Raw genomic sequence first — 82,985 nt, 5'->3', positions numbered from 1 at the left:
GCCTGCTGACCTCAGATTTGGTTACGGTCTAGGCCGCTTCCCTCCTCCTTAGCAACCAGATGACAGTTGTCAAGGTTCCTCGGCTTTTAAGCCTTAGATTCCTTGCCCCGCTTACGTTTTCGGTATTTCAACCTTGACTTTGGCGGGAACGATTCGCACCTCCTCCCCTACATTAACACTGCCCGACACCGCCGTGCGACCGGTGGCCTCATTCCCGTCAAACTCGTACTCCGCCACCGCAAAGTCATCCCCTGGCCCCCAACCGACAATCAACCAATCCCCCGATCGCAGACCAATCCCGCGATAGGTGTCCTCATCCACCCGCCATACCAAGCGATAGGTATCGTCCAATCGGCTAATCGTTAACCTGCCGGTAAAGCTAGACTCCGCCTCTCCGGGATCCGTACTTTCCGTGCGATATTCCCCCGCCACGTCCCCGGATCTAGCCCCGGTGGCAATTTCCGTCCCCACTGCCCCCTGGGCGGTGGACAAACTCCACTTGCCCGCTAGGGTGCCATCGTCTTCAATTCGGTAAAGCGCCACGCCGTAAATCCCGTCCTCGCGTCCGGATCCCACCAACAAGCGCCCATCTTCATAGAACCCCAGTCCCCGGTAATTGCCTTCCGAGGTATTCCAAGACAGTTGATAGAGGTTATCGGCGCGATCGCCAATCGCCTCCATCTCGATCGTGCCGGTATAGTCCTCCCCTTCAGGTGTTGTCCCCTCAGTAATCCGCCAGCGTCCTTCCACCGTACTCGGCGGGTCATCTTTCCCCCAGAAAAATGCCAGGGAAGACCCCGGCATCTGCGCGATCGCGAAAGGCATCGGCGAATGGGGAACCGCCGATCGCTGTGGATCCATTGCCGCAGTGGGGAAAGCAGACCCCACCAGAACCGTCATCATTCCGAACACAACACTGGCAATCCCTCGAGTTTGCATATTGTTCCTTCTCCTGTGGCATTACATCTGAGTTATGGCAATATCTCGCCACCTCAGATGACTCCCTTTCCCCGTAAGGGGTTTCGGGGGGACGGAGGGCCTTGGCGGGGGATGCGGCGCAGATTTTTTGTAAAGTTTTGTAAAAACCCTTGACATTTTCCAGAAAAACGGTAACAATGAATACAGAAAGTAAATCGTTCATCCCTCTAAAGGGTCTCGCCTAGAACCTAACGTAGAGACATCCGAGGGACGGAAGTAGGGAAAACTCCCGAAGGAACGCGCCTCGCAAATCACAACGATGTCTTATTAGGAGGCGAAACTATGAAACTTTCTTATCGCGGAACCACCTACGAATACACTCCCCCCACCGTTGAGGTCACTGAAGTCGAACTGGGTGGAAAATATCGCGGGTTAGACTGGAAATTCTGCAATACTCAAAAGCAACCGGTTCATCAAACCACCGTTGAGCTGAAATATCGAGGTGCTCCGGTGGCGAATGGAACTGCCGAGGCAGCTACGGTATCTGCCCCGGAAAAAGCCCGCAACTTGATGATGAATCGGCAAGTGAAGACGCAAAAACGCCAGCGTTCGATGTTAAGCCGCTTGGTGGGCGAGCTTCAAACCGTTCCAGTTGTGGCTCACTAATCAAATTTTATCCATAACTCCAGTTGTACGGCTTTCAGCCGCTTAGTGTCAATCCTTAACAACTTCAGGAATGATTTACCCCCCGATTTGGGGGGTATTTTTTTTCTCAAGCGCGAAGCGCGCGGCACCTAAATATTGCGAATTGGAAGCGAGAATGACGCAGAGGTAGGAATATTACCCCCACCACTGGGTTCTCTTGGCGGCGTATCGCCCCCCTTCAATCGGCGACGAGAAGTCAAAGAATAGGGCGTCACCGGATGCTTCCCGATGTTTTCCTGGGGGCGATCGCACCCGTTTCGCTGACATCTTGTCCCCGCCCAATCACCCGATCGCGCGCGCTTTGGGTTCCTCTCTTCCCCGCCTCGCGAAACTCCTCGCCAGACCCCTCAAAGCCTTCCCCCACAAGCTTCTTACTCCTCTGAAGCAACCCCTCCCTCCATGAGGGTGGAGACTTTAATCTCTGGCGGGGGTTGCCCCTAATGCAGGAGTTCCGATGCAATTAACTTCGAGCATCCTCAGGCGAGATGGCGCGCGAACGGCGGTGAATGACATGAGTTCGAGTGAGGTGAAGTAGAGAGGCGATCGCCGAGGGCGGGCGAATTTCCACCAATCCCCTCGAAGGGGGAGTGCAAATCATGTCATTATGAACGATAGAATAGAAAACCTCTCCCAGCGATCGGGGAAACCCATCCCCCGGGAGAAAAGCAACTTCAGAGAACATATTCGCGCTTACCGTAGGGGAAGAAACCGATTTTATGACCTTAACGCTTTACAACACCCTCACCCGAAGTCAACAACCGTTTGAGCCAGTCAATCCGGGCAAGGTGCGGATGTATTGCTGTGGCGTTACGGTGTACGATTACTGCCACTTGGGTCACGCTCGCTCCTATATTATCTGGGATACGGTGCGGCGCTATCTGCAATGGCGCGGGTATGAAGTGCGCTACGTGCAGAATTTTACCGATATTGACGATAAGATTCTCAATCGGGCGCGTACCGAGGGCAGCTCGATGCAGGAGGTGGCCGATCGCTACACTCAAGCCTATTTTGAAGATATGGCGCGGTTAAACGTCTTGGAAGCGGACGAATATCCCCGTGCCACCCATACCCTGAATGGCATCAAACGCCTGATTCACGAGTTGGAGCAAAAAGGCTATGCCTACGCCGCATCGGGTGATGTGTATTACAAAGTCCGGCAGTTTCCCGAGTACGGAAAACTCTCGGGACGACAACTCGACGACCTGCAAGCGGGAGCCAGCGGTCGCGTGGAACGACAGGACGAGGAAGCGCAGAAGAAGCAAGACCCGTTTGATTTTGCCTTATGGAAAAAGGCGAAACCGGGAGAACCGGCGTGGGAGTCGCCGTGGGGCGAGGGGCGTCCGGGATGGCATATCGAATGTTCGGCAATGGTGCGCGAACAGTTAGGGGAGAGCATCGATATTCACGTGGGGGGTGCGGACTTGGTGTTCCCCCACCACGAAAATGAAATCGCCCAATCTGAGGCGGCGACGGGGAAACCCTTGGCGAAATATTGGCTGCACAATGGCATGGTGACGGTGAATGGGGAAAAAATGTCCAAATCGTTGGGGAATTTTACTACCATTCGCGAGTTGTTGGATAAGCCGGTAGAACCGATGGCGCTGCGCTTGTTTGTGTTGCAGGCGCAGTATCGCAAACCCCTGGATTTTACCGAGGAGGCGATCGCCAGCGCGGAAAATGGCTGGCATACTCTGAAAGACGGGTTGCGCTTTGCCGATGAATGCGGCTCAAAACTGGGCTGGGACACCGTTGCGCCGATGTCTGGCGAACTCATCCCCGAGGCGGTGCAACGCTTTAATGCGGCGATGGATGACGATGTGAATACCCCGGGGGCGTTGGCGGTGTTGTTTGAACTGGCGAAAGAGTTGCGCCGGGAGGGGAATATCCTGGTGCATGAGGGCAAAACCGAAACGGACTCGGCGCTGTTACAGCAGCAGTGGCTCACGTTAGTGAAACTGGCGACGGTGTTGGGCTTGGAAGTGTGGCCAGAGGAAGAAGGGGAAGCCCAGGAAACCGAGGGGTTAAGCGATGCAGAGATTGAAGCGGCGATCGCGCAACGCCAAGCTGCACGCAAAGCCAAAAACTTTGCCGAAGCCGATCGCATCCGCGACGAATTGCAAGCCCAAGGCATTACTTTAATCGATAAACCGGGAGGGGTGACGAATTGGCACCGCAGCTAGCACGATGGCGGAGTGCAGATTAAATCTCCCACCGCTGCGATCGCCCTCGTGCAACCCTAACCACAGCGGTCCCCAACTCATACTCGAACCGAATTCAACACCAGTTAACCTACATACAATCAACCGTCAGTTCCGTGCCTTATGTCAACCCAACGGATTACGATTGCTTTAACCAATTTGCTCATTTTTGTGGGAATGGGCTTGCTGCTGGTTCTGTTGTGGCAGCTTCGCAGTTTGCTGATTACCTTGATGGTGGCGGTGGTGCTGGCGGCATCGATCGCACCAGTGGTGGATTGGGGGCATAAGTTAGGGGTGTCGCGTTGGATTGCGACGATTGTGGCTTATTTGAGTTCGATCGCCGCCTTGATGGGAATCGCGTTGCTCATCGGTCCGACGGCGCTGGATCAAATTCAGCGTTTGGTGCGCCAGTTACCCACCTACTTAGAAACCGTGCGCTTAATTGCGGAGGATTTAGCGGCGCGATTGAACGATACGCCGCCGGAGTTCGTGCGTCAGTTTTTCGATACCCAGTCGGTGACGCGATGGCTGCTCGGTTCGTCACAACAGCTTTTGTTGCGCTCTTACGGGCTGACTCGAGGGTTTGTGGGCGGGGTGGTGACGCTGATTTTGGCGATTTTTATTTCTGGCTACATGCTCGCGGATAGTCGCACCCTGATTAAAAGTTTGGTGCAGTTGTTTCCCAAACCTTGGGACGAGCGCTTAGAGGCGCAGGTGTTGCCGGTGACGCAGCGCATGGGCGGCTACATCCGAGGACGTTTGGTGGTTTCGGTGGTATTGGCTGTCGCGACAAGTGTAGGGCTGAGCTTTTTGGGATTGGGAGATTTTGCCTTGGGGTTGGGGGCGATCGCTGGCTTGACAAATTTGATTCCGTTTCTCGGTCCGATTTTAGGGGCAATTCCGGCGCTGATCGTGGCGCTTTCTCAAGGGGGATGGGTGTTTTTGTGGGTGTTGATTTTATTTGCGATCGTCCAGAATATCGAAACTTACGTCCTCGATCCCTTGTTGGTGGGGTCTTCGGTGGGGGTTCATCCCTTGTATCAGTTGCTCTCGGTCATCGGCGGGGTGCAGGTGTTGGGCATTGTGGGCGCATTAATCGTTCCGCCCTGGGTGGCGGGAGTGGCGGCGTTGGTGGAAAATCTTTACTTAAAACCCAAATTATTAGCAGAAAAAGCAGAGGCTACTCCAGAAGTTCCGCCCACTCCCTCCAGTTCTATGTCTGTGCCCCATTAATCGCCTTCGCCCCCCTTGCGCCCCGTCGCGTTGCTTGAGGTAACTCGGCGGTTTTTCAGTTTTTGGGTGGCGCAAAGGGAAGCGATCGCTTTATAATCTGGCTGTTCCCCCTAAATTCACGGCTTTGATCCGCGATCGCTCCCCCAATTCCCTTGAGTGGAGTGTTTTTTTAAAAAAAATGATAGGGTTTAAAAACTTACGATTAACATCAATCTAGCTTGATTTATGGAGTTTTCACAGTAGAATTAAACCCAAATCGTCACTGGTGACCGATTTTTGCAATTTCTACCAAACCCCTAGGCAAACTAACATGCTAAGATGGCCGCTTAAACCTAAGTTAACCCCCGCTAGAATTGTTGGAATTTATGTCGTTTTAGGAACCCTATGGGTTTTATTTTCCGATAAGCTTCTGACTAGACTATTTCGGCATTCAAGCATCGAAAACTTGAGTTGGTTCCAGACCGTCAAAGGGTGCTTTTATGTAGCAATTACGGCGGTAATTTTGTATCAGTTAATTCGGTATTATGTCGCTGCGCTGCAAGCCTCGAAAGAGAACCTGCAAAGCAACCAAGAGCGGCTGCGAGCAATTATCGAAACGAATGCAGAAGGGATTTTGGTGTTCGATCGCCAAGGGTATATTACCCTGGCAAATAGAGCAGCGGAAAAACATCTCGGATTGCGGCGATCGCAAATTATCGGACGCCCTTATCGCGATCCGATTTGGCAACTGCATCGACTCGACCCCCCCGGATTTCCAGTGAATGAATTGCCGTTTTGCCCGGTGATGGAGAGCCGCAAAGGGTTATGTGACATGGAATATGCGATCGCCCATTCCAACGGCACTCAGCTGTTTTTATCTATTAATGCCGCCCCCCTGCTTGACCCTACTAGAAAAATTGATGGGGTTGTGCTTTCTATCAGTGACATCACCCATCGCAAAGAAACCGAAGCGATCGCCCGCGCCCGCGATATTGCCGAAGCCAGAAATCGCGCCAAAAGTGAATTCCTCGCTCACATGAGTCACGAAATTCGTACCCCCTTAAATTCCATTTTAGGACTCTCTCAAATGCTACAGAGAGAAATTTTTGGCACCCTCAATCCCAAGCAAAAAGAATACGTCAGCCGCATTAAAACCAGCGGGGATCACCTCCTCGAACTGATTAACGATATCTTGGATCTATCCAAAATCGAAGCCGGCAAGGAAGAACTCCAACTCAAGGAAGTGCCAGTTGCCGAGTTATGTCATTACTGCTTGAAAATTATCCAAGAACGTGCTTCGGAACGCGGGTTGCAACTCACCACTCACATCGATCCGCAGGCGAAAATTTGCATCGCTGACGAACGCCGCCTCAAACAAATGCTGCTCAATCTCCTCTCCAATGCCATTAAGTTTACCCCCAAAGGAACCGTCTCTCTGATTGTGGCTAAAAAGCCCGAAGGCATTGAATTTACCGTTGCAGATACCGGCATTGGCGTCTCCCCGGAACAATTACCCCTGGTGTTCGAGGCATTTCGCCAAATCGAAAACGAACTCAACCAGAAAACGAAAGGCACCGGCTTGGGATTGGCACTCACCCGGGATTTCGCACACTTACATGGGGGAGAACTCAGCGCTCAATCCACTCCAGGTCAAGGGAGTGAATTTACCATTTATCTGCCTGACTTGCCTCCCGGTTACACCCCTACCTCCGCCAACGACTCACTCTCCTTGCCAGAAACTTCCCCAGTGTGCCCCAGCAAACGGCGGATTTTAATCGTGGATTATGATGAGTCAAATACAATTCTGTTGCGCGATTATTTAGACGCAATGGGTCATCGGGTTAAAATTATTGGTTATGGCAGCGATTTTTTGGATCGGGTTTATTCCTTTAACCCTCACCTGATTTTGTTAGATCTCCAACTCGCCAATCCAGTCACGGGTTTGGAATTAGTCTCGCAGTTACGACAAGAAGAGCCGTTGCAATCCCTACCGGTGGTGGTGGTAACGGCAATGGCGATGTCGGGCGATCGCGATCGCTGTCTCGCCGCTGGCGCAACGGATTATCTCAGCAAACCCTTTCAACTCGAAGAACTCGACAAGCTATTATTACATTATACCCAATCTTAACCCCTAATTTTCATCACTTTTCTCCGTCTCTTTCAAACGCGCTGGCTCACCGCAAAACTCTCTCGATAAACCGGGTGCTTATCCCCTCAGTTCCCGGGAAAAATTCTCCCTCCCTCTGGCAGATTCGTATCCCTCTTTTTCGCCCATCTCCTCTGCCGACTCATTTAAGATCCCATCCCGTTAAGGGGTTTGTTACATTTTATTAATCCTCAAAAAAAGGGGCGTCAGCTCACAACCCAGCCGGTGGAATCCCGAGGGGAACCGTCTGACGCACCCCGATCGCTGACCTGTTTACAATTGCCAATCTCTCATTTTAGCGCCATTTCACCCCCAGGGGCAGAAGTTCCGCTAACAGTCTGACAATTCGGAAATATCGCTGATACGGAAAAGGCGCGGGCGCAATACCCCCCCAGAGGCGGGTGGTGCGGATCCACAAGCGCCAGACGAACTCTGTATCCATCCAGCGCTGGTAAATGTATGTTCTGGAACTGTGCCACAGGTTCTCAAACATGAGAAACTGGTTATATGGGTTCCTCATTGATTTTGTTTGTTACTTCAACCATGACTCAAACGCCATTGCAATGTCAAACTTTACCAGATCGGGTGGATTCTTTACTAGATCTGCTACATCAGGAATCGGCTTTACGGGTGCAGCAGGATCCCACGCCGATTCAAGCTTCCCTGCGAAAAGCCATTTCCCCCAAGTTCGAAATTGTGTTCGCCGGTGCCTTCTCGGCGGGAAAATCAATGCTGATCAATGCATTGCTCGAACGCGAGTTGCTCTATAGCGCCGAGGGTCACGCTACGGGCACCGAATGTTATATCGAATACGCCGCCCCAGACAAGGAGCGCGTGGTGCTGACGTTTCTCAGCGAGGCGGAAATCCAGAAGCAGGTTCAAGAGCTGATGGTGCAGTTGGAATTGAAAACCCAGGTGAATATTCAAAACCCGGAAGTTATCGATCTGCTGCGTCAGGGCGGCGACACGATTATCCAAAAAGAAGGGGGAGAAAGTAAGTCGGAAAAAGCGAAACAAGCAAAAGCGCTGCTGTTGTTGCTACAGGGGTTGGAGGAAAATCGCGATCGCATTTATCCGAATACCAATGCGGTTTATCCGATGGAGCAGTTTAACTTCTCTAACCTCAGCGAGGCGGCGAGTTATGCGCGGCGCGGTAGCAATAGCGCGGTATTGAAGAAAATTGAGTATTACTGTCACCATCCGTTACTCGAAGATGGCAATGTGCTTATCGATATGCCCGGAATTGATGCCCCGGTGAAGCGCGATGCGGAATTGACTTATCGCAAAATTGAAGACCCGGAAACTTCGGCGGTGATTTGCGTCCTCAAGCCGGCTTCGGAAGGGGATATGACTACGGAAGAAACCCAAATGCTGGAAAAGATGCGGCGCAATCCCGGAATTCGCGATCGCGTGTTCTATGTGTTTAATCGCATCGACGAAACCTGGTATAATGGTCAACTGCGGCAGCGCTTGTACGAACTGATTAATACCCAATTTCGCCAAACAAAGCGCCTTTATCAAACCAGCGCTTTATTGGGGTTTTATGGCAGTCAGGTGAAGGACACCAGTGGGGGCGATCGCTTCGGCTTGGATACGCTTTTTACCGAAAGCGTGAAAAGCAGCGGCATCCAAGAAGAAACTCCGCAATTTGTTAATGAGTTTCTCCGCTATTGTTCCAATTCCGGAAAGCTTTCTCCCACAGCATTCCGCATTGAGGTGAAAAGCTACGAAACGCCAAATGACAATTACGTGCGGATTCTCGGCAACTGGGGGACGAGTTTAATCGAACAGCTCATTAAGGATAGCGGGATTGAAGAATTTCGCACCGGCATTAAGCGCTATTTGATGGAAGAAAAGCGCCCGCAACTGTTTGAAAACCTGGCGAATGATTTGCAGCCGGCTTGCATGGCTCTGCATAATTTTTATCTGGAGCAATATCGCGAAATCGATAGCCAACCTCGCGAGATTGAAGGGGTGAAATCTCGGCGATTGTCCAGTTTGAATCAGGAGTTGCGACGGTTGGGCGACGCATTAAATGCCCATGTGGAAGATGAAGTGAATCGCGTGGTGACAAATCAATGTCAGACGTTTGAAGAGGATTTTCGCAAGCTGACGGCGCGCATGGTGACTAAGTTGGATGAGCTGCTCAAGACGTTTTCTGTGGAAGAAGCGTATCAGCAAGCTACCGCCAGTCATCCCCGCAATTCTACCGCGCCTCTGCTGGCAATTTTAGTGGAAGCGTTTTATTATTTGTCCAATGCGTTGGAAAATGTTTTGGCGGCTGAATCCCAACGGGCGATCGCTAACTTTTTTGCCTATTTAGTTGACCAAATTCGCCGCCAGGATTATTATCGGGAATTGTGCCGCTTGGTGGGCAGCGATGCGGGCATTTTGCAGGCGTTTGAACAGTTGGAATCTCAGGTGCAGCAGGCAATTCGCGCTGCAGTGAGTACCGAGTGCGATCGCTACGTGCGCGAAAGCCCCCGCTTTTACGATGAAGGCACGTTTTCGATTTATCAATTCCGTCAAGTCTTGCAGCAAACTTCTCAAAGTTATGACTGTAGTAGCATGATTGATGCAGAATCGGCAATTCGTCAGTTGCTCAAGTTGGATTTTGAACCGAAGGTCCGGGATACGGTGAAAAGTTCGTTCCGTCAAGCGGTTAGCCAAACCCTGAAAACCCATCTGCTACCAATGGCAAAACAGCAGGAAGAATTGATTCTGCAACAGTACAACCGCGCCCGCTCTCATCTGGAAAATACTTTGGAAAAAGAGGCGCAAGAACAACTCCAGCAAACTCAGGAAATGCAAGCTCAGTTACAGGAGAAAATAGACCGTTACAATGAAGCGGTGACGGGCATTAATGAGTGCTTGCAGGCGTTTGAGTTGGATCGCTATCAGTTGGCGATCGTGGATGTGGACTCGGAACTCTCGCCGATTGAAGCAACAGAAGCGGAAACGGAAGCGGAAGCGGTGGAAAATCTCCTCTCTCCCGCTGTTGAATAGATTCCTGGTCTAGTTGCAGCCGGGGACTTTGAGTTCCCGGCTCATAGCTAAAGTCAGTTAAAACCCAACTGTAAATATGAGGGTTACATGGTAGGAATATGATAGGATAGTTAACGCAATCCAATCTGTCTGCAAAGTCGAGGGTAATATGGAACCAATAAGTTAATAATTTGCAATTAACTTGAATTCTATGGTTTAAGCTACACCTCAAATCGAAGCTAATTGTATGGGTTGTCAGATTGGAAACCCTTTACCCTACAACAATCCAGAACGAACACAAAATTACTTCAGGAGGAAATCAAATGAGTGAACGCCATTATGAACCTTTACACAAGGAAGAAATATTGTCAATCCAGGAAGATTCAAAAATCCTAATTCCCCATACTACTTTCAAGGTAGAAGAGCTAATAAAGGCTGCGATTAATATTATTAAAAATTCCGACAATGTGGCTCGTCAAAATTGGAATGAAGAAAAAGCAAAATGGGCATTAGAGGGAGTGAAAGGAGAAGTTCTCAAGTTTGGGGCTAAGGGTTGGCAAAAAGGGAAATTGAGGCTGACAATCGAATTTTGTCCGACTGAAGCAGAACCCACGGAACCCGAATCCCCTCTGGATGAAATCCGTCAGAAAATTAGAGAAGAAAACCCATAAATATGAGCAATTGTTAGTAGCATGGTCGGACCATGCTGCTACAGCAAGCAAAAAAACAAGGCACCCACTGGGCGATTCACTAACAATTGTCGCTACAATTTTCCAGGGCATCAGTCATTTTGCTATTGAAAAATACGGTTCATCGAGTATCTGGGTTGTATGGTATCTGCGAAAAGGTCGCAGGCTGATTTGAATGTTTATGGAAGAAAATAATATCCTCCCTGACTGCTGCGATGATGATGTGGTCTCATTTCGGGGAAAATTGTTTAAAGTCGGCGAATTACGCAAACTCATGGGAGGCGCGGTAACCGGGCAAAACCAACTTCCCCATACCATCTCGAATGCCTTACGCCAGCAAGGATTACAATTAGATCTCGCCTACGCCAAAGAATTTTTGGAAACTGGGGTGAATGGGGAACTGCTCAAAATTGGTTCTAGAGGGTGGCGAAAAGGAAAAATCCGCATGAAAGTCAGTTTGGAGTTTCTGGCGGATGAGGAAGAGGAACCCGAGTGGGGTCAGGATAACATTTTGTGGATGAAGCGCGAGGAGAATCGTTAAGCCCCCTGGGGGGTGCAGCGGTGGGGTGGGCGATCGCAACCCTTGCGCTTGGGCGTACCGAGAACGCCTCGTCCCCGGGAAAAATCAGCCTGGAGAACCCGCCACCGGGACGAAAGGTGATAAATCGTCTAAAACGGTTACAATATCATCGCTTCAAAATGCCCTTGGAGCGGTATCTTGTATCTGAGAACGCCTATTGCTTGCAGCTATGACCCAATCTCAAACTCGAACCCAAACCTGTATTCTGTCGAACGATACCTTAATCAAGCTTCCCACCCACAAATTTTATCGCCAGACCTTTCTGTTTGAGGAACTGCTGTCGATTCTGTTATGGGCGGTGACGCGGATTTCCTATGATGTCAAATGTTTGATTGATGGATCCAGAGGAATGGCGATTCAACCCAGTGGTGGATGGGATCGCGGTACGATTCGTCTGCTGACGATCGCCACCTTGCAGATACGCGGCGAAGAAAGGGTGCAGCAAATCGACTGTTTGACCAAACAAATACCTACTTATCTCTTGCCCGACAGCGCGGTAATTCAAACCGATACGAATCTAATTTGTCGCGAACCCCGGCAAGTGAATGGTATTCTCAAAGAACTGAAAGAAGAAGTGCAAATCGCCTGCGCTGAAATGACTGATTTTGTCAAACCGACGCGCTTGGGATATCCTACCATTGAGTTTTTGGAACCGGGGAAAGAATGGCGACAGGCACAGATGCGATTGGATATGGACATGAGCTTTGTGTCCGATCGCGCCTACGACGAGAACGGGCAACCCAGAGATGCCGCGATCGCCCGCGATATGACCCCCCTCGGCGAAATGTACATTTCTCCCCTGCAATCCCTCCCGCCACAATAGCACCCATGAAAACCCCTCGCATTCGCATTCCCGCAGAAGTGAGGAACTACGTGTTCCAGCGCGATGGCTACCAGTGTCAAAGCTGTGGCAAAACTCGCCAGAAGGTAGAACTCACTATAGACCACATTGTTCCCCTCGCTCGGGGAGGTTCCAACGATATCGCTAACCTGCACACTCTCTGTCGCTCGTGCAACGCGCAAAAAAAACACCATTTCGATTCTCGTTTTCGCCCTTATTTTGAATGACATCCAGTGGCGATACATGAGTCGCGTCGAACCAAGAAAGCCCGCCTACGCGGGCTAATTTTATGCCTGCTGTTGCTGCCCACGGATTGAGTACCGCACAGCACCGCACCGATGGCAAGTGGAGGCGGAGCCTCGAGGAGGGTGGCCCAGGCAGAAGCCTGGGAACGCGGGAAAGGTCGCACTTTATTTCGGTACGCCGGCGGTTAAAACTTCATGGCCTTGTGCGGTAACTAGCACATCATCCTCGATTCGCACCCCAATTCCGCGCCAGCGATCGGGAATTTCCGGCTGTTCTTCGGCGGGTTTGGTTTCCGGCCCGATATAGATGCCCGGTTCTACTGTGAGAACGTTTCCGGGTTGCAAGGGTTGCGGGTCTTCGCCATTTTGATACACCCCCACATCATGCACGTCCAAGCCTAACCAATGACCGGTGCGGTGCATGTAGAAGGGTTTGTATTTTTCTTCCTTAATGATTTCGTCGATGTCCCCGGCGAGCAATCCAAGGTCTAGCAATCCTTCGACAATAACGCGCAGGGCGGTATCGTGGATTTGGTTGTAAGGATTGCCGGGATGAACTTGGGCGATCGCTTGCTTTTGCGCTGACAAGACAATTTCGTAAATGGTCTTTTGTTCTGGGGTAAAGGTACCATTGGCTGGAAAAGTGCGGGTGATATCGGCATTATAGTAACCGTAGGAACAGCCGGCATCGATGAGCACTAGGTCGTTGTCTTGCAGTTGGCGATTGTTTTCGATATAGTGCAAAATGCAGCTATTCGAACCGGAGGCGACGATGGAGGGATAGGCGAAACCGTTGCCCCCATGCAGGCGGAACAGATGTTCCATTTCGGCTTGGATTTCGTATTCGTAGCGTCCCGGTTGAGCGAATTCCCGGGCATGATTGTGCGCTTTGACGGAGATTTCTGCCGCTTTTCGCATCAGTTCGAGTTCGGCGGGACTTTTGACCAGTCGCAGGGGATGAAGGATGGTTCCTGCGTCTTGAATGGCGATTGGTCCGACGCCGCGCTTGGGATAGGTTCTCATTAAGCGCTGCCAGTGTTTTAAGATGGTGTCGTTGAATGCCCGATCGCGTCCTAGGCGGTAGTAAATGCGATCGGCGTTTTGCAGGTATTGGGGCAGTTTTTCATCCAGTTCGGCGATCGGGTAGGCTTCATCTGCGCCATAGCGTTCTTTCGCCCCTTCCACTCCCACGTGGTAGCCGGTCCAAACTTCTTTTTCCGGGTCTTTCGGTTGCACGAATAACACAAATTGGTGCTCTTCGTGATGGGGGGCAAACACGGCCACCGCATTCGGTTCGTTGAATCCGGTAAGATAGAAGAAGTCGCTATCCTGGCGGTAGGCATATTCGACGTCGTTATGCATCACCGCCATCGGCGCACTGCGAAAGATGGCTGTGCCCTGGCCGATTTTTTCCATTAAGGCTTGTCGTCGTTGCTGATATTCTGTTGGCGCGATCGTCACTTTTGCTTGTCCTCCGCTGGGCCGTGATTAAAATCACTTGTCTTTAGTGTTTAGTATCACAAATTTTTCGGATCTTTATCAGCCTGTTTTCGGTTCAGATGATGGATAGTAGGAAATAGATTCTAAAACCATAGGGACGCATAGAGGGTTATGATTCATGCGATTGTAGAATCTGCGTTTAAAACAGGGTGCCTCAGTGTAGAGTCGGAAGCGTTAATTCGCCAGATTATAGCCAAGGGTGGATGCAAGTCTACCGATTTAGATGCTCTGCAGACACTCTGGGACGCAGTAAATTCTGGGACTATCCGCCGCGAGGCGATGTGCAACTTGGCGATGCCTTTATTGGAGCATCAATCGGTCTTAAGATAAGTTTGGCTTAACAAATTCAAGTTATTGATTCTAAAAAAACTATAGGTTAGGTTCGCGGGCAGGTGTCACACTTGCCTTTTTTTTCGCGAGCCGTTAATGATTGGCAATTTGAGAGATGCAATTGGGGCGATCGGGTTGAGAGGTGGAGTGCAGCGATCGCGCTCTAGTTTTTTGCGAAGCATGAATCCGTAAGGGAAAATTTAAGATTTTTTTTTGGAAGGCGGAAAGGTTTTTGCCGGGTAGTGTATGTAAGATGGATTTATAAGTTGAAAGGAAACATAATTGTGATGTGATGTCTCGTCATTTAGAGCGATTACTACAAATAGATAACTTGGTGCGTTCCAGACAGCGACAGACGGTGCCGAGTCTTGCGAAAGCGCTGGAAGTGAGCGTTCGCACGATTCGCAATGACCTAGCGTTTTTGCGCGATCGCTTCTCCGCACCCTTGGAATACAACCGGCAAAAAGGCCATCATTACAGCGATCCGAACTGGCGTTTGCCCAGTATTCCTTTAAATCAGGGAGAACTGCTTGCCTTGACATTGGGAGCGAGAATGCTCGAATGTTATGCGGGTTCCCCCTATGCGGAAGAATTGCAATCTGCGATCGGGCGATTGAGCGAACGATTGCCCGAACAAACCTACTTCAATTTACAACAGCTTGCCAATCAGCAAATCCTGTTACGTCCTGGAGCGCAAACCAACCTAGATCCGCAAATCTGGCATCAATTAGAAGAAGCTTGTCAGACTTCGCGACAAGTAAAGATGCGCTATTTTGCCGCCAGTCGCAAGCAGGAGTCTGAGCGAGTTGTCGATCCGTATTTACTGGATTTGTATCGAGGAACCAATACCTACTTAATTGGGTTTTGCCATCTTCGCCGCGAAATCCGTTCGTTTCGCATAGATCGGATTAAGGAGTTAAAGATTTTGGATGAGAAATTCGAGCCGGATCCAAATTTTGATGTGAAAGAGTATCTCCAGTATGTCTTTCAGCATGAAGTCGGCGGTTCGCCCAAACAGGTGGTCATTTGGTTCGATGCACAGACAGCGCCTTATATTGAAGAGCGCAACTGGCACTCTACCCAAGAAATTGAGAACCATGCTGATGGATCCTTGACCTTGCGGATGGTCGTCTCCGGGATGAACGAAGTCAAGCGATGGGTATTGGGATATGGGAAAAGTGCAGTGGTGAAAGACCCGCCAGAGTTGGTGGACATGGTACGGGAGGAGCTTGAGGCGATGAATCGTTCTTATCGTGGAATTGGAGAAGCAGTTGAAAGAGGTTAAGATCTTGTACAATGAATTGTTGGCTATCTTGGATGCCCCAGGTGTGCAAGCACCCTCGGCGTTGAGCAAGCATATCCAAACTCTAGAAGTCTCATTCTCAGAGTTTCTAGGAACCAGTGATGCCGTAAGGCGTTTGAAAGCTATTCCCTGATTAACTTTCAGGGAATTAGTTAATGGCATAGCCAAAATCTAAAAAAGCGTGCTAGAATCAAAAAAACTCCGGCTGCGCTTGCTAACCGGAGTCCACGAAATTTAACAATGGAGAAAATTATGAAACAAAATAAAAAGGAGCCATTGGCTCCACAACTCTCAAGACCCTCCACGGGTGAAGTGGGTTCGTCCCGGGATGGGGATCCGTTATTGGAATTTGCCAGTCGCTGTGGTCAACACCTCAGCGAGCAGGCTAACCAGAATGCGAACCGCTTGGCTGAATTTTACGTGCGAGTCATACAAAACTATCGACCATGCCCCGATAAATCCAGCCCTCAACCTGAGTGGCTAATGGCAAAGGCGCGAGAATGGGAGGATCGCTGCAAACCAATTAATCCGCGTTTGGAATCTCGCAGTAAGGAGGAACTCCTGGAGTTCATTATTACCTGTGCGGTATCTGAAGGCAGAACCTCCCAAGTGTAATTTCCGATCGATAGGGAGAGCGATCGCACACCTTCTGTCGCACTATCAGTTCTATGGTTTCACCACTCTCAATGGCATTGAGAGGTGGCAAACCCGCCTATGACCGCTTGTACTATACAGTTGAATAGAACTTTATCATGCTGACGCTTCACGAAAACCAACCATCGAGACAAGGCAGTAAGTCGCCCTACGTGGAACTGAGTTTTGGAATTACTGGAGAAAGTTTACCCGCCGATCACGGATATGGGTTGTTAGCTGCTATCTCTCATCTTGTGCCAGAACTTCATGGAATTCCCGGGCTAAGCATAGAAACCATTATGGGTATTCCAGATCGCCAAGGAAAAATCACCCTAACAGAGCGATCGCGATTGCGAATTCGCCTCTCTACCGATCGCGTGGATCTGGCTTGTTTGTTAGCCGGTAAAAAGCTAACGATTGGAAATAGCGATATTTGGCTCCACATTCCCCAAATTCTATTGCTGCAACCTGCGGCTCGACTGCGATCGCGCATTGTCACCATTAAAGGATATCAAGATCCGGAACCCTTTTTAGAAGCAGCCCAGCGTCAACTCGAACAACTTGGCATTCAAGGAACCCTTGCTATTCCGCTTAACGCCGAGGGAGAACCCGCTCGGAAAGCCATCAAAATCAAAAAATATTCTGTTGTTGGATTTGGCCTGGAAATTATTGATTTAACAGAGGAACATTCCCTACAGCTTCAAGCCATTGGATTGGGCGGTAAACGTCGCATGGGCTGTGGGATTTTTGTTCCCTTCCGCAGGTTCTAATCCAATCGATATAAATTGGCTGGACTGAAATAGCAATATCAAAGTGGGTAACATGAGTAAACCAACTAAACTACTTGCAAAAAAACAATACCCAAATCGCGAACCGCTGACAGTGCAACAGCATTTGCTGGATACGGAAGCAACCGCGTTGTTAATTTTCGACCCCACACAGCGCTGGTTCCGAAACTTTTGCCGATTTTTTGGCATCCGAGGAAAAGAGGCGGAAGAACAATTTTTGCTTAACTTACGAGTTGCCGCACTGTTTCACGATATAGGTAAAGCCAATAAAGAATTTCAAGAAGCTGTTTCTAGTGCAAGTTTTAAGGCTCAGTCTGTCAGACACGAACATTTCAGTGCCTTAATTTTGCAACTGCCAGCCGTGAAGACTTGGCTAAGCGCCAATTCTTTGCTCGACTGCGATGCAATCAGTGCAGCAGTTTTATCCCATCATCTCAAAGCAAGTGATACAGGTAAAGACTACGAATGGTGTCAATCCCGTCGGGCAAAAACCGTAGAACTGTGTTTACACCAACCGCCAGAAGTTACGGCTATTTTAGAAAGGATTCGTCAAGTGGCTTCTTTGGGCGCTATTCCCAAACTCCCCACCGAGAATTGGTCAGACTCGAACTTAGTATGGAAACAAGCACTCCAATGCGGATATAACTCTGCTAAGCAGTGTCGTCGGAATTTGAGAAAATCTAGTGACAACCCTACAATTTATGGTAAACGGGCTTTACTTTTAGCCACAAAAGCGGCATTAATCGTTGCTGACTCAGCAGCATCCGCTCTAGTCCGCGAAGATCTAACTTTTGAAGAGTGGATTAATAAAACTGTCCATACTCCACCTTTGACACCCGACCGAATTGAATCTGAAATTTTAACTCCTTCTACAGAACAGATTAAGAAAGAGAATCCCTACACTAAATTTAGATTGCGGGATTTTCAAGAAAAAGCTGCATTTTTGGGTTCCAGAGCTTTATTGATAACCGCCTGTGGTTCAGGTAAAACAAGGGCTGGCTTTGAATGGCTTAAAGAGCAGTCTAAACATTATGAGATCGGAAAAATAATTTTTCTGTATCCCACCCGAGCCACCGCTTTAGAAGGATTTAAAAACTATATTGGTTGGGCACCAGAAAAGTCGGCAGCTCATTTGAGTGGGACGTCGGAGTACGAACTCCAGGAATTACGAAAAAATCCCGATGATAACAAGGCAACGAAAGATAAAAATTTTAAGCTATCCGAATCCGAGGCGCGATTGTATGCGCTGGCTTATTGGTCGCGCTGCTATTTCAGCGCTACAGTAGACCAGTTTTTAAGTTTCATAGAACACGATTATCGAGGGATGTGTTTGCTTCCGGTTTTGGCCGATGCAGCAGTGGTGATTGATGAAGTGCATAGTTTCGATCGCCGAATGTTTGATAATCTGATTGCCTTCTTGCAGGCATTTGATGTGCCAGTATTATGTATGACGGCTACTTTGCCCAAATCTCGTCAAGAAGAATTACAAAAAGCCGGACTCAGGATTTATCCTACACTTGAAGACCGAAAAGAACTTAAGGATTTAGAAGAACAGGAATCCCATCTGCGATATCGTCTAGAAAAGATAACTGAAGCGATCGCATTTGAACGAGCCATTGCAGCATTTCGGGATGGGGAGCGAGTTCTGTGGGTGGTCAATCAAGTAAAACGCTGCCAACAGATGGCCGATCGCCTGCAAGACGAATTAGGTTTAGAGGTGGAAGTGCTGAGCTATCACAGTCAGTTTACGTTGGCAGATCGACAAAAAATTCACAAGAAGACAATGGCTGCATTTTTAACTCAGAAAAATGATAAGATAGAAGCGGCGATCGCCGTGACAACGCAAGTGTGCGAGATGAGTTTGGACTTAGATGCAGATCTCCTGATTAGCGAATTCGCACCGATATCATCTCTAGTCCAGCGATTCGGTCGCGCTAACCGCCACCGCAAGCGAGGAGACGAATATCGAGCCTCATTACTGGTTTATGCTTCTGAAGAAGAAAAGCCGTATAAATTAAAAGAATTGAAAGCCGCAGAAGCATTTATTGACGATTTAGGCTCGGAAGATTTGAGTCAGCGCCAACTCGCAGAAAAGCTGGAGGAACACGCACGGCGAGAACCGAGTGCGGATGGTAAAGCGCGGTTTTTAGAAAGTGGTTACTACGCCACTCCCGGTCAGTTGCGGGATATTGATGATTACAAGCAACCTTGTATTTTAGATGGGGATATCAAAGCGGTTGAAGATTGCATCAACAACAAACAACCTTGGGACGGATATGTTATCGATGTTCCCAAAAACTGCAAGTACGCTGATTTTAACTTAGAGCGCAGCGATCGCCCTCAAAAATTTCCCAAATATTTCGGCATTGCCGATAGCCGACACTACACCCCAACACGGGGATTTTATGCCAAAGGAAAAGAATGATGACGAAGAAAGCGTTAACTTTTGAATATCATCTGGCAGAGTTGCCTTCGGCGCAACATCGAGCCGGTTTAGCGGGTTTGGTGATGATGGTGGATTGGCTTAAGAGGTTTGGAGAACATCCAGGGATCTGTGAATTGAGCGATCGCACTGCTACCGGCGTTATGTTAACTATCGATCGCCCTGGGTTAGAAGTCTTATTTGGGACACTTTATGCAGGTGAACTCGGTGAGATCAAATCCAAAAAACCCTTTAAAAAGAAAGAGCCAATAAGAACAGAGACGGTAGAAAAGACGGTTAAAGGCAAAACTAAGACCGAAACCTACTATATCTATCCAAACGTAATTCCTCAAGCAGGTTTAATTGCTGATTTGGATCCAAGTGGAGACGGAACTGATGGAATATGGGTAAAGCTGTGGCGCGATATGTTCTGGTCAATCCTGCGAGGTATTCCCACCACGCGCAAGCCTTTTGAAGATAGTGCCAATGACAAAAAAATCGCTGAGGTTCAAAAGGTTTGGACTCAGCTATCGAAAGGGGATGGTAACGCTACTGTAGATTTACCCAGTACCTATTTTTTAGGCGCTCAAGCTACCAATGCTGAAAATGTCCCCTTTAAAGATCGGGCAAAGTTCCAATTTTTGCTACACTTCTGGCCTTTAGTCGTACAAGTTTACGAACCCGTCGTTCGCGAACCCATGAAAAGTGAAGAAAAAAAAGAGAAGGCAGAGAAGGAAGAGAAAGAGAATCAAAGTAAAAAAGATGAAAAAGAAGACAAGCGAAGAGAGCATAAACTCAAATCAGTCGGCTATGCGATCGTTATTCCAGATGTGGCAGATTTAGATATGTTTTGCGAAGAGTTTAAATATGCCATGAAAGAGCAGCGTCGTGCCGAAAGGTTTGGAAAAAATGGCTATCGACCTCAAGAAGGAGTGATTAATCTCGCTGTAGTTGGTGGCTTGGAAATGTTGCGGATTTTGCAAAATCGCATAAAAGAAATGCAAGCTGGGATCGCGATTAACGATTTAGTGTTAGCAGTTGAGGTAGTCCATGCAGAAAAGCAGGGGAATAGTATCAAAATTTTGCGAAGTGCCAGAATTCCTGCTAATGACGACCAAGTGGGTGAGTACGTTCGCGTCAAAAAGGCTTACAAAGACTATATTTTTTTAGAACAGCGATTGCGAAATGTTCTAGACTTAAAACCCTGGTATTTTGGCTTTGCCGATTTATGTGCAAGCCTACCAGTTGAGGATACATTAGGGATGGTAACGTTCCGGCGCGATGCTCGAATTTCTTTTAAGGCAGAAGCAGAAACGGAGAACAGTAAGATGAACAATGAATCCAATGCAAAAAATCTTTCGGAAGAAGAGCTGATTTATGAGGTCGTAGGCAACTATCTCTTTAAAAAAGCCGAGGAAAAATACAAAAAATGGAAAGAAGCTGAGAAAAATGAGGATGATAAAAAAGAATTCAATGACGCTAAAGAGAAACTGGCTAAGGACGCCTTTTATCACTGTCGCCACAAAACAGGAACAGAGTTTATTAGATACTTTTCCGAGACTTTTGCTTCTGTCAATCAAAGTTACTACTTGAAATTTGATAACTATAGTAAGCTGGTTAAATTGCTGTATGAAGATGCTGAAAAAGTTCGTAACTTAACGGTTTTAGCTTTGGCTGGAAATATTTAATTTCAAGTTCAACCGATGATGCCGCAAGGCGTTGGGCTACTTGCCCACTGTTGTCTCTACAAAGGATGTTCTGTTATGTCAAAAACCAAAAATCTCTTCGCTACTGTTTTGACTTATGCTGCACCCAGTTCTAATTATCGCGGGGAAAGTGAAGCCAATCGAACTGTACTGCAAAAAATTACTCTGAAAGAAAATAAAGGGGTGCAAAAAGAATATACAGTTATCAGCCCGGAATCCATGCGAAATGCACTTCGGGAAATTTTAATCAAGTACGATTTGCCCCACAATCGCACTCGGCTGTATGAGGAAGATCAACTAGCAGTTGAATTTAAGGGGTTCCCCGATGCAGAAAAATATGCAGATGATTTTCTGTTTGGATTTTTGGTAGCAGATAAAGAGGCCATTAAAAAGAATAAAGGAACTCCCCCTAAACGAGATAGCGTTTTTCGACAAAACTTGGCGATGGCATTAACCTCTTATCGATTTGATACCACGTTTCATCAATCGCCTCAAAATGCCGGAAGTAGTCCTTGGAAGAATTCTAAAAATTCAGCATTATTGCACCGGGAAGTTGCTTACACGGCCTATCAATATCCCTTTGCTTTGGCGTATTCTGATTGCAAGTCGAAAAAAGAATGGGTGGCGGCACTACTGCGAGCAATTGGTGAATTAAATGGTGTGGCAGGAAATCACGCTCGGAGTTATTTTGAAATGGCACCACGTACCATCATTGCGCGACTGACTCCCCGTTTAGCTGCTGGATATAATACTTATGGGTTTCAGGAAGATGGTTCATTTTCAGAACTCTCTCGAATTCATCCAGAAGATTTACCAGGAGAGGAATTTTGGTTGGGGGGTGAATTGGTCCGTCAGATGAAAGAGAATCAGGATCCGGAGTTGGGACGCTTAAAATCTCTCGGCGTGAAGCTCTACAAAAATCCAGAACGCTTGTTAGCTGATTTGTCTGATGGGTTTCTGAATCAAGAGGAGAGTTAAAGGTGACGAATTACCTATGGATTAGAGCGATCGCCCCTTTTGCTGCTTATCGCTATTTTCAGGCAGGAAGCTATCGCTCTACGATGCCGATTCTGCCCCCATCTGCCGCACTGGGATTGGTTTTAAATCTGGCAGCAATTGAAATGCGAGAGTCAGTGGATGATGTGACCACTCAAATTCGCAAAGATATCCCTCATTTGTGTCTGGCGATCGGCACTATAACTCCCCCAGAACGAACCTACACTTCTACGCTTTATCAGCAACTGCACAGTTATCCTGTGGGAAAACCTGGTGAAAATCTGAAAGAGTATGTCCAAGGTCAAAAATATTGGATTGTGCCAGTTCGTCGCGAGATTTTGGCAAATCTGGATATGGCGATCGCTCTGAAAAACCCGGAGGATGGGTTAGTCGATCGCATCCTTCGAGGTTTAAACGGCGAGTTCAACGCCCAGCGGTATGGATTGCCATTTGCCGGGGACAATAATTTGCTGTTCGATCGACTGGAAATACTCCAACGCCCCCCTGAAACATACTGGTACGAACGTATAGAACTCGATGCCGCTCCCAAACTGGGAACCTGCCGATTAACAGTGGGAATCAACCGCAAGAATAACAGCGAAACCACTAGCTTTTTGTACGCGCCTGTGGAAGAACCAAGCATTTATCCCCCAGACAGCGCTTGGACCTGGACGCCTAAAGCACCCGATCGCCTACAAGTCTAAATTCCCCAATTATTTCAACCCGGAAAGGTTTTTGCCGAGGCATCGCTCTAGAGTGAAGTTAACGTCATTCTAGAGCGATTTTCTATGCAACTTATCGAACAAATCTCAACCCCAACCCAAGACACGATTCGCGTTTCTGCGCTGCACGCCCTTGCCTACTGTCCCCGCCTTTTCTATCTCGAAGAAGTGGAAGAACTCTACACCCAAAATGCCGCAGTTTTTGCGGGGCGAAGACTGCACGCGGAATTGGAAAAACAGGAGGATGAAACTTGGGAAGAATTGTTTCTCGAATCGGCGGAATTGGGATTGCGCGGATGTGTGGATGCGCTTCGCACGCGAGATGGAGCGACCATTCCTTACGAGCACAAGCGGGGGCGCAGCAAGCGGGATGAGCGCAAACAACCGATCGCCTGGGAGAGCGATCGCCTGCAAGTGCTTGCCTATGCCTGTCTCATCGAATCTGCCTTGGGACTTCCCGTGACTGAGGGGCGGATTCGCTATCACGCGGATAACGTGCTGGTGCGGGTGCCCCTAGATGAGGCGGGGCGCGAGGCGGTGCGCGAGGCGGTGCAACGGGCGCGGATGCTGCGGGGGTCTACCCAGCGTCCCCCGGTGACGGAAAATGAGCGTCTGTGCGCCCGCTGTTCTCTCGCACCGGTATGTTTGCCCGAGGAGGCGCGACTGGCCCACAACCGGGAGTGGCAACCCATGCGGTTATTCCCCCAAGACGACGACCGGCAGGTGATTCACGTGCTAGAACCGGGCACTGCTGTAGGGCGCACCGGGGAACAACTGAAGATTGCCCGCCGGGGTCAACCGGTGGAAACCCTGGCGGCGCAGCAGGTGGGGCAACTGGTGCTGCACAGTTTTTCCCAGGTGTCCACCCAAGCGCTGCATTTTTGCGCCTATCAGGGGATTGGGGTGCATTTTATTTCCGGCGGTGGGCGCTATGTGGGCAGTTTCGAGACCAGGCGGGGCAGCATCCAACGGCGAATTCGCCAGTATGGGGCCTTGAGCGATGGGGCGTTTTGCCTACAGTTGGCGCGCCAGTTGGTGCGCTGTCGCGCCGAGGGGCAGCGCAAGTTTTTGATGCGGGGGAAGCGGGGGTTAAAGCAACCCTCGGCTAAATTGAACGATGCGATCGCGCAGATGAAGAAGGTACTCAAGCAGATTCCCCAAGCGAATTCCCTGGAAACCCTGTTGGGATTGGAGGGGAATCTGGCGGCGCTTTATTTTGGGGCCTTGCCTTGTGCCATATTGCCGGACGTGCCTGCGGAAATGCGGTTTGTGGGGCGCAACCGTCGTCCGCCGAAGGATCGGTTTAATTGTTTGCTGAGTTTTGGTTATGCCTTGCTGCTGAAAGATGTGATGAATGCCATCCTGGCGGTGGGGTTGGAACCAGCATTGGGATTTTACCACCAACCGCGCACTCAGGCACCACCGTTGGCGTTGGATTTGATGGAGATTTTTCGCGTGCCTTTGGTGGATATGCCGGTGATGGGGTCGGTGAATCGCGGTCACTGGGAAGTGCGCGAAGACTTCGAGGTGCGCGGGGAACAGGTGTGGTTGAGCGATGCGGGACGTCGCAAGTTGGTGAATTTGTACGAACGCCGCAAGGAAGAAACCTGGAAGCATCCGGTGACGGGGTATTCGTTGACTTATCGTCGCCTCTTGGAGTTGGAAGTGCGCCTGCTGGAGAAAGAGTGGTGCGGCGAAGGCGGTTTGTTCGGTCAATTGGTGTTGCGCTGAGGTGGGAAGATGAGTGAAGCACAGAATTGGTATTTGGTTTGTTATGACATTCGGGATCCGAAGCGCTGGCGCAAAGCCTACAAGTTGCTGCAAGGGTACGGCGAACGGATCCAATATTCGATGTTTCGCTGTTGGTTGAACCAACGGGGGCGGGAGAAGTTGCGCTGGGAGTTGGAGAAGGTGTTGGCGGCGGAGGACGATTTGCTGCTGATTCGCCTGTCGAACCAGTGCGTGCGGGGAATTGCCGCTTATAACCGTCCCGGATCCTGGCCGGTGCAGGAGGAGTCCCATCGGATTCTGTAATGCAAGCACCTCCGGCTGTGAAGGCGCAAGCTGCTGGTTCACAGCCGGAAATCTTCCCGGGGTTGGGATTTGGGGCGATTCAGGGGTGGCGCAGGTGCTTGATTTTTGCTAGAATGGAGATAGAGTCAGGGTTTGAAGGAGGAGGATTGAGAGGGTTTTGTGGCAATTGGGTCAACTTGATTGCGTTTTACCACAGGTGCTTGTAAAATTGGTTCAGAGCGGTTTATTGGAAAGGGATGTGGCTTGCGCCCTTGCCTAACCTCTGATGCCGTAAGGCGTTGAGCACAGAAATTCGTCAGGCGCTAACCATCGAACGCTAGAATCTTGCCTAACCTCTGATGCCGTAAGGCGTTGAGCACGAATAATCCTTGGAAGAATCCTTACTTATCAAAGCAACTTGCCTAACCTCTGATGCCGTAAGGCGTTGAGCACAACTACAATCGACCGGAAGTTTGCGCCGCGTGGTAAACTTGCCTAACCTCTGATGCCGTAAGGCGTTGAGCACTAGACGCGGCATTGACCGTTTTTTGTAAAACAAGCTTGCCTAACCTCTGATGCCGTAAGGCGTTGAGCACATGAATTTTAGAGAATTGGGTTACGGCCTAGCGAAGCTTGCCTAACCTCTGATGCCGTAAGGCGTTGAGCACCCGGGAGACGGCGCAAATTGCGCCAAAATACCGACTTGCCTAACCTCTGATGCCGTAAGGCGTTGAGCACTTTGGGTGTGTTAAGGTCTACTTTGAAATTAAAAGTCTTGCCTAACCTCTGATGCCGTAAGGCGTTGAGCACCAATACTTAAACCCGAAAACCCGAGCGACCGTCTGTACTTGCCTAACCTCTGATGCCGTAAGGCGTTGAGCACACCGCGTAGGCGTCACAGTTTTTGCCGCTATAGGCTTGCCTAACCTCTGATGCCGTAAGGCGTTGAGCACAATTTAGGTTTCCCCAAAAAAGCCTGAAACCCTTACACTTGCCTAACCTCTGATGCCGTAAGGCGTTGAGCACATACGGTATCGTTTTTGCGTATAAGCTCCAATACCAGCACTTGCCTAACCTCTGATGCCGTAAGGCGTTGAGCACACTATCGACCGAATCGAGCAAATCGAACAAATCGCCACTTGCCTAACCTCTGATGCCGTAAGGCGTTGAGCACTACTTCCGCCGTCGCGGAAGTCCTTGTTCCTCGCACCCTTGCCTAACCTCTGATGCCGTAAGGCGTTGAGCACCAATGAAGACGAAAATTGTTTTTCTGCTTTTACTAAGCTTGCCTAACCTCTGATGCCGTAAGGCGTTGAGCACTCTCTGCAGCTGCATCCGCAATTCATTCGCCTAATCTTGCCTAACCTCTGATGCCGTAAGGCGTTGAGCACAAGTAAGGGGCAGAAAAGGGCAGACCGCTTACACGCTTGCCTAACCTCTGATGCCGTAAGGCGTTGAGCACGATGGAAGCACGCTGAAGCCCTGCCGCGATTGCTTCGGTCTTGCCTAACCTCTGATGCCGTAAGGCGTTGAGCACCACTACACGCGATGACGGCGATACGGTCAATAGGGACTTGCCTAACCTCTGATGCCGTAAGGCGTTGAGCACTCTCTTAACAATGAACGCTATTTGCCTCTTAAAGACTTGCCTAACCTCTGATGCCGTAAGGCGTTGAGCACATCGACTGGGGAGAATTAGCAAATATTCCTGATTCTCTTGCCTAACCTCTGATGCCGTAAGGCGTTGAGCACGTCTTTAGTTCCTAACGCCGCAAGTTCCTCTGTAACCTTGCCTAACCTCTGATGCCGTAAGGCGTTGAGCACCATTTGTTTGAGGCTTGTCAAGACCTTTCCACCGACTTGCCTAACCTCTGATGCCGTAAGGCGTTGAGCACAATACATCGGGAATCTTCAAAGCCTGTCCTACGGGCTTGCCTAACCTCTGATGCCGTAAGGCGTTGAGCACAAATCAATCCTAGATTGCAGAGTATGACTTTGTCTTCTTGCCTAACCTCTGATGCCGTAAGGCGTTGAGCACAAACAATTGCTAAACTAAAAGCACTAAGACCTGAAAACTTGCCTAACCTCTGATGCCGTAAGGCGTTGAGCACTGAGTACCGCTTTGGTGGATTTGAGGGGGCAAACACTTGCCTAACCTCTGATGCCGTAAGGCGTTGAGCACTTCAACAGAGGAAAAACAAAACATCAAATTAGGTCTTGCCTAACCTCTGATGCCGTAAGGCGTTGAGCACTTCTCCCACCCCGGAATCACTTCCACCAATCTTGCCCTTGCCTAACCTCTGATGCCGTAAGGCGTTGAGCACCCTAAAAAGCAGCGAAATAATAGTTATGCGGTGCAACCTTGCCTAACCTCTGATGCCGTAAGGCGTTGAGCACCTCTGTCAAAGTATCGTTCTCTTGAGGGCGACGACCCGCTTGCCTAACCTCTGATGCCGTAAGGCGTTGAGCACGTTTACTCGCTCGGGACATATTATTGTTGTTGTAGGGTCTTGCCTAACCTCTGATGCCGTAAGGCGTTGAGCACATGGAGTATCTGGTGATACTTCCACTCACAGTAACTTGCCTAACCTCTGATGCCGTAAGGCGTTGAGCACTAATGCCCTCAATTGATTTGGGTGGAATTATTCAATCCTTGCCTAACCTCTGATGCCGTAAGGCGTTGAGCACAGTTTTGGGAGGTTAGCGATCATTGGCTGAAACCCACTTGCCTAACCTCTGATGCCGTAAGGCGTTGAGCACATATTGACTTCAGAGAACTCGGATATAACCTCGCTAAACTTGCCTAACCTCTGATGCCGTAAGGCGTTGAGCACGAAGAGTAGCGCGATCGCACCGCCCACGATTGCCAGGGCTTGCCTAACCTCTGATGCCGTAAGGCGTTGAGCACAATGGAAGTTGCTGCTGCGGTGGATTCGCCTCTATATCTTGCCTAACCTCTGATGCCGTAAGGCGTTGAGCACGACAGGGGATTTTATTTACCCGATTAAGAGAAACCACCTTGCCTAACCTCTGATGCCGTAAGGCGTTGAGCACGCATCGCCATCTCGAAGAATAGCGGGGACATAAAATCTTGCCTAACCTCTGATGCCGTAAGGCGTTGAGCACTTCTGAAAATTATTGTCAAAATCCTCGGCGGAATCCTTGCCTAACCTCTGATGCCGTAAGGCGTTGAGCACGACCTTATGGCTGAAAGAGTCCCCCAAGCAGTTCACTTGCCTAACCTCTGATGCCGTAAGGCGTTGAGCACACCCAAAAAAATCAAAGTACCCGCCCCGTAACGATTACACTTGCCTAACCTCTGATGCCGTAAGGCGTTGAGCACATTCCGTTCTGATGTCCATCCGGCGATCGCAAGGCGTTCTTGCCTAACCTCTGATGCCGTAAGGCGTTGAGCACTGAATCGCAATGCTATCTCTGGCAGCATGGGTTTGGCTTGCCTAACCTCTGATGCCGTAAGGCGTTGAGCACTTCTAAAGGCGAGTTTAACGTGCCGATGGGACGATCTTGCCTAACCTCTGATGCCGTAAGGCGTTGAGCACACTACCACAACATTTTATAAACTAACCACAGAAGCTTGCCTAACCTCTGATGCCGTAAGGCGTTGAGCACGAGCGATTTACAAAACCGGAACCAGCGGCCAGATTCTAATTCTTGCCTAACCTCTGATGCCGTAAGGCGTTGAGCACATCGCTCACGATGGACGAACTCAAAGAAAGTTTGCTCCTTGCCTAACCTCTGATGCCGTAAGGCGTTGAGCACGAAAGGAATTGAGGGATGGCAAGATGAAGTTCGAGCTTGCCTAACCTCTGATGCCGTAAGGCGTTGAGTACATTCCATGCCTGACCCCGGAACCACTGGGTTAGCAAGAACCGACTAATCTCAATCAAGCTCGCAATTAAGGGGGGATTTTTGCCTGAAGAGGGTCAAACTGACGTTGCATTGTCTTTCCCCACAATTTTACTTTCGACATAGCAGGGATGTGGGCACTGTTCGCTGCAGTGTCAATCCTGAGGAGGGTGGGAATTCTCCAAAACTCAACACCATTAATGTAGGTTTAAGGTGGGCCGTACCTACTCTATCGATTCGGTAAGTCGGGAGTAAGGTTGGCAGTGCCCACCGGCGAGATTGCCACAGTGAAGAAGTTTTGCTCCCTACAAGCAGTTAAGAGAAGTAATCAATTGTTAACTGGCAATTTGCCAGGAGACAAATGCAAGATTTCGTTTAAAATCAAACTGGACGAGGCTGAGATTTGGATCTGAGCCGTCAGTTCGAGTTTCTGAGAGTTTTGATAGCAACGCCATGCAGACAACAGCAACTTCTTCCGCAGAGTCTCCGGCAATGGAGGCACCCAAACACGGCTTGCCGGTAACGATTATTACCGGCTTTCTCGGCAGTGGCAAAACTACCCTTCTGAACCATATCCTGTCCAACCAGCAGGGACTCAAGATAGCGGTACTGGTGAACGAGTTTGGCGAAGTCGGCATCGACAACGAGCTGATCGTCTCCACTGGCGATGATATGGTGGAATTGAGCAATGGGTGTATTTGTTGCACGATTAACAATGATTTGCTCGATGCAGTGTACAAAGTTTTGGAGCGCGAGGATAAGGTCGATTATTTGGTGGTGGAAACCACCGGTGTAGCGGATCCCTTGCCCGTGGCGCTGACATTCTTGGGAACGGAACTGCGCGATTTAACTCGCCTGGATTCGATCGTTACCCTGGTTGATTCGGAAAATTACAGCTTGGATTTGTTTAATTCTCAAGCGGCTTACAGTCAGATTGCCTATGGGGATATTATTTTACTCAATAAGGTGGATCTGGTAGATGAGGCGGATGTGGATTTGTTGGAATGCAAGATCCGCGATATTAAAGCTGATGCGAGAGTTTTACGCACCGAGCGATCGCAAGTGCCGCTACCGTTGATTTTGAGTGTGGGTTTGTTCGATTCGGGCAAGTATTTTAATGGCCAAGAATCGGCAGCAGAACAGGACCATCATCACGAGCATCATCACGAGCATCATCACGACCATCATCACGACCATCATCACGAGCATCATCACGACCATCATCACGACCATGCCGAGTGCGATGGCGAGCATGACCACGAGCATCATCACCACCATCATCACTCGGATCACCTGGCTATTGATGGATTTACGTCGATTTCTTTCGAGAGCGATCGCCCGCTATCGATTCGGAAATTCCAGTATTTCTTAGACAATCAGTTGCCGGCAAGTGTGTTTCGAGCTAAGGGAATTTTGTGGTTTGACGAAAGCGATCGCCGTCATATTTTCCACCTCAGCGGCAAGCGATTTTCTATCGATGATGACGAATGGAAAGGTCAGCCCAAGACCCAACTGGTTCTCATCGGTCAGAATTTAGAGAGCGAAACCTTGCGATCGCAGCTTGAAAAATGCCTTTGTTTGCCTTCCACCAATCGCGGCAAAGGATTTGGCAAGTAAATTAATTCTGTGAAGCTTCATCGGTGACCGGCAGCCGCTGCTGGTCACACCCACAACCGCCTTTTTTACGGCTAATAATCTCCGGCTCAAACATAATGCTGCCTCTCTAACAAAGGAACATGGCACTGCCTTGTCATCACCGTGAGAGGTTAGCAATTTGCCTTTATTAAAACGAGATAAAAACGCCAATTTAAAGAGTAACAATCAACCGCAATTGTAAAAGAGCGATCGGCTGTTTTTGAATCTATTTAATGCTTGGGTAAATTAGGAGGTAGAGCCTCCGAAGGGGGTTTCCAGGCTCCACCTGGGAACCAGAAATTTTACAACGCCAAATTTGTTTTGGGTAGGGGGAGGAAATCCGGGGTGCGGCGCGAATTAGAGTAACTGCTTTGAGAATTTTTCGGTAAAAATAGTGGTTTTAGGGCGGAGTTTATTGTAAATTAAGAAGCGAAACCCTTAGCAGATTGACCCTTTTCAAGATAGAACGAAAAAATGCGAGTCATAATCCAGCGAGTGCGATCCTCTCAAGTCACCATTGATGGAAAAGTGGTGGGAAAAATTGGCAAAGGACTGAATTTATTGGTGGGGATTGGGCAGAACGACACGGAGGCGGAACTGGATTGGATGGCGAGAAAGTGCTTAGAATTGCGGGTATTTCCCGATCCAGAAAAGCAAAGCGATCGCGCGGAACTCTCAGTGCAAGACATCAACGCAGAGCTGCTCGTCGTCAGTCAGTTTACGCTTTATGGCGATTGTCGAAAAGGGCGGCGTCCTTCCTACGACCGTTCTGCGCCTCCAGACAAAGCCAACCTGCTTTACGAGAAATTTGTCGAAAAGTTGCGAGAAAGCGGCTTAAAAGTGGAAACAGGGGAATTTGGGGCGATGATGCAAGTGGGGATAGAGAATGATGGTCCCGTGACCTTGCTGCTAGAGCGAGAAGCCACGGGATAGGAGAGGGAGAGAGAGTAGATTTAAGATTGTTCCAGGCGCTCCATGCGTTGCCACCAGCGATTGAGCGGAAAAGAAATCGTGGGTGCCCAAAGGCTGCTGAGGATTGCCGATGAGAGAGCCAGGGGTTGATGAAGCATCCAGATTTCTTCGAGACTGCGATCGCTCATCACAGTAAATTGCAAAGCGCGCACCGTATCCGCCACAATCGACATGCCAAATACAATTAACGCCACCGAGATAAAATCTTCTTGCAGGTAGCGTTGTTTTTGCAAGCGAGCGGTGAGATAGCCAACCAGAGCCAAACTGAACACATGAGTCGGTGCGCCCGAACTCATGCCATCTTGAAGTAAGCCCAAGATAACGCCAGCAAGCGCCCCCTGAGAGGGAGTACGCTTCAGACTCCAAGCCACCACCCAAATCAGCAACCAATTTGGGGAGACGCCCAACAGTTCCGTTCCCGGAAAGCGAGTCGGCATCAGCAACAAACACAGAGCGACAGAGCCAACCAAGATAGCGGCATTGAGAAGTTTAAGATTTGTGGAATTCCTACCCGAGGCAGTAAAGCGATCGTTTCTCATCTGCCTTCCTAATTAGATTGACCTTCCGACCCATCGTTAGCAGCCTTTTCGTGAGGGTAAACCACCACCCACTCCAGAGCGCTTATCGGTGCAGACAGCTCGATCACAGCTTCCGGTGCCGGACTTTTATTCAAATTCACCGATTCCACGCGACCCACGGGCAACCCGGAGGGAAACATCTGAGAGAAAGAGGAAGTAGAGACCACATCTCCCTGACGAACCTCTGGCACTTTATCAAAAAATTCCATTACCGCGCGATTTGCCGCCTTGCCTCGCATCACCCCCATTTGCCGAGAGCGAGCGATCGTCACCCCCACGCGGAAACTCGGATCCCCGATCAGTAGCACCTTGCTGGTATGGGGAGTGACGCTGATGATGCGTCCCACCAAGCCTCCCGGACCGGTGACGATAAAATCCTTTTTGATGCCGTGTTTGCTTCCTCGACCGATAGTCACCTGTTGCCACCAGTGATCTGCACTGCGCCCGACAACTGGCGCGACAATACCTTCTTTTTTATTTGCCGAAACATAGCCCACTACCTCTTTGAGCCGTTGGTTTTGGGCTTCTAATTCTTGAACTTTTTGTTCGAGTTCGCGGGTTCGGGCATGGGTGAGTTGCTCTTGTTGAGTGGGACTCGACTGAAAAGGACGAGAGAGTCTCTGGTAAATTTCAAACACCACTGACCCTTGGGTTTGCCGAACCACCAAAGCTGCAGTGATGGCTAACCCCACCAATGCAACTTGTAAACCATGCCGATCCCACCAGCGACGCAATGTGTACATTAAAATTTTTAGCTGACTTCAGTATTCGCGAGGCGATTGTACGTAGGGAAGCTCTTCGGTTGGCAGGTCCTACATACTACTCCGAGAACGACCGCTGAATACTCGTTCGAGCTGCTTGAAGTTCTCCAAAACCCGACCGGTTCCGAGGACCACACAGCTTAGCGGATCCGCCGCCACATGGGTAACGATGCCGCTTTCGTGCCCGATCAGGGTATCGAGACCTTTCAACAAAGCGCCACCGCCGGCGAGCATAATTCCTCGGTCGATAATATCCGCCGCCAATTCCGGAGGGGTGCGCTCCAGGGTCCGTTTTACCGCTTCCACAATTACCGCCAGGGGTTCGGCCATACTTTCGCGAATCTCTGGCCCTTTGATGGTCACGGTTCGCGGTAAACCCGACAGTAGATGCAAGCCGCGCACTTCCATTGTGGCATCATCATCATCGTGGGTGGGATACGCCGAGCCAATCTGAATTTTGATTTCCTCTGCGGTCCGTTCCCCAATCACCAGGTTGTGAACTTTTTTCATGTACTGGGTGATGGCATCATTCAGTTCGTCCCCTGCTACCCGCACGGATTCGCTCAGAACCGTGCCTTGCAAGCTCAAAACCGCTACTTCCGTAGTGCCGCCCCCAATATCGATGATTAAATTCCCGGTGGGTTCTGCAACCGGCAATCCGGCTCCGATCGCCGCCGCTACTGGTTCGTCAATTAAGTAAACGTCTCTGGCTCCTGCTTGGGTGGCTGCGTCCATCACCGCGCGCCGTTCTACCCCCGTGACGCCGGATGGAATCCCAATCACGATCCTAGGGGATACTAAGGCGCTACCTTCATGCACTCGCCGGATAAAATGCTTGAGCATCAATTCGGCAGTGTCGAAGTCGGCAATGACGCCATCCCGAAGGGGGCGCAGGGCAATGACATTTCCCGGCGTCCTACCTAGCATTTTTTTGGCATCCTCTCCTACTGCCAGAGGTATCTTTTCCTCTTTATCGATGGCAACGACTGAGGGTTCTTGAAGAACTATCCCTTTACCGGATACATAAACTAGCGTGTTCGCCGTCCCGAGATCGATACCCATATCCCGGGATAGGGAAAAGCGATTGAAAAGACCCACTGGTTTCTACGCCCCCAAAACGTGATGCTGTGCGACTATAATGTAACAGAATTTGTTCTCGTGGTGGATTCTAGTATGTTTTCTCTCCTGAGTCTAGTCAGGCGGGATTTTTTTTCCCACATGAAGCCGGGAGAGTGCCAAATATTCCTTCTGAGTCTGCGCCGGATCCGGAGAAAATCCCCTCCTATCTCAAATCTGGCCTAAGATTAGCAGCTTCTGCTTGCAAGCGATTGCCGAGTATCTGCGGCGAAATCCGCCCTCTAGCTTCTCCCTTCTGCCTAAATATGCAAAGGTTACGCCTCAAAATGCGGGAATTTTCACCCTAAACTCATACTTTACCTCGCTCAGGTGGATTGCGCTGTTGGTTTATCGATTGGGTTTATTAATGATGCGGCTTTGCTTCTTGGCTGAAAGCTTATCTATTCCCTTTTTTCTTTTCTCTGATGTCCCCCCTGAAGGGGGCATTTTCTATTTTCTGGGAGGCGATCGCCGATCGCCAAAACTACAATGGCTTGGTGTTAACTCCCGAGGGCGTGCTTTCTCTGGAAAAGGTTGTGGTAACTGATATGCCTACAGCCAATAGATGCGCTACTAACTGGGGTGGGGCGCGCTTATCCTCGCCTCATGCAATGACTCTCTTGCCCCCTTGACCGTTGCGGCAGGTTGATGATTGACTATCAAATCAATGCCTCCCACCTCAGCTCGATTTTGCGCCGCGAGAGTGGGGCAAAATCCTCTGGAGGTTTTCTGTTTGCGGCAGTCAATTTTACTGTACGAATCTTTATCCCCGCCCAATTGAACCAATGCCCGCCCGCGCTTTCCTGACTCTCCCTGGATTTTCAGTTATTTTCTACTGCGGAAATCCTTTCGATTACCCGCAAGCAACTCCCAAACTCCATTGAATGGTGACATTTAGGCTAATGCCAAGCAATTTCGCTCCCGCACTTCGCCTCCGCTACAGCGATCGCCTCCCTTCATTCATTCATCCGCTGGATGATTTTTTCGTCAAATTCATGGTAAAATAATCACATCATACTTCAAGCATTTTTGCGTTCCTTTCTCTATGAAACCGATTTCCCCTCTTTTGGTCATTTTTTGATTTATAGTTAGGTTCAATTAACCTTTCTTGCAATACATCTCAATTTTCTGTGCTTTTTAGTCAAAAATTCTGCAATATTCATCCCCAAAATTTAAAAAATATTGCGGGGAGTGGGATTGATTTTTGTGGGGTGCAAATTAACGGTTAATTGCACCCCCAACAATCCGGGTCATATTCCTGGGGTAAATCAAAGTAAAAAACAATAATTGCTTGATATGATAGGGAGAAATGGTTTATAATTGGGGAGTTAATTTGTTGGATAAGGAAGGAGCAATATGACGCTCAATGTTGTGACTTTAGTCGGTCGTGCGGGGATTGACCCCGAAGTTAAATATTTCGAGTCTGGTAGCGTGGTTTGTAATGTAACGTTAGCCGTAAATCGTCCCAGTCGCAATAGCGATAAACCGGACTGGTTCAATTTAGAAATGTGGGGGAAAACTGCGGAAGTGGCGGGAAACTACGTCCGTAAAGGCAGCTTAATTGGCATCACGGGTTCTTTGAAGTTTGATTATTGGCAAGATCGGTCCACCGGTGCCCAGCGATCGAAGCCGGTGATCAAAGTCGATCGCCTAGATCTGCTCGGTTCCAAACAGGATGCCGCCAATGGTGCCAGAAGCATGGGCAATGACTATGATGACGACGAGGATTTCTAATCCCCGCCGATTCTGATAACCGCCGAACCAACCTGCCTTAGCAGGGACTTGCCCACCCATAGAATCAGTCTGCATCCGTGGAGCAGCAGGTGATGACGGTTCCCTGCTGCTCCACCGTTCAGGAATGAGTGAGGGGATAGTCCTGGGTTGATGATGGTTTCACCCTTGCTTTTCAGGGCGTTTGTCTGCCAAACATGACGCGGCAATTGTGGCGAACTTCGGCAGGGAAAACCCCGCGATCGAGAGATAGGCAATGATGACAAATTGAGCCGATAAACGCGGGTCAGTTCAACCCACCACCCGCCACCGCCACCGGGAAGGTAACTGCGGATTAAGTATCATTACTTATCCGCTCCAGAATAGTTGAATCCCTGATGCCACAAGGCATCGAAGATTTTAAGCGGCTATAGTGTTAGGTTTTATGACAGAGCTAATCCGTCAGGGTCTAAGTGTTGTAAAATCCTCAATACAGTCAACGGCAATCAACTGAATCTGAACAGCATGGGACAAGATCGCAAGTCAACGGTGGTGATTACGGGTGCCTCCTCGGGGGTTGGCTTATATGCAGCCAAAGCCTTTGCCAAACGAGGAGACTGGCATGTGGTGATGGCTTGTCGGAACTTAGAAAAGGCAAAAAAAGCGGCTGAAGCGGTCGAAATGCCTGCCGACAGCTACACCATTATGCATATCGACCTGGCGTCTCTCGATAGCGTGCGACGGTTTATCAACGAATTCCGAGCCAGCGGCAGACCCCTCGATGCCTTGGTTTGCAATGCGGCAATCTATATGCCTTTGCTGAAAGAACCGTTGCGATCGCCAGAAGGATACGAACTCAGCGTTGCGACGAATCACTTGGGGCACTTTCTCCTGTGTAATGTGATGCTAGAGGATATGAAACGCTCCTCGTCTCCAGATCCGAGAATGGTGATCTTGGGAACCGTCACCCACAATCCGGAAGAATTGGGCGGCAAGATTCCGCCGCGTCCGGATTTGGGCAATCTCGAAGGGTTGGAAGCTGGCTTCAAAGATCCCGTCACCATGATTGACGGCAAAAGCTTTGAATCGGTGAAAGCCTACAAAGATAGCAAGGTGTGCAACGTGCTGACGATGCGAGAACTGCATCGGCGCTATCACGACTCCACCGGCATCGTCTTCACTTCCCTTTACCCCGGATGCGTTGCCGATACGCCCCTATTCCGCAACCACTATCCTCTGTTTCAGAAAATTTTCCCCCTGTTCCAAAAGTACGTCACTGGGGGATATGTGTCTCAAGAGTTAGCCGGCGAACGGGTAGCGGCAGTGGTTGCCGATCCGGAATACAAGCAATCTGGTTCCTATTGGAGTTGGGGCAATCGCCAAAAGAAAAATGGCAAGTCCTTCGTGCAAAAAGTCTCTTCCCAAGCACGGGATGATGAAAAAGCCGAGCGTCTTTGGGATCTCAGCGCCAAGCTAGTGGGACTGGCATAAGCTTCCCGAGGTTGCTATTGCTCTTGAAATCGAGCATTTATAGCGGCTCATCGGCGATCGCCGATGCATTCCACCGCGCGATCGCCGTAGCCATTTTTTTCACATCTCCAGTTTGGCTAACCCCAAATACCGAATCCCTTCCGGCGTCAATTCAAACCGACAAGGCAAAATTTCCAATCCTTGATTCATCGCGTGACGCAACAATTTCCCATATTCGGGATCGGCACTATCTCCCGGGGCAAATATATCGCAATCACTGCGACCAATAAAAAATAATGCCACGGCTCTCCCCTGATTTCCTAACACCACATCTACTAATTCAAGCAAGTGCTTTTGTCCGCGCGTTGTCACCGCATCGGGAAATAACGCCTTTCTCCCTTCCGCCCAAGTTACGTTTTTCACTTCTACATAAATCGGCGGATTTTCTCCATTTTTATTTAACAAAAAATCTACCCGGCTTTTTTTATCCCGCCCGTACACCACTTCCGGGGAAATGGAATCGTACTCCCCCAATCCGGGAAGCGATCGCGCTTCTAAAGCCAATTTAATCGCTTGATTGGGCAAATTCGTATTCACCCCCACCCAAGTCGGTTCGTTATCCTGCGCCTCCACTAATTCCAAACTATAGGGCAATTTTCGCTTGGGATTGTCACTGCGCGACACCATGACGCGGTATCCCGGTTCCGATAATCCCCGCATTTTTCCGGGATTGGCACAATGGGCGGTAATGGTTTCGCCAGTTTCCAATTCTATATCGGCCAAAAACCGCTTGTAGCGTTTGATTAATCGGCCAGATTGTAACGAAGGATAGCGGTAAATAAAGTCGGTCATCGAAGAAAGATACAGGAATCATTTTGGCAATCTTTAAGTTTATCATACTTTGCTACAACTGCGCGAGGATTGCAGAAAATTGCCGAAAAACGAAGAAAATACCTACCAACAGTGGGAGTAGATTACTGAGGGAAAAAATCAAACCGACCCCCTGACTCGAATGTTAATTGTAAATCCTGAAGATGAGGGGACGCAGCAGTATCAGCAGGCAACCCCCGAGAGGTTTACAATTAGCCATTTCGGGGTTAAATAAATTGAAGCACTGTCACGATTTGTAAAGATTTGTGTCTGAAAAACAAAAACGGACTCGTTCCCTAGCCGGAATTGCGGGAATTGTGGCGATCGCCACCTTAATTAGCAAAGTCTTTGGCTTAGTGCGGCAACAAGCGATCGCGGCAGCCTTTGGCGTAGGGCCAGCCTTCGATGCCTACAACTACGCCTACGTAATTCCCGGCTTTTTGCTCATCTTACTCGGCGGTATCAACGGACCGTTCCACAGCGCCATTGTCAGCGTTTTAGCCAAACGCAAAGCGGAAGAAGCCGCCCCCCTGGTGGAAACCATCACCACCCTTGTCGGGAGCTTACTGCTGATCGTCACCGTAATTTTAGTCATCTTTGCCGACCCCCTGATGAGCGTAGTGGCCCCGGGACTGGACATCAGCGCCGCCGAAGCAGCCGCCGAGGGAATCGATCCAGAAAAATTCCAAACCCTGCAACTGACCCAAGCGATCGCCATCCGGCAATTTCGGATCATGGCTCCGCTCGCCGTCCTTGCCGGCTTAATTGGCATTGGGTTTGGCACCCTAAACGCCGCCGACCAATACTGGCTTCCCTCCATCAGCCCCTTATTTTCCAGCGTCGCCGTGATTGGCGCATTAGGCATCTTCGTCGTGCAAGTGGGCAGCAATGTCAGCCTTCCCCAATATGCCACCATCGGCGGTATGGTCTTAGCCGGCGGAACCCTTGCCGGCGCACTATTGCAGTGGTTGGCCCAAGTCTTCGCCCAGTGGCGCAGCGGCTTAGGCACCTTGCGCCTGCGGTTTGAATTCAATCGCCCTGGGGTCAAAGACGTGATGAAAGTCATGGGACCGGCTACCCTGTCTTCCGGGATGCTGCAAATCAACGTCTACACCGACTTGTTTTTCGCCTCCTACATCCCGCAAGCCGCCGCCGCCTTGGGATATGCCGGCTTATTAGTTCAGACCCCCTTGGGCATTATCTCCAACATGCTCTTAGTCCCCTTACTGCCGGTCTTTTCCCGCTTAGCCGACCCCCAGGATTGGCCCGAACTCAAACAGCGCATTCGTCAGGGATTGATCCTCACCGCCCTGACCATGTTGCCCTTGGGGGCATTAATGATTACCTTAGCCGTGGCGATCGTGCGGGTGGTGTACGAACGCGGCGCATTCGACCCCGCCGCCTCCGCATTTGTCGCGCCCATGTTGATGGCGTATGGCGTGGGCATGTTCGTTTACCTGGGACGGGACGTGCTGGTGCGGGTGTTTTATGCCTTGGGCGATGGCGAGACCCCCTTTCGCGTCAGCGTGGTGAATATTTTCCTCAACGCCTTGCTGGATTTTCTGTTAGTCAATGCATTTGGTGCCCCCGGTTTGGTGTTGGCCACCGTGGGGGTCAATATTATCTCGATGGTGACGCTGTTGGTGCTGCTCCATCGCAAGCTGCATGGGTTGCCTTTGTTAGCCTGGAGTCAGCCGGTGGCCTTGCTGAGTGGGGCTAGCGTCCTCGCCGGTTTCGCGGGATGGGGCATTCTTCACGGTTGCGAACAACTCATCGCGCCGGTGGGCTTGCCGATCCAATTCGTGCAACTGAGTGTGGCCGGATTTGGCGGGTTGGGCGTTTTTGCCTTATGCGCCACTCAGTTAAAATTGCCGGAAGTGGATATTTTTGTAGAGCGCGTCCGCCAACGCTTTTCTCGGCGATCGGGTTAATTGGCCCCGGGATGACTCCCGGGCAACAGTAGGCATGAAATTAGCCCGCGTCGGCGGGCTTTTTGCGCGAACCTCCACCCTTCTAGGGTGCGGGGTTTTGTGGGTGCTATCACTCGGTTTCGATCGGGTTATCTTTGGGACTGACCAATTTGAGTAACTTTTGCTTGATTTGGATATCGAAGACTTCCCACTTCATGCGGGCATATTCTTTGCTTTCGTTGGTTCCGGAGAGGAATCCCATCGGAATTTCAAAGCCGCCGGCTTGAGAGCGCCCGCCGCCAAAGTAGCGTCCTTGGGCGTCTTTGCCGAATGCTTCTTTGATGAATTCATCCGGGTCGAGGGTGATTTTGTTGCTTCTGAGGGATCCGGTGACCAGTTCTAAGTCTTCGTCCTCATCGTGGACGATGCCATATACCACGGCGGTATGAACGTTTTCTTCCGTGACCAGAAAATCGGCGGCTTGGGGAATGGCGTCGCGATCGTCGTAGCGGAGGTAGCCTACGCCGGCGATGCAGAAGTTATTGAGGATCATGCGATTTTTTAGCGATCGCTCGATGACGTCCATCACTCGTTTAGAGCGGGTGGCTTGCAGCACGGAACTGAGCAGTTGCGGGTCGTAATAGCGACTCAAATAGGCGGCGGCGAGAAAATCCTCTTCCCGCGCTTGTCGCAGTTGGTTGGTATCGGCGCGCAACCCATGCATCAGGGCGGTGAGGCATTTGATGTGGTCTTCGTTGTTCGGATCGATCCGCAGTAATTGCGCCATCAGATACTGGGTAAAAATCGTGGCTGTGGCGCGAATGTGGGGACGAATATCGGCAAATTCGGGGTGCAAGTCTTCTTGCAACTTATGATGGTCGATGACCACGGTAAAGGGGATTTGCGCCGATTTTATGGTGGATAAAAGCTGGCTGGTGGTGCCTTGGTTGTCGATTAAGACGCAGCCGTTGTAGGCGGTGAAATCTTTGGTTTTTGCGGTATCCATCGACCAGCGCTGCACCGGCACCCCGGCGAGTTTGACCAAGGCGATGTTTTCTTGGTGACTGAGTGCCCCGGCGTAGACGATATCGCATTCAATGCCGTATTGAGCGGCGATTAATTTGTAGGTCCACGCACAGGACATGGCGTCTGGATCCGGGAAATCCTGGAGAACGACCAAGTGCCGATCGCCTACGTGCTGCTCTAAGGTGGTTCGCAGGGCGTCTGCTTGGGCGATCGCTACTTCGTCAAGCCATCTGAACGCCTCGTCGGCTGAGTTGTGCTTCCCCTGTTCGTTAATGGCAATTTCGGCTCGTTCGTTGTTCGATTCTCCCACTAAATTTTTCCCCTCAATCGGCGAGCGACAACAGCGCCAGCCCCCCCCAGGCAAATACCGTCTGGAGCTGCGCCAACACATTTCAACAATAACGCGAGAGCGGCAAGGGGGAGCGATCGCCACAAACAGATTGGAAAAAACCCCAAGCCGTTCTTGCAACGACTTGGGGTTCAAATTCCGATCACGTATTTTTGCCACTCGTTGTGGGAGCCAGTTTTGAGGTGTTTGGTCACTTCAAAATAAAGACTACTGTATGGCCGACGCGGATTTTTCATCAATGGCATTTTACTTTCGTCTGGGGTGCGGTTTCCTTTTTTGACATTGCAGCGGACGCAGGCGCTGACTAGGTTTTCCCAGGTGTCTCCTCCCCCGCGCGATCGCGGAATCACGTGATCCAGGGTTAAATCTTCTCCGGTACAGCCGCAGTATTGACAACTGTGCCCGTCCCGGTGTAGGATATTCCTCCTGGTGAGTGGGATTTCTTTGTACGGCACGCGAACGTAATGCCTCAGTCGGATGACCGTTGGCAGTGGAAATTCGGCATAAATCATCCTGCCGTTATGTTCGACTTGCTCGGCTTTGCCTTTAAGCAACAATACGATTGCCCTCCGCCAGCTCGTAATGTTGAGCGGTTCGTAGGAGGCATTAAGGACTAGAACCTTGCCCATTGCTTTTCAATTTTGAGAAAAAGAATGTTGTCAAAGATGTTAACACAGGTTTTTTGTCCTGTGTTAGCTCATCTGGATTTAATTGGTCAAATCCTCTTCGTCTAAGGCGGGTTTGAGAATTCCCAAACGCTCTAATGTACCGCGAGTGCTGGGTTTGGTGTGGGTGGGGGTCTCGTCGGGGGTGGGGTTGAGTGTCTCGATCAGCAGGTAGGTTTGCATCTTGCCTTTTCCCTTGATGGCGATCGGGCCGCGCGACTGGAAGCGAAACTGTTGCTGCAGTCGGTGGTAGGTGGTTTCGGAGACTTGAATGCAGCCGGCGATTCCGTGGGACTCCATGCGGGAGGCAATATTGACCGTATCCCCCCACAAATCGTAAATAAATTTTTTGATGCCAATCACGCCGGCAATCACTGGCCCGGTGTGGATGCCAATTCGGATGCTGAGTGCTTCGCTTTTAAGGGCGGCGAGGCGGCGCACTTCTTGCTGCATGTCTAGGGCCATTTGCGCGATCGCTTCGGCATGATCGGGTCTGGGGGTGGGAATCCCCCCAACCACCATATAGGCATCGCCAATGGTTTTAATTTTCTCTAATCCATGCTTATCGGCCAACTGGTCGAAGGCGGAAAATATTTCGTTGAGTAATTCTACCAGTTTCACCGCTGGGGTGTGGCCGGCAAGTTCGGTAAAGCCCACCAGATCGGCAAATAAAACGGTGGCTTGACCAAAACTTTCGGCGATCGGATACACTCCCTGTTTTAACTGCTCGGCGATCGGGTCGGGTAAAATATTCAGCAGCAATTTTTCGGCGCGATCGCGCGCCACTCCTAACTCCATCACCAGATTTTCCAGTTGCTTTTCGCGCTCTTTAATCTGCCTGACATAACTCGAAATTTGATGCCGCATATCGTTAAATGTCAGCATCACTTCCCCTAACTCATCCTGACGCTTTACCCCAAGGGAATAACAGGCTAAATTCCCATTATCCTCCCCCGGCGCTTCCCCCACAGCAATCAGCGCTTGACGCAATTTTAAAATCGGATCGATGACGATAATTCCCAGGGTTATCATGGTGGCAACGGTTACGAAAACGCAAATAATCAACACTAACCCGGCAATTCTGGCCACAAAGGCTTTCAGTTGCCATTTGACGTCGGAGGAATCCAAACGCACGATTAAAATGTAATCATTTCCAAATTCCTGGGTGGACATGGCTAATTCATGTCGGTTGCCATCCGGCGTCCGATAGCGCATCTCGGGACTGCCCATTAAATCGGCAAATCTCAACACTGGGGTTTCCCCAAAGCTTCCCAAGCGTTGCCCGTCTGCCATATAAACCACTCCGCCTTTCACCACCGAATCTAGCATCAGTTGCTTGGCTACTTGGCGAATTCTCTCTTGGGTAACTTGGGAACCACATAAACGCACGAGGGGAGCAACCGATGCGAGTCCAACTTCTTCTAAATGCTGGACTATTTCTCGCTCGCGTCGGTAAACTGAAGGCAGCAAAATAATCGCTTCGACCACCACAATGCTAACAAATACCCACCGGGTAATCTGCCGGGACAAGCGAGATTTTAGCAAATTTTTTACCGTAACACATCTTTGTTTCATGGGTATTTTTAGGTTTACTTATTATTAATTTAGATACCTGAATGTTTTAGATGATATCCCTACCCCGAGGTTCCTTTTGGCACTAAACTGAACCAGTTTCCCAAGGAAATCACCTGGAATTGGATGGAGTTTTAGTAGAAGCACCCCAATCAAGTCAAAGGGTTGTTGCAGTGCGTTTTACCGGTTTCGTGGAATGTAATGGCGCGATTCTCAATTGCGTTGCTCCAGTGCAACTCTTGCTAGTTTATCGTTTACACTGAATATGGGCATAGCTTTCGTTCGAGAAGCAAATAGGTTTTCATCATGCCTTTGCCTTTGACTTTGATAAATCCGCGCTCTTCAAATAGGTATTTATGCTTTAATCGCTCGTAAGTTTCTGTGGTGACTTGAATGCACCCAGAAATTCCTTGGGACTCCATGCGACTGGCGGTATTGACGGTATCTCCCCACAGATCGTAACTAAACTTTTTGATGCCAATCACCCCGGCGACAACTGGGCCGGTGTGCATCCCGATGCGGATGGAGAAGGGTTGACAAGTGGCGCTACTGAGTCGGCGAATTTTCTCCTGCATGTCGAGGGCCATTTCGGCGGCGGCTTCGGCCCCATCGACTCGCGGGTGGGGGAGTCCGGCGACCACCATATAAGCATCGCCAATGGTTTTGATTTTTTCTAATCCGTGTTTCTCGCTGAGTTGGTCGAATCCCGAAAAAATAATGTTGAGTTCTTGAACCAGTTCCTTGGGAGAAATTTGAGAGGAGATTTCGGTAAATCCTACGATGTCGGCAAATACTACGGTGACTTCGTTGAAGCTATCGGCGATCGCGCCTTCTTGGCGTTTTAACCGTTCTGCAATCGGTTCGGGTAAAATATTGAGCAGCAGTTTTTCGGTTTGTTCTTGTTGATACCGCAGGGCTTCTAGGGTAAGTTTGCGAACGGTAATATCTTGCAGGGTACCTTCGTAATAGAGAAACTCGTTGTTGCTATCGTACACGGCGCGGGTGTTTTCGCAAATCCAAATGATGCTGCCATCTTTGCAGTACACTTGGGATTCAAAATCAGCGACGAGGTGGGATTTTTCGATTAAGTCGATGAAGTCTTGGCGTCGAGAGGCTTCTACGTAAAGTTGTTTTCCGATGTTGCCAATCAGCTCGATCGCTTCTTCGGGAGAATCATACCCTAAAATCCGGGCGAGTGCGGGGTTGGCACTGAGGAATTTTCCGTCGCGACTGGTTTGGAATATGCCTTCGGTGACGTTTTCAAAAATGGTGCGATATTTGGCTTCGGCTTCTCGGGTAGCTTTGAAGGCATCTTGCAGTTTTTCTTTGGCGCTATTTAAGGCGATCGCGGAGTTATTCAGTTTGATGATAATATAGGCCGCAGTGCCACCAATAGCGCTCAAGGAAAATAAATACAGAACCACGCGATAAATATTGGCGGTTTTTAAGGCTTCTTCATAGTAGCGATCGTAGATTTTGTACAGGTCTTCGCTGCTTTCCCAAATCGGCAGGGATACTAAGCGCTCGATTAATTCATCCACCTGCGGCTTGTGGGTTAAAATGGTTCGCACGTAGGCGATCGCAAACTCAATCTCGCGCGGTTTTACCTGAGTCTTGCTCTCACGCTTTATCTGCAATAATGTTTCCAATTCTGCCTCGATTTTGGGCGCGAGATTTTCTCGGGAATTCAGGTTATAAATTAACACCTCGCGCAATAATTGGTTGAGACGATCGGCCAACTTCTGACCTCGGGGAACGGCGGCTGCTTTTTGCGCGAGTTCTGTGGCTAAGGTGGGAAAATAAATCAGGGAATTGTTGAGAACGGCATTGCGGGATTTGAATTGCTCGATTAAGGTTTCTTTTTCCTGGATGAGTCTAGCGTTTGCCTCCAGGACTTCATTGAGTTTTTCCCGTTGCTGCCCCTGAATGAAGCTGGGGGCTTGCTTTAATTGCTGTTGCAATGATTTCAAATTTTTGATATTCTGATTAATTGGATCGTAGTAGGTTAAAATTCCATAGCGAATTTCAAATATTTCGCGGTCGATAATGGCATTGATTTCTTTATATTGCCGCAAACTCTGGTTGAAATATTCATGTTCTCGATAATTTATAGCTTGGGAATTAATCCACAAAAAGCCAAATACAATCACCGCTAATACGGCGATCGCGAGTTCTCGAAGTCGAAAAAAGTTCATAACGGTTGGTCTCGATATTCGCCAGTTAAGGTCTCTAGAAACTGAACGATCCGCTGGATTTGTTCGGCGGATAACTGACGTCCTAATTGATATTGTGCCATTACGGCAATGGCGGCTTCTAGGGTCGGGGCAGATCCATCGTGAAAGTAAGGGCTTCTTAGGGTGATGTTTCGCAAACTGGGTACCCTAAATACATAGCAATCGTCCGGGTTCCCCGTGAGGTTAAAGCGTCCGAAGTTGGTGCGGGTGATTTGCCCGCGATCGGCGAAGTAATTGCCGATAATCCCAAACTTTTGAAATAAGTTACCGCCGACGTTTTTTCCCTGATGGCAGCTCACGCACCCATAGTCTTTAAAAAGCTGATATCCGGCTTTTTCTTCCTCGCTGATGGCATTTTCTTCCCCCAATAAGAAGCGGTCAAAACGAGCATTGGGGGTGTAGAGCGATCGCTCGAAGGTGGCGATCGCATCTTTCACATTTGCCTGAGTCATCCCATCGGCATATACTTCCTGAAACTCCTGTAGGTAATCGGGCAATTCTCCAAGTGTCTTTAGAACTTCCGACCAACTCGAATCCATGCCATTGGGATTGCTTATCGCTTCATCTAGTTGTGCTTCTAAACTGTCAAATTTTCCATACCAGTTCATTTTATAGTTAAATCCACTATTAAAAACGGTTAGGGTATTTAACTTTACGGTTTCTCCATTTATCTGCCGTCGGTGAGTCCGCCCATCAGTTCCCCCGGTCTTTAAATTGTGGCAGCTTATGCAAGCAATAGTATTAGTTTTGGATAACCGTGGCTCTTGAAATAATTTTTCTCCCAAGGCAATTTTATCGGGATTCAAGTCCAGGTGTTGGGGAATGGGTTGAATTGGTTCGTGAATGTCACTAATTTCCACAGCATTTTGAACCCAATCCATTTCCGATGGCTCTGGAAATCGGCTCTCTTGCCAGAGTAAAATCCCTAACAATCCTACCAAAATTGCAAATAACACGCAAAACAGGGCAATTAACCGATTGCTGGTATTGAAACCTGTCATCATTGATCCTTCTGTTCGTCCATCGCATTGAAATCAAGAGCTTCTCGCCAGATAATGGAAAAAACTCGCGATCGCTGTTTTTATGCTACTGCAATTTGAGCCGCAGTGTGGGACTCGAACTGTGTTGCAGATGCTAGCGCCCGGTTAGGGTTTGCGGTGGAAATGAGGGAAACCCCCCGGGAGGGAGTGTGGTCCGGTTGTCTGAATATCCGGCTGAGCAGTTCTCGATTATTGATTTTCGATCGTTAATTTTTTTGGAGTGGGGAATCCGGGGGGAAGCCAGTGAATCCGCTGTCGGAGGGGTAGATTTTCCGGCTGTGCGGATTTTTCTCCCGGGATGGAGAGAGCATTGCCCTGTGGTACGATCGCAGGCTGATGGGGGGAAACTCCTGCCGATCGCTTTCGGGAATTGAAAAATCCGGAGTGAGGCATGGGTTTATAGTGCTTAATTGAAATTGAATCAGACTGTTGAGGAGTGAGTGGACATGCTGAGCTGGGAAGAAAGCCAGAGTATTTCGTCAATGCGGCGCGATCGCGCGTGGGTGGAGGTGGATTTCGGGGCGATCGGCCACAATATCCGCGCTATCAAGCATTTGTTATCCCCCCATACCGACTTGATGGCGGTGATTAAAGCCGATGCATACGGTCACGGGGCGGTGACGGTGGCGCAAACCGCCTTAAAAGCAGGTGCCCAATGGCTTGGTGTGGCCACAATTCCCGAGGGCATCGAACTGCGAGAAGCGGGAATTACCGCGCCGGTGCAGGTTCTCGGTGCAACCTATACCCCCGAACAGCTTCGCGCAATGGTACGCTGGCGCTTGCAACCGACTCTGTGTACTCCCAAGCAAGCACTGGTATTCTCGGAAAGCTTGAGCGCTGCGGATCTGTCGCTTCCGGTTCACGTAAAGCTGGATACGGGCATGTCCCGGTTGGGGGCACCTTGGCAAGCGGCGGCGCAATTCGTACAGTTGGTGCATCGGTTGCCCCATTTGCAATTGGCGAGCGTTTATTCTCATTTGGCCACGGCGGATAGTCCGGATCCGACGATGATGCACTTGCAACAAGAACGGTTTGAACGTGCGATTGCGCTGATACAAGGGGCGGGCATTGAGCTACCGCGCCTGCATTTAGCCAATTCTGCGGCGACTTTGAGCGATCGCGCATTGCATTACGATATGGTGCGGGTGGGATTGGGACTTTATGGATTGTATCCAGCCCTCCATTTGCGATCGCGAGTGGATTTGAAACCCGCACTGCAAGTCAAAGCGAGAGTAACTCACGTGAAGGACATCTCCGCCGGCACCGGGGTCAGCTACGGACATCGGTTTATGGCCGATCGCGATCTGCGAATCGCTGTCATCGGGATCGGTTACGCTGACGGCGTACCGCGCAACCTCTCGGACCGAATGCAGGTTCTCCTCCGAGGCCACAAAGTGCGACAAATCGGCGCGATTACGATGGATCAAATGATGATTGATGTGAGCCGATTCCCGGATCTCGAACCCGGTGAAGTGGTGACGCTCTTGGGCGACGATGGCAAATATAGCATTTCCGCCGATGATTGGGCGGAAACTTTAGGAACCATTTCCTGGGAAATTCTCTGCGGCTTCAAACATCGCTTACCTCGCGTCGCTGTCGGTCAACCGTGGGAATGTTGCGAGTCCGCCGCTCAATCCTAATAAAACGCGGGGGATTGAAATCGTCCCTTAGCAGGTTAAGTCCGCCTACGGGGACGAATGACTCGTTCCCAGCACGTGCTGGGAACGAGTGGCAAAAGTGAGTAAAAGTTACATTTTCAATTCGGGCATGGTTTGTTTGAACGGCACACCTTCGTTGATTGCTTCGATTTGTCTTTGTTCCATCAGGTTAACTTCCTTGAGATAAGGGCGCAGGATTTGACTGAGGCGCTGATGATAGAAGCGGTGCAGGCTGTGATTTGGGGTAGCGGGAAAGCCGCGACGTTTTTTGTGCTGTCCCCCTGCACCGGGGTCAAAGGTTTGAATCTCATGTGCGATTCCCCATTCAATCGGAGTATAATAACAGGCATCGAAGTGCAGGCAGTCAATGTCGTAATTGCAGCCCCAATACCGTCCGTAAAGCCGATCGCCTTTGGTGACGCAAAAGGACATGGCCACCGGATGTCTCGCATCCATGCCTTCTTCGTAGGCGGCGACGAGTACGATGCGATGGCGATAGTTATGGTAGAGTTGTTCGAAAAAACGCTTGGTTAGGTATTTGCTGCCCCACCAACCGAAGCGATCGCAGTGGTCGCTATAAAATTGATACATCCGGGGAAACAATGCATGAGCAATTTCATCGCCGTGCAGGGCTTTGACTTCGATACCGGCTTTGGCAACTGCTTTGCGTTCCCGTTTGATGTTGCGGCGCTGATTGGCGTTAAAGACGGCGAGATAATCGTCAAAGGTGTTGAAGCCTTTGTTTTGCCAGATATAACTGTGATGCAGCCAACTGATATAACCCAAGCGTTCCATGAGCGATCGCCATTCCGGATCGACATATAGAAAGTTACAGCAGGAAATTTGGTTGCGATCGCAAAATTCATCGATCGCGTGAATCATCAACCCGGTGATTTCTTCCTCATCTTCTCCCGGGGCAATTAAAAATCGATATCCCGTCACCGGCGTAACTGGACTCATGCCCAGCAATTTGGGATAATACTCGATTCCCAATCGATAGGCTAAATCGGCCCACTGATGGTCGAATACAAATTCACCCCGCGAATGCCCTTTCAAGTACATGGGGGCCGCCGCAATTAACTGCCCGTCTCGCCACACAGTTAAGTGATTCGGCAACCACCCCGTTTTTGCGGTGGCACTCCCCGAACTCTCCATATTGTGCAACCAATCCCATTCAAAAAATGGCGTTTTCAACGGCAGCGCCAGGGCATCCCACTCCGACTGGGGCACTTCAGCGATTTTGTTAATCCAGACAACCGAAACTTGAGGCTTATGCTTTTCCACCATTACCAAACGTTGAGGGTAGAGCGTTCAAATTTTAGGGTAATGCAATCTCCGGAATTCTTGCATAAATTCTTGACAATCGACAATTGGCAATTTTAATATTATCAATTGTCAATTGTCAGTCTTTTCTCACTCGATAGTGCAAAAATAGCTCTTGTTCTATCGGTGTGACCTCTAACAATTCCAAGCGCGTCGCCATCTGGAGGGGAAATCCGCTTCCGTCTACCGGGGTGGGGGCCTGGGTTCCGCCAATTAGCAGGGGGCAAACCGTGAGCCAAAGTTCGTCGATCGCCCCCGCCGCTACCAACGATCCCACCAATTGACCGCCGCCGAGTACCGCTAAGTGTTCGATTCCCGCCTGGGCAATCTGTTGCAATGCGCTTTCCCAGGCGATCGCGCCGGCGTGAGTGTGGCAAATCAGAATTTTCTCAAATCCCGGTTGGTTCTGCCAGGGTTGAGCGCCTGTGGCGGTGGTGAGCAACCAGCGGGGAATGGGTTGCCGGAAAAATGGCAGGGTGGGGTCGATGTTACCGCTGGCAGAGGCGATAATCTGCATCGGTTGTGCGGGTTTGCCGTTGTCAAGACGGTGTTGTATCAGTTGCGAATCTCGGACGCGCATTGCGGTTCCCCCGACGCGCAGACTCCCGGCCCCGCCTAACACGGCATCCGCCGCCGCCACTTGTCGTTCCAAGTGCGCTTTATCGTTGGCAGACCCGAATAAGGTGGGCGATCGCTGGGCATCGGAAATTTTGCCATCGGCACTCATGGCGAGCACTACGGTGGTATAGGGGCGATCGAGCATAGGATTTACTGTCCCTCGCGGTTTGATAGATGGAATGTATTGTAAGAGATGGGGTGCCATTGGTAAAGGTTTGATTTTTATATGTACTCGGGCAAAAATAATTGCAGATGGTAGGATGGGCCTCGCCACTCTCAGAGGGGGCGATCGCGCATCTGTTCTGGAACTGCCCACCCCGCAATGGTTTATACTTAATATCTAAAAGCTTCGGCTGGGCATTGCTTAAATTCCAATTGACGACCTGGCGCACTAAATCGGGAAAGCGAGCTAAAATTATCGGGTTGACTATCAAGGAGCGCCGAAAAAAGCGGCGAATTGGGCAATGGAAGAGGAAGAATTTTACGAGCGAGGATTGGAAAAAGCGCGCCAGAAAGACTATCAGGGGGCGATCGCGGCGTTTACCCAAGCCATAGAGCAAAATCCCTCTTTTGGCAAAGCGTTTTATCAGCGCGGTTTGGCGCGGTTTGACGCGGGAGATTTCTCCGGGGCGATCGCAGATTATACCCACGCCATCGAACGGGATGCGGATGCAATCTCTGCCTATTTTTCCCGCAGTTTAGCGCGCTTAGCAGCGGGGGAATTGCCAGAGGCACTGCAAGATGCCGATCGCGCGATCGATCTAAACCCGGATTATGCTTCGGCGTACAATTTGCGCGGTAGTATTCGGCGGAAAATGGGAGATACGGAAATGGCGATCGGCAATTTTAAAAGAGCGGCGGAACTGTATCTCGAACGACAAGATTCGGAAAAATGTCGCCAGTGTCTCGATAAAATCAAACAGCTTCAACCCCCAGCGCCACCGCCAGTGAACGCCGAACCTCGGCAGAATTTACCCTTGCGCGATCCGAAGGAATTTTTTGTGGATATTTTGCAAAAAGCGGAGAAAGGTGAGTATCGCGCTGCTATCGAGGATTTAAACTGGATTTTAGACGTAGATCCGCAAGATGCGATCGCCTATCGGCATCGCGGGATGATTCGGGGCAAACAAGGGGAATTGCAAGGGGCGATCGCTGACTTAAATCAAGCGATAAAATTGAATTCCAAAGATGCACTGGCGTATCGGCATCGCGGACAAGTACGCTTAAAACTTGCGGACAATCACGGGGCGATCGCTGACTTGAATCGCGCCTTGGAATTGAATCCGGAAGATGCCAGTTTGTATGTTATCCGAGGAAACATCTATCGGTCAATGGGGAATCATCTCGGGGCGCTGGACGATTACAATTATGCTTTAGAAATCAACGAAGACAGTCCCGATGCGTATTTTAATCGGGCGCTCGCTTATTCTAAATTAGAGGAGATGCAGGCGGCGATTGAGGATTATCAAACGGCGGCGAAAATTTATTGCGATCGTGAAGATTGGCAAAACTACAATCAAGCGATGGAGAGTCTGAAACAAATTCAATCTATCACGCCCCAAGCCACCCCCGCGCCGACTCAAGAGTTCCTGCGAAAGCGACTGCTGCGACTCGTGGGCGGATATTGGGAACTCGCCGAACGACTGCTGCAAAGTGCCCGAGAAGAACATCCGGCAATGGGCGAACAATGGTATTTGGAAAAGGTGATTCGCGATATCGAACGCGATCGGGAATGATACGAAAGGGTGCCTGCTAGGCACCCTCGCTTTGAATGAAAATTGCTCGGTGGGCAGTGCCCACCCTACGGAATCTGCTATTAAGTAGGCCAGGTCAATTAAGCTTTTATCCGCTTTAACAACTCGTAAAACGGCTGCCAATTATCATCCACCACAATTGGTTCCCAAATTGCTTCAATTTCCGGCCTCAATATCACCGTTTCTGGATTGTATCGCGCCATGCGATTTTGCATGTCTTCCAGACTGTCGGTAGACACGAACTGTAGCAAATGAGCGTATAATTCCCGCCATTGATGCAACAGTTCCGACCCTTCCATTTCGGGTAAAATTTTGCTGGCATCTTCCCACCACTGGCGAGAAAACTGCTTCCTTACCTGCCAGAAAAACTCCGGATAAATAACTTGCGACTCGCTCAAAAGCTGAATGGTCAACTTGACCAATTCCGTCCCCGGTTCTTCCGGCACATCTTGTTTCCCGAAACCCAACTTCGCCAGCATCACTCGCCGATAATAGTGATTGTAATACTCGTAAAAATGCTCTAACGCCGCTTCCATTTCATGTTGGTCAATAACCGCCTTTAAGGGCACCTGCAACATTTGCAGATTCCAGCGGCAAATGGTTGGCTGATTGCCGTATCTGTAGCGACCGAAATAATCAAAATAGGCAGCGGTAAACTTCGGGTCGTAAGTGGGGATAAAGGCATAGGGGCCGTAGTCGAAACTTTCCCCGGTAATCGACATATTATCCGTATTCAAGACGGCATGACAAAAACCCGCCGCCATCCATTGGGCTGTTAACTTCGCCACCCGTTGCACCAATTCGTGATAGAAGCGGATATATTTTTCCTCCGGATGGGTGGTTTCCGTGCGAGTTAACGGCGGAATCGGTGGAGAAACTGCCGATCGCACCCGGGGATAATACTGTTCGATGACAAAATCGAGCAGCTTTTTAATCAAATCCTTGCGACCCAAATAATGCAACCGTTCAAAGGTGCCAAACCGGATGTGAGACTCGCTGAAGCGGACCATCACGGAAGAACGAGTGGGGGAAGGTTCGTCCCCGCGCCACAATTGTTGCCCGGTTTCGATTAAACTGAGACAGCGAGAGGTTCGCACCCCCATGCGGTGCAGCATTTCCCCCGCCAGCACTTCGCGCACTCCGCCTTTGAGCGTCAAGCGTCCGTCCGCCGTTCGGGAATAGGGGGTGGTTCCGCTTCCTTTGGTGCCGAAATCGTAGAGTTTGCCATCAGTTCCGCGCACTTGTCCGTACAGAAAACCGCGCCCATCCCCTAATTGCGGGTTGTATTCGCCAAACTGATACCCGTGGTAGCGCAGTGCGAGAAAAGGTCGCACTGCGCGAAAGTGCCCGAAGGCTTCGATAAAGTCGTCGTCGGCGACCGCATTGGGGTCTAATCCCAGTTTGGGCAGCACTTCGTCATTGCGCCAGCGCAGAACGTGCAAGGGAAATTCCGCCGCCGGGACGCGATCGTAGTAATCGTCGCCCAAGGATTCCAGGGCGGGTTCGTAGTTGAGGGTTAAAAACGGATTGGACTCTGGAGTTTGGGAGGTTTCAGCGAAAGTCATAGGGTCTGCATCAAAGTCATTCTTTTCAGCATAACCCACCAGGTGCGAGATAAATGCGATCGCTGGCGTGAAATTGGAGAATGCAATTCACCGTCGGTGGTGATTAACCGATTCCCCTGACATTTGAAAGCCTCCACCCATCAGGTGGCGCGCACTACAGAATTGTAGATACTTATTAACGATGGCTTGAACTAAACCCCTCTGATGTAGTAGAATTCAATACCACCATTTAAAATCAATTATTATGAGCAGTGAAGAAATCAAAGCAGACTACGATGGCCCTTGGAAAGAAGCCCTCTCTATCTATTTTGAACAATTCCTCCTTTTCTTTTTTCCCAACCTTCATCGCGAAATCGACTGGAGTCAACCCTATCGTTCTCTAGACAAGGAACTGATGGAACTGGGGCGCAAATCCAAGCGTGGTACCAAGTTTCCCGATAAATTGTTTGAAGTCAAACTGAGGGCGGGAGACCCCCTCTGGATTCTGATTCACGTAGAAGTGCAAAGTCAGTACGATCGCGATTTTACCGATCGCATCTATCGGTACAATTACCGTGCCTTGGATCGATATAACCGATGGGTCGTCAGCTTGGGCGTTTTAGGGGACAATAACCCCTCGTGGCGACCTTGTGAAATTTTATACACCCTGGATGGGTATGAGTTCAAGTTCAAATTCCCGATCGCCAAACTGCTAGACTATGAAAGTCGGTGGCAGGAGTTAGAATCAGATGATAACCCCTTTGCTCTGATGGTGAGGGCGCATTTAAAAACCCTAGCTACCACGGGCAAAATGGCGGAACGAAAACAGTGGAAGTGGACCCTCATCCGCTCCCTGTTTGAACGGGGTTATAATCGAGAGGAAGTGGTGAATCTCTTCCGGTTTATCGACCGCATGATGACTCTACCCACGTCACTCGAACAAGAATTAAAAACCGAAATCATTCGTTATCGGGAGGAAAGAGAAATGCCTTTTATGAGTCAGATAGAAGAAATGGCAAAAGAGGAGGGAATTGAGCAAGGACGTGAAGAGGGCCGTCAACAAGGACGTGAAGAGGGCCGTCAACAAGGAACTCTCCAAACCCGCCGCGAGGATGTGCTGGAAATTTTGCAAATTCGGTTTGCCGAGGTGCCAGCAGAAGTGGTGGCTTCTGTGAATCAGATTGAAGACATCGATTTGCTCAAACAGCTTCATCGACAGGCGATCGCAATTCCATCGGTGGCGCAATTCCAGCAACTCCTCAACCCAGAAACAGAAAGCTAAGCAATCAAGGAGGCGATCGCATTTCTAATGACAACCCACCCCGGCGATCGCCCGATTCGCTGCGGAGGATTGATTGGAGAAAACCTGGCCGATGCGAGAGAAATGCGATCGCCTTTTCTATTATCATAGAGAAGACCTCAGCATCCCGGAATAAACCCGATCGCTCGGTTTAAATTCACTGCTGTTTCGACCGTTGTTTTCCCCCGCGATATAATGGCCCCCAAACTCGCGCCCCAAATCAAATTAAATTGGCTTTTTGCCCCTCTCCGATTTGCGATCGCTTTCTTGCTTCCCATCGCCATTTCCAGCGCTTGCATATCGGCGGAATCCAGGCCCAGACTTACCCCAAAAGCGCGCCAGAGGGAAGCGGTGGTCAATCGAACCTTGCCCGACACTTCTCTGTCGCGTCGCTTGACGTCAGACCTTACCACATTAGGCGATATTTTGCAACAAGGAAATTACTTAACGCAGATGGAACAATGGCAAGGCAAAGCGTTATTTTTGAAAGTAGACGAAACGCAAAATCCGGCTGAATTTCGCTATTACGCCCATCATGCCATCTATGGCGATCGCAATCAAAACGGCATGGTAGACCCTGGCGACGAAGGATTTTTTCCCCCTGCTTCCACGGTAAAAGTGGCGATCGCCGCCTTAGTGCTAGAAAAACTGAATCGCCTGGACATCCAACGGGATGCCGAATATCGAATTGTCGGCAAACGTGAATGGTATTCCATCGCAGAAGACCTGCGAAAAATGCTGGTAATTTCCGACAATGAATCCACCAACCGACTGATATTATGGTTGGGATTCGAACAACTCAACCGCAGTTTGCAGGCGAAAAACTTGCGACAGTTGACCATCACGCGATTGATGCTCGATCGCGGTACCTTAGTGGATTCGCCCCCGTTTGAAATTCGCGACAATCAAACCCTAATTCGTCAGGATGCCCAACCTGTGGTTACTCAATTTAGCTGTTGGGAAAGAGACAAACAACCGGGCAATTGTGCGAGTGCCAGCGACATTTTAGAGGTGTTAGTTCGCCTGGTGCAACCGGAGTATTTTTCCCCCGAAGAGCGTTTCCGCCTCACCGAATCCGACCGACAGTGGTTGCGCGAGGTGATGTCTCACACCCCCAAAGAAGAAGGATTTAACTATGCCGATAATTACTGTCGATTTTTGAGCCAAGTGGAACGCAAATACGCCCATCAATCCGGCAGAATGCTCAGTAAATGCGGAGTGGCTTTATTTTCCAACACCTATATTGATAGCAGCTTTCTCCAAACCGACAGCGGCGAAAAATACTATCTGCTGTTTGCCGTCACCCCCCCAGAATCCGCCGCCGAAGCAGATGTTTTACATTGGATGAACCAGGTCACAGAGTTTATTTTACCCCGCTTGTTTTAAGTGCCGAAAAATACCTACTTTGCTGCCTCGTCTAGAAGTATAAACTGCAAGCTCAATGCAAATTAATTTTGAACCTCTCCTCCTGCATTGCCAGAAAAGCTCTTGGGGTAAAATTTTGTAAAAAATAAAATAATCGGCAAAATTTTTGCTATAATGCGAAGGTCTGGCGGAGGCAGAAGCAGACCATGAGACGGCATAAAAGAGGCTTCATCACGGGTGTAATTTTATCCTTTCTGGTTGCCCTGTGGGTGAATGGCAGAGGGACACCGATCGCGGCATTTTTCCCGCCCCAGGAAAGCATTTTGGCCACTCCAACCGTGGCGGAAACGGCGGAAACGGCGAAACAAGAATCAGCGGATAAATTATTGCAACAAGCGCAAGAAAAAATCGGGGCGAGTAAATACGAAGCCGCGATCGAACTGTTGCGATCCGCGTTAAAGGTGTATCGGGAACTCGGCGATCGCGCCGGGGAAGCCAGTACCCTGAGCAATTTAGGCTGGGCGCATTATTACCTAGGCCACTATCAAACCGGGATGGAATTTCATCGCGCAGCGCTGACCCTGCAAACCGAAACCGAAGACCCCAACGGCGAAGCGTATTCCTTGTATGCATTGGGGTGGGCATTCTTTTCCCTCGGGGAATACGATCGCGCGATCGCCGAGTATGAAAAAGCCCTAAAAATTTTCCAAGACATCGAGGGAGCCACCGGGTCAGCCTTTTGTCTGGGCGGAATGGGATGGGCCTCTTATTATTTAGGCAAAAACTTAGATGCGATCTCCTTTCATCACCAAGCATTAGACATCAGAAAAACCCTAGACTATCCCGCAGGCGTTGCCTTTTCGCTGGGTGGATTGGGAGTTTCCTACTCTGCATTAGGACTCTCCAATCGCGCCCTAGAACTTCATCAGGAACAACTGGAGATCGCCCGTCAAATTGGCAACCGAAGAGAAGAAGCCTATGCCCTCAGCGACATAGGTAAAGCATACACCGACCTCAACCGATATCGAGACGCCCTAGATGCCTATCAGCAAGCCTTAGAAATCCAACGAGACATTGGCGATCGCTGGGGAGAAAAAATCACCTTGTCCCACATGGGAGAAACCCTGTTAAAATCGGGAAACAAGGAAAGAGCAATTGAAAACCTATTCGCCGCGATCGAAGTATTAGAATCCCTCAAACCGGGATTGAGCGATGCCAACAAAGTTTCCCTATTCGACAGCCAAACCGAAACCTATCGGCTGCTACAACAAATCCTCATCGAAGAACAAAACATCGAATTTGCCTTAGAAATTGCCGAACGAAGTCGGGCGCGGGCATTTGTGGAACTTCTCGCCTCCAGACTCGCCGCCAACCCAGAAGAATTTCAACCCCCCGACCCCCTCAGCATCAAGAAAATCAAGCAAATTGCCGCCCAACAAAATGCCACCTTAGTGGAATACGCGATCGGCGAGAATCAACTGTGGTGTTGGGTGATTCCTCCCAACGGAAAAATAGCCTTTCGCACCATTACAATGGAAGGCTTAGAACTCGACCTAGAAGATGCCGCATCCCGTACCCGAATTGCCGCCGCCACTGGCAGAAGTCGGGGAGTAAATCCGTCCCAGGCGGCACTTTCCGAGTGGGTAGGAAACACCCGCGACGAGGTGAAAGATGGATCGGGGAATTCCGAAAAACCCCTAGGGCGAAGCAAAAACGCCAGATTGCAGCAAAGCTATCAATTATTAATCGAGCCGATTGTGGATTTATTGCCAGAAAATCCAGAAGCGCGGGTGATTTTCATTCCGCAAGGCTCTCTATTTTTAGTGCCCTTTCCCGCGTTGCAAGATGAAGCGGGGCGGTATTTAATCGAACAGCATACCATTCTCACTGCACCGTCGATTCAGGTACTTGATTTAACCCATAAAGTCGCCCGGGAACTTACCCGAGAAAAGGGGGAAAATCCGTTAAAATCCGCATCGGTTTTGGTGGTAGGAAATCCGAAAATGCCCAGCATTCCGATAAACTTGGGAGAACAGCCCACGCCTCTGAGTCCATTACCGGGGGCGGAAGAAGAAGCGATCGCCATCTCGTCTTTGCTCGATATTGCGCCGATAATCGGCGAGACGGCTACCGAATCCGCGATCGCACAGCAGATGTCCGGGGCAGATATTATTCATTTAGCCACCCACGGATTGCTAGACGAACTCAAACACCTCGGATTGGGGGTTCCCGGTGCTCTGGCACTCACGCCAGACCCCCAGGAAGACGGATTGCTCACCTCCGACGAAATCCTGTCCATGAACTTGAACGCCTCGTTAGTGGTGCTGAGTGCTTGCAACACCGGCAGAGGTAAAATTACCGGGGATGGGGTAATTGGACTGTCGCGATCGTTTATTTCCGCCGGGGTTCCCAGCGTGGTGGTGTCCCTGTGGTTCGTCCCCGATGCCCCCACCGCCGATTTGATGCGTGCCTTTTACCGCGTCTTACAAGACACTCCCGATAAAGCCTCTGCATTGCGATCGGCGATGTTAGACACCATGCAACAGCATCCCGATCCGAGAGATTGGGCGGCATTTACCCTGGTTGGCGAAGCGTTTTGAGGCAATTGTATAGTGCGCGTCAGCACGAGAAAGGCGTTTGATGAGCGGTCGATTCGCGGATTTGGCGATCGCGCGTCCCCCTTTCATGGCACAATAACAATGGACAACCGCTAAAGCAGAGAACCCCCCAACGAGATTGCCGTTGCCAATGCTTTGCGCGAGGCAGGGTTTTTTATGCGTTGAGGCCCTCTGCCCGTCAGGGGTTCTCTGTGGAGAATGCGATGGAGATTTACCATGCTTGATTATTTTCCCGAAGCCGTCTTTATCGATCGAAGCGTCCAGTTTTTATTTCTCGGATGCGCGGGCGTTGTTGCCTTTCTTGCCGGCTATTTCATCCCGAAACTGATTCAACCGCTGATTAAGTTATTCGCTGCGCCGAAAACCGTCGAAATTTATCAGCAAATTGTGGATCCTTATCGGGCGTTAATCGGGGTGGTGATTGCCCTGAGTATTACGGATATTGCGTGGCTGATTATTCCCAACCCCGCCGATCGCTGGTCCGATGCGATCGAAATTCCCCTGAGTTTATCCGCCGCCATTGGTGTCACCTGGTTGACCTCTCAGTTGTTCAAACAGTTTTTCGACCTGTATGTGTTGGATGCCGCCCTGAAAAAAGGACGAAAAACCAACAGCGAGTTTTTGATTTTAGCCAAATGGCTGGTTAATTTTCTGATTATTTTAATCGCCTTTGTCATTTTTGCCCAAACCCATAAAATCAATATTTTGGGAATTTTTGCCAGTTTGGGGATTGGCGGATTGGCAGTGGCATTTGCAGCGCAAAAAACCTTGGAACAACTGTTAGGCGGAATCGTGCTTTATATCGATCGCCCCTTTGGTGTGGATGACTATATCGGCTTGCCCGATGGCACCTTTGGGCGGGTGGAGTCCATCGGGTTGCGATCGACCAAAATTCGCTCTTCTGGAAAAGGAACGGTAATTGTGGTGCCGAATAATGCCCTCACCCAAACCACCATCGAAAACTTTACCGGGGCGAAAAAAGTCATGGCGATCGCCTACCTGAACTTTTACCGGATCGTTCCCAATGAAGAACGGGCATTGATTCGCCAAGTAATTGTAGAAAGTACCAACGATATCTTTGGCATCGACTCGCGCAATACCGATGTTTCCTTTCGCGATCGCACCTTCGCCGGCAGCGACGCGCGCACTCAAGCGCAAATTACCTTTTTTATTCTCGGTTCTGGGGAAGTGTCGATGGAATTGCGCCGTCAACTGCTCGATTTAGCCAATCAAAACATTACCCAGCGATTGCGCGACTACGGGATTGGGTTTGATATGGAAGAACCCACCATTTATGTCGATTCGCCCATTACTATCTAACCTTGTCGATGAATATGTCAGAATTTACCAGTATCATCCGCAACTTTTACAATGTTTTGTACGACTCGGATCTGCCCAACTACGTCATTTTTCTGATTTTCTTACTCGGTTCCTTGGCGATCGGGCGCTATACCCCCAGCATCGTCCGCATCATTATTCACCGGGTTTCGCCGCAGCAGGTGACGACGATTTACGATAATTTTATCGAACCCCTGCAACAACCGTTTAGATTGGCAGGCACCTTTTTGCTGATTTCCTTATCTTTGGTATGGCTGCGGGATTACCCCAGTTTGTACCAATTTCTGACCCCGTTTGTTAACTTAGGGGTAATTGTGAGCGTGGCGTGGCTGATTTCGCGCATTTTTCGCCAAGTCGTCCGCATCTATGGGATTGACTTGCTTCGCCGCTGGGGGCGATCGGGAGATGAATTTCTCTTAGTTATCGAAACCTTGGTGAATGTGATTATCGGCTTTTTTGCTGCCCTCGTCTATGCCAATAGCTTGCAGATTAACTTAATTGGGTTAATGGCTAGCTTGGGGATTGGCGGTTTAGCCGTTGCTTTCGCCGCGCAAAAGATTTTAGAGCAGCTTCTCAGTACCATCGTCTTGTACTTAGATCGCCCCTTCGTTCCCGGCGATTATATTCGCCTCCAGAATGGCGAGTTGGGGCGGGTGGAGTCTATCGGTTTGCGGTCTACTAAAATCCGCACTTCTGCTAAAAGCACCTTGTTTATCGTCCCCAACTCCACCTTAATCAGCATGGAAATCGAAAATCTCACCCGGGCGAAGAAGGTGATGGTGTTGCTTTATCTGGATTTCTATCGGTTGCTGGAAGAACGGGAACATGCCTTGGTGCAACAGACGATTAAAGAAAGCACCAACTCTGTGTACGGCATCGATCCGGGTAGTACCAAAATTGCCTTTAACGATAATTTCCTGAAACGCAACTCAGAGGGCTTTGAAAAAGTTACCACTCAGGCAAGGGTGACGTTTTTCATTTTAGGCTCCAGTGAAAATTCCATCGAACTTCGGAAGCGATTGCTGGAATTAGCCAACAATACGATGTCTAAAAAGTTAAAAGCCTTCGGTATCGATTTTACCATGCAAGACCCCACCATTTATGTGGAATCGCCGATTACGTTGTAAAAATTTCCATAACTTCATACTTCATAACGTTTGGCAAAAAAGCTTTACGGTTATTGACACCCCAACCGTCGGTCAGGCGCGTTAAAATAAAGACATCGGGTTTAAAAGTCATTGACTTTTTAACCCTTCCCCAAATCTGAAGAATCCAACTGGCGGGGAATCTTTTATAGGAGGTACGACAATTATGGCTCCAGCGTTAACAGCTCCACAAAAGCAAGCTAGAGTAAATCGGGGAAGCACCCCATTTGCAGTTCCGGTTCGAGAACGCCCTACACCCACTCTGGATGAACAAATCGAAGCAGCGATCGCCGAAGCGCGTGCGATTTCCGAAGCAAAAGGTGTCGAATCTCGCGAGAGTGCCGTCGCATGGGATATCGTAGAAGAATTACTTTCTGCCTCGGCACACCGCAGAGAAAAACTACCGAAAACCGCATTTGAACGCTACTGCGAGGAGCATCCGGATGCTTCTGAAGCTCGGATGTACGACCTGTAAGAATTTTTAAGACTCTCTAGACAATTGCTAAGTTCCCAATCCCGAACGGGATTGGGTTTTTTTTAATAAAAATTTTAGATTTGCCTGCCGGATTATTGTTTAAAAACGGTAGAACGAGACATCCAAAGGAGTGCCCTAGGGATCCGAATTATTTCCTCCTTCTCAGATGAAAGGTCGGAACCGAGGGAAGCTTGCCCTCTTGGGGATTATTTTTTTTGACGAGAATTTATTCCCATCGCGGGATTGCCTTAACTTGTGGAATTTTTTTGTCAATGATTTAGGTCACTAAATGAGCCGATGATTGTCACATGGAAACCCGAACCGCGATCGCACCCAAATTCCGTAAAATCCCGGAGAATTGAGAGAATGATTTGACTAAAACCCATTCGTAACCATGAAAGCTCTGGAAAATAGATGCCAAGACACCATTGAAGAACGCTTTGGTGATATTTTGTGTTCGGGTCAGATGACGATCGCCGATCGCACCCAACTGCGGGCGGCACTTTTAAACTCTCCCTTAAACGACGAACATCTCGACATCATTAACAGACTGATTTACAGCGCCAAACGCGGTCGGGTCAAACTTCTGGACTAGGGGAGTCCCTTGCCCAATTCCTCCTTGTTTACAACTCGCCGATCGCGCGAGGATCGCCCTTGGGGGGTCTCGCCCCAGATAATTGGCGGCCAAAATTTCAGCAAAACTCTTTTATTCTCAATCAATTGAATCCTTTTTTTCGATCCGGTTCGATATCTCCTCCCTGGGGAATGGTACCGGATCGTATCCGCCTGGGTGCAACGGGTGACAGCGCAAAATGCGGCGGATCGCCAACCAACTGCCCCGCAGGGGGCCAAATCGCGCGATCGCTTCCAGGGCATATTCCGAACAAGTGGGCCGAAACCGACAAGCGGGGGGAAACAGGGGTGAAATCAGCAGGCGGTAGCCGCGAATCAACCCGATTAACACTGCTTTCATAAATCTCCCGTGCATTCTATTTGAATTTTAACTTCCAACAGACAATAACCGGTGGGCAACTCGTTGCCCCCCTACCCCTGCTATCCACCGGGGAAAGCCCCTGCATTTCCAGAAAATCGGCCTGGGAGTATCGCCGAGGACACCATTATCCCATACAGTGATAGGAAGTATTGTTAATGGCGAGTTAAATCACTTCCGTGCTTACTTCCCTATTTCACTTAGAATTTGCAGAGAATTTGTGGCTACATAGCGCAGCCGTTGCCCTTTGGATGGCGGTCATTTTTCTCACGGCAGAAGGACTGCATAAGTTTACCGACACCGACTCGGAACTGGTTCGCAAGGTGGTTCATATCGGAACCGGAAACGTGATTTTGCTGGCGTGGTGGTTGGATATTCCCGCCTGGGTGGCAATTGTCGCCTCGATCGCCGCCGGGGCGATCGCTTTGTTGTCCTACAAATATCCCCTCTTCCCCGGTATCAACAGCGTGGGGCGCAAAAGTCTGGGCACCTTTTTTTATGCCATCAGTATTGGCATCTTAGTGGCGTGGTTCTGGCCCCTAGACAAACCCTACTATGCGGCGATCGGCATATTAATCATGGCCTATGGGGATGGATGCGCCGCTTTAGTGGGGCAGCGTTTTGGCAAGCATCCCTATCGATTATGGGGGGAAAAAAAGAGTTGGGAAGGGTCGCTAACAATGGCATCGGTCAGCTATGCCGTAACGGTACTGATTCTTACCCTCGTCCAAGGCAATCTCTGGCCGATCTGGGTGTTATCTGTTGCCGTTGCTTTGTTCGCTACCGGACTCGAAGCGGTGTCGAAAATCGGCATCGATAATCTGACCGTTCCCCTCGGTACTGCAGCGCTTTGCTTTTTGTTAGAGCGGATATTTTTCAGTTAGGAACTGGCCCATTTGTTAAATAAAGTTTAAATTTTGCCATTTTCGATCCAAAAGCCAACCCCATCCAAACGCGGGTTGGATGGGGTTGACTTAGGTATTTTAACGCTTGCCACAATTAATGGTTTGCTAGAATTAGTCCGCCCATTGAGAGTCTTTGTAGGGGTCGCCTTCAAAGGGTTGTACGCCACTCATGGGATAGATATCGTCGCTGGGACTAAAGATCCGAGCAAAGGCTTCGGACACATATTGCATAACATCGGAAAACATTTTGGAAATATTCATGGTTAAGCTCCTAACATTCAGCTACTTTGAAAACAAGAATTAAGAGGAAAGGTATTAGACCTCGTTACTTTTTACATTAAAGCATGGGGAGAGCTTTGGGGGGAGTTTGCAATCTTTTGTATTAGAACTTATAATTTCGTAATATTTCGCGCAACATTTGGGGAAGCTTCAGCGGTAATTGCGTTAAGGTTAGTAATTTTTCGTTACAACCGTTTACCTGGAATCAGCCTGCACAACTATAGATTATTTTAACATTATCCGCGATCGCTTCAATCCGGTTTCCCGAGGGTATGCGGTTCGGGATTTCACCCAATACCGACATCCGCCTCACTCGCGATCCGTAGCATCCCCCACCGGCAATCCGATCCCCCGAGAGACAGAATCTCCCTCGGTCTTTTTAATGAAATTCACCAAAATAAAATCCTCGGCGAAGCTGTTACAGATTTAACCAAAGCGATTTTTCAGGGTTTCGAGCCGCAAATTCCCAAAAATAATCTGGAAATCCCTGACAAATTTTAGTAATTGCTACTATAATTAGACAAACCGATCGCAGGAGGACCCAGGCAGATGGCAACCGCCACCGAATCAGACAATCGCGGATCTCGACCCGCTTCTCCCCCGGGGGAGGGATCCCTAACGATCGCCCCAGAGGATTATAGCCTCTTAAGCGATCTTTACGAGCTGACAATGGCGGCGTGCTACTGTGGCGAAGGACTCGACGATCGCCCCGCTAGTTTCGAGCTATTCGTCCGCAAGCTCCCCAAAAACTTTGGCTACTTAATCGCAATGGGACTAGCCCAGGCATTCGAGTATCTGCACAACTTCCGATTCACCCCAGAGCAGATTAGCAGCTTGCAATCCACCGGCATTTTTGCCAAAGTCTCGGACAAATTTTGGTCTACCCTAGAAAATGCGCGCTTCACCGGGGACGTCTGGGCGCTACCGGAAGGAACCGCCGTTTTCCCCAACGAACCCCTCTTGCGCGTAGAGGCCCCGTTTTGGCAGGCGCAGGTAGTAGAAACCTACCTACTCAACACCTTAAACTACCAAACCTTAGTGGGCACCCGCGCCGCCCGGATCCGCGATGTCGCCGGACCATCCGCCACCATCCTAGAATTTGGCACCCGTCGCGCCTTTAGCCCCCAAGGCTCCATGTGGGGGGCGCGATCGGCGATCGCCGGCGGCATGAATTCCACCTCCAACGTTCTCGCGGCGCTCAAACTAGGGCGCAAACCCTCCGGGACGATGGCCCATTCCCTGGTGATGGCGCTCACCGCCACCGAAGGCAGCGAGATGCAGGCATTTCGTGCCTTTCACCACTACTTTCCCGGCGCGCCGTTGCTGATCGATACCTACGATACCGTAGAAGCGGCCCGCCAGCTAGCCGATCGCCTCCTAGACGGCGATATGGAAGTGGCCGGCGTCCGCATAGATTCCGGGGATTTGGCCAAACTCTCCAAACAGGTGAAAGAACTGCTTCCCGACGCGCGCATCTTTGTCAGTGGCGATTTAGATGAGTGGGAAATTGCCAAATTGAAAGCCGAAAATTGCCCGATAGACGGCTATGGCGTGGGCACGAAATTGGTCACGGGTTCCCCCGTCAATGGGGTGTATAAAATCGTCGAAATCGACGGGATGCCCGTGATGAAAAAATCCAGCGGTAAAGTCACCTATCCGGGGCGCAAGCAAATTTTTCGCCGCTATGAAGGCGGGAAACAGGTGGGCGATCGCTTGGGATTGGCAAGTGAGGAACCGCAACCCGGAGAAACGCCCATGTTGCAACTGCTCTACCGAAAAGGCAAACCGGTGCATTCTCCCGACACCCTCGAAGCGATCGGCGATCGCACGCAAAACACCGTTGCCTCTCTCCCCGACAGCGCCCGCCAATTGGACGACCCCACCCCACCACCGGTAGAGATTTCCGAGTCCTTGCAAGCGCTCACCCAAAAAACCCAAGAGAAATATAACCTCTTGTAAACCCCGGTGGATGAGCGATTATCCCTTATCCACCTGACACTTTCAATTCTGCTGCAATCAACCCCGTACCTATCCTATGACTTCAATTGCTTTATTTGGAACCAGTGCCGATCCGCCGACCAAAGCGCACCAAGTGATTATTAAATGGCTCTCCCAACACTTCGATCGCGTGGCGGTTTGGACCTCGGACAATCCCTTTAAATCTCATCAGACCCCCCTGGACCATCGATCGCAGATGTTGCGGTTGTTGGTGGGAGAAAGCGTCTCCCAATCCGAGAATATCAACTTTTATCCCGAATTGAGTCATCCGAGAACTCTAGAAACCGTGAAAGTGGCGCGGCAAAAATGGCCCGATGCTGAACTGCACCTGGTCATTGGTTCCGACTTGATCGAACAGTTACCCCAGTGGTATAACGTGGAAACTTTATTACAACAAGTGCAACTGCTGGTGGTGCCCCGTCCTGGTGCGGAGATTTCCCCAGACGCCTTGCAAACCCTGAAAGACATGGGCGCGCAGGTGGCGATCGCCCCTCTCGAGGTTCCCGATGTCTCCTCCACCGCCTATCGCCAAACCAAAACCAAAGAAGCCGTTCCCCCGCCCGTGGAAAATTATATCAACCAAGAACATCTCTACGCCTATCAGGACGCCGGTTAAACCAATGTCAGCGTCTTTGAGCCTCCCTTTGGATTTTAAAGTGGGAGTCGATAACGCGATTTTTTCCGTCGATCCAGCCCAAAATCGGTTGCTGGTTTTGTTAGTCATGCGCGAAAACGAACCCTTTTTGGGACAGTGGTGTTTGCCCGGAACCCTGGTTCGTCAAGGCGAATCTCTCGAACAAGCAGCCTATCGGATTTTATCGGAAAAAATCCAAGCCAACAATCTCTATTTAGAGCAATTGTACACCTTCGGCGGCCCAGGTCGCGACCCGCGCGAATTCAGCGAATCTCCTCCCTGTCGCTATTTGTCGGTGAGTTATTTTGCCTTAGTCCGATTTGAGGAAGCGCAATTAATCAGTTGCGGCGTGCGCGGAATTGCCTGGTATCCTCTCGATGAAGTGCCGCAACTGGCATTCGACCACAACGAAATCTTAAAATACGGTCATCAACGACTGCGAAACAAGCTCGAATACAGTCCCGTTGCCTTTGAAGTCTTGCCAGAAGTGTTTACCTTAAGCGACCTTTATCAGCTTTATACTACAGTTTTAGGCGAAAATTTCTCCGATTATTCTAATTTTCGGGCGAGAATTCTCAAACTGGGGTTTTTGGCCGATACGGGGCTGAAAGTTTCGCGCGGCGCAGGACGTCCCGCCACTCTCTATCGCTTCGATGCTGAAGCCTTTGCCCCTTTAAAAGATAAACCGCTAGTGTTTATTTGACCCGGGCTAACTGAAGATAAATTCCGTTCCATTTACCCTTATATTTATAGGAGAAAACCTGATGAAAATTGCGATCGCGCAACTCAATCCCACCATCGGAGACCTGCTGGGAAACTCAGAAAAAATCCTTGCAGCGGCCAAACAAGCTGCCGATGCAGGCGCGCACCTGATGCTCACCCCCGAACTATCCCTTTGTGGCTATCCCCCCAGAGATTTACTGTTGCGACCGAGTTTTATCGAAGCAATGGTCATCCAGTTAAAAAAACTAGCAGAACAATTACCCAGCGAACTGCCGGTTTTAGTGGGAACGGTACAGGTCAATGCCCTTGCCGACACCACCGGGGGCAAGCCATTATATAATAGCATCGCCTTCCTAAAAAACGGCAAAATCAAACATTTTTTTCACAAACGCTTGTTGCCTACCTACGATGTATTTGACGAAAATCGCTATTTTGATTCTGCCTCGTTGAGCAACTTTTTTTCCCTGACGGATATTCTGGATGAGGACGGTTCGGAAGAGAAAACCAATCCGATTCGCATTGGCGTCACAATTTGCGAAGACTTGTGGAATGACGATCGCTTTTGGGGGAAAAGACATTACTCCTGCAATCCGATTTCCGACCTTGCCGAAGAAGGCGTGGATTTGATTTTCAACTTGTCCGCCTCTCCCTACACCGTGGGCAAACAAAACCTCAGAGAAGAAATGCTCCGTCACGTTGCCCTACGCTATCAAAAAGCCGTGATTTATGTCAACCAAGTGGGGGGCAATGATGACTTGATTTTTGATGGGTACAGCGTGGCATTAAATCGGTCTGGGGAAGTGGTGATGCGCGCGGCATCATTTGACACCGATTTTGTCATGGTGGAACTGAACGAACAAACGCGCGATTTACAGCCAATCGAAACCCAACCGATACATCCGGTGTTGAATCAAGAAGAAGAAATCTGGTCGGCGCTGGTGTTGGGGGTGCGGGATTATACCTGCAAATGTGGGTTCGATAAAGCGGTGATGGGATTAAGTGGCGGGATTGATTCTTCTCTGGTGGCGGCGATCGCCACTGCTGCTTTAGGGAAAGACAAGGTACTCGGCATTTTGATGCCTTCTCCCCATACGTCATCGCAATCTATCGACGATGCATTAGAATTGGCCAAAAACTTGGGCATTCAAACCCATACTTTACCCATCGGCGAGTTGATGGACACCTACGATCGCACCCTAGGGGATTTGTTCGCAGGATTGCCTAACGATGTTACTGAAGAAAACCTGCAAGCGCGCATCCGGGGCAATTTATTAATGGCGATTTCCAATAAGTTCGGACATATGCTGATTTCCACGGGGAATAAATCAGAAATGGCGGTGGGATATTCCACCTTGTATGGGGATATGAGTGGCGGTTTAGCCGCGATCGCCGATGTTCCCAAAACCCAGGTTTATGCCCTCTGTCGCTGGCTCAATACCCGCCATCCCGGCGAAACTATTATCCCCGAAAGTGTCCTCACTAAACCCCCGAGTGCCGAACTCAAACCGGGTCAAGTAGACCAAGATTCTCTGCCCTCTTACGAGATTCTCGATGACATCCTCGATCGCTTGATTCACAAACATCAATCTCTGGCTGAAATTGTCGCCGCCGGACATGAACCCGCCGTGGTACAAAAAATCGTCAAACTCCTCAACCGGGCCGAGTTTAAACGGCGACAAGCCCCGCCGGGATTAAAAGTCACCGATCGCGCTTTCGGGACCGGCTGGCGAATGCCAATTGCCTCTCGCGTCCCGCAATCGATTATTAGTGAAGAAACCAAAAAAGAACCAATTGCTACTTAATTTTACTCATCCACAACAGTGGCGAAGAGCCGTTTCCGTTCCCCCTGCGGAATCAATGCAATCAGCGCGGAAAAATTTCTCGGAAATGCTCTGCGCCACTCTTGAAACGCTTGGGTTTTTGTGTTAAAATCAACTGGTAATCACTTAGGAAAAATAATTGGCAGGTTTTCATTGAACTGGTTCCCCGCTCATGGGGGGGAACCAGTTAACAGAAATTTCAACAAAATGGATTATTTTTGGAAACGCGCGATCGCCGATTCCGGTTGCGGGAGTTCGACCCCCTGATGCATCCCGGGTCCGGGGGGTTGATTCGTGCTGACAAAGAAATTAAGGACAAAGGTAATTGTTGCCGATAAAATGAGTTTTTCTAACATCGCCCCTCACCATCCCTGAAAGTACCCAGAGGATTAAAATTCTATATCTGTAGAATCCCCGATATAGGGCGCAGAGGAAGCGATCGCGATCGCAACCGACATGTGATATTTGCCCAAACACTCGGCGATCGCGATCGCAACTGGCGTGAAGAGCGCGGGGAGGGGGCGCGAGTCCCCAGGGGTGCGCCCCCCTTTGCGCTTAACACTCGAACTCCCATGCCAATTCAATTGCCAAGAGGGGAATCATAACATCAAGCGCAGGAGCAGCGCCCCCATCGAGCCGACGAATCGCATAAAACCGCCGCCGCCATTGTTACCAGAGTCGGGATTTTGAGCCGCATCGATTTGAGCGATTAATTGTTGAGTCGCTTCAAACGCTTGGGGATTATTTTGAATCGCAAACAGTTCTAAGGCAATTTCTGCATCGCCGCGCGCCCCTGGGAGATCGGATTTTTGGGCGCGGACAATGCTGCGTGCCAGATAGGCGGGTGCGAATTCCGGATCCAGGCTTAAAGCTTGGTTAAAATAGGCGATCGCTTCGTCCAAATTTTTCTGCTGTGCTGCTCTGACGCCCCAGTTATAAACATCTGCCACATCCATGACAGTAGCGGGAGTACCGATCGCATCTTGCAAATTTGCCCCCTCAATTTGGGCATCAGTCAAATTCACATCCACTAAATACGCTTCGCGCAGATCCGCCCCGCGCAGATCCGCCCCGCTGAGATCCGCCCCCATCAAATTTGCCCCAAACAAAGACGCCCCGCGCAGATCCGCCCCGCGCAGATCCGCCCCCATCAGTTGGGCGCGACTGAGATTGGCCCGCATCAAATTTGCCTCACCCAGTTGGGCGTTGGAGAGATTGGCCCTCACCAACCCGGCGTTACTCAAATCGCATCCGCCACATTCCTTGGTAGAGAGCAACTGTTGAATCTGTTGCACGTTTTCCGCACTTGTCGGCATGGCAAAGCAAAAAGTAGTCAGCACCGCTGCTGGCGCTAGGAGTTTAAGTTTCATTATTTATCCTTCTGTTGCAACTAACAGATTTGGGATTAGCCGCCAAAGTCACCTTTCGGGCGAAGCAGATTTTCACCATTCAGGCGCTATGGTTAGTTTAATTTTATCCGCTCTTCGTCCGTGGAGGGGGGATTTATTTTCACACTGCGCGATCGCAACTGCGCCATTGCGCCATCGCCCCTGGGGGATTCCCTGCCATTTTTCCCATAAATTGGCGATTGGCCCGCGAGTTTATTTGGCTGAAAAAATCAGCCAAGGCGAAACGAGAAAGCAAGAATCGGGCAACCGGAAGTGGAGTTGGGCTTAATAATTAACCCGCGAGGTTTAACGGGGCGATCGCTTAATCCCGCTGATTGCCCTTCAAGGGCATAAATTTTGGCGAAATGTATCAGACCCATCAAACCGAATCAAGAAAAATGCATTAAAATCACCAGAATAGACCCAACTCATCTAGAAAAGTATTGCCCATGAACGTCTGGACTCACGTACTCCATCTTGTCAGTTCCGGTGCAGTTGCTTATATTACTGCGCGAAACATTCGCGATCCGCTGACGCGACCCAATACCCTTGCTGGGTTTCAATTAGCCGAATCTGGATCGGTGCCTTTTCTGGAAGCATTGAGAGACAGAGCGGCAAAAGAGGGAGATGAATGGTTAGCCGAGAAACTCGATCGCCATGCAGCGGACGAACGGCGGCACGGTCAAATTTTCGCTCATGCGCTCAAACAGCTTAACAAACAAGCGATCGATATCCAGAGTATGCGGAAAAACAAAAGCGAGAAAGACGGGAAAAAATCCGATCGGCGCAGTCCGTTTTTTGCGGCATTTTTTGAGGGATATGAATCGGCGCAATTGAAACCCGAAGCGATAGATTGGATTGTATTTATGGGCAGCACCTATATTTTGGAACGGGATGCCAGTCGAGATTTTGCATCAATGGCAAATGCGTTGCCCGAAGACGAGGCGCACAGTGCGAATTTGAAGAAAGGAATGCTCGCGATCGCCAACGATGAAATCGGTCATGCGGCGTATTTGTACGAAGCGCTGCAGCGACGCTTATCACCGCCTGAAGTCGATCGCGTAGTGGATCGGTGGCGCGAGCGCAAAGTGAATGCCATGTTAGCGATGGTAGGTAGTTTCATGCAAGGCAAACCGCAAGCTTCCTTGGTGCGCGATGGGGCACCTACAGACATGGAGGAAACTGAAGAAACCGCCTCTGAATTAACCGCCGCTTAACCACTCTGCTAAGGCGATCGCGCGATCGCCTTTCCGAGTTCGGGGCAATTTAGGAATTGCCCCCTCATTCCGGGAATTGTCCTGGAGAAAACGATGAGCAAGGATTCATAATTTATCTAATAATTTTAGCAGAACGAATAGCGGTTTATATTGGCCTCATCTTGTCCGGAGGGAGGGTCATTCCGGGAGGATAAATGACCGACGCCACCTTGTGGATAAATTTTTGTTCGATTCGTTCCCCATCTGTGATTTTTTGATTTTAAGTTTTACAAAAATGAAACATCAGTGGTTTATTACAGTAATTACCATCGCCGTAATTTTGTCAGGCGTTCGGGTGGCAATCCAGTTGCCAAAAGAGACAATTGTGGCACAAGAAACTGCCGCCAATAAAATAGCATTGCCCCTGTCCGAGGGCACCTATTGGCTCTACGAAGGCGTGACGAAATGGACCGAAGAAAACTCCGCAGACCTCGAGGAAAAAAAGATAACCTGGAGAATGGAAGTCATCGAGAACTTTCAACGCGGACATTTGAACGTAGCGGTTATTAAAGGACATCCGGCGGATTTAGTGTGGTATAGGGAAGGCAAACAGCGGGGGGATTATCTAATCGTGGAAGTGAACCCGGGGAAGTATTATTTAGTGATGGGAGATCGCGTTCCAGAGGTACTGACGCGCCTGAAAGATGAGGGAGATTTCCTAGCCAACTTACTGGAAGAATCGGAACTATTTCTCGAATCGCCCCTACGTGACGGACAAGTGTTTGGGCCGACATCACAGCTAACGCGCTTAGATGGTGCGTATCGCTGGAATGTGGAACAACAGGAACTCGTGGGATTAAAAGCCAAGAGAATCGCCTCCGGAAGTAAAACGCAATATCGGTTCACCTATCGCACCGCCCCCGATCGCGTAGTGGTAGACTTTATTCCCGGTGTGGGCATGAGTCGCTATCAATACCTGCATCACGGCACCGTCTCGGAAATCGATGTAAAACTGATAGAATTCCAGCCAGGAAAGGAACCCGAAGCCTAATCGAATAGACCCTGGGGATTGGCTAGGGTGGCGATCGCCTCGGGATCGACCCCCCACAGCGCGCCCTAGGGCGGAAAGTGCGATCGCGCGATCGCACTTGTGAGCCAATCCGAGGCGCAATTAACTACTCATGGATCGTGCCATCGGGCATCGTGGCACCATGCAGGTTGCAATAGGTCAAAATCGTATCGCGCAGATCCGCTTCGTGCAAGCAAGCTTGATAGAAAGAGGCTTGATAAAGATTGCTTTCGCGCAAATCGGCACCCTTGAGGTTCGCCCCACTCAAAGAAGACTGTCGCAAATCTGCTTCACTGATCACCGCTTCGTGCAAATTCGCTTGCTGCAAAGAGGTTTCGCGCAAATCTGCCTCATGCAAATCTGCCCCACTGAGATTGGCATTACTCAAGTTCACCCGGTACAAATCTGCCTCTCGTAGAGAAGCCCCACTGAGATTGGCTCCTCGTAAGTCTGCACCCACCAACGAGGCTCCATTCATCTGCGCCCCACTCAGGTCCGCATTTCGCAGATCTACGGCGCGCAGATCCGCCCGCCCCATATAGACTTTCCTCAAGCATGCATTATTCAGCATCGCTCTATAGAGGGTGATTTCCACCAAGTCCCCTCCTTCGAGATCCACGCCCCGAAAGTCTCTCTCTCCTTGGTTGTAGCGATCCACCAGTTCGCGATAATCCACGTTCGTTTCCTCCGCACCTCAATTTGACACAACTAGAATATTGTAGGGTGGAGGGTTCAAACTGAGGTCAATCCTCCTGTCAACAGCCGATCGCTTTTTCACCCCCCCGCCCATCGCGATCGATCCACCCTCCCTCCGGCGCAAGGATGCCAATTCTCCATTCTCAATTATTGGGCGGACGCGGAGCCTCGTTAACTCGTTCCCAGGCGGGAGCCTGGGAACGAGTTAACGAGTTAAAACCTGCAAATTATTTTGCATAATTGCTGATAATTTTTACCGATAATTTTTCTGCCATTAAAATTTTCCAAGTTAGCCGAAAATTGCTTTTTATCGAGCAATTCGATTCCCTAACTTGGAGAAAGTAAGCTACAGGTGGTTTTGACCTAATTAAAGTGGAGTTAATTGTTCTAAACGATGAGCGGACAAGGAGTTGCTTACATCAATGCGATTGAAGAAAATTAGCTAGTGGCGGGGATGCTAATTAGCTTAGAGATTGTAGGCTTTGTTTTGGAAACCTTGGGGGACACTGCCGACGTAGATAGAAAATTAACGCGGGCGATCGCGTGGATAAAGTCTTTCACTTCTGTGGGTCTGCGGAGAATAAACACTCGTTTTTCTGGCCAATAACGCTGGATTTTTTCACCAACTATCTGACGATCGCGTTGGGGATAGTTCCACAGCTGCTTGAGAAAGTTAAGAAAACCTTTGTGGAAAATATTGGGCTGACATCCGGCGGGTAGATCCTGGCGATCGCCGGAATCGTTCAAGTATTTTTGGACAATTTGCCAGAAACAAGTATGGCGGGGAAAATCCAACCAGACGATGGTATCTGCATGGGCAAAACGGCGATCGTAGATAAGATTCGGATTCGCGCGATCGCCGTCGCCTTCAATAATCCAACGTTCTTTTTGCAAATAACGATCTAACTGTTGTTGTCGTTCGGCGTTACTGGTGGGCACCCAATCGGGTTTCCAGCACAGACGATCGAAGTGAATCAGATCCACATTTAATAGATCGGAAAGCTGCCGACCTAGGGTAGATTTTCCAGAGCCGCTAGAACCGATGATAGCTATTCTTCGCATAATAATTTTTCTCCTCTCCTTCTCCTGCGTTTTTCGGCTAGTGTTAATCTAGCTCATATTTTTCCAGAATGATATCTATCTCCGTATATATTTGCACTCTTAAATATCCATTTTCTCCTCTTCTTTTAGATGGGGTGATTTCCTGAAAATCCGATTAAATGGGGGGTTTGAATCGGAGAAATAAAATGATTGTTTATAGAGTTCAGTGCAAAAAGTTGCTGCTTTAGTTAGTTATGATACAGGAAATAGTCAGTTAAATTATCTATCCGGTGATAGAATATTTTACCCTAAAAGAATATTTGATTTAAAAAGCAGCCACCCGAAAAGCTGAAAAGATAGGGGTAGCTGGATTTGAGAGGGGTTAAAAAATACCGACTTGGTTAAATTTTACCTTGAGTCTATCTTGGGGACTATTGTAGCGAACCTGCAGAATAATTCACTCTATCTAGATGCATATTTCTTTAGGAGTTGAGGGAAAGGAAGAGGAAGAAAAAGGCCATGCCAGCCATAGCGATCGCCGATTGTCACAACAGATGAAGCCACAGGAAAAGAAAGGGAGGGAGAGATGGGGGGGGTAGAGGGAAACAGGACACAGCAGCAGAGGCGGAGTGTTAGGAGGATAGCCCAGAGCGATCGCGAAACCGGGGAAGGAGGAGAGGAGCGATCGCCCTTTTGTTGAGGAAAAGCGATCGGCCAAAAGAGAGAATTGAGTTCCCCCTGCGGTAGTCTAGACATGGTTAACCTATCAGCATAAACCACGCGACATCATTATGACCTCAACCGTTTCCAGCCCGCCGCGCACCGTTCGCATTGGTTCACGCAAAAGCCAACTCGCCCTAGTGCAGACCCACTGGGTGCAAGAGCAACTGCAAAAGCATTTTCCCGATCGCCGCTTTGAAGTCCACACCATGAGTACGCAAGGCGACAAAATCCTCGATGTTGCCTTAGCCAAAATTGGGGATAAAGGGCTATTTACCAAAGAGCTGGAAGTGGGAATGCTGCAGCACGAAACCGACTTAGCGGTGCATTCCCTGAAAGACCTGCCCACCAACCTACCCGAAGGATTAATGTTAGGATGCGTCACCGAACGGGAGAATCCGGCGGATGCCCTAGTGGTGCATGAGAAGCACAAAGACAAACAGCTCGAGACCCTATCGCCGGGATCGGTGGTAGGAACCTCCTCCCTGCGACGACTGGCCCAGCTTCGGTATCACTTCCCCCATTTAGAATTTAAAGATATCCGGGGCAACTTGAATACGAGACTGGCGAAACTAGACGAAGGACAGTACGATGCGATTGTTTTAGCCGTCGCCGGGTTAACCAGACTGGGAATGAGCGATCGCATTCACCAAGTCATTCCCCCGGAAATTTCCCTGCATGCCGTGGGGCAAGGTGCCCTAGGGATTGAGTGTCGGACCGACGATGCGGAAATCCTCGACCTGCTCAAAGCCCTCGAACACCGGGAAACCGCGCAACGCTGCTATGCCGAGCGGGCGTTTCTTAACACACTTGAAGGCGGTTGTCAAGTGCCAATTGGAGTAAATACCAAAATTGAAGGCGATCGGCTGACCTTAACCGGCATGGTCGCCAGTCTCGATGGCAAGCGACTAATTAAAGACGCCATCAGCGGCACCCCAGACCAAGCCCAACACCTAGGGATCCAACTGGCGGAGAAATTGCGGGAAATGGGTGCCCAAGAAATTCTCGACGAAATCTTCGAGCAAATCCAGCGCAGTTAATTCTGGGTTGGTTCGGCGCGCCCCCCAAATCGGTTTGCCCGGATCGGGAAAAGCGATCGCTGTAGAGGAAGCGATTTGGGTGGTTTTGCGGGTCAGCCTCCACATCCGCTGAATTTTGGGAATAGAGACGCGAGATTTCGCGTCTCTACCACCATTGCAAATTGCAAGTCCAAATTTCGATTATGACCCATTCAGTGGATCCATTTAAAACCGCCCTGCAATTCACCCTCAAATGGGAAGGAGGAAGCGGACACCCAGAAGACCTCGCCGGAAAGGTCGATCGCGGAATTAGTCAAGCCACCTACGATACCTATCGCCGCCACCAAGGCTTACCGGAACAGTTCGTCAGCCAAATGACCGAAAGCGAACTGGAAGACATTTATTACCGCTATTATTGGCAGCGTTGCCACGCCGAGGTCATGTGCTTGCCCTTAAGCGTGGTTCAATTCGATACGGCGGTAAATTTTCACGTTAGAGGCAGCATTGAGTTTTTGCAAGAAGCCCTTGGCGTCACCGTGGATGGGGACTTTGGGCCGCAAACCCAAGCGGCGTTGGCAAAACAGAACAATCTGGAAACGGCGAAGCGATATTGTCATGGGCGAATGGCATATCGCCAGCAGCGAGTGAAAGCCAATCCCAGCCAAGAGATATTTTTGCAAGGATGGTTGCGTCGCGATCGCGATTTGTTGCATTGCATCGAGCAATTGAGCCTCGAATCCGTCGCCGAAGCACCCCCCATCCGGGAGGTGTCGCGGGCACCGCAGGTAGAGATTGCAGGCAAACTCGAACAGGCGATCGCCCTGTTGCAAGAAGTGGTGGATTTGCTCAAAACCCCTCATTAATCGGACAACATAGAATTAATGGGCGATCGAATCCCAACTTTATCAACCGGCGATCGCAAATCTTCTCGGGACAAGGCAATAATGCCTTGTCCCTAAAATTATGCGGCATCGCCACGGGTTGGGACCGTCGGTACCGAGGTTGCATTGCCCCAGATTCAAAGCGGCGATCGCGCTCGTCATGTCACCCCTCCAGTTATGATGGCGGTACGTGAAGATTTCAGGGAACGCTGAAAACAAGATGCGAATTCTATTTGTCGCCGCAGAAGCGGCTCCAATTGCAAAAGTTGGCGGAATGGGTGATGTAGTCGGCGCACTGCCAAAAGTGCTGCGACAGATGGGGCATGACGTCCGCATCTTCATGCCTTACTATGGTTTCTTACCTGACAAAATGGAAGTGCCGAGCGACCCTATTTGGCAGGGATATGCGATGTTCCAGAGTTTCGACATTTACGAAACCATGCTACCTGGAACCGAAGTGCCCTTGTACCTGTTTGGCCATCCCTCGTTTCTCCCGCGCCGCATCTATGCCGGAGAGGATGAAGACTGGCGCTTCACCTTATTTGCCAATGGTGCGGCAGAATTTGCCTGGAACTATTGGAAACCGGAGATTATCCATTGCCATGACTGGCACACGGGGATGATTCCGGTGTGGATGCACCAATCTCCCGATATTAGCACGGTATTCACCATTCACAATTTGGCCTATCAAGGGCCGTGGCGTTGGCGTTTGGAACAGATGACCTGGTGCCCCTGGTACATGCAGGGTCACAACACAATGGCGGCGGCGGTGCAATACGCCGATCGCGTCAATACCGTTTCTCCTACCTATTCCAAACAAATTCAAACCGCTAATTACGGCGAAACCCTGGAAGGGTTGATGTCGTTTATCAGTGAAAAATTAGTGGGAATTGTCAATGGCATCGATCTCGATTCCTATAATCCGGAAACAGATAACCGTCTGGCGCAAAATTTCGCGGCCAAGTCCCTGGATAAACGGGAAGCCAACAAAATTGCGTTACAAGAAGAAGTCGGTTTGGAGGTGAATAAGGGTGCCTTTTTAGTCGGCATGGTAACGCGGTTAGTGGAACAAAAGGGTTTGGATATTACGTTGCAGATCCTCGATCGCTTTTTGGCTTATACAGATGCTCAGTTCATTTTGCTCGGGACCGGCGATCGCTACTACGAAACCCAAATGTGGCAACTGGCAACTCGTTACCCGGGTCGCATGGCCACGTATTTACTCTATAACGACTCTCTCGCCCGCCGCATCTATGCCGGCAGCGATGCTTTCTTGATGCCCAGTCGCTTTGAGCCTTGCGGTATCAGCCAAATGCTGGCCATGCGCTATGGATGCGTACCGATCGTGCGCCGCACGGGAGGTCTGGTGGATACGGTGTCTCATCACGACCCGATGAACGAAAGCGGTACCGGGTACTGTTTCGATCGCTATGAACCGTTAGATTTGTACACCTGCATGGTGCGCGCTTGGGAAGGCTATCGTTTCAAAGACCGCTGGGAACAATTGCAACAGCGCGGCATGGCGCAAAACTTTAGCTGGGTGAACTCGGCGAAAGAATACGTCAAAATGTACGGGAACATTCTGGGTCTGCCGGAAGAGGAACTCTTCCCCTCAGAACCGAAAAAGGAAATGGCTGAAACTTAATTGAAATCGGCCTTTTTATCGGCACATGATGCAGGAGAAGGGAGAAGCGTGCCCAGGTGAAAGCGGATGGTTTCGCCTTGGCACTTTACCCTCTCCTGTTTTTATATTTTGCCGAGTTGGGGGATTCACGGTGTGAGGATTTGCGATCGCAAATAGGGTTCGGGATTTTGTGCGACCCATCCTTCCTGGGTAGACGATCGCACTTCAAAGTGCAAATGCGGTTCGTTGCTGTCGGGATTTCCGGAGTATCCCAGGGTGCCAATTTGCTGAGCGCGCTGCACTTGCTCTCCCGTCATTACGGTTAAAATGCCCAGATGGGCGTAGCGGGTTTGTTTGCCGTTGGCATGGTTGATAACTACTAGATTGCCATAGGCCCCGCGATCGCCGGCAAAGGCAACTACCCCATCATCGGTTGCCAATACTGCAGTGCCAATCGGCGCTTTGAAATCAATCCCGCTGTGAAAGGTCAGTTGTCCCGTCTGGGGTTCCTGGCGGGTGTTGCCATACCCTAAAATCATTTCTCCGCGAACCGCTAAGGGATAGCCTTCGATTTCCGGGGTCGGAGACTGACTGCCCGCCGGCGCAACCGGGATCCGACCCCCGCTAGAACCATCCTCGGACCACATGACGCCGGGGATGAAGACGACTTCCGGCGGCGAGAGCAAACAGCCGTTATTGTCGAAAATTGCTGCCCCTGGCACTTGGTAAATGGCTGCTAAGTCACTCCAGGTTTGTCCCGGTTCTACTCTGACTTCTATGCCATCAAACGGGGGAATGCGAATCTGAGTGCCCACGGGGAATTGTCCCGTTTGCAGGATGGGATTCATGCCAATGATGGTGGCGGGTTTGAGGTTGTACTGTTGCGCGATCGCCTCGAGGGTTTCGCCCTGGGCTATGGTATGGATTTGCACGCGATCGAGGGCGGGGGAACCCAAACTCGGGGGACAAATATTTGTCTCGGAGGTGCTGGGATTTGCCCGCACCTCTCCCAGGGGAAGGGTCAGGCACAGGAGGGTGGCAAGTCCGATCGACCAACGGGATGAAATCATGGGCAGTTAGGAAGGTAAGAGGTAGTATTTAGCTATTTGTAGGGTGGGCAAAAACTTGCCCACCCTACCGGTGAAGGTGGTGCGTCAGTCCTGTTGATGTTAACATGGGTTGCACGACACCACTGTTAAACCACTGCGTAGGTAATCGACAGGGAGGCTAGTTGTTCGGTTCCGGCAACGCGCGATCGCGGGTCGAAGGAGGCGATGAGGTTGCGGGTGCTGCGAACGGCGAGATCGAGATCCGTCAGCAGTCCATCTACGGCGTTTACCGATTCTTCTTCGAGGTTGCGGGTGCTGCGAACGGCGCGATCGAGATCCGTCAGCAGTCCATCTACGGCGTTTACCGATTCTTCTTCGAGGACTAAAGCGCCTTCGCGGGTGCCTCTGGCGGCAGCGATCGCTTGCAGTTGTTGCAGGGAGTCTCGTAATGGCGCTAAGGTGGCGATCGCTAACACTTCTGCACTGCCCCCGGGACCGCCTACTGTGAGCTGAAAGGCATCGCGATCGCGGTCTGGGATGGTGCGCGTCTCTCCTGCTTTCACGATCGCTGCATCAATGCCGGCGGTCCAACTATTCGGAAACACCACCACTAATTCCCCAGTAGTCGTCACCACTAACAATGTAACGTATAAGTCTCGATTTTCTCCATTGGCGATTTCGCATTGAACCTGGGTGCCGATGGGCAGTTGGGGGATGCCTGCCACGGTGGCAATGGTGCCGGAAGGGGGGTTAGCTGCCGTTTTCTCACTTTGTGATAGATTGCGGAGGCTGCGCGGCGTAAAGGCAGTGGCGGCAAATTCCGTCTGGGTGCCTTGCACCACTTTCAGGGCAGCGGAGACGTTCAATCGAGAGGATTCGGCATTTAAGGTTAATTTGACAATTCGCGCGGCTAACAAGGCGCGAAACTTCGCCTTTAGGCGATCGCAAGCTTCGGCGACGGGTTCTCCCGCCTCGCCAAAGGAACCGGGAATCGCGTCTAAACCGGCACCGTATAATCCCACACTGCCCACCGGGGGAATTTCGGCTACCCCCGATTGCTGCAATTGTGCTTGCAATGCCTCGGTCATCCGTCCGAAAATATAATGCACTTGGGTTTGACCTAAAGCCAGGGGTTCGATGCGGTCCAGTTGGGCGATCGCCGCCTTTGCGGTTTCCCTGTCTTCGCCCAAGGACTCATCCAAGCCAATTTTTAATGTGAGGTTGGCCGGAATCGCTCTGATTTTTTCCTGTAACAGGGTGCCGGGTTGCAAATTTGGGGAAGGTGCGATCGCTTTGGCGCGTGCGAATAATCCCTGGCGCGATTCGATTTGTACCTCTCCCGACCCTTCGGCTACTGCAAATACCGCAGTGCGATCGAAGGCAGCAAATGAGTGCGGATCGATGCCTCCCAACCACAATTGGAAGCGATCGTCGCCTTCTACGGAATTAATCACCGCTTCGGCGGGTAATGATTGAGCTTCGAGGAAATAACTGGGGCGATCGCCATGATTGCTTCCCGGTTTGACTTCCATTTCCGGAATTTGTTGCGTAGAAGAGAGACGGGTAGTGCTACGGGCTACATTTGCTAACACGGTTTTTACCGCGCGATCGCCGGTGTGCTGCCACAAATATTGGGTGAGCAAATACGTAAATGCCCCGGCAAAAAATCCGTCAAACGGTGCATCTGCTGCCAGTTGATGCGCCCCAGCCGATGCGATAACGACCCCTTTCGCTACGCCGCGCTCTCTTGCCTGAATAAATGTGTCTCGAGATAGTTCCAATTGCGAAATCCACTGCTGATGATAGGCGATTTCTTCTTCACTGGGATATTCGCCTCCTTGTAACGCGCGAATCGTTAAGTTTCCCCGTTTCCCGCCTCCGGAATGACAGCTATCTAATACGGTGGTTATTTGCTCTGTATTTATCGCTGACATCCACAGGAATAATGTAGCTCCCATGATATCGGAAACCGTGGGCTGTTGGTTGTTGACCTGACTGGTGCGATCGCTGGGCACAAAGGTGCTATTTAGCTTTTCTCGGACATTCCCGGACCGATTGTATGGATTCACCACTTGCGAACCATGTCCGGAGAAATGAAACACCACCACATCTCCGGGTTTTGCTTGTTTGATTAAATGGTTTTCTACCGCTTCGAGAATGCCAGCCCGAGTGGGTTTGATTTCCGTATCATCGGTTACTGAAACAATATCTTGTGGATGAAAACCAAACCGATGGATTAACAATTCTCGCTGTAAGTGAACGTCTGTCATGCAGCCCCGCAATGGGGTAATATTTGCAGCGGAATAGTCATTGATACCCACCAGTAAAGCTAGCTTGCGCGGCGTATCCTGCGCTAACACTTTTGCGTAACTCAACCCTTGACGCTGAATCCCGATGTGGTCCCATCCCAAGGCGGCGAGGGCGGCCCCCGCTCCTTGGAGAAAGTGACGACGTTTAATGTTACCCATTGGTTTGTTTGATGGAAGAACTTTTAAGGGGGTTTAGTCTAGATTGCCAACAGCGATCGCCTGGAGTTCCCAGGGAAACCCAGTTATCACCTAACTTACCACACTCCTAAGGAAATGTCATCGGTTTGAAAAAATTTTTTAACAGAAGTCAAATGGTATTGACGTTGGCTGAAAGGGCAAGTATAGTGGAGAAAAATTGCGCCGGACTCCGGACATTTACCGAACCAGGGCGGCTCTTTCCAAGTGCCATGCTGGGGTCAAATGGAAGGCTCACTCGCGGGCGATTCGGACTCCGTGGTTTTACGGATCCACTCCAGGGTAAGGCGATCGCGTCCCGGCACAACAACCTACTTTTCAGACTTGTTCCCAAGTTCGAGGATCCCCCTCCTCACGAAGTTGGGCACATCACTGGCCCACCCGATGGTTTCGGTTCATTCCCCGGACATGCGATCGGGGCATCAAAACCCCGGTATCTTTGCCGGGGATTCTCAAGCAAATGGCAGCTATCCGCCGAGGAATCAATTTCCCGGGGGCGCGGGGGAATTCTTGCCCCCTGTCCACAGAAAAACTAGGAGTCAAAACAATGGTGCGTCAATGGTGCTTGCTTCTCTCTCCTCCCGGGTTAGCCGTAGCGGTAAC

69 protein-coding genes, 1 CRISPR repeat array and 1 riboswitch are annotated in these 82,985 nt (G+C 50.0%); of the genes, 43 read left to right on the top strand and 26 right to left on the bottom strand.

Going from position 1 to position 82,985, the window contains the following annotated elements:
* Positions 1-111: 111 nt before the first annotated feature.
* Positions 112-939, bottom strand: coding sequence for a hypothetical protein (locus AC0QH1_RS15310; RefSeq protein WP_324632059.1), 828 nt, complete (start codon positions 937-939; stop codon positions 112-114).
* Between the two features lie 193 nt (positions 940-1,132).
* Positions 1,133-1,222, top strand: a riboswitch (Glutamine riboswitch).
* Between the two features lie 38 nt (positions 1,223-1,260).
* Between AC0QH1_RS15310 and AC0QH1_RS15305 the strand changes: the two genes are divergently transcribed.
* Positions 1,261-1,584, top strand: coding sequence for a DUF4278 domain-containing protein (locus AC0QH1_RS15305; protein WP_324632058.1), 324 nt, complete (start codon positions 1,261-1,263; stop codon positions 1,582-1,584).
* Between the two features lie 250 nt (positions 1,585-1,834).
* Here AC0QH1_RS15305 and AC0QH1_RS15300 read toward each other — a convergent pair whose 3' ends face one another.
* The gene (locus AC0QH1_RS15300) at positions 1,835-1,987 is read right to left on the bottom strand and encodes a hypothetical protein (RefSeq protein WP_324632057.1); all 153 of its coding nucleotides are present in this window, start codon (positions 1,985-1,987) and stop codon (positions 1,835-1,837) included.
* A 352-nt stretch (positions 1,988-2,339) separates the two neighbouring features.
* Here AC0QH1_RS15300 and cysS point away from each other — a divergent pair, with 352 nt between their 5' ends.
* The 3 genes from cysS to AC0QH1_RS15285 all read left to right on the top strand — a co-directional run bounded on the left by cysS (position 2,340) and on the right by AC0QH1_RS15285 (position 7,161).
* The gene (cysS, locus tag AC0QH1_RS15295; RefSeq protein WP_324632056.1) at positions 2,340-3,803 is read left to right on the top strand and encodes a cysteine--tRNA ligase; all 1,464 of its coding nucleotides are present in this window, start codon (positions 2,340-2,342) and stop codon (positions 3,801-3,803) included.
* Positions 3,804-3,944: 141 nt separating this feature from the next.
* Entirely contained in the window at positions 3,945-5,054 is a 1,110-nt protein-coding gene (locus tag AC0QH1_RS15290) for an AI-2E family transporter (protein WP_324632055.1), read from the top strand.
* Positions 5,055-5,499: 445 nt separating this feature from the next.
* A complete protein-coding gene (locus AC0QH1_RS15285; RefSeq protein WP_324632054.1) occupies positions 5,500-7,161 on the top strand; it encodes a hybrid sensor histidine kinase/response regulator in 1,662 nt (553 codons plus the stop codon).
* A gap of 313 nt (positions 7,162-7,474) precedes the next feature.
* On the opposite strand, the gene AC0QH1_RS15280 is transcribed toward AC0QH1_RS15285, so the two are convergent.
* The gene (locus AC0QH1_RS15280; protein ID WP_324632053.1) at positions 7,475-7,699 is read right to left on the bottom strand and encodes a hypothetical protein; all 225 of its coding nucleotides are present in this window, start codon (positions 7,697-7,699) and stop codon (positions 7,475-7,477) included.
* Positions 7,700-7,722: 23 nt separating this feature from the next.
* Between AC0QH1_RS15280 and AC0QH1_RS15275 the strand changes: the two genes are divergently transcribed.
* The 5 genes from AC0QH1_RS15275 (at position 7,723) to AC0QH1_RS15255 (ending at position 12,501) form a co-directional block, all read left to right on the top strand.
* Positions 7,723-10,185: a dynamin-like GTPase family protein gene (locus tag AC0QH1_RS15275; protein ID WP_324632052.1), complete on the top strand. Its 2,463-nt coding sequence runs from the start codon at positions 7,723-7,725 to the stop codon at positions 10,183-10,185.
* A gap of 302 nt (positions 10,186-10,487) precedes the next feature.
* Positions 10,488-10,835, top strand: a complete 348-nt coding sequence (locus AC0QH1_RS15270) for a KGK domain-containing protein (protein WP_324632051.1) — start codon at positions 10,488-10,490, stop codon at positions 10,833-10,835.
* 193 nt (positions 10,836-11,028) lie between these two features.
* Complete coding sequence (locus AC0QH1_RS15265) at positions 11,029-11,394, top strand: KGK domain-containing protein (RefSeq protein ID WP_324632050.1); 366 nt, start codon at positions 11,029-11,031, stop codon at positions 11,392-11,394.
* 208 nt (positions 11,395-11,602) lie between these two features.
* A complete protein-coding gene (locus AC0QH1_RS15260) occupies positions 11,603-12,256 on the top strand; it encodes a hypothetical protein (protein ID WP_324632049.1) in 654 nt (217 codons plus the stop codon).
* 5 nt (positions 12,257-12,261) lie between these two features.
* Positions 12,262-12,501: an HNH endonuclease gene (locus AC0QH1_RS15255; protein ID WP_324632048.1), complete on the top strand. Its 240-nt coding sequence runs from the start codon at positions 12,262-12,264 to the stop codon at positions 12,499-12,501.
* 183 nt (positions 12,502-12,684) lie between these two features.
* Here the strand turns inward: AC0QH1_RS15255 and AC0QH1_RS15250 are convergent, their stop codons facing one another.
* Entirely contained in the window at positions 12,685-13,980 is a 1,296-nt protein-coding gene (locus AC0QH1_RS15250; protein ID WP_442957319.1) for an aminopeptidase P N-terminal domain-containing protein, read from the bottom strand.
* Between the two features lie 661 nt (positions 13,981-14,641).
* Here AC0QH1_RS15250 and AC0QH1_RS15245 point away from each other — a divergent pair.
* The 11 genes from AC0QH1_RS15245 (at position 14,642) to dtd (ending at position 31,367) form a co-directional block, all read left to right on the top strand.
* Positions 14,642-15,634, top strand: a complete 993-nt coding sequence (locus AC0QH1_RS15245) for a helix-turn-helix transcriptional regulator (RefSeq protein ID WP_324632047.1) — start codon at positions 14,642-14,644, stop codon at positions 15,632-15,634.
* 270 nt (positions 15,635-15,904) lie between these two features.
* Positions 15,905-16,267, top strand: a complete 363-nt coding sequence (locus AC0QH1_RS15240; protein WP_324632046.1) for a hypothetical protein — start codon at positions 15,905-15,907, stop codon at positions 16,265-16,267.
* A gap of 137 nt (positions 16,268-16,404) precedes the next feature.
* Positions 16,405-17,055 (top strand): type I-MYXAN CRISPR-associated protein Cas6/Cmx6, encoded by a 651-nt coding sequence (cas6, locus tag AC0QH1_RS15235; RefSeq protein WP_324632045.1) that lies wholly within the window; start codon positions 16,405-16,407, stop codon positions 17,053-17,055.
* A gap of 52 nt (positions 17,056-17,107) precedes the next feature.
* The gene (gene cas3, locus AC0QH1_RS15230; RefSeq protein WP_324632044.1) at positions 17,108-19,498 is read left to right on the top strand and encodes a CRISPR-associated helicase Cas3'; all 2,391 of its coding nucleotides are present in this window, start codon (positions 17,108-17,110) and stop codon (positions 19,496-19,498) included.
* A complete protein-coding gene (gene cmx8 / locus AC0QH1_RS15225; protein WP_324632043.1) occupies positions 19,495-21,183 on the top strand; it encodes a type I-MYXAN CRISPR-associated protein Cmx8 in 1,689 nt (562 codons plus the stop codon). The genes cas3 and cmx8 overlap by 4 nt, the downstream gene beginning before the upstream one ends.
* Before the next feature lie 75 nt (positions 21,184-21,258).
* Complete coding sequence (locus tag AC0QH1_RS15220; RefSeq protein WP_324632042.1) at positions 21,259-22,179, top strand: type I-B CRISPR-associated protein Cas7/Cst2/DevR; 921 nt, start codon at positions 21,259-21,261, stop codon at positions 22,177-22,179.
* A 2-nt stretch (positions 22,180-22,181) separates the two neighbouring features.
* Entirely contained in the window at positions 22,182-22,901 is a 720-nt protein-coding gene (locus tag AC0QH1_RS15215; protein ID WP_324632041.1) for a CRISPR-associated protein Cas5, read from the top strand.
* Positions 22,902-22,985: 84 nt separating this feature from the next.
* Positions 22,986-24,650: a type I-MYXAN CRISPR-associated endonuclease Cas4/Cas1 gene (locus tag AC0QH1_RS15210; RefSeq protein WP_324632040.1), complete on the top strand. Its 1,665-nt coding sequence runs from the start codon at positions 22,986-22,988 to the stop codon at positions 24,648-24,650.
* 9 nt (positions 24,651-24,659) lie between these two features.
* Entirely contained in the window at positions 24,660-24,953 is a 294-nt protein-coding gene (gene cas2 / locus AC0QH1_RS15205) for a CRISPR-associated endonuclease Cas2 (RefSeq protein WP_324632039.1), read from the top strand.
* Between the two features lie 250 nt (positions 24,954-25,203).
* Positions 25,204-28,783: a CRISPR direct-repeat array (repeat unit 36 nt; unit sequence CTTGCCTAACCTCTGATGCCGTAAGGCGTTGAGCAC).
* A 469-nt stretch (positions 28,784-29,252) separates the two neighbouring features.
* Positions 29,253-30,416, top strand: a complete 1,164-nt coding sequence (locus tag AC0QH1_RS15200; protein ID WP_324632038.1) for a CobW family GTP-binding protein — start codon at positions 29,253-29,255, stop codon at positions 30,414-30,416.
* A gap of 492 nt (positions 30,417-30,908) precedes the next feature.
* Positions 30,909-31,367, top strand: a complete 459-nt coding sequence (gene dtd, locus AC0QH1_RS15195) for a D-aminoacyl-tRNA deacylase (protein ID WP_324632037.1) — start codon at positions 30,909-30,911, stop codon at positions 31,365-31,367.
* 20 nt (positions 31,368-31,387) lie between these two features.
* On the opposite strand, the gene mreD is transcribed toward dtd, so the two are convergent.
* The 3 genes from mreD to AC0QH1_RS15180 all read right to left on the bottom strand — a co-directional run bounded on the left by mreD (position 31,388) and on the right by AC0QH1_RS15180 (position 33,807).
* Complete coding sequence (mreD, locus tag AC0QH1_RS15190) at positions 31,388-31,945, bottom strand: rod shape-determining protein MreD (protein ID WP_324632036.1); 558 nt, start codon at positions 31,943-31,945, stop codon at positions 31,388-31,390.
* Positions 31,946-31,953: 8 nt separating this feature from the next.
* Positions 31,954-32,727 (bottom strand): rod shape-determining protein MreC, encoded by a 774-nt coding sequence (gene mreC, locus AC0QH1_RS15185; protein WP_324632035.1) that lies wholly within the window; start codon positions 32,725-32,727, stop codon positions 31,954-31,956.
* 69 nt (positions 32,728-32,796) lie between these two features.
* Entirely contained in the window at positions 32,797-33,807 is a 1,011-nt protein-coding gene (locus tag AC0QH1_RS15180; RefSeq protein ID WP_324632061.1) for a rod shape-determining protein, read from the bottom strand.
* 479 nt (positions 33,808-34,286) lie between these two features.
* Between AC0QH1_RS15180 and AC0QH1_RS15175 the strand changes: the two genes are divergently transcribed.
* From AC0QH1_RS15175 to AC0QH1_RS15165, 3 genes are all read left to right on the top strand, one after another.
* Positions 34,287-34,493 carry a hypothetical protein gene (locus AC0QH1_RS15175; protein WP_324632033.1) on the top strand — a complete coding sequence of 69 codons (207 nt, stop codon included), beginning with the start codon at positions 34,287-34,289 and terminating at the stop codon, positions 34,491-34,493.
* A 724-nt stretch (positions 34,494-35,217) separates the two neighbouring features.
* Positions 35,218-35,595 carry a single-stranded DNA-binding protein gene (locus AC0QH1_RS15170; RefSeq protein WP_324632032.1) on the top strand — a complete coding sequence of 126 codons (378 nt, stop codon included), beginning with the start codon at positions 35,218-35,220 and terminating at the stop codon, positions 35,593-35,595.
* Between the two features lie 501 nt (positions 35,596-36,096).
* Positions 36,097-37,062, top strand: a complete 966-nt coding sequence (locus tag AC0QH1_RS15165) for a protochlorophyllide reductase (RefSeq protein WP_324632031.1) — start codon at positions 36,097-36,099, stop codon at positions 37,060-37,062.
* Positions 37,063-37,161: 99 nt separating this feature from the next.
* Here AC0QH1_RS15165 and sfsA read toward each other — a convergent pair whose 3' ends face one another.
* Positions 37,162-37,893, bottom strand: coding sequence for a DNA/RNA nuclease SfsA (sfsA, locus tag AC0QH1_RS15160; protein ID WP_324632030.1), 732 nt, complete (start codon positions 37,891-37,893; stop codon positions 37,162-37,164).
* Between the two features lie 284 nt (positions 37,894-38,177).
* Here sfsA and murJ point away from each other — a divergent pair, with 284 nt between their 5' ends.
* On the top strand, positions 38,178-39,842 hold the full coding sequence (murJ, locus tag AC0QH1_RS15155) for a murein biosynthesis integral membrane protein MurJ (protein WP_324632029.1): 1,665 nt from the start codon (positions 38,178-38,180) through the stop codon (positions 39,840-39,842).
* A gap of 109 nt (positions 39,843-39,951) precedes the next feature.
* On the opposite strand, the gene AC0QH1_RS15150 is transcribed toward murJ, so the two are convergent.
* The 6 genes from AC0QH1_RS15150 to AC0QH1_RS15125 form a co-directional block, all read right to left on the bottom strand.
* Positions 39,952-41,331, bottom strand: coding sequence for a DHH family phosphoesterase (locus AC0QH1_RS15150; protein ID WP_324632028.1), 1,380 nt, complete (start codon positions 41,329-41,331; stop codon positions 39,952-39,954).
* Positions 41,328-41,825, bottom strand: a complete 498-nt coding sequence (locus tag AC0QH1_RS15145; RefSeq protein ID WP_324632027.1) for an HNH endonuclease — start codon at positions 41,823-41,825, stop codon at positions 41,328-41,330. The genes AC0QH1_RS15150 and AC0QH1_RS15145 overlap by 4 nt, the downstream gene beginning before the upstream one ends.
* 78 nt (positions 41,826-41,903) lie before the next feature.
* Positions 41,904-43,436 carry an adenylate/guanylate cyclase domain-containing protein gene (locus AC0QH1_RS15140; RefSeq protein ID WP_324632026.1) on the bottom strand — a complete coding sequence of 511 codons (1,533 nt, stop codon included), beginning with the start codon at positions 43,434-43,436 and terminating at the stop codon, positions 41,904-41,906.
* Between the two features lie 251 nt (positions 43,437-43,687).
* Positions 43,688-45,628, bottom strand: a complete 1,941-nt coding sequence (locus AC0QH1_RS15135; RefSeq protein ID WP_324632025.1) for an adenylate/guanylate cyclase domain-containing protein — start codon at positions 45,626-45,628, stop codon at positions 43,688-43,690.
* Positions 45,625-46,671 carry a cytochrome-c peroxidase gene (locus AC0QH1_RS15130; protein ID WP_324632024.1) on the bottom strand — a complete coding sequence of 349 codons (1,047 nt, stop codon included), beginning with the start codon at positions 46,669-46,671 and terminating at the stop codon, positions 45,625-45,627. Before AC0QH1_RS15130 ends, AC0QH1_RS15135 begins: the two co-directional genes overlap by 4 nt.
* 225 nt (positions 46,672-46,896) lie before the next feature.
* Positions 46,897-47,100 (bottom strand): hypothetical protein, encoded by a 204-nt coding sequence (locus AC0QH1_RS15125; RefSeq protein ID WP_324632023.1) that lies wholly within the window; start codon positions 47,098-47,100, stop codon positions 46,897-46,899.
* A 53-nt stretch (positions 47,101-47,153) separates the two neighbouring features.
* Between AC0QH1_RS15125 and alr the strand changes: the two genes are divergently transcribed.
* On the top strand, positions 47,154-48,347 hold the full coding sequence (alr, locus tag AC0QH1_RS15120) for an alanine racemase (protein WP_324632022.1): 1,194 nt from the start codon (positions 47,154-47,156) through the stop codon (positions 48,345-48,347).
* A 108-nt stretch (positions 48,348-48,455) separates the two neighbouring features.
* On the opposite strand, the gene AC0QH1_RS15115 is transcribed toward alr, so the two are convergent.
* Both AC0QH1_RS15115 and AC0QH1_RS15110 read right to left on the bottom strand, forming a co-directional pair.
* The gene (locus tag AC0QH1_RS15115; protein WP_324632021.1) at positions 48,456-49,652 is read right to left on the bottom strand and encodes a GNAT family N-acetyltransferase; all 1,197 of its coding nucleotides are present in this window, start codon (positions 49,650-49,652) and stop codon (positions 48,456-48,458) included.
* Positions 49,653-49,767: 115 nt separating this feature from the next.
* On the bottom strand, positions 49,768-50,511 hold the full coding sequence (locus tag AC0QH1_RS15110; RefSeq protein WP_324632020.1) for a RibD family protein: 744 nt from the start codon (positions 50,509-50,511) through the stop codon (positions 49,768-49,770).
* 259 nt (positions 50,512-50,770) lie between these two features.
* On the opposite strand from AC0QH1_RS15110, the gene AC0QH1_RS15105 reads away from it, so the two are divergent.
* On the top strand, positions 50,771-52,042 hold the full coding sequence (locus AC0QH1_RS15105) for a tetratricopeptide repeat protein (RefSeq protein ID WP_324632019.1): 1,272 nt from the start codon (positions 50,771-50,773) through the stop codon (positions 52,040-52,042).
* 98 nt (positions 52,043-52,140) lie between these two features.
* Here AC0QH1_RS15105 and AC0QH1_RS15100 read toward each other — a convergent pair whose 3' ends face one another.
* The gene (locus AC0QH1_RS15100) at positions 52,141-53,625 is read right to left on the bottom strand and encodes a protein adenylyltransferase SelO (protein WP_324632017.1); all 1,485 of its coding nucleotides are present in this window, start codon (positions 53,623-53,625) and stop codon (positions 52,141-52,143) included.
* Between the two features lie 244 nt (positions 53,626-53,869).
* Here AC0QH1_RS15100 and AC0QH1_RS15095 point away from each other — a divergent pair, with 244 nt between their 5' ends.
* The 7 genes from AC0QH1_RS15095 to AC0QH1_RS15065 all read left to right on the top strand — a co-directional run bounded on the left by AC0QH1_RS15095 (position 53,870) and on the right by AC0QH1_RS15065 (position 62,440).
* A complete protein-coding gene (locus AC0QH1_RS15095; RefSeq protein ID WP_324632016.1) occupies positions 53,870-54,886 on the top strand; it encodes an RpnC/YadD family protein in 1,017 nt (338 codons plus the stop codon).
* Positions 54,887-55,255: 369 nt separating this feature from the next.
* Positions 55,256-56,290 (top strand): serine hydrolase, encoded by a 1,035-nt coding sequence (locus AC0QH1_RS15090; RefSeq protein ID WP_324632015.1) that lies wholly within the window; start codon positions 55,256-55,258, stop codon positions 56,288-56,290.
* A 185-nt stretch (positions 56,291-56,475) separates the two neighbouring features.
* Positions 56,476-58,869: a CHAT domain-containing protein gene (locus AC0QH1_RS15085; protein ID WP_324632014.1), complete on the top strand. Its 2,394-nt coding sequence runs from the start codon at positions 56,476-56,478 to the stop codon at positions 58,867-58,869.
* Positions 58,870-59,103: 234 nt separating this feature from the next.
* Positions 59,104-60,207 (top strand): mechanosensitive ion channel family protein, encoded by a 1,104-nt coding sequence (locus tag AC0QH1_RS15080; RefSeq protein WP_324632013.1) that lies wholly within the window; start codon positions 59,104-59,106, stop codon positions 60,205-60,207.
* A gap of 8 nt (positions 60,208-60,215) precedes the next feature.
* Positions 60,216-61,352: a mechanosensitive ion channel family protein gene (locus tag AC0QH1_RS15075; RefSeq protein WP_324632012.1), complete on the top strand. Its 1,137-nt coding sequence runs from the start codon at positions 60,216-60,218 to the stop codon at positions 61,350-61,352.
* Between the two features lie 184 nt (positions 61,353-61,536).
* Positions 61,537-61,845 carry a Calvin cycle protein CP12 gene (locus tag AC0QH1_RS15070; protein ID WP_324632011.1) on the top strand — a complete coding sequence of 103 codons (309 nt, stop codon included), beginning with the start codon at positions 61,537-61,539 and terminating at the stop codon, positions 61,843-61,845.
* A gap of 394 nt (positions 61,846-62,239) precedes the next feature.
* Positions 62,240-62,440 (top strand): hypothetical protein, encoded by a 201-nt coding sequence (locus AC0QH1_RS15065; protein WP_324632010.1) that lies wholly within the window; start codon positions 62,240-62,242, stop codon positions 62,438-62,440.
* A gap of 117 nt (positions 62,441-62,557) precedes the next feature.
* Here AC0QH1_RS15065 and yidD read toward each other — a convergent pair whose 3' ends face one another.
* A complete protein-coding gene (yidD, locus tag AC0QH1_RS15060) occupies positions 62,558-62,818 on the bottom strand; it encodes a membrane protein insertion efficiency factor YidD (RefSeq protein WP_324632009.1) in 261 nt (86 codons plus the stop codon).
* Between the two features lie 269 nt (positions 62,819-63,087).
* On the opposite strand from yidD, the gene AC0QH1_RS15055 reads away from it, so the two are divergent.
* Positions 63,088-63,720, top strand: a complete 633-nt coding sequence (locus AC0QH1_RS15055; protein WP_324632060.1) for a diacylglycerol/polyprenol kinase family protein — start codon at positions 63,088-63,090, stop codon at positions 63,718-63,720.
* Positions 63,721-63,852: 132 nt separating this feature from the next.
* Here AC0QH1_RS15055 and AC0QH1_RS15050 read toward each other — a convergent pair whose 3' ends face one another.
* Entirely contained in the window at positions 63,853-64,002 is a 150-nt protein-coding gene (locus AC0QH1_RS15050; protein ID WP_324632008.1) for a hypothetical protein, read from the bottom strand.
* 567 nt (positions 64,003-64,569) lie between these two features.
* On the opposite strand from AC0QH1_RS15050, the gene AC0QH1_RS15045 reads away from it, so the two are divergent.
* The 4 genes from AC0QH1_RS15045 (at position 64,570) to AC0QH1_RS15030 (ending at position 69,177) form a co-directional block, all read left to right on the top strand.
* On the top strand, positions 64,570-65,979 hold the full coding sequence (locus AC0QH1_RS15045; RefSeq protein WP_324632007.1) for a nicotinate phosphoribosyltransferase: 1,410 nt from the start codon (positions 64,570-64,572) through the stop codon (positions 65,977-65,979).
* Between the two features lie 76 nt (positions 65,980-66,055).
* Positions 66,056-66,634: a nicotinate-nucleotide adenylyltransferase gene (locus AC0QH1_RS15040; protein WP_324632005.1), complete on the top strand. Its 579-nt coding sequence runs from the start codon at positions 66,056-66,058 to the stop codon at positions 66,632-66,634.
* 4 nt (positions 66,635-66,638) lie between these two features.
* The gene (locus AC0QH1_RS15035) at positions 66,639-67,355 is read left to right on the top strand and encodes an NUDIX hydrolase (protein ID WP_324632003.1); all 717 of its coding nucleotides are present in this window, start codon (positions 66,639-66,641) and stop codon (positions 67,353-67,355) included.
* Positions 67,356-67,416: 61 nt separating this feature from the next.
* Positions 67,417-69,177, top strand: coding sequence for an NAD+ synthase (locus AC0QH1_RS15030; protein ID WP_324632002.1), 1,761 nt, complete (start codon positions 67,417-67,419; stop codon positions 69,175-69,177).
* A 230-nt stretch (positions 69,178-69,407) separates the two neighbouring features.
* Here the strand turns inward: AC0QH1_RS15030 and AC0QH1_RS15025 are convergent, their stop codons facing one another.
* The 3 genes from AC0QH1_RS15025 to AC0QH1_RS15015 are packed head-to-tail and all read right to left on the bottom strand — an operon-like array spanning position 69,408 to position 70,565.
* A complete protein-coding gene (locus tag AC0QH1_RS15025; protein WP_324632001.1) occupies positions 69,408-69,551 on the bottom strand; it encodes a hypothetical protein in 144 nt (47 codons plus the stop codon).
* Between the two features lie 33 nt (positions 69,552-69,584).
* Positions 69,585-69,779 (bottom strand): hypothetical protein, encoded by a 195-nt coding sequence (locus AC0QH1_RS15020; protein ID WP_324632000.1) that lies wholly within the window; start codon positions 69,777-69,779, stop codon positions 69,585-69,587.
* A 15-nt stretch (positions 69,780-69,794) separates the two neighbouring features.
* The gene (locus AC0QH1_RS15015; protein WP_324631999.1) at positions 69,795-70,565 is read right to left on the bottom strand and encodes a pentapeptide repeat-containing protein; all 771 of its coding nucleotides are present in this window, start codon (positions 70,563-70,565) and stop codon (positions 69,795-69,797) included.
* Positions 70,566-71,032: 467 nt separating this feature from the next.
* Between AC0QH1_RS15015 and AC0QH1_RS15010 the strand changes: the two genes are divergently transcribed.
* Together AC0QH1_RS15010 and AC0QH1_RS15005 are read left to right on the top strand one after the other, a co-directional pair.
* A complete protein-coding gene (locus AC0QH1_RS15010) occupies positions 71,033-71,800 on the top strand; it encodes a ferritin-like domain-containing protein (protein ID WP_324631998.1) in 768 nt (255 codons plus the stop codon).
* 274 nt (positions 71,801-72,074) lie between these two features.
* Positions 72,075-72,830 carry a hypothetical protein gene (locus tag AC0QH1_RS15005; protein ID WP_324631997.1) on the top strand — a complete coding sequence of 252 codons (756 nt, stop codon included), beginning with the start codon at positions 72,075-72,077 and terminating at the stop codon, positions 72,828-72,830.
* Positions 72,831-72,954: 124 nt separating this feature from the next.
* On the opposite strand, the gene AC0QH1_RS15000 is transcribed toward AC0QH1_RS15005, so the two are convergent.
* A complete protein-coding gene (locus tag AC0QH1_RS15000; RefSeq protein WP_324631996.1) occupies positions 72,955-73,524 on the bottom strand; it encodes a pentapeptide repeat-containing protein in 570 nt (189 codons plus the stop codon).
* A gap of 458 nt (positions 73,525-73,982) precedes the next feature.
* On the bottom strand, positions 73,983-74,606 hold the full coding sequence (locus AC0QH1_RS14995; protein WP_324631995.1) for a P-loop NTPase family protein: 624 nt from the start codon (positions 74,604-74,606) through the stop codon (positions 73,983-73,985).
* A 770-nt stretch (positions 74,607-75,376) separates the two neighbouring features.
* Here AC0QH1_RS14995 and hemC point away from each other — a divergent pair.
* From hemC to glgA, 3 genes are all read left to right on the top strand, one after another.
* Entirely contained in the window at positions 75,377-76,345 is a 969-nt protein-coding gene (gene hemC / locus AC0QH1_RS14990) for a hydroxymethylbilane synthase (RefSeq protein ID WP_324631994.1), read from the top strand.
* 182 nt (positions 76,346-76,527) lie between these two features.
* The gene (locus tag AC0QH1_RS14985) at positions 76,528-77,187 is read left to right on the top strand and encodes a glycoside hydrolase family 108 protein (RefSeq protein WP_324631993.1); all 660 of its coding nucleotides are present in this window, start codon (positions 76,528-76,530) and stop codon (positions 77,185-77,187) included.
* 238 nt (positions 77,188-77,425) lie between these two features.
* Entirely contained in the window at positions 77,426-78,850 is a 1,425-nt protein-coding gene (gene glgA / locus AC0QH1_RS14980) for a glycogen synthase GlgA (protein ID WP_324631992.1), read from the top strand.
* 125 nt (positions 78,851-78,975) lie between these two features.
* Here glgA and AC0QH1_RS14975 read toward each other — a convergent pair whose 3' ends face one another.
* On the bottom strand, positions 78,976-79,899 hold the full coding sequence (locus AC0QH1_RS14975; RefSeq protein ID WP_324631991.1) for a M23 family metallopeptidase: 924 nt from the start codon (positions 79,897-79,899) through the stop codon (positions 78,976-78,978).
* 125 nt (positions 79,900-80,024) lie between these two features.
* Entirely contained in the window at positions 80,025-82,346 is a 2,322-nt protein-coding gene (locus AC0QH1_RS14970) for a caspase family protein (RefSeq protein WP_324631990.1), read from the bottom strand.
* Positions 82,347-82,985 lie beyond the last annotated feature (639 nt).

The sequence above is a fragment of the Phormidium sp. CCY1219 genome (assembly GCF_055795085.1).
The sequence above is the reverse complement of the archived record's forward strand: the minus strand, read 5'-3'. Positions and strand labels throughout refer to the sequence as shown.

Coding starts and splice junctions, on each gene's coding strand:
- AC0QH1_RS15310 (WP_324632059.1), bottom strand. CDS start 939: ATGCAAACTCGAGGGATTGCCAGTGTTGTGTTCGGAATGATGACGGTT.
- AC0QH1_RS15305 (WP_324632058.1), top strand. CDS start 1,261: ATGAAACTTTCTTATCGCGGAACCACCTACGAATACACTCCCCCCACC.
- cysS (WP_324632056.1), top strand. CDS start 2,340: ATGACCTTAACGCTTTACAACACCCTCACCCGAAGTCAACAACCGTTT.
- AC0QH1_RS15290 (WP_324632055.1), top strand. CDS start 3,945: ATGTCAACCCAACGGATTACGATTGCTTTAACCAATTTGCTCATTTTT.
- AC0QH1_RS15280 (WP_324632053.1), bottom strand. CDS start 7,699: ATGAGGAACCCATATAACCAGTTTCTCATGTTTGAGAACCTGTGGCAC.
- AC0QH1_RS15275 (WP_324632052.1), top strand. CDS start 7,723: ATGACTCAAACGCCATTGCAATGTCAAACTTTACCAGATCGGGTGGAT.
- AC0QH1_RS15270 (WP_324632051.1), top strand. CDS start 10,488: ATGAGTGAACGCCATTATGAACCTTTACACAAGGAAGAAATATTGTCA.
- AC0QH1_RS15265 (WP_324632050.1), top strand. CDS start 11,029: ATGTTTATGGAAGAAAATAATATCCTCCCTGACTGCTGCGATGATGAT.
- AC0QH1_RS15260 (WP_324632049.1), top strand. CDS start 11,603: ATGACCCAATCTCAAACTCGAACCCAAACCTGTATTCTGTCGAACGAT.
- AC0QH1_RS15255 (WP_324632048.1), top strand. CDS start 12,262: ATGAAAACCCCTCGCATTCGCATTCCCGCAGAAGTGAGGAACTACGTG.
- AC0QH1_RS15245 (WP_324632047.1), top strand. CDS start 14,642: ATGTCTCGTCATTTAGAGCGATTACTACAAATAGATAACTTGGTGCGT.
- AC0QH1_RS15240 (WP_324632046.1), top strand. CDS start 15,905: ATGAAACAAAATAAAAAGGAGCCATTGGCTCCACAACTCTCAAGACCC.
- cas6 (WP_324632045.1), top strand. CDS start 16,405: ATGCTGACGCTTCACGAAAACCAACCATCGAGACAAGGCAGTAAGTCG.
- cas3 (WP_324632044.1), top strand. CDS start 17,108: ATGAGTAAACCAACTAAACTACTTGCAAAAAAACAATACCCAAATCGC.
- cmx8 (WP_324632043.1), top strand. CDS start 19,495: ATGATGACGAAGAAAGCGTTAACTTTTGAATATCATCTGGCAGAGTTG.
- AC0QH1_RS15220 (WP_324632042.1), top strand. CDS start 21,259: ATGTCAAAAACCAAAAATCTCTTCGCTACTGTTTTGACTTATGCTGCA.
- AC0QH1_RS15210 (WP_324632040.1), top strand. CDS start 22,986: ATGCAACTTATCGAACAAATCTCAACCCCAACCCAAGACACGATTCGC.
- cas2 (WP_324632039.1), top strand. CDS start 24,660: ATGAGTGAAGCACAGAATTGGTATTTGGTTTGTTATGACATTCGGGAT.
- AC0QH1_RS15200 (WP_324632038.1), top strand. CDS start 29,253: ATGCAGACAACAGCAACTTCTTCCGCAGAGTCTCCGGCAATGGAGGCA.
- dtd (WP_324632037.1), top strand. CDS start 30,909: ATGCGAGTCATAATCCAGCGAGTGCGATCCTCTCAAGTCACCATTGAT.
- mreD (WP_324632036.1), bottom strand. CDS start 31,945: ATGAGAAACGATCGCTTTACTGCCTCGGGTAGGAATTCCACAAATCTT.
- mreC (WP_324632035.1), bottom strand. CDS start 32,727: ATGTACACATTGCGTCGCTGGTGGGATCGGCATGGTTTACAAGTTGCA.
- AC0QH1_RS15180 (WP_324632061.1), bottom strand. CDS start 33,807: ATGGGTATCGATCTCGGGACGGCGAACACGCTAGTTTATGTATCCGGT.
- AC0QH1_RS15175 (WP_324632033.1), top strand. CDS start 34,287: ATGTCCCCCCTGAAGGGGGCATTTTCTATTTTCTGGGAGGCGATCGCC.
- AC0QH1_RS15170 (WP_324632032.1), top strand. CDS start 35,218: ATGACGCTCAATGTTGTGACTTTAGTCGGTCGTGCGGGGATTGACCCC.
- AC0QH1_RS15165 (WP_324632031.1), top strand. CDS start 36,097: ATGGGACAAGATCGCAAGTCAACGGTGGTGATTACGGGTGCCTCCTCG.
- sfsA (WP_324632030.1), bottom strand. CDS start 37,893: ATGACCGACTTTATTTACCGCTATCCTTCGTTACAATCTGGCCGATTA.
- AC0QH1_RS15145 (WP_324632027.1), bottom strand. CDS start 41,825: ATGGGCAAGGTTCTAGTCCTTAATGCCTCCTACGAACCGCTCAACATT.
- AC0QH1_RS15140 (WP_324632026.1), bottom strand. CDS start 43,436: ATGAAACAAAGATGTGTTACGGTAAAAAATTTGCTAAAATCTCGCTTG.
- AC0QH1_RS15135 (WP_324632025.1), bottom strand. CDS start 45,628: ATGAACTTTTTTCGACTTCGAGAACTCGCGATCGCCGTATTAGCGGTG.
- AC0QH1_RS15130 (WP_324632024.1), bottom strand. CDS start 46,671: ATGATGACAGGTTTCAATACCAGCAATCGGTTAATTGCCCTGTTTTGC.
- AC0QH1_RS15125 (WP_324632023.1), bottom strand. CDS start 47,100: ATGCCTCACTCCGGATTTTTCAATTCCCGAAAGCGATCGGCAGGAGTT.
- alr (WP_324632022.1), top strand. CDS start 47,154: ATGCTGAGCTGGGAAGAAAGCCAGAGTATTTCGTCAATGCGGCGCGAT.
- AC0QH1_RS15115 (WP_324632021.1), bottom strand. CDS start 49,652: ATGGTGGAAAAGCATAAGCCTCAAGTTTCGGTTGTCTGGATTAACAAA.
- AC0QH1_RS15110 (WP_324632020.1), bottom strand. CDS start 50,511: ATGGCACCCCATCTCTTACAATACATTCCATCTATCAAACCGCGAGGG.
- AC0QH1_RS15105 (WP_324632019.1), top strand. CDS start 50,771: ATGGAAGAGGAAGAATTTTACGAGCGAGGATTGGAAAAAGCGCGCCAG.
- AC0QH1_RS15100 (WP_324632017.1), bottom strand. CDS start 53,625: ATGACTTTCGCTGAAACCTCCCAAACTCCAGAGTCCAATCCGTTTTTA.
- AC0QH1_RS15095 (WP_324632016.1), top strand. CDS start 53,870: ATGAGCAGTGAAGAAATCAAAGCAGACTACGATGGCCCTTGGAAAGAA.
- AC0QH1_RS15085 (WP_324632014.1), top strand. CDS start 56,476: ATGAGACGGCATAAAAGAGGCTTCATCACGGGTGTAATTTTATCCTTT.
- AC0QH1_RS15080 (WP_324632013.1), top strand. CDS start 59,104: ATGCTTGATTATTTTCCCGAAGCCGTCTTTATCGATCGAAGCGTCCAG.
- AC0QH1_RS15075 (WP_324632012.1), top strand. CDS start 60,216: ATGAATATGTCAGAATTTACCAGTATCATCCGCAACTTTTACAATGTT.
- AC0QH1_RS15070 (WP_324632011.1), top strand. CDS start 61,537: ATGGCTCCAGCGTTAACAGCTCCACAAAAGCAAGCTAGAGTAAATCGG.
- AC0QH1_RS15065 (WP_324632010.1), top strand. CDS start 62,240: ATGAAAGCTCTGGAAAATAGATGCCAAGACACCATTGAAGAACGCTTT.
- yidD (WP_324632009.1), bottom strand. CDS start 62,818: ATGAAAGCAGTGTTAATCGGGTTGATTCGCGGCTACCGCCTGCTGATT.
- AC0QH1_RS15055 (WP_324632060.1), top strand. CDS start 63,088: ATGGCGGTCATTTTTCTCACGGCAGAAGGACTGCATAAGTTTACCGAC.
- AC0QH1_RS15050 (WP_324632008.1), bottom strand. CDS start 64,002: ATGAATATTTCCAAAATGTTTTCCGATGTTATGCAATATGTGTCCGAA.
- AC0QH1_RS15045 (WP_324632007.1), top strand. CDS start 64,570: ATGGCAACCGCCACCGAATCAGACAATCGCGGATCTCGACCCGCTTCT.
- AC0QH1_RS15040 (WP_324632005.1), top strand. CDS start 66,056: ATGACTTCAATTGCTTTATTTGGAACCAGTGCCGATCCGCCGACCAAA.
- AC0QH1_RS15035 (WP_324632003.1), top strand. CDS start 66,639: ATGTCAGCGTCTTTGAGCCTCCCTTTGGATTTTAAAGTGGGAGTCGAT.
- AC0QH1_RS15030 (WP_324632002.1), top strand. CDS start 67,417: ATGAAAATTGCGATCGCGCAACTCAATCCCACCATCGGAGACCTGCTG.
- AC0QH1_RS15025 (WP_324632001.1), bottom strand. CDS start 69,551: ATGTTAGAAAAACTCATTTTATCGGCAACAATTACCTTTGTCCTTAAT.
- AC0QH1_RS15015 (WP_324631999.1), bottom strand. CDS start 70,565: ATGAAACTTAAACTCCTAGCGCCAGCAGCGGTGCTGACTACTTTTTGC.
- AC0QH1_RS15010 (WP_324631998.1), top strand. CDS start 71,033: ATGAACGTCTGGACTCACGTACTCCATCTTGTCAGTTCCGGTGCAGTT.
- AC0QH1_RS15005 (WP_324631997.1), top strand. CDS start 72,075: ATGAAACATCAGTGGTTTATTACAGTAATTACCATCGCCGTAATTTTG.
- AC0QH1_RS14995 (WP_324631995.1), bottom strand. CDS start 74,606: ATGCGAAGAATAGCTATCATCGGTTCTAGCGGCTCTGGAAAATCTACC.
- hemC (WP_324631994.1), top strand. CDS start 75,377: ATGACCTCAACCGTTTCCAGCCCGCCGCGCACCGTTCGCATTGGTTCA.
- AC0QH1_RS14985 (WP_324631993.1), top strand. CDS start 76,528: ATGACCCATTCAGTGGATCCATTTAAAACCGCCCTGCAATTCACCCTC.
- glgA (WP_324631992.1), top strand. CDS start 77,426: ATGCGAATTCTATTTGTCGCCGCAGAAGCGGCTCCAATTGCAAAAGTT.
- AC0QH1_RS14975 (WP_324631991.1), bottom strand. CDS start 79,899: ATGATTTCATCCCGTTGGTCGATCGGACTTGCCACCCTCCTGTGCCTG.
- AC0QH1_RS14970 (WP_324631990.1), bottom strand. CDS start 82,346: ATGGGTAACATTAAACGTCGTCACTTTCTCCAAGGAGCGGGGGCCGCC.